The 92,985-nt window shown below is 62.5% G+C and carries 84 protein-coding genes, 15 tRNA genes and 1 pseudogene; 76 read left to right on the plus strand and 24 right to left on the minus strand.

Annotated features, from left to right (window positions below):
* Nucleotides 1-142: 142 nt before the first annotated feature.
* Nucleotides 143-394, minus strand: coding sequence for a DUF3077 domain-containing protein (locus FEM01_RS20385; RefSeq protein WP_138221279.1), 252 nt, complete (start codon nt 392-394; stop codon nt 143-145).
* Nucleotides 391-618: a hypothetical protein gene (locus FEM01_RS20390; protein ID WP_138221280.1), complete on the minus strand. Its 228-nt coding sequence runs from the start codon at nt 616-618 to the stop codon at nt 391-393. The genes FEM01_RS20385 and FEM01_RS20390 overlap by 4 nt, the downstream gene beginning before the upstream one ends.
* A 416-nt stretch (nt 619-1,034) precedes the next feature.
* Here FEM01_RS20390 and FEM01_RS20395 point away from each other — a divergent pair, with 416 nt between their 5' ends.
* The 3 genes from FEM01_RS20395 (at nt 1,035) to FEM01_RS20405 (ending at nt 3,500) form a co-directional block, all read left to right on the plus strand.
* Entirely contained in the window at nt 1,035-1,658 is a 624-nt protein-coding gene (locus tag FEM01_RS20395; RefSeq protein WP_138221281.1) for a glutathione S-transferase, read from the plus strand.
* A 133-nt stretch (nt 1,659-1,791) separates the two neighbouring features.
* Nucleotides 1,792-2,724, plus strand: coding sequence for an ABC transporter ATP-binding protein (locus FEM01_RS20400; protein ID WP_138221282.1), 933 nt, complete (start codon nt 1,792-1,794; stop codon nt 2,722-2,724).
* Nucleotides 2,721-3,500, plus strand: coding sequence for an ABC transporter permease (locus tag FEM01_RS20405; protein WP_138221283.1), 780 nt, complete (start codon nt 2,721-2,723; stop codon nt 3,498-3,500). The genes FEM01_RS20400 and FEM01_RS20405 overlap by 4 nt, the downstream gene beginning before the upstream one ends.
* Here FEM01_RS20405 and FEM01_RS20410 read toward each other — a convergent pair.
* Entirely contained in the window at nt 3,384-4,025 is a 642-nt protein-coding gene (locus tag FEM01_RS20410) for a DUF2062 domain-containing protein (protein ID WP_138221284.1), read from the minus strand. The two genes, FEM01_RS20405 and FEM01_RS20410, sit on opposite strands and share 117 nt — an antisense overlap.
* Before the next feature lie 143 nt (nt 4,026-4,168).
* On the opposite strand from FEM01_RS20410, the gene FEM01_RS20415 reads away from it, so the two are divergent.
* The 8 genes from FEM01_RS20415 (at nt 4,169) to murB (ending at nt 11,204) form a co-directional block, all read left to right on the plus strand.
* Complete coding sequence (locus tag FEM01_RS20415) at nt 4,169-6,364, plus strand: DNA internalization-related competence protein ComEC/Rec2 (protein ID WP_138221285.1); 2,196 nt, start codon at nt 4,169-4,171, stop codon at nt 6,362-6,364.
* 309 nt (nt 6,365-6,673) lie between these two features.
* Nucleotides 6,674-7,309 (plus strand): MotA/TolQ/ExbB proton channel family protein, encoded by a 636-nt coding sequence (locus tag FEM01_RS20420; RefSeq protein WP_138221286.1) that lies wholly within the window; start codon nt 6,674-6,676, stop codon nt 7,307-7,309.
* Nucleotides 7,306-7,740 (plus strand): ExbD/TolR family protein, encoded by a 435-nt coding sequence (locus tag FEM01_RS20425; protein WP_138221287.1) that lies wholly within the window; start codon nt 7,306-7,308, stop codon nt 7,738-7,740. The genes FEM01_RS20420 and FEM01_RS20425 overlap by 4 nt, the downstream gene beginning before the upstream one ends.
* Nucleotides 7,740-8,744 carry a tetraacyldisaccharide 4'-kinase gene (lpxK, locus tag FEM01_RS20430; RefSeq protein WP_138221288.1) on the plus strand — a complete coding sequence of 335 codons (1,005 nt, stop codon included), beginning with the start codon at nt 7,740-7,742 and terminating at the stop codon, nt 8,742-8,744. The genes FEM01_RS20425 and lpxK overlap by 1 nt, the downstream gene beginning before the upstream one ends.
* Before the next feature lie 33 nt (nt 8,745-8,777).
* Nucleotides 8,778-8,963 carry a Trm112 family protein gene (locus tag FEM01_RS20435; RefSeq protein ID WP_125463219.1) on the plus strand — a complete coding sequence of 62 codons (186 nt, stop codon included), beginning with the start codon at nt 8,778-8,780 and terminating at the stop codon, nt 8,961-8,963.
* Nucleotides 8,960-9,724: a 3-deoxy-manno-octulosonate cytidylyltransferase gene (kdsB, locus tag FEM01_RS20440; protein WP_138221289.1), complete on the plus strand. Its 765-nt coding sequence runs from the start codon at nt 8,960-8,962 to the stop codon at nt 9,722-9,724. Before FEM01_RS20435 ends, kdsB begins: the two co-directional genes overlap by 4 nt.
* On the plus strand, nt 9,724-10,188 hold the full coding sequence (locus FEM01_RS20445) for a low molecular weight protein-tyrosine-phosphatase (protein WP_138221290.1): 465 nt from the start codon (nt 9,724-9,726) through the stop codon (nt 10,186-10,188). The genes kdsB and FEM01_RS20445 overlap by 1 nt, the downstream gene beginning before the upstream one ends.
* Nucleotides 10,185-11,204, plus strand: a complete 1,020-nt coding sequence (murB, locus tag FEM01_RS20450; RefSeq protein ID WP_138221291.1) for a UDP-N-acetylmuramate dehydrogenase — start codon at nt 10,185-10,187, stop codon at nt 11,202-11,204. The genes FEM01_RS20445 and murB overlap by 4 nt, the downstream gene beginning before the upstream one ends.
* A 109-nt stretch (nt 11,205-11,313) precedes the next feature.
* Here the strand turns inward: murB and rne are convergent, their stop codons facing one another.
* Nucleotides 11,314-14,502, minus strand: a complete 3,189-nt coding sequence (gene rne / locus FEM01_RS20455) for a ribonuclease E (RefSeq protein ID WP_138221292.1) — start codon at nt 14,500-14,502, stop codon at nt 11,314-11,316.
* A gap of 777 nt (nt 14,503-15,279) precedes the next feature.
* On the opposite strand from rne, the gene rluC reads away from it, so the two are divergent.
* Genes rluC through FEM01_RS20475 form a run of 3 tightly spaced genes read left to right on the plus strand, consistent with a single transcriptional unit; the run spans nt 15,280 to nt 17,908 of the window.
* Nucleotides 15,280-16,239 (plus strand): 23S rRNA pseudouridine(955/2504/2580) synthase RluC, encoded by a 960-nt coding sequence (rluC, locus tag FEM01_RS20465; protein ID WP_138221293.1) that lies wholly within the window; start codon nt 15,280-15,282, stop codon nt 16,237-16,239.
* Nucleotides 16,236-16,916, plus strand: coding sequence for an HAD family hydrolase (locus FEM01_RS20470; protein WP_138221294.1), 681 nt, complete (start codon nt 16,236-16,238; stop codon nt 16,914-16,916). The genes rluC and FEM01_RS20470 overlap by 4 nt, the downstream gene beginning before the upstream one ends.
* Before the next feature lie 2 nt (nt 16,917-16,918).
* Nucleotides 16,919-17,908 carry a S49 family peptidase gene (locus tag FEM01_RS20475; RefSeq protein WP_138221295.1) on the plus strand — a complete coding sequence of 330 codons (990 nt, stop codon included), beginning with the start codon at nt 16,919-16,921 and terminating at the stop codon, nt 17,906-17,908.
* A 44-nt stretch (nt 17,909-17,952) separates the two neighbouring features.
* Here the strand turns inward: FEM01_RS20475 and FEM01_RS20480 are convergent, their stop codons facing one another.
* Nucleotides 17,953-18,531, minus strand: a complete 579-nt coding sequence (locus tag FEM01_RS20480; RefSeq protein WP_138221296.1) for a Maf family protein — start codon at nt 18,529-18,531, stop codon at nt 17,953-17,955.
* A gap of 95 nt (nt 18,532-18,626) precedes the next feature.
* Between FEM01_RS20480 and FEM01_RS20485 the strand changes: the two genes are divergently transcribed.
* The 16 genes from FEM01_RS20485 (at nt 18,627) to FEM01_RS20560 (ending at nt 31,877) form a co-directional block, all read left to right on the plus strand.
* Nucleotides 18,627-19,154 carry a YceD family protein gene (locus tag FEM01_RS20485; protein ID WP_138221297.1) on the plus strand — a complete coding sequence of 176 codons (528 nt, stop codon included), beginning with the start codon at nt 18,627-18,629 and terminating at the stop codon, nt 19,152-19,154.
* Between the two features lie 13 nt (nt 19,155-19,167).
* Nucleotides 19,168-19,350 carry a 50S ribosomal protein L32 gene (rpmF, locus tag FEM01_RS20490; protein ID WP_008096416.1) on the plus strand — a complete coding sequence of 61 codons (183 nt, stop codon included), beginning with the start codon at nt 19,168-19,170 and terminating at the stop codon, nt 19,348-19,350.
* 3 nt (nt 19,351-19,353) lie between these two features.
* Nucleotides 19,354-20,364: a phosphate acyltransferase PlsX gene (gene plsX / locus FEM01_RS20495; protein ID WP_138221298.1), complete on the plus strand. Its 1,011-nt coding sequence runs from the start codon at nt 19,354-19,356 to the stop codon at nt 20,362-20,364.
* A 160-nt stretch (nt 20,365-20,524) separates the two neighbouring features.
* Nucleotides 20,525-21,463, plus strand: coding sequence for an ACP S-malonyltransferase (gene fabD, locus FEM01_RS20500; protein ID WP_138221299.1), 939 nt, complete (start codon nt 20,525-20,527; stop codon nt 21,461-21,463).
* 16 nt (nt 21,464-21,479) lie between these two features.
* Entirely contained in the window at nt 21,480-22,220 is a 741-nt protein-coding gene (gene fabG, locus FEM01_RS20505) for a 3-oxoacyl-ACP reductase FabG (RefSeq protein ID WP_138221300.1), read from the plus strand.
* Between the two features lie 204 nt (nt 22,221-22,424).
* A complete protein-coding gene (acpP, locus tag FEM01_RS20510) occupies nt 22,425-22,661 on the plus strand; it encodes an acyl carrier protein (RefSeq protein ID WP_009685065.1) in 237 nt (78 codons plus the stop codon).
* A 153-nt stretch (nt 22,662-22,814) separates the two neighbouring features.
* Complete coding sequence (fabF, locus tag FEM01_RS20515; protein WP_138221301.1) at nt 22,815-24,059, plus strand: beta-ketoacyl-ACP synthase II; 1,245 nt, start codon at nt 22,815-22,817, stop codon at nt 24,057-24,059.
* Nucleotides 24,059-24,874: an aminodeoxychorismate lyase gene (gene pabC, locus FEM01_RS20520; RefSeq protein WP_138221302.1), complete on the plus strand. Its 816-nt coding sequence runs from the start codon at nt 24,059-24,061 to the stop codon at nt 24,872-24,874. The genes fabF and pabC overlap by 1 nt, the downstream gene beginning before the upstream one ends.
* Before the next feature lie 3 nt (nt 24,875-24,877).
* The gene (mltG, locus tag FEM01_RS20525) at nt 24,878-26,002 is read left to right on the plus strand and encodes an endolytic transglycosylase MltG (protein WP_138221303.1); all 1,125 of its coding nucleotides are present in this window, start codon (nt 24,878-24,880) and stop codon (nt 26,000-26,002) included.
* A gap of 9 nt (nt 26,003-26,011) precedes the next feature.
* Entirely contained in the window at nt 26,012-26,644 is a 633-nt protein-coding gene (gene tmk, locus FEM01_RS20530; protein ID WP_138221304.1) for a dTMP kinase, read from the plus strand.
* A complete protein-coding gene (locus FEM01_RS20535) occupies nt 26,637-27,623 on the plus strand; it encodes a DNA polymerase III subunit delta' (RefSeq protein WP_138221305.1) in 987 nt (328 codons plus the stop codon). The genes tmk and FEM01_RS20535 overlap by 8 nt, the downstream gene beginning before the upstream one ends.
* Before the next feature lie 33 nt (nt 27,624-27,656).
* A complete protein-coding gene (locus FEM01_RS20540; RefSeq protein WP_138221306.1) occupies nt 27,657-28,439 on the plus strand; it encodes a TatD family hydrolase in 783 nt (260 codons plus the stop codon).
* A 457-nt stretch (nt 28,440-28,896) separates the two neighbouring features.
* Complete coding sequence (locus FEM01_RS20545) at nt 28,897-29,532, plus strand: TetR/AcrR family transcriptional regulator (protein ID WP_138221307.1); 636 nt, start codon at nt 28,897-28,899, stop codon at nt 29,530-29,532.
* A 131-nt stretch (nt 29,533-29,663) separates the two neighbouring features.
* Complete coding sequence (locus FEM01_RS20550) at nt 29,664-30,632, plus strand: GTP 3',8-cyclase MoaA (RefSeq protein WP_138221308.1); 969 nt, start codon at nt 29,664-29,666, stop codon at nt 30,630-30,632.
* A 67-nt stretch (nt 30,633-30,699) separates the two neighbouring features.
* On the plus strand, nt 30,700-31,305 hold the full coding sequence (locus FEM01_RS20555) for a DUF4823 domain-containing protein (RefSeq protein ID WP_138221309.1): 606 nt from the start codon (nt 30,700-30,702) through the stop codon (nt 31,303-31,305).
* Between the two features lie 11 nt (nt 31,306-31,316).
* Nucleotides 31,317-31,877 (plus strand): DUF1285 domain-containing protein, encoded by a 561-nt coding sequence (locus FEM01_RS20560; RefSeq protein ID WP_138221310.1) that lies wholly within the window; start codon nt 31,317-31,319, stop codon nt 31,875-31,877.
* Nucleotides 31,878-31,949: 72 nt separating this feature from the next.
* On the opposite strand, the gene FEM01_RS20565 is transcribed toward FEM01_RS20560, so the two are convergent.
* A tRNA-Asn gene (locus FEM01_RS20565) sits at nt 31,950-32,025 on the minus strand.
* Between the two features lie 62 nt (nt 32,026-32,087).
* Nucleotides 32,088-33,284 carry an amino acid aminotransferase gene (locus tag FEM01_RS20570; RefSeq protein ID WP_138221311.1) on the minus strand — a complete coding sequence of 399 codons (1,197 nt, stop codon included), beginning with the start codon at nt 33,282-33,284 and terminating at the stop codon, nt 32,088-32,090.
* Between the two features lie 290 nt (nt 33,285-33,574).
* On the opposite strand from FEM01_RS20570, the gene uvrB reads away from it, so the two are divergent.
* Nucleotides 33,575-35,590: an excinuclease ABC subunit UvrB gene (gene uvrB / locus FEM01_RS20575; RefSeq protein WP_138221312.1), complete on the plus strand. Its 2,016-nt coding sequence runs from the start codon at nt 33,575-33,577 to the stop codon at nt 35,588-35,590.
* Nucleotides 35,591-35,934: 344 nt separating this feature from the next.
* Here uvrB and FEM01_RS20580 read toward each other — a convergent pair whose 3' ends face one another.
* Both FEM01_RS20580 and FEM01_RS20585 read right to left on the minus strand, forming a co-directional pair.
* Nucleotides 35,935-37,485 (minus strand): MDR family MFS transporter, encoded by a 1,551-nt coding sequence (locus FEM01_RS20580; RefSeq protein ID WP_138221313.1) that lies wholly within the window; start codon nt 37,483-37,485, stop codon nt 35,935-35,937.
* The gene (locus tag FEM01_RS20585) at nt 37,475-38,530 is read right to left on the minus strand and encodes an HlyD family secretion protein (protein WP_138221314.1); all 1,056 of its coding nucleotides are present in this window, start codon (nt 38,528-38,530) and stop codon (nt 37,475-37,477) included. Before FEM01_RS20585 ends, FEM01_RS20580 begins: the two co-directional genes overlap by 11 nt.
* Before the next feature lie 142 nt (nt 38,531-38,672).
* On the opposite strand from FEM01_RS20585, the gene gltX reads away from it, so the two are divergent.
* From gltX to FEM01_RS20665, 16 genes are all read left to right on the plus strand, one after another.
* Nucleotides 38,673-40,154 carry a glutamate--tRNA ligase gene (gltX, locus tag FEM01_RS20590; RefSeq protein WP_138221315.1) on the plus strand — a complete coding sequence of 494 codons (1,482 nt, stop codon included), beginning with the start codon at nt 38,673-38,675 and terminating at the stop codon, nt 40,152-40,154.
* Between the two features lie 280 nt (nt 40,155-40,434).
* Nucleotides 40,435-40,510 (plus strand) — tRNA-Ala (locus FEM01_RS20595).
* A 73-nt stretch (nt 40,511-40,583) separates the two neighbouring features.
* Nucleotides 40,584-40,659, plus strand: a tRNA-Glu gene (locus FEM01_RS20600).
* Nucleotides 40,660-40,708: 49 nt separating this feature from the next.
* Nucleotides 40,709-40,784 (plus strand) — tRNA-Ala (locus FEM01_RS20605).
* Between the two features lie 73 nt (nt 40,785-40,857).
* Nucleotides 40,858-40,933, plus strand: a tRNA-Glu gene (locus FEM01_RS20610).
* Nucleotides 40,934-41,000: 67 nt separating this feature from the next.
* Nucleotides 41,001-41,076: transfer RNA gene (locus FEM01_RS20615), tRNA-Ala, on the plus strand.
* A gap of 41 nt (nt 41,077-41,117) precedes the next feature.
* Nucleotides 41,118-41,193 (plus strand) — tRNA-Glu (locus FEM01_RS20620).
* A gap of 67 nt (nt 41,194-41,260) precedes the next feature.
* Nucleotides 41,261-41,336: transfer RNA gene (locus FEM01_RS20625), tRNA-Ala, on the plus strand.
* A 41-nt stretch (nt 41,337-41,377) separates the two neighbouring features.
* A tRNA-Glu gene (locus tag FEM01_RS20630) sits at nt 41,378-41,453 on the plus strand.
* Between the two features lie 67 nt (nt 41,454-41,520).
* Nucleotides 41,521-41,596 (plus strand) — tRNA-Ala (locus tag FEM01_RS20635).
* 41 nt (nt 41,597-41,637) lie between these two features.
* Nucleotides 41,638-41,713 (plus strand) — tRNA-Glu (locus FEM01_RS20640).
* Nucleotides 41,714-41,882: 169 nt separating this feature from the next.
* Nucleotides 41,883-42,422 carry a TetR/AcrR family transcriptional regulator gene (locus tag FEM01_RS20645; protein WP_138221316.1) on the plus strand — a complete coding sequence of 180 codons (540 nt, stop codon included), beginning with the start codon at nt 41,883-41,885 and terminating at the stop codon, nt 42,420-42,422.
* Nucleotides 42,423-42,447: 25 nt separating this feature from the next.
* On the plus strand, nt 42,448-43,281 hold the full coding sequence (locus FEM01_RS20650; RefSeq protein ID WP_138221317.1) for an alpha/beta fold hydrolase: 834 nt from the start codon (nt 42,448-42,450) through the stop codon (nt 43,279-43,281).
* 43 nt (nt 43,282-43,324) lie between these two features.
* Complete coding sequence (locus tag FEM01_RS20655) at nt 43,325-43,759, plus strand: acyl-CoA thioesterase (RefSeq protein WP_138221318.1); 435 nt, start codon at nt 43,325-43,327, stop codon at nt 43,757-43,759.
* Between the two features lie 53 nt (nt 43,760-43,812).
* The gene (locus FEM01_RS20660; protein WP_138221319.1) at nt 43,813-44,784 is read left to right on the plus strand and encodes a tRNA dihydrouridine synthase; all 972 of its coding nucleotides are present in this window, start codon (nt 43,813-43,815) and stop codon (nt 44,782-44,784) included.
* Nucleotides 44,785-44,957: 173 nt separating this feature from the next.
* Nucleotides 44,958-45,401, plus strand: a complete 444-nt coding sequence (locus FEM01_RS20665; RefSeq protein WP_138221320.1) for an Hsp20 family protein — start codon at nt 44,958-44,960, stop codon at nt 45,399-45,401.
* Between the two features lie 156 nt (nt 45,402-45,557).
* On the opposite strand, the gene FEM01_RS20670 is transcribed toward FEM01_RS20665, so the two are convergent.
* Together FEM01_RS20670 and FEM01_RS20675 are read right to left on the minus strand one after the other, a co-directional pair.
* Complete coding sequence (locus FEM01_RS20670; protein WP_138221321.1) at nt 45,558-48,854, minus strand: PAS domain S-box protein; 3,297 nt, start codon at nt 48,852-48,854, stop codon at nt 45,558-45,560.
* A gap of 109 nt (nt 48,855-48,963) precedes the next feature.
* The gene (locus FEM01_RS20675) at nt 48,964-49,842 is read right to left on the minus strand and encodes a LysR family transcriptional regulator (RefSeq protein ID WP_138221322.1); all 879 of its coding nucleotides are present in this window, start codon (nt 49,840-49,842) and stop codon (nt 48,964-48,966) included.
* A 130-nt stretch (nt 49,843-49,972) separates the two neighbouring features.
* Here FEM01_RS20675 and leuC point away from each other — a divergent pair, with 130 nt between their 5' ends.
* The 20 genes from leuC to FEM01_RS20775 all read left to right on the plus strand — a co-directional run bounded on the left by leuC (nt 49,973) and on the right by FEM01_RS20775 (nt 69,066).
* Nucleotides 49,973-51,406, plus strand: coding sequence for a 3-isopropylmalate dehydratase large subunit (leuC, locus tag FEM01_RS20680; RefSeq protein ID WP_138221323.1), 1,434 nt, complete (start codon nt 49,973-49,975; stop codon nt 51,404-51,406).
* The gene (leuD, locus tag FEM01_RS20685; protein WP_138221324.1) at nt 51,403-52,047 is read left to right on the plus strand and encodes a 3-isopropylmalate dehydratase small subunit; all 645 of its coding nucleotides are present in this window, start codon (nt 51,403-51,405) and stop codon (nt 52,045-52,047) included. The genes leuC and leuD overlap by 4 nt, the downstream gene beginning before the upstream one ends.
* Nucleotides 52,048-52,133: 86 nt before the next feature.
* Nucleotides 52,134-52,898: a class I SAM-dependent methyltransferase gene (locus tag FEM01_RS20690; protein WP_138221325.1), complete on the plus strand. Its 765-nt coding sequence runs from the start codon at nt 52,134-52,136 to the stop codon at nt 52,896-52,898.
* A gap of 53 nt (nt 52,899-52,951) precedes the next feature.
* On the plus strand, nt 52,952-54,034 hold the full coding sequence (gene leuB / locus FEM01_RS20695; protein ID WP_138221326.1) for a 3-isopropylmalate dehydrogenase: 1,083 nt from the start codon (nt 52,952-52,954) through the stop codon (nt 54,032-54,034).
* A 64-nt stretch (nt 54,035-54,098) separates the two neighbouring features.
* Entirely contained in the window at nt 54,099-55,211 is a 1,113-nt protein-coding gene (asd, locus tag FEM01_RS20700) for an aspartate-semialdehyde dehydrogenase (RefSeq protein WP_138221327.1), read from the plus strand.
* 213 nt (nt 55,212-55,424) lie between these two features.
* Entirely contained in the window at nt 55,425-56,429 is a 1,005-nt protein-coding gene (locus FEM01_RS20705) for an aspartate-semialdehyde dehydrogenase (protein ID WP_138221328.1), read from the plus strand.
* 72 nt (nt 56,430-56,501) lie between these two features.
* Nucleotides 56,502-59,150: a FimV/HubP family polar landmark protein gene (locus FEM01_RS20710; RefSeq protein WP_138221329.1), complete on the plus strand. Its 2,649-nt coding sequence runs from the start codon at nt 56,502-56,504 to the stop codon at nt 59,148-59,150.
* 170 nt (nt 59,151-59,320) lie between these two features.
* The gene (gene truA, locus FEM01_RS20715; protein WP_138221330.1) at nt 59,321-60,172 is read left to right on the plus strand and encodes a tRNA pseudouridine(38-40) synthase TruA; all 852 of its coding nucleotides are present in this window, start codon (nt 59,321-59,323) and stop codon (nt 60,170-60,172) included.
* 57 nt (nt 60,173-60,229) lie between these two features.
* Nucleotides 60,230-60,850 (plus strand): phosphoribosylanthranilate isomerase, encoded by a 621-nt coding sequence (locus FEM01_RS20720; RefSeq protein WP_138221331.1) that lies wholly within the window; start codon nt 60,230-60,232, stop codon nt 60,848-60,850.
* A gap of 218 nt (nt 60,851-61,068) precedes the next feature.
* Entirely contained in the window at nt 61,069-61,962 is an 894-nt protein-coding gene (accD, locus tag FEM01_RS20725) for an acetyl-CoA carboxylase, carboxyltransferase subunit beta (RefSeq protein WP_138221332.1), read from the plus strand.
* Nucleotides 61,962-63,269, plus strand: coding sequence for a bifunctional tetrahydrofolate synthase/dihydrofolate synthase (folC, locus tag FEM01_RS20730; RefSeq protein ID WP_138221333.1), 1,308 nt, complete (start codon nt 61,962-61,964; stop codon nt 63,267-63,269). Before accD ends, folC begins: the two co-directional genes overlap by 1 nt.
* Complete coding sequence (locus tag FEM01_RS20735) at nt 63,253-63,933, plus strand: SPOR domain-containing protein (RefSeq protein WP_138221334.1); 681 nt, start codon at nt 63,253-63,255, stop codon at nt 63,931-63,933. The genes folC and FEM01_RS20735 overlap by 17 nt, the downstream gene beginning before the upstream one ends.
* 191 nt (nt 63,934-64,124) lie before the next feature.
* Nucleotides 64,125-64,679: a CvpA family protein gene (locus FEM01_RS20740; protein ID WP_138221335.1), complete on the plus strand. Its 555-nt coding sequence runs from the start codon at nt 64,125-64,127 to the stop codon at nt 64,677-64,679.
* A 42-nt stretch (nt 64,680-64,721) separates the two neighbouring features.
* Nucleotides 64,722-66,227 (plus strand): amidophosphoribosyltransferase, encoded by a 1,506-nt coding sequence (gene purF / locus FEM01_RS20745; RefSeq protein ID WP_138221336.1) that lies wholly within the window; start codon nt 64,722-64,724, stop codon nt 66,225-66,227.
* Between the two features lie 15 nt (nt 66,228-66,242).
* Nucleotides 66,243-67,454 carry an O-succinylhomoserine sulfhydrylase gene (locus tag FEM01_RS20750; RefSeq protein WP_138221337.1) on the plus strand — a complete coding sequence of 404 codons (1,212 nt, stop codon included), beginning with the start codon at nt 66,243-66,245 and terminating at the stop codon, nt 67,452-67,454.
* Entirely contained in the window at nt 67,451-68,224 is a 774-nt protein-coding gene (locus FEM01_RS20755) for an SDR family oxidoreductase (RefSeq protein ID WP_138221338.1), read from the plus strand. The genes FEM01_RS20750 and FEM01_RS20755 overlap by 4 nt, the downstream gene beginning before the upstream one ends.
* 233 nt (nt 68,225-68,457) lie before the next feature.
* Nucleotides 68,458-68,533: transfer RNA gene (locus FEM01_RS20760), tRNA-Val, on the plus strand.
* A gap of 79 nt (nt 68,534-68,612) precedes the next feature.
* Nucleotides 68,613-68,689, plus strand: a tRNA-Asp gene (locus tag FEM01_RS20765).
* 82 nt (nt 68,690-68,771) lie between these two features.
* Nucleotides 68,772-68,848: transfer RNA gene (locus FEM01_RS20770), tRNA-Asp, on the plus strand.
* Nucleotides 68,849-68,989: 141 nt separating this feature from the next.
* A tRNA-Asp gene (locus FEM01_RS20775) sits at nt 68,990-69,066 on the plus strand.
* 79 nt (nt 69,067-69,145) lie between these two features.
* On the opposite strand, the gene FEM01_RS24835 is transcribed toward FEM01_RS20775, so the two are convergent.
* On the minus strand, nt 69,146-69,976 hold the full coding sequence (locus FEM01_RS24835; protein ID WP_416781377.1) for a methyl-accepting chemotaxis protein: 831 nt from the start codon (nt 69,974-69,976) through the stop codon (nt 69,146-69,148).
* Between the two features lie 27 nt (nt 69,977-70,003).
* A pseudogene (locus FEM01_RS24840) lies at nt 70,004-70,684 on the minus strand (methyl-accepting chemotaxis protein); the annotation flags it as partial.
* A 234-nt stretch (nt 70,685-70,918) separates the two neighbouring features.
* Between FEM01_RS24840 and FEM01_RS20785 the strand changes: the two are divergent.
* A complete protein-coding gene (locus FEM01_RS20785; protein ID WP_138221340.1) occupies nt 70,919-71,770 on the plus strand; it encodes a DUF2242 domain-containing protein in 852 nt (283 codons plus the stop codon).
* Between the two features lie 210 nt (nt 71,771-71,980).
* On the opposite strand, the gene FEM01_RS20790 is transcribed toward FEM01_RS20785, so the two are convergent.
* Together FEM01_RS20790 and FEM01_RS20795 are read right to left on the minus strand one after the other, a co-directional pair.
* Nucleotides 71,981-73,021: an AraC family transcriptional regulator gene (locus tag FEM01_RS20790; RefSeq protein WP_138221341.1), complete on the minus strand. Its 1,041-nt coding sequence runs from the start codon at nt 73,019-73,021 to the stop codon at nt 71,981-71,983.
* Nucleotide 73,022: 1 nt separating this feature from the next.
* A complete protein-coding gene (locus FEM01_RS20795; RefSeq protein ID WP_138221342.1) occupies nt 73,023-74,141 on the minus strand; it encodes a nitrilase-related carbon-nitrogen hydrolase in 1,119 nt (372 codons plus the stop codon).
* Nucleotides 74,142-74,383: 242 nt separating this feature from the next.
* On the opposite strand from FEM01_RS20795, the gene FEM01_RS20800 reads away from it, so the two are divergent.
* Nucleotides 74,384-76,420: an NADPH-dependent 2,4-dienoyl-CoA reductase gene (locus FEM01_RS20800; RefSeq protein WP_138221343.1), complete on the plus strand. Its 2,037-nt coding sequence runs from the start codon at nt 74,384-74,386 to the stop codon at nt 76,418-76,420.
* 196 nt (nt 76,421-76,616) lie between these two features.
* Complete coding sequence (locus FEM01_RS20805; RefSeq protein ID WP_138221344.1) at nt 76,617-77,510, plus strand: 1-aminocyclopropane-1-carboxylate deaminase/D-cysteine desulfhydrase; 894 nt, start codon at nt 76,617-76,619, stop codon at nt 77,508-77,510.
* Here the strand turns inward: FEM01_RS20805 and FEM01_RS20810 are convergent.
* Both FEM01_RS20810 and FEM01_RS20815 read right to left on the minus strand, forming a co-directional pair.
* Nucleotides 77,501-78,046: a cytochrome b gene (locus FEM01_RS20810; protein ID WP_138221345.1), complete on the minus strand. Its 546-nt coding sequence runs from the start codon at nt 78,044-78,046 to the stop codon at nt 77,501-77,503. The genes FEM01_RS20805 and FEM01_RS20810 overlap by 10 nt on opposite strands.
* A gap of 99 nt (nt 78,047-78,145) precedes the next feature.
* Entirely contained in the window at nt 78,146-79,108 is a 963-nt protein-coding gene (locus tag FEM01_RS20815; RefSeq protein ID WP_138221346.1) for a DUF1853 family protein, read from the minus strand.
* Between the two features lie 88 nt (nt 79,109-79,196).
* Between FEM01_RS20815 and FEM01_RS20820 the strand changes: the two genes are divergently transcribed.
* The 6 genes from FEM01_RS20820 to pepN are packed head-to-tail and all read left to right on the plus strand — an operon-like array spanning nt 79,197 to nt 85,692.
* Nucleotides 79,197-80,087, plus strand: a complete 891-nt coding sequence (locus FEM01_RS20820) for an NAD(+) kinase (protein WP_138221347.1) — start codon at nt 79,197-79,199, stop codon at nt 80,085-80,087.
* Nucleotides 80,087-81,058 (plus strand): metallophosphoesterase, encoded by a 972-nt coding sequence (locus FEM01_RS20825; RefSeq protein WP_138221348.1) that lies wholly within the window; start codon nt 80,087-80,089, stop codon nt 81,056-81,058. The genes FEM01_RS20820 and FEM01_RS20825 overlap by 1 nt, the downstream gene beginning before the upstream one ends.
* Entirely contained in the window at nt 81,055-81,921 is an 867-nt protein-coding gene (locus FEM01_RS20830) for a rhomboid family intramembrane serine protease (RefSeq protein ID WP_138221349.1), read from the plus strand. The genes FEM01_RS20825 and FEM01_RS20830 overlap by 4 nt, the downstream gene beginning before the upstream one ends.
* 13 nt (nt 81,922-81,934) lie before the next feature.
* Nucleotides 81,935-82,195, plus strand: a complete 261-nt coding sequence (locus tag FEM01_RS20835) for a YeaC family protein (protein ID WP_138221350.1) — start codon at nt 81,935-81,937, stop codon at nt 82,193-82,195.
* Nucleotides 82,192-83,022 (plus strand): DUF2797 domain-containing protein, encoded by an 831-nt coding sequence (locus FEM01_RS20840; protein WP_138221351.1) that lies wholly within the window; start codon nt 82,192-82,194, stop codon nt 83,020-83,022. The genes FEM01_RS20835 and FEM01_RS20840 overlap by 4 nt, the downstream gene beginning before the upstream one ends.
* Nucleotides 83,023-83,034: 12 nt before the next feature.
* Nucleotides 83,035-85,692 (plus strand): aminopeptidase N, encoded by a 2,658-nt coding sequence (gene pepN, locus FEM01_RS20845; RefSeq protein WP_138221352.1) that lies wholly within the window; start codon nt 83,035-83,037, stop codon nt 85,690-85,692.
* A 43-nt stretch (nt 85,693-85,735) separates the two neighbouring features.
* Here pepN and FEM01_RS20850 read toward each other — a convergent pair whose 3' ends face one another.
* The 7 genes from FEM01_RS20850 to FEM01_RS20875 form a co-directional block, all read right to left on the minus strand.
* On the minus strand, nt 85,736-86,068 hold the full coding sequence (locus FEM01_RS20850; RefSeq protein WP_138221353.1) for a PAAR domain-containing protein: 333 nt from the start codon (nt 86,066-86,068) through the stop codon (nt 85,736-85,738).
* 2 nt (nt 86,069-86,070) lie between these two features.
* A complete protein-coding gene (locus FEM01_RS24240; protein WP_171031001.1) occupies nt 86,071-86,229 on the minus strand; it encodes a hypothetical protein in 159 nt (52 codons plus the stop codon).
* Nucleotides 86,230-86,281: 52 nt separating this feature from the next.
* Nucleotides 86,282-86,614 (minus strand): contractile injection system protein, VgrG/Pvc8 family, encoded by a 333-nt coding sequence (locus FEM01_RS20855; RefSeq protein WP_431188617.1) that lies wholly within the window; start codon nt 86,612-86,614, stop codon nt 86,282-86,284.
* A 233-nt stretch (nt 86,615-86,847) separates the two neighbouring features.
* Nucleotides 86,848-87,378, minus strand: a complete 531-nt coding sequence (locus FEM01_RS20860; RefSeq protein ID WP_138221354.1) for a hypothetical protein — start codon at nt 87,376-87,378, stop codon at nt 86,848-86,850.
* A gap of 8 nt (nt 87,379-87,386) precedes the next feature.
* Nucleotides 87,387-92,015, minus strand: coding sequence for an RHS repeat-associated core domain-containing protein (locus FEM01_RS20865; protein ID WP_138221355.1), 4,629 nt, complete (start codon nt 92,013-92,015; stop codon nt 87,387-87,389).
* A gap of 53 nt (nt 92,016-92,068) precedes the next feature.
* Nucleotides 92,069-92,500, minus strand: a complete 432-nt coding sequence (locus FEM01_RS20870; protein ID WP_138221356.1) for a DcrB-related protein — start codon at nt 92,498-92,500, stop codon at nt 92,069-92,071.
* Nucleotides 92,501-92,542: 42 nt separating this feature from the next.
* A partial coding sequence (locus FEM01_RS20875) for a bacteriophage T4 gp5 trimerisation domain-containing protein (RefSeq protein WP_431188618.1) occupies nt 92,543-92,985 on the minus strand: 443 nt, incomplete at its 5' end.

A 92,985-nucleotide genomic window follows, 5' to 3' on the forward strand; every position in this document is an offset into this window, starting at 1 on the left:
CCGGTCGTACACCGCGAACACCGGCGAAGCCGGTGCCATACACCGCGTCGCCTGTTTCGCGGGCAAGCCCGCTCCCACAGGGAACTCGCCAGTTTTCAAATACTGAGCAAGACAGTTACTCCCACACAGGCAGCGGGCTGAATCAACGCCGCCTTTTCATGCCCAGTTCCATGTCATCGATCAACCCCTTGGCCAGGGCGCTGAGCACGCGCGCCGAGCTGCCCGACAACACACAGCCCTCCATTTCAGCCTCGCAGGTCAGGTGACGAATGCAGCCCAGCAGCACCGACAGCTCGCCGAAGGCATCCTCGAAAGGCACGCCTGGACGGATCTGGTACAACTCCAGGCATTCGGTGCGGCCGGCAGTGGCCCAGGTGATGGGCGGGGCGCTCATGAGTCTCCCCCTGGCTGGTAGCGGTTCAGGGCGCTGCACAGCTCGGCCAGATAAGTGCTGGCCAAGAGCAGGGTGTCGCGGTTCGGCCCAGGCTCGGCGCTGGCGTGCAGGTCGAGGAGGTCGACCAGGCAGGTGGCCAGGCTGGCTCTTTCGGCGTCGAGTTGTGCTTGGGTCAGATAGGCGGCGGGAATGAAGCGGGGTGGATCTGGGACAAGCTTTTTCATGGTGGAACTCCTTAGGCATGATTGGAGTTGCTACCTGATCGTTCTCACAGGATTGGGTGGCAACCGTGCGAGGGGTGAGAACCCGGCCCCTAAGGATTGACCGGTCAGGACGAACCTGCCCCCGCACAGCTGCCATATAGCCGAGCGGCGATCGTTTAGGGGCGGCGGGTTCTCACACCCGGTCACCAAATGTGGCGACCAGGTGAAATTATCCGTGTGGGATTTCCCCAGCAATGCGGCTGCTTCTGGCAAGCGCGTAGGATAGTTCCGAGGCGCGCCAGGACTGAAGCATTTGGTTTCAGCTTGGGAAATGTCCTACAGCTTGAGGGCGCCATCACGCCACACTCCCTCACAATCCGCATAATTTCCAAGCCTGGAGTAGACTGTCCAGCCTCCGCATCCATAAGGAAGTCGTCATGCTGAAGATCTGGGGTCGCAAGAATTCGAGCAACGTGCGCAAGGCGCTGTGGATCGCCCATGAACTGGGTCTGGATTTCGAGTCCATCGACGCGGGCGGCGCCTTCGGCGTGGTCAACGAGCCGCACTACCGCGCGCGCAATCCCAACGGCCTGGTGCCGATGCTCGAAGACGGCGACCTGACCCTGTGGGAGTCCAACGCCATCGTGCGCTACCTGTGCGCCGAATACGGCGCCGAGCAGGGCTGGTACCTGGAAGACCCACGCCAGCGCGCCCTGGCCGACAAGTGGATGGACTGGACCACCTCAGCCTTCGCCGCGCCATTCCGTCCGCTGTTCTGGGGCCTGTTGCGCACCCCTGAGGACCAGCGCGACTGGGTGGCGATCAACGCGGCGCACAAGCAGTGCGCGCAGTTGCTGGCGATGGCTGATGAAACCCTGGCCAAGCAGCCGTACCTGTCCGGTGACCAGATCGGCATGGGCGACATCCCACTGGGGTGCTTCGCCTATGCCTGGTTCGAGATGCCCATCGAGCGTCCGGCGATGCACCACCTGCAAGCCTGGTACGAACGCCTCAAGCAACGCCCGGCCTACCAGGCAGCGGTGATGACCGCCCTGACATGACGCCACTTCGATAGTCATTATCAATAGATGTGACTGTACTTGTACGGCCAGGCCTTGCACCATGGCCGTACTCACTGCGCCAGTGACTTCACCTGGCGTGTCCTGAACCTTTTGCATTGGTACGTGACCCGCTATGAGTTCTGCCCTGTCCATCCGACAGCTGACCAAGACCTACGGCAACGGCTTCCAGGCCCTCAAGGGTATCGACCTGGATGTCGCCGAAGGTGACTTCTTCGCCTTGCTCGGCCCCAACGGCGCCGGCAAATCCACCACCATCGGCATCCTGTCCACCCTGGTGAACAAGACCAGCGGCACGGTCAACGTGTTCGGCCACGACCTGGACCGCGAGCCTGCGGCGCTCAAGCGCTGCCTGGGCGTGGTGCCCCAGGAGTTCAACTTCAACCAGTTCGAGAAGGTGTTCGACATCGTCGTCACCCAGGCCGGCTACTACGGCATCCCACCCAAGGTGGCCAAGGCCCGCGCCGAGCAATACCTGACCCAACTGGGGCTGTGGGACAAGCGTGACGTGCCCTCGCGCGCGCTGTCTGGCGGCATGAAGCGCCGGCTGATGATCGCCCGTGCACTGATCCACGAACCGCGTCTGTTGATCCTCGACGAGCCGACTGCGGGGGTGGACATCGAGCTGCGCCGTTCGATGTGGAGCTTCCTCACCGAGCTTAACCAGAAAGGCATCACCATCATCCTCACCACCCATTACCTCGAAGAAGCCGAGCAGCTGTGCCGCAACATCGGCATCATCGACCACGGCACCATCGTCGAGAACACCAGCATGCGCCAACTGCTGGGCAAGCTGCACGTCGAGACCTTCGTGCTCGACCTCAAGCATGACCTGCCTGGCGCGCCGGTGCTGCAAGGCTACCCGTGCCGCCTGATCACCCCGCACACCCTGGAAGTGCAGGTGGACAAGGACATCGGCATCACCGCGCTGTTCGGCCAACTGGCGCTGAACAACATCGAGGTGCAGAGCCTGCGTAACAAGACCAACCGACTCGAGGAGCTGTTCGTGTCCCTGGTGGAAAAGAACCTGTCGAAGGTGGCCGTATGAGTGTGGAACTGCGCACCAACTGGGTCGCCCTGAACACCATCGTCTACCGCGAGGTGCGGCGCTTCCTGCGCATCTGGCCGCAGACCCTGCTGCCGCCTGCGATCACCATGGTGCTGTACTTCGTGATCTTCGGGAACCTGATCGGCCGGCAGATCGGCGACATGAACGGCTTCACCTACATGGAGTACATCGTGCCGGGGTTGATCATGATGTCGGTGATCACCAACTCCTACGGCAACGTGGTGTCGAGCTTCTTCGGCAGCAAGTTCCAGCGCTCGATTGAAGAGTTGATGGTCTCGCCTGTCTCGCCGCACACCATCCTGGTCGGCTATGTGCTTGGCGGCGTGCTGCGCGGGCTGGCAGTGGGGGTGATCGTGACCTTCCTGTCGCTGTTCTTCACTCACCTACAGGTGCATCACCTGGGCGTGACCGTGGTGGTGGTACTGCTAACCGCGACCATCTTCTCGCTGCTGGGCTTCGTCAATGCCGTGTTCGCGCGTAACTTCGACGACATTTCGATCATTCCGACCTTCGTGCTGACGCCTTTGACCTACCTGGGCGGGGTGTTCTACTCGATCAACCTGCTGCCGCCGTTCTGGCAGACTGTGTCGCTCGCCAACCCCGTGCTGCACATGGTCAACTCGTTCCGCTACGGCATCCTAGGAGTGTCGGACATCAGTATTGGCACGGCGATCAGCTTCATGCTGGTGGCCACCGCGGTGCTCTACGTGCTGTGCGTCCGCCTGCTGGTCAGCGGTCGTGGCATGCGTGCCTGAGGCCTTTGCCGGCGCGCAGCGACACTGGCGCCGGCGCCACTGCCGGCCCACCCACCAGCGCCAGTAGAGGTGGGTGGTGAAGTAGGCGGCAACGCCCAGCACCACCCCGCACACCACCGAGCCCAGCAGGAACGGTTGCCAGAGCGTTGCCAGCTGGTCGGTGACCCAGTCGACGGTGATTTCTTCGGGCAAGCTGCGCGGCGGCACCTGCATCAGCCAGGCGCCGGTCATGTAGGTAACGAAGAACACCGGCGGCATGGTCAGCGGGTTGGTCAACCACACCAGGCTGACGGCGATGGGCAGGTTGCCACGCACCGGAATTGCCAGCGCGGCGGCCAGCAGCATTTGCATGGGGATGGGAATCAGCGCGGCGAACAGGCCCACGCCCATGGCCCGTGCCACCGAATGCCGGTTGAGGTGCCAGAGGTTCGGGTCGTGCAGCAGCTTGCCGAAGAAGCGTAACGACTTGTGTTCCCGGATGCTGGTCGGGTCCGGCATGTAGCGTTTGAACAGACGGCGCGGCATGTGGGCTCCCGGCGGGTTTAAGGGGCTAAGTATGCCTCCATTCAACCTGCGCCTCGTTCAGAGTTTGTGACAATTGTTGAGCAAGCATTTCCCCAGGATCGGCTAAGCCTCACAGGCCTTATTCGCTTCTGGAGTGCTATCTCATGCGCACAGGGATGCTTGCGCTGGTGCTCGGGCTGCTCAGCCTGCGTTTTCTACCTGCCTTGCCATCGGTCGGCTGGCTGATTGCTGCTGTTCTGCTGGCGCTGGCGTGCCTGCGCACTCGGCTGTGGCCACTGGGCTGCTTCGCGCTGGGTCTGTGTTGGGCCTGTTGGTCTGCGCAGCAGGCGCTGGACGACCGCCTGGCACCGCCACTTGATGGTCGAACCTTGTGGCTGGAGGGGCGGGTGGTAGGGTTACCCGTGCAGACCGCCCAAGGGGTGCGCTTCGAACTCGAACACCCGGTAGCGCGACGTGCCGAACTGCCCCGGCGCATGCAGTTGAGCTGGTTCGAAGGCCCTGAGTTGCGTGCAGGCGAGCGCTGGCGCCTGGCCGTCCACCTGCGCCACCCGCATGGCTTGCTCAACCCCCACGGCCCGGACCGTGAGGCTACGCTGTTGGCCAGGCGCATTGGCGCCACTGGGACGGTCAAGGCCGGTGAACGCGTGGGCGAGCCGGCCGTCAGTTGGCGAGACGGCATTCGCCAGCGCTTGCTGGCCACTGATGCGGGGGGCCGCGAGGCGGCCCTGGTGGCGCTGGTACTGGGCGATGGCGCAGGGTTGGCGCGCGAGGACTGGAACGCCCTGCAAGCCACCGGCACGGTGCACCTGCTGGTGATCTCGGGCCAGCACATCGGCTTGTTGGCGGGATTGGTCTATGCGCTGGTGGCCGCGCTTGCGCGGCTGGGCCTGTGGCCTGCGCGGCTAGCGTGGCTGCCTTGGGCGTGCACGCTCGGCATGGCGGCGGCGCTGGGCTATGGCTGGCTGGCGGGCTTCGGTGTACCGGTGCAGCGTGCCTGCCTGATGCTCGCGGTGGTGCTGTTGTGGCGCCTGCGTTTTCGGCATGTGGGGGCCGGCACGCCGTTGCTGCTGGCAATGCTTGGGGTGTTGCTGATCGAGCCGTTGGCCAGCCTGTTGCCGGGGTTCTGGTTGTCGTTCGCAGCGGTGGCGGTGCTGGTGCTGTGCTTCTCGGCCCGACTGGGCGCCTGGCGGCCCTGGCAGGCCTGGACGCGCGCGCAATGGGTAATTGCCGTGGGGCTGCTGCCCTTGTTGCTGGCGCTTGGTTTGCCGGTGAGCCTGAGCGCGCCGTTGGCCAACCTGGTGGCGGTGCCCTGGTTGAGCCTGGCCGTGTTGCCGTTAGCCTTGCTGGGTACCGCGCTGCTGCCGGTGGCATGGGCCGGGGAGGGTTTGCTGTGGCTGGCGGGCCTTTCGTTGCAAGGGCTGTTCGCGGTCTTGGGCTGGGCTGCGCAATGGCAACCTGCGTGGATACCCGAGCCGCTGCCGACGTGGGCTTGGCTGTTGGTATGCCTGGGGGCGCTGCTGGTGCTGCTGCCTGCAGGGGTGCCTTTGAGAATGCCGGGGGCAGTGATGCTGCTGGCGTTGTGGGCCCCGCGTGAGGCGGTGCCGCCTGGCCAGGTCGAAGTGTGGCTACTGGATGTTGGCCAGGGGCTTGCGGTGCTGCTGCGCACGCACCAGCACAGCCTGTTGTATGACGCAGGGCCTGCGCGCGGCACTACCGACCTGGGCGAAACGGTGGTGCTGCCGACCTTGCGCAAGCTTGGCGTCAAGCAACTGGACCTGCTGCTCATCAGCCACGCCCACGCCGACCACGCCGGGGGTGCCGATGCTATTCGCCGGGGCCTGCCGGTGTTGCGCGAACTGGGCGGCGAAGACACGGGAGGGGCGCTGTGTGCGCGCGGCGAGCGGTGGAACTGGGACGGTGTCGAGTTCGCGCTCTGGCATTGGCCGCAAGGACCTTCGAGCAACGAGCGCTCCTGCGTGCTCTGGGTCCAGGCCAACGGCGAGCGGTTGCTGCTGGCCGGCGACATCGAGGCGGGTGCCGAGCGGGCCTGGCTGGCCAGCACCGACGCCCCCCGAATCGATTGGTTGCAGGCGCCGCACCATGGTAGCCGCACGTCATCGGGTGAGGCCTTGCTCAAGGCCACTGCGCCGCGTGGCGTATTGATCTCGCGCGGGCGCCACAACGGCTTCGGGCATCCCCATCCTCAGGTGCTCGAGCGTTATCGACGCCAGGGTGTGCAGGTGCATGACACGGCATTGCAGGGGGCGCTGCGCTTGCGCCTCGGGCGCCATGACGGGGTGATCGGGGAGCGCGCCGGGCACCGGTTCTGGCGGCCCTGATCGCGCTTCTATAGAACTGCACATAACTTGTTGATTTAGCGGAGATCTGTGGGAGCGGGTTTACCCGCGAAACAGGCGACTCGGTGTGTGGCACCGGCTTCGCCGGTGTTCGCGGGTAAACCCGCTCCCACAGGGTACGCGGCGCGCTTGCAATTTCAGTTCTCTGCGCGACAGCGCAGCTCGGCAGGGCTGGGTGAACTCTTACAGGGGGCTTGTGGTTTTTAGAGTTGCTGTTGCCTGACCTCCGGCAGATGAGCCCTCGGCGCGCCTATGGTAGAGTGGCGGCCTTTTTCCAGGGGGATGCTAACTGTGTGGGAATTGGTCAAGTCCGGTGGCTGGATGATGCTGCCGATCATCCTGAGTTCCATCGTTGCCATGGCGATCGTGGTCGAGCGCCTGTGGACCCTGCGTGCCAGTCGCGTCACCCCACCGCACCTGCTGGGCCAGGTGTGGATGTGGATCAAGGACAAGCAACTGACCAGTGACAAGCTCAAGGCCCTGCGCGCCGATTCTCCCCTCGGCGAAATTCTCGCCGCCGGCCTGGCCAATTCGCGTCACGGCCGCGAAATCATGAAAGAGTGCATCGAAGAGGCCGCCTCGCGGGTCATCCACGAACTGGAGCGCTACATCAGCACCCTTGGCACCATCGCCGCGATGGCTCCGCTGTTGGGCCTGCTGGGCACCGTGCTGGGCATGATCGACATCTTCAGTGCGTTCATGGGCTCGCAGATGACCGCCAACGCCGCTGTGCTCGCCGGTGGTATCTCCAAGGCCCTGGTGACTACCGCCGCTGGCCTGATGGTGGGCATCCCGGCGGTGTTCTTCCACCGCTTCCTGCTGCGCCGCATCGATGAGTTGGTGGTGGGCATGGAGCAGGAAGCGATCAAGCTGGTCGAAGTGCTGCAAGGCGACCGTGAGGTCGAAGTGGCCGGAGGCAAGGCGTGAAGTTCCGGCGCAACCGTCAGCGTGAGAACGTCGACATCAACCTCGCGTCGCTGATCGACGTGGTGTTCGTGCTGCTGCTGTTCTTCGTGGTCACCACCACCTTTACCCGCGAAACCCAACTGCGCGTCGAGCTGCCCGAGGCGGCCAGCGCCACGCCGGGTCAGCCCGATGAAGGCAAGCTGATCGAGGTCACCATCAGCGCGGATGGCGTGTACTCGGTGAACAACCACCTGTTGCCCAAAAGCGACCTGGACACCCTGACCGAGGCGATCGAGAAGGAATCCGGCGGTGATGTGACGCTGCCGCTGGCTATCAGTGCCGACGGCAAGACCCCGCATCAGGCTGTGATCACCGCAATGGATGCGGCCGGCAAGCTCGGCTTCAGCAAGTTGCGCATGACCACCGTCGAGGCCGCGCAGGGTAATCCCTGATGGCTTTCGCCGACCGACTCCTCGCGGCCTGGTATGCCGGGCACCCTGCGCTGGCGCTGCTGCGCCCGCTGGAGGCGCTGTATCGCCGGGTGGTAACCCGCAAGCGCGCGCGTTTCCTCACGGGCGATAGCCCAAGCTACCGCGCCCCCGTGCCGGTGATCGTGGTCGGCAACATCACTGTCGGCGGCACCGGCAAGACGCCGATGATCCTCTGGCTGATCGAACACTGCCGCCAACGCGGCCTTAAGGTTGGCGTGGTCAGCCGTGGCTACGGCGCCAAGCCCCCCCATCATCCCTGGCGGGTCGCCGCCGACCAGCCCGCCGAGCAGGCCGGTGACGAACCGCTGCTGATCGTGCAGCGCTCCGGCGTGCCGTTGGTGATCGACCCCGACCGTGCCCGTGCGGTACAGGCGTTGCTGAACAGCGACGCCCCCGACCTGATCCTGTGCGACGACGGCATGCAGCACTATCGCCTGGCCCGTGACCTTGAGCTGGTGCTGATCGACGCCGCGCGTGGCCTGGGTAACCGTCGTTGCCTGCCCGCCGGGCCGCTGCGCGAGCCGGCCGAGCGCCTGCTGGAGGCGGATGCGGTGTTGTTCAACGGCGCTGCGGCGGACCGTGACGAGGGCTTTGCCTTCAGCCTGCAACCCACCGCGCTGATCAACCTGCGCAGCGGCGAGCGCCGCGCGCTGGACCTGTTCCCCGCCGGGCAGGCGCTGCATGCGGTGGCCGGTATCGGTAACCCGCAACGTTTCTTCAATACCCTGCTGGGGCTAAACTGGCAGCCGGTGCCGCACCCTTTCGCCGATCATGCGCCTTACAGTCGCGAGGTACTGTCATTCAGCCCGTCGCTGCCGCTGGTGATGACCGAGAAGGACGCGGTCAAATGCCGGCCATTCGCCGCCGACGACTGGTGGTATCTGGCGGTCGATGCGGTGCCGTCGCCGGCCTTCAGGGCCTGGTTCGACAACCAGCTCGCTGGCCTGCTGCCTGCCCGGCCCTGAGTCTTTTTCAATGCCTTTCTCAAGGACACCTGCATGGACACCAAACTGCTCGACATCCTGGCCTGCCCGATCACCAAGGGGCCGCTCAAGCTCAGCGCCGACAAGACCGAGCTGATCAGCAAGGGCGCAGGCCTGGCCTACCCGATCCGTGACGGTATCCCGGTGATGCTGGAAACCGAGGCGCGCACCCTGACCGACGAAGAGCGCCTGGACAAATGAGCCTGGACTTCACCGTGGTGATTCCCGCCCGCCTGCGCTCCACGCGCTTGCCGGGTAAGCCGCTGCTGGCGATTGCCGGCAAGCCGATGATTCAGCATGTGTGGGAGCAGGCGCGCAAGAGTGGTGCAGCGCGCGTGGTCATCGCGACGGACGATGCCAGCATCGTCGAGGCCTGCCAGGCGTTTGGCGGCGAAGTCCTGATGACCCGCGCCGACCATGAGTCGGGCACCGATCGCCTGGCCGAAGTCGCCGCCCAGCTGGGGCTGGCCGCCGATGCCATCGTGGTCAACGTGCAGGGTGACGAGCCGCTGATTCCGCCGGTGATCATCGATCAAGTGGCGGCTAACCTGGCCGCGCACCCCGAGGCCGGCATCGCCACCTTGGCCGAGCCGATCCATGAGCCGCATAGCGTGTTCAACCCCAACGCGGTCAAGGTCACCAGCGACAAGAACGGCCTGGCGCTGACCTTCAGCCGCGCGCCGCTGCCGTGGGCCCGCGACGCCTTTGCCCATGACCGCGAGCAACTGCCTGCAGGTGTGCCGTACCGCCGCCATATCGGCATGTATGCCTATCGCGTGGGCTTCTTGCAGGACTTCGTCGGTTGGGGGCCGTGCTGGCTCGAGCAGACCGAGGCGCTGGAGCAACTGCGTGCGTTGTGGCATGGCGTGCGGATCCACGTCGCCGATGCCATCGAGGCGCCGGCAGTGGGCGTCGACACCCCAGAAGACCTGGAGCGCGTGCGGCGCTTGCTGGAGGCCTGATGCGCGTTCTGTTCGTCTGTCTTGGCAATATCTGCCGTTCACCTACCGCTGAAGGCGTGCTGCGCCATCAATTGCAGGCCGAAGGCCTCGCTGAGCGGGTGCAGGTGGCGTCCGCCGGTACGGGTGACTGGCACGTCGGCAAGGCACCCGACAGCCGTACCTGCAAGGCCGCGCTGGCGCGTGGCTACGACCTCTCGCGCCAGCGTGCGCAGCAGGTCAAGGCGGCGCACTTCAACGAGTACGACCTGATCCTGGCCATGGACAAGAGCAACCTTGGCAACCTACAGGCCTTGCGCCCGCAGGGTAGCCGTGGCGAACTCGACTTGTTCCTGCGCCGCTACGGCGCAGCCCTGGACGAAGTGCCAGACCCTTACTATGGCGGTGCCGACGGCTTCGAGCAGGTGCTCGACTTGGTCGAGGCGGCCTGTCGGGAGCTGGTGCTGGAAATCAAGGGGCGGTTATGACGACGAACTGGCAGGAGCGGGTTTCGCTCAAGCCCTACAACACCTTTGGCATCGACGTGCGAGCACGTTACTTCGCCCAGGCCCATGACGACGACGAGGTGCGCCAGGCCCTGGCCGAGGCTGGCGCACGGCAGTTGCCGGTCCTGGTGATCGGCGGTGGTAGCAACCTGTTGTTGACCGGTGATATCGACGCGCTGGTGCTGCACATGGCCAGTCGTGGTCGACGCTTACTCTGCGATGAGGGGGAGCGGGTGGTGGTGGAGGCTGAGGCTGGCGAGCCTTGGCATCCCTTTGTGCAGTGGAGCTTGGAGCAGGGCTTGTGTGGCCTGGAAAATCTCAGCCTGATCCCAGGCACCGTGGGCGCCGCGCCGATGCAGAACGTCGGCGCCTACGGGGTGGAGATCAAGGACGTGTTCGCCGGCCTTACCGCACTTGATCGCCAGACCGGTGAGCTTCGGGACTTCTCGCTTGAAGAATGCGACTTTGGCTACCGTGACAGCCTGTTCAAGCGTAAGCCTGGCCGCTGGTTGATCCTGCGTGTGCGATTCGTGCTTGGCCGCTCGCTCAATGCCCACCTGGACTATGGTCCGGTGCGCCAGCGCCTGGCAGAGCAGGGCGTTGAAACGGTCACCGCCAAGGCGATCAGTGCGGCGATTTGCAGCATCCGCCGCGAGAAGTTGCCAGACCCAGCCGAGCTGGGCAATGCCGGCAGCTTCTTCAAGAACCCGGTGGTGACGGGTGCATTGGCCGAAAGGATCCGCGCGCAATACCCCAACGTAGTGGCTTATCCGCAGGCTGATGGGCAAGTGAAGCTGGCTGCTGGCTGGTTGATCGAGCAGGCCGGCTGGAAGGGCCATCGTGAGGGCGATGCCGGTGTGCATCGTTTGCAGTCGCTGGTGCTGGTCAACTATGGGCAGGCCAGCGGTGCGCAACTGCATGCGCTGGCGCAGCGCATCCAGGCCGATATCTTCGAGCGTTTCGGGGTGACGCTTGAGATGGAGCCGAACCTGTACTGAGTCGCAGCCAGTGATACCCGGCGAAGCCGTTAGCCTTTAACCGCAAGGCCCAAAAAGAAAAAGCCCCGCCAGTTTGCACTGGCGGGGCTTTCTCATTCAGCGACCGGAATCAACCGTGATGAGGCTTGTGCTCGTCTTCGGTGGTTTCCAGGGCTGGAGCAGCTTCGGCGGCAGCTTGGGCAGCGGCAGCGGCCTCTGCTTCACGCTTGCGGCGACGCACTTCACGCGGGTCGTTTGGCGCGCGGCCGTTCGACAGCATGACGGTGGCCGGCTCGACCGGCGCCTGTTCGGCAGCCACTGGGGCTGGCTCGGCGGCTGGAGCTTCGACAGGATTGGCCTCGACCACTGGGGCGGGCTGTTCGGCTGCCGGCGCTTCAACGACCGGTGCTGGCTCAGGCTCTGGGGCTTCGACCACAGGCGCTTCTACCACCACAGCCTCAGCGACTGGCGTTGCCACGACAGGGGCAGGCTCGGCAGCTACTTCGGCTGGCTGCTCCACCGGGGCCTCTTCGACGACCGGTTGCGGAGCGACTTCTACCACAGGCGCGATGCTTGGTTCGACGGCCACTGGCTCGCTGACTGGCTGCTCGACGACCGGTGCAATGGCAACGGCTTCGGCTTGTTCAGTGGCTTGCTCGGTGCTTTCGGCCTGGGCCTGGGCAACGGCTTCGCTGGCGCGTTCGGCCTGCTGGTTAGCCTGGGCTTCTGCTTCGGCACTGATGTTGCTGCTGGCGACGGCGGCGGTCACGGCGATACCTGCGGCCAGTTCAGCGCCCAGCTCGGTGGCTTGGTGCTGTTGCGGCTGCTCGTCGTTGCCTTCTTCGTCGCCGCCTTCGATCAGCTCGCCGTTGGCATTGCGCTGGCGTTCACGACGGTTGCTGCGACGGCGCTGGCCACGCGAACGACGGCGTGGACGCTCGCCATCGGCACCTTCCTGCTCGTCCTGCAGCAGCTCTTCGTTCGGCAGTTGCTCTTCGGCAAGCTCGGCGGCCTGTTCGGCAACCTGCTCGTCCGCACGCGGCTGACGCTCTTCGCGTGGCGGACGCGGCTGACGCTCTTCACGTGGAGCACGCTCTTCGCGAGGGGCACGTTCTTCGCGTGGTGCGCGCTCTTCACGCGGGGCACGCTCTTCGCGTGGTGCGCGTTCTTCGCGCGGGGCACGCTCTTCGCGTGGTGCGCGTTCTTCACGAGGAGCACGTTCTTCACGTGGCTGGCGCTCTTCGCGCTCGGCTGGAGTGGCATCCAGCGGCTCACGCAGCTCACGCACGCGTTCCTCACGGTTGCCACGGCGGTCTTCACGCGGCTGGCGCGGTGCGCGTTCTTCGCGAGGTGCGCGTTCTTCACGTGGAGCACGCTCTTCACGCGGGGCACGTTCCTCGCGCGGTGCGCGCTCTTCACGTGGCTGGCGCTCTTCGCGTGGCGCACGCTCGGCACGCTCTTCGCGCGGCTTGCGTTCTTCGTCACGACGACCGTTGCGGTTGCGGCTCTGCTGGCGACCGTTACGGCGCTCTTCGTTGCGCGCCGGGCGCTCGCTGGCCGGTTTCTCGGCCGGGGCAGGGGCGGCGGCGGGCTCTTCCTTGCCGGCGAACAGGCTGACCAGCGACTTGACCAAGCCTTTGAACAGGCTTGGCTCTGGGGCGCTTGGCGCTGCCACGACCGGTGCGGCAGGCTGCGGTTGTTCGGCGCTCGGGACCGGTGCGTTGGCACGCGCTGGTGCGGTCTTCACCGCCGCTTCCTGGCGAACCAGAGTACGGGTGGCGGTCGGCTGCGGGGCCTCTTCGGCTTCGGAGGCGGCGATCTCGTAGCTGGACTGGTTGTTCAGCACTTCCGGGTTGTCGTCGCGCAGGCGCTGGACTTCGAAATGCGGGGTTTCCAGGTGATCGTTCGGCAGAATGATGATGCGCGCACGGGTGCGCAATTCGATCTTGGTGATCGAGTTGCGTTTCTCGTTGAGCAGGAATGCAGCCACCGGGATTGGCACCTGGGCACGTACCTCGGCGGTACGGTCCTTCAGGGCTTCTTCTTCGATCAGGCGCAGGATCGCCAGCGACAGCGACTCGACGTCACGGATGATGCCGGTGCCGGAGCAGCGTGGGCAGACGATACCGCTGCTTTCGCCCAGCGATGGACGCAGGCGCTGACGCGACATTTCCAGCAGGCCGAAGCGCGAGATGCGACCAACTTGCACGCGTGCACGGTCGGCTTCCAGGCATTCGCGTACACGCTCTTCGACCGCGCGCTGGTTCTTGGCTGGGGTCATGTCGATGAAGTCGATCACGATCAGGCCGCCGATGTCGCGCAGGCGCAGTTGGCGGGCGATCTCTTCGGCGGCTTCCAGGTTGGTTTGCAGCGCCGTCTCTTCGATGTCGCTACCTTTGGTGGCGCGCGCCGAGTTGATGTCGATGGAAACCAGGGCTTCGGTCGGGTCGATCACGATCGAGCCACCGGACGGCAGGTCGACGACGCGCTGGAAGGCGGTCTCGATCTGGCTTTCGATCTGGAAGCGGTTGAACAGCGGTACGCTGTCTTCGTACAGCTTCACCTTGCTGGCGTACTGCGGCATCACCTGGCGGATGAAGGTCAGGGCTTCTTCCTGGGCATCGATGCTGTCGATCAGCACTTCGCCGATGTCCTGGCGCAGGTAGTCGCGGATCGCGCGGATGATGACGTTGCTTTCCTGGTAGATCAGGAACGGCGCGGCGCGGTCTTGCGAGGCTTCCTTGATGGCGGTCCACAGTTGCAGCAGGTAGTCGAGGTCCCACTGCATTTCTTCGCTGCTGCGGCCAAGGCCAGCGGTACGCACGATCAGGCCCATGTCGCCGGGAACGGTCAGGCCGTTGAGCGCTTCACGCAGTTCGTTGCGCTCTTCGCCTTCGATGCGGCGGGAGATGCCGCCAGCACGTGGGTTGTTGGGCATCAGCACCAGGTAGCGACCGGCCAGGCTGATGAAGGTGGTCAGGGCGGCGCCTTTGTTGCCGCGCTCTTCCTTCTCGACCTGGACGATGACCTCTTGGCCTTCGCTCAGCACTTCCTTGATGTTGACTCGGCCTTCGGGGGCCTTCTTGAAGTACTCGCGGGAAATTTCCTTGAGCGGCAGGAAGCCGTGACGTTCGGAGCCGAAGTCGACGAACGCGGCTTCGAGGCTAGGTTCGATGCGGGTGATCTTGCCTTTGTAGATGTTGGCCTTTTTCTGCTCACGGGCGCCGGATTCGATATCCAGGTCGTAGAGGCGCTGGCCATCCACCAGTGCTACACGCAACTCTTCGGGTTGAGTCGCGTTAATCAGCATTCTTTTCATGTTGTACCGTCGGTTTCCGGGCTGCCGGAAACGGCGTTCGGCCCACACGACTTGTCATGATAGGTGCCAAGGTGCGCAAAGGGTGGTGTGCCACCCCCGTGTCGAGCAACGTTCGGCACCAGCCGGTTACCCAGCCTGCCGTTGTCGCGACGACGCGTCCTGTTTGCTGCGGTGCAGACCGGAACCTGTGGTATCAGAAGCAACCGACAGGCCTGGTGCACTCAGTCAGGAGGAGGAATCAACCGTCGGCCGTGGATGCTCGTCGAGCGTCTGTTCAGGACATTGTCCGCTTGCCGACCAGTGGTCGGTGGCTGGACGCCGTGCCACACGTTCCGAGGGCTGTGCATCTCCACCCTGCACGTATCCCTGAAAATTCGGTGCTGCCGCGCGCTGAATCCGCAACGGGTTGCATTTTTCGCCAGCTCCGTCACGAGCTGGCGCCATAACATATCCAAGGCAGGTATTTCCGAAGCATTCGCCCGGAATGCGCGGAAACGTCGGTGGCGGGCAGAGGTGCTGCGAAAAGAATCGGGTAAGCAGGTGAAACACCGCACTTGTCGTTTTTTTTCGGTCTTCTCTACACGGCGCTGGTGGCGATTCCAGGCATTCATTAAACTGGCGAGCGCTCCGTAGGACGGCCTCGCGTCCTCGGGAATTGCGATGGTCAGGGCCGGCGTAGAGCCTGTTGCCGCTGGCCTGCCGCTTTTGGCGGCGTTCGCGACTATAGCAGCAATGATTAAGTGCTTCAATTCCATAAAAAATTGTTATGATCCCGCCATGACGACCAATACCCCCCCGACTTCCGGCGTTCAGCTGATCGAAGTGGCGCCCGAGCTTGCCGGCCAGCGCATCGACAATTTCCTCATCACCGCCCTCAAAGGCGTGCCCAAAACCCTGGTCTACCGCATCCTGCGTAAGGGTGAAGTGCGGGTGAACAAGGGGCGTATCAAGCCTGAATACAAGCTCCAGGCCGGTGATATCGTGCGCGTGCCGCCGGTTCGCTTGCCCGAGCGCGACGAGCCGGCGCCAGTGGCCCAAGGGCTGCTGCAGCGCCTGGAAGCTGCGATTGTCTTCGAGGACAAGGCGCTGATCGTGATGAACAAGCCCGCCGGTATTGCCGTGCATGGCGGCAGCGGCCTGAGCTTCGGCGTAATCGAGGCGCTGCGCCAGCTGCGCCCGGATGCCAAGGAGCTTGAGTTGGTGCACCGCCTGGACCGTGACACCTCGGGCCTGCTGATGATCGCCAAGAAGCGCAGCATGCTGCGCCACCTGCATGCTGCCCTGCGTGGCGATGGCGTGGACAAGCGCTACATGGCGCTGGTTCGCGGTCATTGGCCTACCGCCAAGAAGCAAGTCAATGCGCCGTTGCAGAAGAGCAATCTGCGTTCGGGCGAGCGTATGGTCGAGGTGAGCGAGGAGGGCAAGGAGGCGCTGACGATGTTTCGCGTGCTGCGCCGCTTCGGCGAGTTCGCGACGATGGTCGAGGCGCGGCCGATCACTGGACGTACCCACCAGATTCGTGTGCATACCCTGCACGCCGGGCACATGATTGCCGGCGACAGCAAGTACGGTGACGAAGACTTCACCCGTGAAATCCGCGACCTCGGCGGCAAGCGCCTGTTCCTGCATGCCTACCAGCTCACGGTGCCGCTGCCCGATGGCGGCGAGCTCAAGCTGGAGGCTCCGGTGGATGACATGTGGGCCAAGACCGTCGAGCGTCTGGCGTCTGGCTCATGAGCAAGCGTTACGACCTGCTGATCTTCGACTGGGATGGCACGTTGGCGGACTCTGTCGGTCGGATCGTCGAGGCCATGAACCAAGCCGCCGAGCGCGCGGGCGAGGCGTCGTGTAGTGAAGAGGCGATCAAAGGCATCATCGGGCTCGCTCTCGATGAGGCGATCAGTGTGCTGTACCCGCACCTGGCGGTGGCGCAGGTGCAAGCGTTTCGTCAGCATTATGCTGAGATCTACATGGCCCTGGACCAGCAGCCTTCGCCGCTGTTCGAGGGGGTGGTGGAGTCGCTTGAGGCCTTTCGTGCAGAGGGCTACCGTCTGGCGGTGGCCACCGGCAAGGCGCGGCGCGGGCTGGATCGGGTGCTTGAGGTTCACGGCTGGGAACGCTACTTCGATATTACGCGCGGTGCCGACGAGGCGCGGGGCAAGCCGCATCCGTTGATGCTTGAGCAGATTCTGGCGCATTGCCAGGTCGAGCCGGGGCGGGCGCTGATGGTCGGAGATTCTGTATTCGATCTGCAGATGGCCAGCAATGCTGGCATGCATTCGGTGGCGGTGGGTTACGGCGCGATGTCGTTGCAAGCCCTTGCCGAGTTCGGGCCGCAGGTATGTATCGATCATTTTTCTCAACTGCGCGAGTGGCTGGCAGCCCCGGTGCAGTTCAACTCCCAGGGTAGGTGAGCATGGCTGACGAATGGAAGGCGCCGGAGTCCGATGCTTCGGGCGACGAAGAGCGCAAGAGCTGGAAGCTGCTGGAAAAGACGCTGCTGGCGAGCGTTCAGGAACAGCGCCGGGCGCGGCGCTGGGGGATCTTCTTCAAGCTGCTGACCTTCGTCTACCTGTTCGGCATGCTGGTGTTGTTCACGCCTTTGATGGATGTCGACAAGGCCGCCTCGCGCAGTGCCAGTCACACCGCGCTGGTGGAGTTGCGTGGGGTGATCGCCGATCAGGAGCCTGCCAGTGCCGATAATTTGATCAAGAGCCTGCGTGAGGCGTTCAAGGATCCGAAGACCAAGGCCGTGGTGCTGCGCATCAACAGTCCGGGCGGTAGTCCTGTGCAAGCGGGTTATGTGTATGACGAGATCCGGCGCCTGCGCGCTGAGTATCCGTCTATCAAACTGTATGCGGTGATTGCTGACCTGGGCGCCTCGGGTGCCTATTACATTGCCAGTGCGGCTGACGAGATCTATGCCGACAAAGCCAGTCTGGTGGGGTCGATAGGTGTCACGGCGGCCGGTTACGGCTTTGTCGGTGCCATGGACAAGCTGGGCGTGGAGCGACGCACCTATACCGCAGGTGAGCACAAGGCTTTCCTCGACCCGTTCTCGCCGCAGAAGCCGGAAGAGACCGCATTTTGGCAGGGTGTGCTGGATACCACCCATCGCCAGTTCATCGCCATGGTCAAGCAGGGGCGCGGTGAGCGCTTGAAGGACAAGGACCATCCCGAGCTGTTCAGTGGCCTGATCTGGTCGGGCGAGCAGGCCAAGGCGCTGGGCTTGGTGGATGGTCTGGGCAGTGCCAGCTATGTCGCCCGTGACATCGTTGGGGAGAAGGATCTGGTGGACTTTACCGTGCAGGAGTCGCCATTCGATCGCTTCTCCAAGCGTATCGGCGCCAGTGTGGCTGAGCGTCTGGCGCTTTACATGGGCATGCAGGGGCCTTCGCTGCGGTGAGGCATGCCTGAAGGGGGCGGGGCTAAGTTGGCCCCGCGATGCTTTCAGGGTATCTGCACCCCTTCTTGATGCAGCATGTCCACCAGTCGGATCAGTGGTAGCCCTATCAGGCTCGTGGCGTCGCAGCCATGGGTGCTCTTGAACAAACTCACTCCCAGTCCTTCTGCCTTGAAGCTTCCGGCGCAGTCCAGTGGCTGCTCGGCTGTCACGTAGCGCTCCACGCGCTCGCGGTCCAGTTCGCGCAGGGTCACGGTAAACGGTACGCAATCGACCTGGCAGTGGCCGGTGGCGCTGTTGAGCAGCGCCAGGCCGGTCAGGAAGGTCACCTGTTGGCCGCTGCATTCGAGCAATTGTTCGCATGCGCGCTCGAAGGTGTGCGGCTTGCCGAGGATCTGCTCGCCCAGCACGGCGACCTGGTCGGAGCCGATGATCAGGTAATTGGGGTGGCTGGCGGCCAGGGCCAGGGCCTTTTGTCTGGCCAGGCGCCGGACCAGTTCGGTGGCGGGCTCGTCCGCCAGGCGGCGTTCGTCTAGATCAGGGCTTGCCCAGGTGAACGGCTGGCGCAGGCGAGCGAGCAGTTCGCGTCGGTAGGGGGAGCTGGAAGCCAGTAACAGGGGAAGCATGATAGACTCCTTGGCGTTTGACCCGAATCCTACCATGCGATTAGCGCCTAATTTCCTTTGACAGGGGAGGGGTGCGTAAATAGAATGCTGCGCCTATGTTGAATGACCCGATTCCACCTCACGTTGACCCGCGCAAATTAGCTGATCGTGGCGTAACCCTTAACGGTTCGCTGCAACTCGCTGATTTGGAAAGACTCTGCGACCCGCTTTCCGACAATGTCGGTACGGTGCAGGCGAAGTTCGATTTTGAACGAGATGAACAGCATGTCGTGGTTATCCACAGCGAGCTGGACGTCGAGGTCAAGATGGTTTGCCAGCGTTGTCTTGAGCTGGTCACCCTTCCAATCCACAGCGAATGCACATACGCGGTGGTCAAGGAGGGTGCGAATACCCAGTCGTTGCCGAAAGGCTATGACGTGCTGGAACTGGGCGAAGATCCTTTGGATCTGCAGGCGCTGATCGAGGAAGAGCTTTTGCTTGCCCTGCCGATCGTGCCTGCTCATCATCCGGAAGAATGCCAGCAGCCGGCGGGCGCAGATGAGCCCGAGCCGAGCAAGGACGAGGTATCGCGGTCCAACCCGTTCAGTGTTTTGGCGCAGTTAAAGCGTGACCCAAACGTTTAGGAGTTAATCAATTATGGCTGTTCAGCAGAACAAAAAATCCCGCTCTGCCCGTGACATGCGCCGTTCGCACGACGCCCTGTCGGAAAACGCCCTGTCGGTAGAGAAGAGCACCGGTGAAGTACACCTGCGTCACCACGTTTCGCCAGAAGGCGTATACCGTGGTCGCAAAGTGATCGACAAGGGCGCTGACGAGTAATCCTTGTCCGCTCAGATCATCGCGATCGACGCAATGGGCGGGGACTTCGGTCCCCGCAACATTGTCCAGGCTAGCATTGCCTGCCTTTCGGCTACTCCCTCGCTGCACCTGACCCTCGTCGGTCAACCCTCCCTCCTTGAAGATCTTGTCAGCGGCCTGTCGGCTGCCGATCGCGCGCGCCTGCAGATTGTTGCGGCCAGCGAAGTGGTGGGTATGGACGAGCGTCCGTCGCAGGCACTGCGGGGCAAGCCAGACTCGTCGATGCGTATCGCCCTGGAACTGGTGCGTGACGGCAAGGCCCAGGCCTGCGTGAGTGCCGGCAATACCGGCGCGCTCATGGCGTTGTCGCGTTTCGTGCTCAAGACCTTGCCCGGTATCGATCGCCCGGCGATGGTGGCGGCGATTCCGACCCAGACGGGTTACTGCCAACTGCTCGATCTGGGTGCCAATGTCGATTGCAGTGCCGAGAACCTCTATCAGTTCGCCGTCATGGGCTCGGTGGCGGCACAGGCCTTGGGGGTTCATCGCCCGCGGGTGGCGCTGCTGAACATTGGCACTGAGGACATCAAGGGTAACCAGCAGGTGAAACTTGCGGCTACGTTGCTGCAAAACGCCCGTGGTCTCAACTATGTCGGTTTCGTCGAGGGCGACGGTTTGTACCGGGGCGAAGCGGATGTGGTGGTGTGCGACGGTTTCGTCGGCAACATCCTGCTCAAGTCCAGTGAGGGGCTGGCGACCATGATCGCTGCGCGTATCGAGAAACTGTTCAAGGGCGGCGCGTTGTCGCGGGTCGCGGGTGCGGTGGCGATGCCGCTGCTCAAGCGTCTTCAGGCTGATCTTGCGCCTGCGCGGCACAATGGTGCGAGTTTTCTGGGGTTGCAGGGCATCGTCATCAAGAGTCATGGCTCGGCAGGTGTGCAAGGCTTGCAGAGTGCGATTCAGCGAGCCTTGATTGAAATCCAGGAGAACCTGCCTCAGCGCCTGCACGGGCGGCTCGAAGACCTGTTGCCGTAGGTGCGGTCATTCGTGGAAAAACAAAGACTTTGGGCAGAACGCCCATGAAGTGCTTAAATGTGACCGCTTGGTCTGCGTATCCATCCAAGTGTTCAGATTGCGCGCCCAGCCTTTGGCTTGGCGCACCCTATCCGACGACAAGATCATAAGGGCTTGTTCAATGTCTGCATCCCTCGCATTCGTCTTTCCCGGCCAAGGTTCCCAGTCGCTGGGCATGCTCGCCGAACTCGGCGCCGAAAAGCCGGTGATCGTCGAGACCTTCAAGGAAGCTTCCGAGGCCCTGGGCTACGACCTGTGGAAACTGGTTCAGGAAGGCCCTGAAGAACAACTCAATCAAACCGACAAGACCCAGCCGGCGATCCTCACCGCGTCCATCGCGCTGTGGCGCCTCTGGCTCGAAGAGGGCGGCGCGCAGCCGGCCTTCGTTTCCGGTCACAGCCTGGGTGAGTACAGCGCCCTGGTCGCCGCTGGCAGCCTGTCGCTCAAGGACGCCGTTCGCCTGGTCGAGCGCCGTGGCCAGCTGATGCAGGAGGCCGTGCCGGCCGGGCATGGCGCCATGGCCGCGATTCTTGGCCTGGACGACGCCGTGGTGGTCGAGATCTGCGCCGAAGCTGCCGAAGATCAAGTGGTCAGTGCGGTGAACTTCAACTCGCCTGGCCAGGTGGTCATCGCTGGCAACAAGGCTGCGGTGGACCGTGCCATCGAGCTGTGCAAGGCCAAAGGTGCCAAGCGCGCCCTCCCTCTGGCGGTCAGCGTGCCGTCGCACTGTGCGCTGATGAAGCCGGCTGCCGAACGCTTTGCCGAGTCGGTCAACGCCATCGAATGGAAGGCCCCGCAGATCCCGGTGGTGCAAAACGTCACTGCCGCCATCGCTGCCGACCTCGATACTCTCAAGCAGGACTTGCTGGCGCAGCTGTACCAGCCGGTGCGTTGGGTCGAATGCGTGCAGGCCCTGGCTGCCCATGGTGCGGTCAACCTGGTCGAGTGCGGCCCAGGCAAGGTGCTGGCCGGCCTGAACAAGCGTTGCGCTGACGGCGTGACCACCTACAACCTCAATACCCCTGACGCTGTCGCCGCCACCCGTGCGGCGCTGGCCTGAATCTGGAGACGCTTGCATGAGCCTGCAAGGTAAAGTTGCACTGGTTACCGGCGCCAGCCGTGGCATCGGCCAGGCCATCGCCCTCGAACTGGGTCGCCAAGGCGCCACCGTGATCGGTACGGCCACTTCGGCCTCCGGTGCCGAGCGTATCGCCGCCACCCTCAAGGAGCACGGCATCGCCGGCACCGGCATGGAACTGAACGTGACCAGCGCCGAGTCCGTGGACGCGGTGCTCAGCGCCATTGGCGAGCAGTTCGGCGCCCCGGCCATCCTGGTCAACAACGCTGGTATCACGCGTGACAACCTCATGCTGCGCATGAAGGACGACGAGTGGTTCGATGTGATCGACACCAACCTCAATAGCCTCTACCGTCTGTCCAAGGGCGTGCTGCGTGGCATGACCAAGGCGCGCTGGGGTCGTATCATCAGCATCGGCTCGGTGGTCGGTGCCATGGGCAACGCGGGTCAAGCCAACTATGCAGCTGCCAAGGCAGGCCTGGAAGGCTTCAGTCGTGCGCTGGCTCGTGAAGTGGGATCGCGTGGTATCACGGTCAATTCGGTGACGCCAGGTTTCATCGATACCGACATGACCCGCGAGCTGCCAGAGGCGCAGCGTGAAGCCTTGCAGACCCAGATTCCGCTGGGGCGTCTGGGTCAGGCCGACGAGATCGCCAAGGTGGTTTCGTTCCTGGCATCTGATGGCGCAGCCTACGTTACTGGCGCTACCGTGCCAGTGAACGGCGGGATGTACATGTAAAAACCGCAATGCGATGTGACGGATTGCTTCAAAAAACAGTCATACTGCGAGCCTAAAATCCGTTATAAAGCTGCAACCAGATTCCAGGCAGTGGGTCGGGTGACCAAGTCGAAGGCGTGTTCCGCTTGAAAAGCAGGCGTCTTTCTATAAACTTGGGCACCGGTCAGCTGCCTGACATATGTCCATTAGGAGTGAAAACTAGGTATGAGCACCATCGAAGAACGCGTCAAGAAAATCGTCGCCGAGCAACTGGGCGTCAAGGAAGAGGAAGTGACCGCTGAGAAGTCCTTCGTCGATGACCTGGGTGCCGATTCGCTTGACACCGTTGAGCTGGTGATGGCTCTGGAAGAGGAATTCGAGACCGAAATCCCTGACGAAGAAGCCGAAAAGATCACTACCGTTCAAGCTGCCATCGACTACGTCAAAAACCACCAGGCCTAAGACGTTTCAGTCGACGCTTCTTGTCGGGGAAAACCGCACTGCCTTTGCTGGCGTGCGGTTTTTTCTTTGCAAGGATCGGGGTTTGCTGCCATTCCATTCGCCATGGCAAGTGCACTGGCAAGAAACTCTGTTATCAGGAAAGAGGAGAGTACTGTGTCGCGTAGACGCGTCGTGGTCACCGGTATGGGTATGCTGTCGCCACTGGGTACCGATGTACCGAGCACCTGGCAGGGCATTCTGGCTGGCCGCAGTGGCATCGGGCCGATCGAGCATACGGACCTGTCTGCCTACTCCACCCGTTTTGGCGGCTCGGTGAAAGGCTTTGAGGTCGGGCAATACCTCGACCAGAAAGAGGCCCGCAAGCTGGACTTGTTTATTCAGTACGGCCTGGCGGCCGGTTTCCAGGCGGTGCGTAATGCCGGCCTGGAAGTGACCGACGCCAACCGCGAGCGCATTGGCGTGGCCATGGGCTCGGGCATCGGCGGCCTGACCAATATCGAGGAAACCAGCAAGATCCTGCACGAGAAGGGGCCGCGTCGTATTTCGCCGTTCTTCGTGCCGGGCTCGATCATCAACATGATCTCGGGTTTCCTGTCGATCCACCTGGGTGTGCAAGGGCCTAACTACGCCATTGCGACCGCCTGCACCACTGGCACCCACTGCATCGGCATGGCCGCGCGCAACATCGCCTATGGTGAAGCGGACGTGATGATCGCTGGCGGTGCCGAGATGGCCGCGTGTGGTCTGGGCATGGGTGGCTTCGGGGCTTCCCGTGCCTTGTCGACGCGTAACGACGAGCCCACGCGTGCCAGCCGCCCATGGGACAAGGGGCGTGATGGCTTCGTGCTGTCCGATGGCGCGGGCGCCCTGGTGCTCGAAGAACTCGAGCACGCCCAGGCCCGCGGCGCCACCATCTATGCAGAGCTGGTGGGCTTTGGCATGAGCGGCGACGCCTACCACATGACCTCGCCACCCGACACCGGTGAAGGCGCTGCCCGCTGCATGGCCAATGCCCTGCGCGATGCCGGTATCGCCCCGGAGGACGTCAGCTACATCAACGCCCATGGCACTTCGACGCCGGCTGGCGACGTGGCTGAGGTTGCCGCGATCAAGCGCGTGTTCGGCGAGCATGCCTACAAGCTGGCCGTCAGTTCGACCAAGTCGATGACCGGCCACTTGCTGGGCGCAGCGGGTGCGGTGGAGGCGATCTTCAGCGTGCTGGCCATCAACAGCCAGATGGCGCCGCCGACCATCAACCTCGACGAGCCCGACGAAGGCTGCGACCTGGACTTCGTACCGCATCAGGCGCGCAGCATGCCGATCGACGTGGTGCTGTCCAACTCCTTCGGCTTTGGCGGTACCAACGGTTCGCTGGTGTTCCGCCGGTTCGCCGGTTGATGCACAGCTGGATCGACGGCCAGCCAGGCACTGCGGTAAATCTGCAGAACCGTGGCCTGGCCTACGGCGATGGGCTGTTCGAGACTATCGCCGTGCGTGGCGGCAGGCCCAGCCTGCTGTCACGTCACCTCGATCGCCTGGCGCGGGGCTGCCAACGCCTGGCGATCCAGGCCGACCTTGCGCTGGTCGAGGACGAGTTGCTGCGCTTTGCCCAGCAGTTGGGCGAGGGTGTCGCCAAGCTGGTGCTGACCCGGGGCGACAGCCAGCGTGGCTACGCACCGGCCCCAGGTGTGCAGGCCCGTCGCTTGCTGCAGGGCAGCCCATTACCCACTTATCCTGCAGAAAACGCCGAAGTCGGCGTGCGTCTGTTCCCCTGCCAGACCCGCCTTGCGCAACAGCCCCTGCTGGCCGGCCTCAAGCACCTCAACCGCCTGGAGCAGGTGCTGGCACGTGCCGAATGGCAGGACGGCGCCTACGCTGAGGGCTTGATGTGTGACACCCAGGGACACTTGATCGAAGGCGTGTACAGCAACCTGTTCCTGGTGCGTGACGGTGCGTTGTTGACCGCCGATCTGAGTCGTTGTGGCGTGGCGGGTGTCATGCGTGAAGCATTGCTTGCGCAAGCGCCGTCGTTGGGCGTTGCGATGCACGTACGCGACCTCAGCCTTGACGACCTGCAGCAAAGCGAGGAAGTGTTCGTCTGCAACAGTGTCTATGGCATCTGGCCGGTACGTGAATTCAACGTGCTGAACTGGTCGGTTGGGCCACTCACCCGTAAACTGCAGGCCGTTGCCCGTACGTTACTGGATACCTGATTCGTGAGACGTAAATTCCTGCTGCTGCTGGAAATGGGGTTGATCCTGGCTGGCCTGGTGCTGGGCTGGTCCGCCTGGAAGATCAACTCGGTCCTGGAGCAGCCTCTGCAAGTGGCGCAGGAGCGCCTGATCGATGTGCCCAGCGGCACCACACCCAACCGCATGTTCTATCGCATGCAGCGCGAAGGGCTGCTGGATGACGCGGTCTGGTTGCGCCTTTACTGGCGCTTCAACATGGCCGGTACCGCATTGCACACCGGTGAATACCGTCTGACTCCGGGCATGACCGTGGGTCAACTGTTCGATGCCTGGCAGCGCGGCGATGTGGTGCAGTACAACATCACCCTGGTCGAGGGCTGGACCTTCCGTCAGGTACGGGCTGCCGTGGCCAAGCACGAGAAGCTTCGCCACACCCTGGAGGGGTTGTCCGACGCAGAAGTGATGGACAAGCTCGGTCATGCCGGAGTCTTCCCCGAGGGCCGCTTCTTCCCTGACACCTACCGTTTCGTGCGTGGCATGAGCGATGTGGAGCTGTTGCAGCAGGCTTACATGCGCCTGGACGAGGTGCTTGCCAAAGAGTGGGCTGAACGCAGTAGCGGCCTGCCGTACCGCGACCCTTATCAAGCACTGATCATGGCCTCGCTGGTGGAAAAGGAGACCGGTATCCCTCAGGAGCGTGGGCAAATCGCCGGGGTGTTCGTGCGTCGCCTGCGCCTGGGTATGATGCTGCAGACCGATCCTACCGTTATCTATGGCATGGGCGAGCGCTACAACGGCAAGATCACCCGTGCCGACCTGCGCGAGCCAACCCCCTACAACACCTACACCATGACCGGTTTGCCACCGACACCGATCGCTATGGTCGGCCGCGAGGCGATCCATGCCGCACTGAACCCCAGCGACGGCTCAAGCTTGTATTTCGTCGCCCGTGGCGATGGCAGTCATGTTTTTTCGGACGATCTGGATGACCACAACAGTGCGGTGCGCGAGTTTCAGCTCAAGCGCCGTGCCGATTACCGCTCCAGCCCCGCGCCGCAGGCTCAGCCCGGTGCGGGTGAGGCGCCAGCGCCGGGCGCTGCCCCCGATGAATCCGCGCCGGCCGATGCGCCGGCCCCTGAGCAACAGTAAGGAACGCCTGTGAGCGGCTTGTTTATCACCCTCGAAGGGCCCGAAGGCGCCGGCAAGAGCACCAACCGCGAATACCTCGCTGCGCGCCTGCGTGAGCAGGGCATCGACGTTGTCATGACCCGTGAGCCTGGCGGTACCCCACTGGCCGAGCGCATCCGCGAGCTGCTGCTGGCTCCCAGCGATGAGCGCATGGCGGTTGACACCGAACTGCTGCTGATGTTCGCTGCCCGCGCACAGCATCTGGCTGAGGTCATCCGTCCGGCGTTGGCCCGAGGTGCGGTGGTGCTGTGTGACCGGTTCACCGATGCCACTTATGCTTACCAAGGCGGTGGGCGCGGCCTGCCTGTCGAGCGCATTGCGGTTCTGGAGTCTTTCGTTCAGGGCGAGTTGCGCCCGGACCTCACGCTGGTGTTCGATTTGCCGGTGGAGGTGGGCTTGGCCCGTGCCGCCGCACGTGGTCGGCTCGATCGTTTCGAGCAGGAAGGTCAGGCGTTCTTCGAGGCGGTGCGCCAGGCCTATCTGGCGCGCGCGCGCAAACACCCACAGCGCTATAGCCTACTGGATGCCGCGCAGCCGCTGGATGTGGTGCAGCGCGCTATCGACGCGCTGCTGCCGGGCATCCTGGGGCGTTGCCGTGGCTGAGGCCTATCCCTGGCAGCAGGCGCTCTGGCAGCAACTGGCAGGACGCAGCCAGCATGCTCATGCCTACCTGTTACATGGCCCGCAGGGTATCGGCAAACGGGCGTTGGCCGAGCGCCTGATGGCTCGTTTGTTGTGCCAGCAGCCCAATGCACTTGACGCCTGCGGCCAGTGCAAGGCGTGCTTGCTGCTCAAGGCTGGCAGTCACCCGGACAACTTCATCCTGGAGCCTGAAGAGGCCGACAAGCCGATCAAGATCGACCAGGTGCGCGAACTCGTGTCTTTCGTGGTGCAGACTGCCCAGCAAGGTGGGCGCAAGGTGGTATTGATCGAGCCGGTCGAGGCGATGAACATCAACGCCTCCAACGCCTTGCTCAAGAGCCTTGAAGAACCCTCGGGTGATACGGTTCTATTGCTGGTCAGCCACCAGCCGAGCCGCCTGCTGCCAACCATCAAGAGCCGTTGCCAGCAGGTGGCATGCCCGCAGCCCAGCCAGGCGCAAAGCCGCGCCTGGCTGGCGGCGGCCTTGGCCGACAGCAGTGACGAGGCGCGTGAAGAGCTGCTGAGCCTGGCCGCGGGTTCGCCGTTGATGGCCGTGAGCCTGGAGGCACAGGGCGTGCGTGAGCAGCGCGCGCTGGTGGCCGACGGGGTCAAGAAGCTGCTCAAGCAGCAGCAATCCCCCAGCCAGTTGGCCGAGGCCTGGAAGGATGTGCCGCTGTTGCTGTTGTTCGACTGGTTCTGCGACTGGTCGCACCTGATCTTGCGCTATCAATTGACCCAGGACGAAGACGGCCTGGGTTTGGCTGACATGCGCAAGGTCGTGCAGTACCTGGCGCAGAAAAGCCGCCCGGCCAAGGTGCTGGAAATCCAGGCATGGCTCCTTGAACAGCGCCAGAAAGTGCTCGGCAAGGCCAACCTCAACCGCGTGTTGTTGCTCGAAGCGATGCTGGCCCATTGGGTACAGTTGCCGGGCATGCGCTGATTTTTACCGTAACTTCATGTGTGTCGGATTCCCATGCTCGTAGACTCCCATTGCCACCTCGACCGTCTTGACTTGAGCGCCCACCAAGGCTCCCTCGATGCTGCCCTCCAGGCGGCGCGTGAGCGTGGCGTGGGGCACTTCCTGTGCATCGGCGTGAGCGCCGAGAATGCCGGCGCGGTCAAGGCGCTGAGCGAGCGCTACGCCGATGTCGACTGTTCGGTCGGCGTGCATCCGCTGGACTTGGCCCCCGGCGAAACCCCGGCACTGGAATGGCTGCTGCGCGAGCTGGCCCATCCTCATGTGGTAGCGATCGGCGAAACCGGCCTGGACTATCACTACGAACCCGAGGCCGCCGAGTTGCAACAGGCTTCGTTCCGTCTGCACCTGGAGGCCTCGCGCCAGACCGGCAAGCCGGTGATCGTGCACACCCGCGCCGCACGCGCCGACACGCTGGCGTTGCTGCGCGAAGCCAGCCTGCCGCAGGCCGGTGTGCTGCACTGCTTCACCGAAGATTGGGAAATGGCCAAGGCAGCGCTGGACCTGGGCTACTACATCTCGCTGTCGGGCATCGTCACCTTCCGAAATGCCGATGCGCTGCGCGAGGTGGCTCGCCAGGTGCCGACCGAGCGCCTGTTGGTAGAGACTGATTCGCCGTACCTGGCGCCGATCCCGCATCGAGGCAAGGCGAACCTGCCGCAATATGTGCGTGAAGTGGCTGAGTACGTGGCGTCGTTGCGTGGGGCCAGCTATGAGCAGTTGGCCGAGCAGACCACTGCCAACTTCAAGCGCCTGTTCCCGCTGGCGCGGGTCGCGTGACAGACCGCCTTCAGAACCTCGGGCAAAAAAAACCCGGGTTCTGGGGGGGGAATCCGGGTTAAGACCATTAGGAGTAAAACAAAGGTACGCGGTCCCTGGGCACCTTTATTGGCGCGCCACTCGGGGGGATGCGCCGCGCCAACACTTCAAGTATTGGTCAGGTTTGGCGCACTTCCAGCAGCAGTTGGTCGTTTTTTAAACAGATTTGGAATACGTCGGCCGTTGCTTGAGCACAGAGGGCATGGCCATCAGCCAAGCTTAGAGGCAGTGTCGTCGATCAGGCAGGTATCAGTGGTGACTGGCGGGGAAAAACCGACAGGGAGTCGGCCAGGTTGCGGGTCCTGCGCCTGCGGCGCTGGCGAACGTATCGTGAAACAAGACACATTGCGCAAGATCCGTGCAATTTGCCACCAGTTAGGCATAATAATGCGCTTCGATTGTCATCCCAGTCCTTCCTATGCAGAAAGAACCTCGTAAGGTCCGTGAGTTTCGCCGCCGCGAGCAAGAGATCCTCGACACGGCGCTCAAACTGTTCCTCGAACAGGGCGAAGACAGTGTCACCGTCGAGATGATCGCCGACGCCGTGGGCATCGGCAAAGGCACGATCTACAAGCACTTCAAATCCAAGGCGGAGATCTACCTGCGCCTGATGCTCGACTACGAGCGCGATCTGAATGCGCTGTTGCACTCGGCTGACGTCGACCGTGACAAGGAAGCACTGTCGCGCGCCTATTTTGAGTTCCGCATGCGTGATCCGCAGCGTTACCGGCTGTTCGACCGCCTCGAAGAGAAGGTGGTCAAGGGTAACCAGGTGCCGGAAATGGTCGAGCAGTTGCACAGCATCCGCGCGTCCAACTTCGATCGCCTCACGCAGCTGATCAAAGGTCGCATCAGCGAGGGCAAGCTCGAAGACGTGCCCCCGTACTTCCACTACTGCGCGGCCTGGGCTCTGGTGCACGGCGCCGTGGCGCTGTATCACTCGCCGTTCTGGAGCAATGTCCTGGAAGATCAGGAAGGCTTCTTCCAGTTCCTCATGGATATTGGCGTGCGCATGGGCAACAAGCGTAAGCGCGACCCAGAACCCGCCAACTGAAGCCGCTGGTGCAATGCGCACCCGACGTGGGTGCGCAGTGGGGCGGGTCCGACACGGCGTAAGGGGCTTGCAAAAACTTGATTTTTAAGTCAGGTTTTGCCGGCCTCGATTCTTCCACGCCGGAGTCACCCATGATCGTCGATCGTCACGGCAGGCGCTTTCGCAACCTGCGCGTCAGCCTGACTGCTGCCTGCAATTATGCCTGCACCTACTGTGTGCCCGATGGCAAGCGCCTTGTGGCCGCGCAGGACGAGTTGTCGGCCGACGTCCTGGCCCATGGCGTTGCCTATCTGGTCGAGGCGGCAGGGATCGAGCGGTTGCGCATCACGGGCGGCGAACCGCTGGTGAGCCCGCGTCTGGAGGCTTTCCTGGCCGGTGTTTCGGGCCTCGGCCTGGAAGACATCAGTCTCACCACCAACGGCCAGTTGCTCTGGCGTAAGCTCCCACTGCTTTTACACGCCGGCATTCGTCGTTTGAATGTCTCGCTCGATACCCTTGACCCGCACGCGTTCCGGCGTATCGCCCGTGGCGGCGACTTGGCCTGCGTGCTGGAGGGCATGCAGGCGGCGAAGGCGGCGGGCATGGCGATCAAGGTCAACATGGTGCCGATGCGGGGGCAGAACCTCGACCAGGTTGTACCGCTGCTCGACTATTGCTTGGCACAGGGCTACGAGCTGCGTTTCATCGAACTGATGCGCATGGGGCATCTGGCCCGGGATACCAACGCTTTCCTTCAGCAGTTCGTCGGCCTTGAGCACTTGCTGGCGCTGATCGGCCAGGCGCACCCCTTCGAGCCGGCGCCGCGGCCAGTGGATGCCACGGCCCTGCGTTACCGTATCCCTGACAAAGGCCATTTCGGCGTGATCGCCAACGAAAGCATGCCGTTTTGCCGAGCCTGTTCGCGCCTGCGTTTGTCCTCGACCGGCTGGCTGCATGGTTGCCTCTCGTCCGGCAGCCGCCATTTTGTCGCCGACCTGTTCGACAAGCCGCGCCACCAAGCGCTGCCGGCCTTGCAGCGTTTGCTGGTCAAGGCCTTGGCGGACAAGCAGGCGCTGGCGTTTTCCGGTGATGTGATGGTCATGAAGGTGATCGGCGGCTGACTCTGGCGCAAAAGCTGCATCAGCGCGGCTGTTCGCCGGTTTTTCGTCACCGGCCTCTGGAGGAAAGATGCGTAGCCTGGTCTTGCTGCTGGCGCTGATGGCGTTGGGCGGCTGCATGAATGTCAGCGATATGGGCGAGGGCGTCCGTTATCACATGAGCGATGCGGGCTTGCTGGACCACAGCGACACCACCCGTACCCTGTCGGTGCGCTTGCAACCTGACTCGTTCATCTTCATTGGCCAAGGCGCTTTCATGCCGCCGGGCAAGGGCCCGCTGCCCAAACAGAACGTGGTGGCCGAAGAAGCCTTCAAGAGCTTCGTCGAGTACTTCCCGCTGGTGCGCCGCGCGCAAGGCCCGCTGGGCTTGGAGCAAGCCATTGCCGAGGCCCGTTCGGTCGGCGCCGACTACGTGTTGTACACCCGTTTCGCGCGTACCGATGACCGCATCGGCAATGGCGACGAGTGGTACGACGAGCAGGCAGTGGATCGACTGGGCTGGGACTCGGGCGTAGTGCAGATGATGTTGATCGAGACCAATACTCGTTATCTGATCGATACCGCCCGCATCAAGAGCCGTGGCGGTTTGTTGACGTTCCACGACAATACGCCCCAGGATTTGCTTGCTGCCCCCATGCGCGAGTACGCTCGTAGCCTCCTGGGTATGAGCCGCTGAGCGAGCATGCAATGACCGACACCGGCAAGGCCAACGATCTTCTGGCGCAAATTCCCGCAGCCAAGGGGCCGGCGCCGGTGCACCTTTGGAACCCGGATTTTTGCGGCGACATCGACATGCGCATCGCCCGCGATGGTACGTGGTACTACCTGGGCTCGCCGATAGGCCGCAAGCCGATGGTCCGGCTGTTTTCCACCATCCTTCGTCGCGATGGCGATGATTACTTCCTGGTCACGCCGGTGGAGAAGGTCGGCATCCGCGTAGATGACGCACCGTTCGTGGCGGTGCTACTCGATGTGCAAGGGCAGGGTGAGCAGCAGGTCCTGCGCTTCACCACCAATGTGGACGATACACTCGAGGCCGGCGCAGACCATCCGCTGCGGGTGGTGACCGATCCTGACAGCGGGGAGCCGGCGCCGTATGTGCGGGTGCGCGGCAATCTCGAGGCGTTGATCCATCGCAACGTCTTCTACCAGTTGGTGGAGCTGGCAGTGCCGCGCCTGATCGATGGCCAGGAGTGGCTTGGGGTGTGGAGCCAGGGTCAGTTCTACCCCATTGGGCGCAGTACCTGAAACCTGCCTGGGTCTATCTGGCAGGCAATAAAAAACCTCCAGTGCTTGCGCATCTGGAGGTTTTTCGATGTTTGGCTCCGCGACCTGGACTCGAACCAGGGACCCAATGATTAACAGTCATTTGCTCTACCGACTGAGCTATCGCGGAATCTGCGCGTATCTTAGCGACTGGCAGGGGGAAGTCAAGCTTCCCCCTGCACAATCAAGCAGTTACAGCACTTCGACGATGGCTTTGGTGACCACGTGAATGTTGCTCTGGTTCAGCGCGGCGACGGCGATGCGGCCGGTGTCCAGGGCATAGATGCCGAACTCGTTCTTCAAGCGTGCCACCTGCTCAACGGTCAGGCCCGAGTAGGAGAACATGCCCACCTGGCGGCCGACGAAGCTGAAGTCGCGGCTGGCACCGTATTGCGCCAGCAACTGGACCATCTGCTTGCGCATGCCGTGGATTCGCTCGCGCATCTCACCAAGCTCGGTTTCCCACATCTGGCGCAGCTCGTCGCTGTTGAGCACGGCGGCGACGATGCTGGCACCGTGGGTCGGCGGGTTGGAGTAGGTCGTGCGGATCACGCGCTTGACCTGCGACAGCACACGGGTGCTCTCGTCTTTCGAACCGGTGACGATCGACAGCGCGCCAACGCGCTCGCCATACAGCGAGAACGACTTGGAGAACGAGCTGGAGACGAAGAACGCCATGCCAGACTCGGCGAACAGGCGCACGGCGAAGGCGTCTTCGGCGATGCCGTCGCCAAAGCCCTGGTAGGCCATGTCGAGGAACGGGATGTGGCCCTTGGCCTTGACCACTTCCAGCACGTTTTTCCAGTCTTGCAGGGTCAGGTCGACACCGGTCGGGTTGTGGCAGCAGGCGTGCAGTACGACCACCGAGCCGGACGGCAGGGCGTCGAGGTCTTCGAGCATGCCGGTGCGGTTGACGTCATTGCTCGGGGCGTCGTAGTAGCGGTAGGTCTGGACCGGGAAGCCTGCGGACTCGAACAGTGCGCGGTGGTTTTCCCAGCTCGGGTCGCTGATGGCAACCACGGCGTTCGGCGACAGGCGCTTGATGAAGTCGGCGCCGATTTTCAGGGCGCCAGTACCACCTACGGCCTGCACGGTGACCACGCGGCCTGCGGCCAGCAGCGGCGAGTCGTTGCCGAAGATCAGCTTCTGCACGGCCTGGTCGTACTGGGCGATACCGTCGATCGGCAGGTAGCCGCGCGAGGCGTGCTGGGCGGCACGCGCGGTTTCGGCCTCGATCACCGCGCGTAGCAGCGGGATGCGGCCTTCCTCGTTGCAGTAAACGCCCACGCCCAGGTTGACCTTGTCGGTGCGGGTATCAGCGTTGAATGCTTCGTTCAGGCCCAGGATAGGGTCGCGGGGTGCCAGCTCGACAGCGGAAAACAGGCTCATTGTTACGTTGGCTCTGATTGGAGAGTGAAAGGGGGTTGCCACGCTCCAGCCGAATGCACTGAAGCGGTGCACAAACGGGGAGTCAGTATAGTGATACCGCCTGGTCACTGCGACAGTCTGGCGCAGCTTTTACGGCTGTTTGCGCAAATATTTTTCGACCATTGGTCGAATTGCCCGGTCCACTGCAGTAACTGATCACAGCTTTATCTTGAAACGAGCGCCCGGTGTCGGCGTTTGGGTATAAACTACTGGCTAAATTTACAGTTGCCGCAGCATCCACGAGGTCCGTCATGTCCGAGTTCCAACTCGTCACCCGATTCCAGCCGGCCGGCGACCAACCCGAGGCCATCCGCCAGATGGTCGAGGGTATCGAAGCCGGCCTTTCGCATCAGACGCTGCTCGGGGTGACCGGGTCGGGCAAGACCTTCAGCATCGCCAACGTGATCCAGCAGGTGCAGCGCCCGACCATGGTGCTGGCGCCCAACAAGACCCTCGCGGCCCAGCTGTATGGCGAATTCAAGGCGTTCTTCCCGAATAACGCCGTCGAGTATTTCGTCTCCTACTACGACTATTATCAGCCCGAGGCCTACGTGCCTTCATCGGATACCTTCATCGAGAAGGACGCTTCGATCAACGACCACATCGAGCAGATGCGCCTGTCGGCGACCAAGGCGCTGCTCGAACGGCGCGACGCGATCATCGTCACCACCGTCTCGTGCATTTATGGCCTGGGCAGCCCGGAAACCTATTTGAAGATGGTCCTGCACATCGATCGCGGCGACAAGCTCGACCAACGTGCGCTGCTGCGGCGCCTGGCCGACCTGCAGTACACCCGCAACGAGATGGACTTCGCCCGTGCGACGTTTCGCGTGCGCGGCGATGTGATCGATATCTTCCCTGCCGAATCGGACCTCGAAGCCATCCGTGTCGAGCTGTTCGACGACGAGGTGGAAAACATCGCCGCCTTCGACCCCCTGACCGGTGAGGTGATCCGCAAGCTGCCGCGTTTCACCTTCTACCCCAAGTCCCACTACGTCACGCCGCGCGAAACCTTGCTCGACGCAGTGGAGGGTATCAAGGAGGAACTCAAGGAGCGCCTGGCGTTCTTGCACAAGGCCAACAAGCTGGTCGAGGCCCAGCGCCTGGAGCAGCGTACTCGTTTCGACCTGGAGATGATCCTCGAACTGGGTTACTGCAACGGCATCGAAAACTACTCGCGCTATCTCTCTGGGCGTCCGGCTGGCGCGCCACCGCCAACGCTCTACGACTACTTGCCGGCGGATGCGCTGCTGGTGATCGACGAATCCCACGTCAGCGTTCCCCAGGTGGGGGCCATGTACAAGGGGGACCGCTCGCGTAAGGAAACGCTGGTGGAATACGGCTTCCGCCTGCCTTCGGCGCTGGACAACCGCCCTATGCGCTTCGACGAGTGGGAGGCGGTAAGCCCGCAAACGATCTTCGTCTCGGCCACCCCCGGTCCCTACGAAGCCGAACATGCCGGGCGCGTGGTCGAGCAGGTGGTGCGCCCCACCGGGCTGGTCGACCCGCAGGTCGAGGTGCGCCCGGCACTGACCCAGGTGGACGATCTGCTCTCGGAGATTGGCAAGCGCGTCGCCTTGGGCGAGCGCGTCCTGGCGACCACCTTGACCAAGCGCATGGCCGAGGACCTCACCGACTACCTCGCCGACCATGACGTGCGCGTGCGCTACCTGCACTCGGACATCGACACCGTGGAGCGGGTCGAGATCATTCGCGACCTACGTCTAGGCACCTTCGATGTGCTGGTGGGCATCAACCTGCTGCGCGAAGGCTTGGACATGCCCGAAGTGTCCTTGGTGGCTATCCTCGATGCCGACAAGGAAGGTTTCCTGCGTTCGGAGCGCTCGCTGATTCAGACCATCGGGCGTGCTGCGCGTAACCTCAACGGCAAGGCGATTCTGTACGCCGACAACATCACCGGCTCCATGCAGCGCGCGATTGACGAGACCGAACGCCGTCGGGCAAAACAGGTGGCCTTCAACGAAGCCAATGGCATTGTGCCTAGGGGCGTGGTCAAGGACGTCGCCGACATCCTCGAAGGCGCGACCGTGCCCGGTGCTCGCAGCAAGAAGCGCAAGGGACAAGCGAAGGCAGCGGAAGAGGCCGGGCGCCTGGAGGCCGAACTGCAGACGCCGGGGGAGATCACCAAGCGCATCAAGCAGCTTGAAGAGAAAATGTTCCAGTTCGCCCGCGACCTGGAGTTCGAGGCCGCTGCGCAGTTGCGCGACGAAATCGGCAAGCTGCGTGAGCGGCTGATCGCCAGCTGAAAGGCCAGCATCGGTGCGTGCTCCTTCGCGGTGGTCCGGCATTGCGGCAAGCTCGCCCCTATAGAACTACATATAACTTGTTGATTTAGCAGAGACCTGTGGGAGCGGGCTTACCGGAGTGCCAGACCACCGCGAATCAGACAACTCGGTGGATGGCACCGGCTTCGCCGGTGTTCGCGGCTAAAGCCGCTCCCACAGGGTACGCGGCACGCTTACGAAATCAGTTCTTTGCGCGACAGCGCAGCACCAAGAGGGTTGGGTGATCTTCCACAGGATTGGCGCTGTGCCTGTGGGAGCGGGCTTGCCCGCGAAGAAGCACGCGCTATTTCCCCCGCCGAGCACGCTCAGTGCGCCTCTCCAGCCTTGAGCCCTTGAGGTAGCTTGCGGGTCAGCAACACCGCCAACATGCTCACCGCCAGCCCGATCCCGACGAAGTGGAAGGCATCGTTGTAGGCCATGATCATCGCCTGCTGATGGGTGATTTCGCTCAGCTTGCCCAACGCCGCAGTCTCATTGCCCAGTCGCTCGGTCAGTTGCGCCAGGCGTTCGGCCACCTGTGGGTTACTCGGTACCACCGACTCACGCAGGTAGTCGAAGTACACCTTGGCCCGGGCATCGAGCAGCGTGGCCAACAGGGCGATGCCAATCGCTCCACCCAGGTTGCGCAGAATGTTGAACAGGCTCGACGCTGACCCTGCATCCTGTGGCTGGATGTAGGCGGTGGCGATCAGCGAGATGGTGACCATGATCATTGGCTGGCCAATGGCGCGGATGATCTGGATCTGGTTGAACTGCGGCCCGGCGAAGTCCGGGTTGAGCACCCCCGAGCTGAAGCTGGCCAGGCCGAACAGGCAAAAGCCCAGGGCGCAGAGGAGCTTCGGCGAAATCACCTTCATCAGTTGTGGCACCAGCGGAATCAGGAACAACTGCGGAATGCCCATCCACATGATCACTTCGCCGATCTGCAGGGCGTTGTAGCCTTGGATCTGCGCCAGATACAGCGGCAACAGGTAGATCGACCCGTACAAGCCCACGCCCATGCCCAGGCTGGCGATACTCGAGAGGCCGAAATTGCGGTTGCCGAGTATACGTAGGTTGATTAGTGGGTTGGCGCGCGATAGTTGCAGGATCACGAACAGGATCAGGCTGAGCAGCGCCACGCTGCCCAGGCTGACGATCAGGCTCGACTCCAGCCAGTCCTTGCGGTGGCCTTCCTCGAGAAAGACTTGCAGGCAGCCAAGCCCCAGGCCCAGGCTGACGATACCGGCGTAATCGGTACTCTTGAGCAGTTCCCAGTGTGCTTGTTTCTTTTCAAGCCCGTACAGCAGCCCGCCGATCATCACCAGTCCCGGGGGAATGTTGATGTAGAAAATGTACTCCCAGCCCCAGTTCTCGGTCAGCCAGCCGCCCAAGGTCGGGCCAATGGACGGGGCGAAGGTGGCAGTCATGGCGAACATGGCCATGCCCTTGGCGCGGTGGTGCTCGGGCAGCTTGGTCAGCGTCAGGGTGAAGGCCAGAGGGATCAGCGCGCCGCCGGTGAAGCCTTGCAGTGCACGGAACACGATCATGCTCTCGAGGTTCCAGGCCATCGAGCACAGCAGTGAGGAGGCCAGGAAGCCCAGCGACACCCATACCGCCAGGCGCCGTGCCGAGAGCAACTGCACCAGCCACGCCGTCAGCGGAATCATGATGATTTCCGCCACCAGGTAGGACGTGGAAATCCATGAGCCTTCCTCCAGGGTGGCGGAAAGCGCGCCTTGTATATCCTTGAGCGACGAGTTGGTGATCTGGATGTCCAATACCGCCATGAACGCGCCAAGCATCACGCTCATGACCGCAATCCAGTCACGCCGGGTGGGCTCTGCGGTCGGGCGCAGCAGTTGATCACCGGCCATCGTGGCCGGCGTCCTGATCGCGCAGATCGACCGTGGCGGTGACTGACATCCCTGGGCGGATACGGCCATGCAGTGGGTTGTCGGTGGCGAAGGTCAGTTTGACCGGAATGCGTTGTACGACCTTGGTGAAGTTGCCGGTAGCGTTGTCTGGTGGCAACAGGCTGAACTGCGCGCCGGAGGCGGCGAACAGGCTGTCGATACGCGCATCGATAGGCGTGTCGGGGAAGCTGTCGAAGGTCAGTTGTGCGCGCTGGCCGGGGTGCATCTTGCCAATTTGGGTTTCCTTGAAGTTGGCCTGCACCCAAATAGCTTCATCCGGCACGATCGACAGCAGGTAAGCCCCGGCCTGCACCACCTGGCCGTTGCGTGCGCTGCGTTGGCCGATGGTGCCGCTGATCGGCGCGTAGATGGCGCAGCGGGTCAGGTTGAGCTCGGCTTGTGCGAGGTCGGCGCGGGCGTTGGCGATTTGTGCGTCGAGGCGCTTGAGTTCGGCGCTCAGCGCATCGACCTGTTGGCGCTGGCCCTTGAGATCGGCCTGGGCCTTGTCCACCTGGGAGCGGGCCACATGACTTTCTGCCGACAGGGTCGTGACCCGCTCTTCGGAGACGAAGCCCGGCTTGCGCAGGGCCTGGGCTCGATCAAGGTCAAGTTGCGAGCGGTTCAGCGTGGCCTGGCTGGCAGCCACTTGGGCCTGGCCCGCAGCGATCAGGCTGCCTTGTTGCACCAACCGACTCTGCGCCTGCACAAGCTCTGCCTCGCGGGTCGCGAGTGCTGCGCGGGCGCGTTGCACCGCCAGTTCGAAGTCGGCCACTTCCAGCCGAGCCAGCAGGTCGCCTTTGTTCACGTGCTGGTTGTCTTCCACGTGCACCTGGTCGATGCGTGCGCCCAACTGGCTCGAAATACGCGTGATCTCGCCCTGAACGTAGGCATTGTCGGTGCTTTCGTAAAAGCGCCCCTTGAAATACCAGTGGGCGAGGAAGGCGAGGGCGATCAGGCCTACCAGGGTGATGAAAACCAGCAAACGGCGTTTGAGTTGGGCAGGCATGGGTACTGTCGTTCCAGAAATGTAAACAAATTTAACAGTGACCGACGGCCGCGTCACAAGTGGCAATAGCGCCATTGCTGGAGCCCGGTGCCCGCTCCCTGCTAACATCCCGCCTTTGTTTCAATCTTCGTTCGAGACTCCCATGACCACCGTTCGCACGCGCATCGCGCCTTCGCCCACTGGCGACCCCCACGTCGGCACTGCCTACATCGCCCTGTTCAACTACTGCTTTGCCAAGCAGCACGGCGGTGAGTTCATCCTGCGTATCGAAGACACCGACCAACTGCGCTCGACCCGCGAGTCGGAACAGCAGATCTTCGACGCCTTGCGCTGGCTCGGCATCGAGTGGAACGAAGGCCCGGATGTCGGTGGCCCCCATGGCCCATATCGGCAGAGCGAGCGTGGCGAGATCTACGCCAAGTACGCCAAGCAACTGGTCGATGCCGGCCATGCGTTCTATTGCTTCTGCACCGCTGAAGAGCTGGAGCAGATGCGCGCCGAGCAGATGGCGCGTGGCGAAACCCCGCGCTACGATGGCCGCGCACTGCTGCTGAGCGACGAGGAAGTCCAGCGCCGCCTGGCGGCCGGCGAGCCGCACGTGATCCGCATGAAGGTGCCCAGCGAAGGGATCTGTGTGGTGCCGGACATGCTGCGTGGCGATGTCGAGATCCCATGGGACCGCATGGACATGCAGGTACTGATGAAGAACGACGGCCTGCCGACGTACTTCCTGGCCAACGTGGTCGACGACCATCTGATGGGCATCACCCATGTGCTGCGTGGCGAAGAATGGCTGCCCTCGGCGCCCAAGCTGATCAAGCTGTACGAGTACTTTGGCTGGGAGCAGCCCAAGCTCTGCTACATGCCGCTGCTGCGCAACCCCGACAAGAGCAAGCTCTCCAAGCGCAAGAACCCGACGTCGGTGACCTTCTACGAGCGCATGGGCTTCATGCCTGAGGCGATGCTCAACTATCTGGGCCGCATGGGCTGGTCGATGCCGGACGAGCGCGAGAAGTTTTCCCTGGCCGAGATGGTCGAGCACTTCGACCTGTCGCGTATCTCGCTGGGCGGGCCGATCTTCGACATCGAGAAGCTGAGCTGGCTCAACGGCCAATGGCTGCGGGAACTGCCGGTGCATGAGTTCGCGGCACGGGTGCAGAAGTGGGCATTCAACAGCGATTACATGATGCAGATCGCGCCGCACGTGCAAGGCCGTGTCGAAACCTTCAGCCAGATCGCCCCGCTGGGTGGTTTCTTCTTCGAAGGCGCCTTGAAGCTGGACGCCAAACTGTTCGAAAGCAAGAAACTCTCGGCTGACCAGGTACGCCAGGTCATGCAGTTGATCCTGTGGAAGCTCGAAAGCCTGCGCCAGTGGGAAAAAGACCGTATTACCGGCTGCATCCAGGCGGTGGTCGAGTCGCTGCAACTCAAGCTGCGCGATGCCATGCCACTGATGTTCGCTGCGATCACTGGCCAGGCCAGTTCGGTCTCGGTGCTCGACGCCATGGAAATCCTCGGCCCCGACCTGACCCGTTACCGTCTGCGCCAAGCCATCGATTTGCTCGGTGGCGTGTCGAAGAAAGAAAACAAAGAGTGGGAAAAGCTGCTGGCGAACATCGCCTGACGGCAGCTGTTTCCGGCCTTGGCAGCAGGCTTGCCCCGTGATCGCAGTGGCTAATCCACCATCGCAATCGTAGGGCAAGTCCGTTGCCAGGGCACTGCAACGCGTTGAGCGGGCAGGGCAGGGCGGTAAGTGATTGTTATCTGTGAAAAAAATTTTGAAAAATTTCAAAAATAAGTTTGACAGCCTAGCAATCGGAACTTAATATGCGCCCCGTCCACAGCGATGAACGAAAACGAAGCGTCAGGCACCCAGCCAGCGATTCGGTTCAGAGCGACATTGTGGGGCTATAGCTCAGCTGGGAGAGCGCCTGCATGGCATGCAGGAGGTCAGCGGTTCGATCCCGCTTAGCTCCACCAAATTCCGTTTGTCAGCCAAGGCTGGCAAGCAAGATCGGGCTAAAGCAGCCAGGTCTTGAAGGTAAGAAGGTTCGTCCCCTTCGTCTAGTGGCCTAGGACACCGCCCTTTCACGGCGGTAACAGGGGTTCGAGTCCCCTAGGGGACGCCAGTTTTGCACAAGCGATGTTCGCATCGCTGGGCCGAGAGGCTAGAAATCCGGGGCTATAGCTCAGCTGGGAGAGCGCCTGCATGGCATGCAGGAGGTCAGCGGTTCGATCCCGCTTAGCTCCACCAAATTCCGTTTGTCAGCCAAGGCTGGCAAGCAAGATCGGGCTAAAGCAGCCAGGTCTTGAAGGTAAGAAGGTTCGTCCCCTTCGTCTAGTGGCCTAGGACACCGCCCTTTCACGGCGGTAACAGGGGTTCGAGTCCCCTAGGGGACGCCACTTTTACCCGCGTTTTGCGGGCGTTAAAAGGCTCATCACCAGATGGATGGGTCTTTTGTTTTATCTTGGGGCTATAGCTCAGCTGGGAGAGCGCCTGCATGGCATGCAGGAGGTCAGCGGTTCGATCCCGCTTAGCTCCACCAATTTGCCGCGATTCGCGTAAGCGGGTCGGCACGAAGGTTACGTCCCCTTCGTCTAGTGGCCTAGGACACCGCCCTTTCACGGCGGTAACAGGGGTTCGAGTCCCCTAGGGGACGCCACTTTTACCCGCGTTTTGCGGGCGTTAAAAGGCTCATCACCAGATGGATGGGTCTTTTGTTTTATCTTGGGGCTATAGCTCAGCTGGGAGAGCGCCTGCATGGCATGCAGGAGGTCAGCGGTTCGATCCCGCTTAGCTCCACCAATTTGCCGCGATTCGCGTAAGCGGGTCGGCACGAAGGTTACGTCCCCTTCGTCTAGTGGCCTAGGACACCGCCCTTTCACGGCGGTAACAGGGGTTCGAGTCCCCTAGGGGACGCCACTTTTACCCGCGTTTTGCGGGCGTTAAAAGGCTCATCACCAGATGGATGGGTCTTTTGTTTTATCTTGGGGCTATAGCTCAGCTGGGAGAGCGCCTGCATGGCATGCAGGAGGTCAGCGGTTCGATCCCGCTTAGCTCCACCAATTTGCCGCGATTCGCGTAAGCGGGTCGGCACGAAGGTTACGTCCCCTTCGTCTAGTGGCCTAGGACACCGCCCTTTCACGGCGGTAACAGGGGTTCGAGTCCCCTAGGGGACGCCAATTTTTTACCCGCGTTTTGCGGGGCTTATAAGGCTCATTCGATTATTGAATGGGCCTTTTGTTTTTATCCCTCCTGATGAATCCTGCAATCGATCGAGCATCGCGGATTTCGCTTGCCAGAAAATATTATGAATATAATATGTTGATCATAATATTCATGAGGTGAGCCATGACCGACAAAAAGGCTAAAACCCGCGAACGTATTCTCGACGCCGCGCGTAGTGCGCTGATCCAGCAGGGCCCTGCAGAGCCGAGCGTAAGCCAGGTGATGGGCGCTGCCGGTTTGACCGTGGGTGGCTTCTACGCCCATTTCGAGAGCAAGGATGAACTCATGCTGGAGGCTTTCAGCCAGTTGCTCGCCGAGCGTCGTGCGCTGTTGGCCGGGGTCGATCCCAGCCTCGACGGTGCCGGGCGTCGGGCGCTCTTGGCGGCTTTCTACCTATCGCGCAAGCACCGTGATGCCGACGTTCAGGCGTGTCCGATTCCCAATTCGCTCGGCGAGATGCACCGGCTGCCAGAGGCCTTTCGCCAGGTACTGATCGAGCACATCGAGCTGATGACGGCGCAAATGGTCGACCGCCCTGAAGACATCGACAAGGCGCTCGCCGACTTCGCCTTGATGGTAGGGGGGCTTGCCGTTGCCCGCGCGTTGGGCGGTGGCGACCTGTCCGACCGCATCCTGCGCGCCGCCAAGTCGGCGGTTATTTGAATGACCTGACCCTTGGAGCACGCTGATGACTAACTTGAGCTGGATTCGCGGCGTCAACGGCACCCTTGGCCACCTGGCCCCTGAGCACGTTGCCGGTCGCATGCGTCGCGCCTTCATGACGCCGCGCAATCTGCCGCCAAGGCCCTGGGAGTTGCCGCTACTGGCCAGGGCTGAACGCATTACCCTGCGTTTCGGTTTATCGGCACTGCGTTGGGGGCAGGGGCCTACGGTGTTGCTGATGCATGGTTGGGAAGGGCGGCCGACGCAGTTCGCGACCTTGATCGAAATCCTGGTCGAAGCCGGCTACACGGTGGTTGCCCTGGAAGGTCCGGCACATGGCTGTTCGCCGGGTGAGCAGGCGCACGTGGCAGCATTTGCCCGGGCACTGCTGGAGGCGGCTGCACAACTGCCACCACTGCGCGCGGTGATCGGCCATTCGATGGGCGGCGCTAGCGTGATGCTGGCTCTGCAATGGGGGCTGCGCGTCGATGCCGCAGTGAGTATCGCTGCGCCTGCGCAACTGCTCGGCGTATTGCGTGGCTTCGCCCGGCGCCTGGGCTTGCCGGCTCGCGCCCGCGCGGCGTTCATTCGCCAGGTCGAGCGTGATGTCGGTGTGCAGGTGTCGCGCCTGGATGTCAGCGTTTACCAGCTGGAGCTGCCGGGCTTGGTGGTACATGCCGGTGACGACCGGCTGGTGCCGGCCAGCGAGGCGCAGGTGATCCACAAGGCTTGGTTCGACAGTCGCCTGCTGCTGCTTGAGCAAGGCGGTCATCAACGGGTGCTTGCCGACCCGCGTGTGGGCGAGGCGGTGCTGGAGCTGCTGGCACGCACCGCCCAGCAGACCCTACAAAGCGCTTGAGCATCCGTTACACTCTGCCCGTTCACAGACATTTGGAGCGGGCATGAGCTGGGATTTGGCAGCACCATTCATCATCGACCTGCGCGTTGGCAGCGAGGACATCGACGGCCTTGGCCATGCCAACAACGCAGTCTACGTCACCTGGCTGGAGCGCTGTGCCTGGCGCCATTCCCAGCGCCTGGGGCTGGACCTGGCCGAGTACCGGCGCCTGGACCGCGCCATGGCGGTGGTGCGTCACGAAATCGACTACCTCGCTGCCGCCTACGAAGAGGACGAGCTGCAACTGGCCACCTGGATCATCGACTGGGACCAACGCCTGCGCATGACCCGACGTTTTCAGCTAAAGCGCCCAAGCGATGGCGTTACCTTGCTGCGTGCGCAGACCACGTTCGCCTGCATCGAACTGTCCAGTGGTAAGCCCCGACGTATGCCGGCAGAGTTCCTCGACGGTTACGGCGCGGCGCTGATCGGCAGCTGAACAGCGGCCGATTTTTGCTAGACTGCGGCCTTTTTCGCCCTGAGACCCCTTACATGCAAATTGCCCTGGCCCCAATGGAGGGGCTGGTCGACAACATCCTGCGCGACGTCCTCACCCGAGTGGGCGGTATCGACTGGTGCGTGACCGAGTTCATCCGCGTGTGTGACCGCTTGCTGCCGGAGTCCTCGTTCGACAAGCTCGCCCCCGAGCTGCGCCAGGGGGCGCGCACTGCTGCCGGTGTACCGATGCGCGTGCAACTGCTCGGCTCGGACCCGGTGTGCCTGGCCGAGAACGCCGTGTTGGCCTGCCAGTTGGGGGCGCCGGTGATTGACCTGAACTTCGGATGCCCGGCCAAGACGGTGAACAAGTCGCGCGGAGGGGCCGTGCTGCTCAAGGAGCCCGAGCTGCTGCATGCCATCGTGGGCGAAGTGCGTCGCCAGGTGCCGGCGCACATTCCGGTGACCGCCAAGATGCGTTTGGGCTTCGACAGCCCCGACGGTGCCCTGGAGTGCGGTATCGCCTTGGCCGAAGGGGGCGCTGCGCATTTGGTGGTGCACGCACGGACCAAGGTTGACGGTTACAAGCCGCCGGCCCACTGGGAGTGGGTGGCCCGGGTGCAGGAGGTGGTCCAGGTGCCGGTGTTCGCCAATGGCGAGATCTGGACGGTCGATGACTGGCGACGTTGCCGTCAGGTCAGCGGCGCCGAGCACATCATGCTGGGACGCGGGTTGGTGTCACGCCCGGATCTGGCTTTGCAGATCGCCGCCGCGCGCGATGGTCGCGACTATCAACCGCTGCGCTGGGACGAACTGTTGCCGCTGTTGCGCGAATTCTGGCGCCAAGCCCAGGACAAGCTCTCGCCGCGCTACGCCCCAGGGCGCCTGAAACAGTGGTTGGCGATGCTCACGCGCAGCTACCCCGAGGCGGTTGCGTTGTTTGCGCAGTTGCGGCGTGAGGACGATTGCCAGCGCATCAGTGAGCTATTGCAGGGACAGGCGTCGTTCGCGCCAGCTTGTGTTGCCTGAATCGGGCCTTTCGCTCGGCCATCGGCAGGTTTTGCGGGGGTTCTCGAGGAAGCGTGAAAAAATTTTTCGAGGCGCCCTTGAAAGCGTTTTACCCGGCCATATCTCTTTGAGTACGCGATGCCGAACTCGGGTCGCGGAGTGACTTACTTGCTGAATTTCAGGAGTTTATGACCATGACTACCGCTTTCTCTCTCGCTCCACTTTTCCGTAACTCCGTTGGTTTCGACCGTTTCAACGACCTGTTCGAAGCCGCCGCACGTAATGAGGCCGGTAGCAGCTACCCGCCCTACAACGTGGAAAAGCATGGCGATGACCACTATCGCATCGTGGTTGCTGCCGCTGGCTTCGTGGAGGAGGACCTCGACCTGCAAGTCGAAAAAGGCGTCCTGACCGTGACCGGTGGCAAACGCGAGGCTGGCAAGGAGGGGGTGACCTTCTTGCACCAGGGCATTGCCCAGCGCGCCTTCAAGCTCTCGTTCCGCTTGGCTGACCATATCGAGGTCAAGGGCGCAGGGCTGGCCAACGGTCTGCTCAGCATCGAACTGCTGCGGGTTGTGCCGGAAGAAGCCAAGGCCAAGCGCATCCCGATCAACGGCGAAAAGCCTGCGCTGAACTGAGTTCGGCGGGATCAAACAAAGGGCACCTTCGGGTGCCCTTTGTGTTTGCATTGTGCGGATCATCCTTTAGAAGCTCATTCAGCCCGTAGCACTGCGCTCGCGCAAGTCTCTGCTAAATCAGCAGGTTATGTGCTGTCCTATGAGGGTGGCTGTTGGTCAAAAGTCCGCCGGCGTCTCCATCAGCATTTGCCTGAACTCCTGCAACGGCAGTGGTCGGCTGTGCAGGTAGCCCTGGTACAGGTGGCACCCCAGCTTTTCCAGAAACTCCAGTTGCTCGGTCAGCTCGACCCCCTCGGCGATCACCGCCAGGTCCAGGCTGCGGGCCATGGCCACGATAGCGCGGACGATCTCGGCATCGTTCGGGTCGATCGGGGCGTCACGCACGAAGGTCTGGTCGATCTTCAGCGCATCCACCGGCAGGCGCTTGAGGTAGGTCAGCGATGAATAGCCGGTGCCGAAATCGTCCATCGCGAAGCTCACGCCGAAGCGCTTGAGTTCGCGCATCTTGTTGATGGTGTCTTCCAGGTTCTGGATGACGATCCCTTCGGTGATCTCAAGTGTGAGTAGGCGACGTGGCAGGCGGTAGTCGTCCAGGCTGCGCAGCACCCGTTCGACGAAGTCGTTCTGGCGGAACTGGCGTGGGCTGATGTTCACGCACAGGCTGAAATCGTCGACGTCGATCAGCCCGTCCGCAAGCAGGCGGGCACAGGCGTTGCAGGCTTCATCGAGGATCCAGGAGCCAACTTCGAGGATCAGGCCGCTTTCTTCGAGTACCTGAATGAACTGCCCAGGCGGCTGCTGGCCCAATTGTGGATGCTGCCAGCGCAGCAGCACTTCGGCGCCGACGATGCGGTTCTCCCGGGCGTCCACTTGGGGCTGGAAGTGCAAGGCCAGTTCACCCCGGGCAAGCGCCAGGCGCAGGTCGCTTTCCATGCGCAGGCGCTCACTGGCGGCTTTCTGCATGGTGGTGTGGAACAGCTCGGTGGTGTTGCGCCCCGAGTCCTTGGCGCGGTATAGGGCGATGTCGGCGCGTTTGAGCAGATCGGCGGGGGTCGTGCCGTGGTCGGGGATCAATGCCACGCCGATGCTCGGCGTCACTTGCAGGCGCTGGCCATCCAGCGACATGGGTTCGGCCAACAGCTCGCGCAGGGTATCGGCCAGTTCGCGGACCTTGCTCTCCACCAGCTCGCGGCTGCCCTCCAGGCCACTGAGCAACACCACGAACTCATCGCCGCCCAGCCGTGCCACCGTGTCCTCCAGGCGCACGCTGGCTTCCAGGCGTGCGGTGATGATCTTCAACACCGTGTCGCCTACCGGGTGGCCGAGCGAATCGTTGATGTGCTTGAAATGGTCAAGGTCCAGGAACAGCAGGGCGCCACGCAGGTTGTGGCGCTTGAGCAGCGCGATCTGCTGGCTCAGGCGGTCCATGAGCAAGGCGCGATTGGGCAGGTTGGTCAGCGGGTCGTGGTAGGCCAGATGACGGATCTGCGCTTGCGCGTTCTTGAGCAGGCTGACGTCCCGGGCGGTTAGCAGCAAGCAGTCGGTTTCGTTGAGGCTGATAGGTTCCACCGACACTTCCACGGTGAGAATGTCGCCGCGCTTGTTGCGCCCGAGCATCTCTCGATGGTGCACCCGGCCCTGCTCGCGCAGTTCGTTGAGCAAGGCGGTGCGCTGTTTGCTGTCGGCCCAGATACCGAGGTCGTATACCGTCTGGCCTACCACCTCGCTGGCGCTGTAGCCGGTCAGGCGGCTGAAACCGTCGTTGACCTCCAGATAGCGGCCGCTCTGGCGCTCAGTGATGGTGATGGCGTCGGGGCTGGAGTGGAAGGCCTTGGCGAATTTCTCCTCGCTGGCCTTGAGCGCCGCTTCGGCGCGTTGCTGTTGGGTGATGTCGCGCAGCGTGGTGACGCTGCAGGGCTGATTGTCGACCGTGATCAGGCGGCTGGAGATTACGCACGTCAGCGGCGTGCCATTGCGGTGGTTGACCCCGACCGCCACATTGCTCAGGGCCTGGTCGCGGATCACCCGTTCGATACGCTGGGCGCGTGCCGACGATTCGACCCATAACCCCAGCTCCTCGGCGGTACGGCCAAGCACTTGCTCGGGGCTCCAGCCAAAGGTCTGGCTGAAGGCGGGGTTGATCTCGATAAACTGGCCGGAGTCCTGGTGGGTGACGCAGATTGGGTCGGGGCTGACCTGGAACAGGCTGGCGAACTTCTCTTCCGAGGCGCTCAGGCGCTGCTCGCGCTCTACCTGGTCGGTGATGTCGAGCAGCGTCCCGGCCATGCGCAAGGGGTTGCCTTGCTCGTCGCGGTACAGCCGGGCGCGGCTTTCGATATAGCGCGAGCCGCCGTTTTCCAACTCTACCCGGTAGGTGATCTGGTAGTTGCCCGCCGGCCCCTCGCGCAAGCTGCGATAGGCGTGGCGCATGGCGTCGCGCTCGTGTTCGGGCACGCCTTCGAAGAAGGCGTCGAACGACTCGTGGAAGGGGATCGGATCAAGGCCGTGCAGCTGGGCCGCACGGGCCGATCCATACAGCATGCCGCTGGGGATGTGCCAGTCCCAGGTACCCAGCTGGGCCGAGTCCAATGCCAGGTCCAGGCGTTCCTGGCTGTCCTTGAGTGCCTGTTCGGCGCGCTTGCGCTCAGTGGTGTCGACGAAGGTGCTGATCAGGTACGTGACGCCTTCCAGCTCGATACCCTGAGTGCACAGGATGCCGTCATGGACCCTGCCGCTGCTGGCGCGGAACTGCACCTCCATGATCAGCGGGCCGTTACCCGCGCGCGTGGCCTCCAGTACGTGGCGGCGCTGCTCGGGGTTGACCCATAGACCCAGTTCGATGCTGGTCTTGTCCACGACGTAAGAGCCCGGCCAGCCGAACGTGTCCTCGAAGTGCTGGTTGACTTCGATGATCAGACCGTCGTGGCGACGGGTCAGCAAGATCGCGTTGGGGCTGAGGTGGAAGAGGGTGGCGAAGCGCTTTTCCGAGTTGATCAGGGCGGTTTCCCGCTCGCGTTGGCGGCTGATCTCGCGGATCACGCCGATCATCTGGCGCCGGCCGTGGGCATCGAAGGTCAGGCTGCCATTGATTTCAAGCCAATGCATGCTGCCGTCGGGCCAGCGGATGCGATGGCGCATGGCCTGCTCGACCGGTTCGCCGTTGACCACCGCCTGGAACGCCTGGCGGGTCCGCGCGCGGTCCTCTTCTGGCAATAGCTCCAGGTAGTCCACGTCGCTGGGCAGCGGCTTGTGCGGGTCGAAGCCAAATAGCGCCTGGGTTCCCCGTGACCAGCTGACCCTACCGGTATCGATGTCCCACAGCCAGGCGCCCAGATGCGCACCATTGAGCGCGGCGAGCAACTGCGGGGCATTCTGCCAGGCCTGTTCCGACTCCTGAGGATCGACCGCTGGGATACGCGGCAGACGCGGAAAGCGGTTTGCTGATTTGGGCATCTGTACCAGACCTTTGGCGGATGACGCGTCCCTGGCTTTGTGCGAAAGGCCGGCGTTGAACGGCCATTTGGCACAAATCCTCGTAGTTGAATGCCGTACTGACGAACGCTCAGGTAGACCCTGCATGGCTATCGAGCAGAGCCATGAAGGCCCTGGCCGCGTTCGATAGCGTGCGCTCGGTATGCAGAATGTAGCCTAGCTGGCGCGACAGCTGTATGCCGGGCAAGGCGATGGGCGCCACCTGTTCATCCAGCATAGTACGTGGCAGCACACTCCACGCCAGGCCTATGGAGACCATCATCTTGATGGTCTCCAGGTAGTTGGTACTCATGGCGATGTTGGGCGTCAGGCCTTGGCTTTCGAATAGGCGCTGGACGATGTGGTGGGTGAAGGTGTTACCGCCGGGAAAAACCGCCGGATGGCGCGCCACGTCCGCCAGGTTGACGTGCCCGTTGCTCGCCAGTGGATGCTCGGGGGCGGCGACGAAATCCAGGGCGTCTTCCCACACTGCGGTGGCCTTGATCAGATGGTGAGGTTCCGGCGCCAGGGTAATAACGGCAATTTCTGCGCGGCCATGCAGGATTTCGTCGTAGGCGGCTTCTGAATCCAGGAACTGAATATCCAGCGCCACGGCCGGGTATTGGCGGGTGAACGCCCGGAGTACGGGAGGCAGGCGGTGCAGGCCGATGTGGTGACTGGTGGCCAGGGTCAGTCTACCGCTCACCTCTCCAGTCAGATTGGTCAGTGCGCGGCGGGTATCATCGAGCACATTGAGAATCTGGTACGCGCGTGGCAGCAGGGCTCGACCGGCCTCAGTCAGGGTCACTTCACGGCCCAGGCGATCGAACAGGCGAACGTCCAGTTGCTGCTCAAGGCCGGCGATGCGTTTACTGATGGCCGGTTGGGTCAGGTGCAGGCGCTCCCCGGCACCGGAAAAGCTGCCGGTCTCGGCGATGGCGATAAAAGCACTCAGGTTGGCCAGGTCCATGGTTCGAATTCCTGATGGTTATGCAAAGCATGAAAATTATGAATTTGAGTTATTCAATCTATCGCCATAGCATCGTCCGTACAAGCCAAGGGGTCTTTGGCATAGAAAGACGCTGATGAGGAACAGTCTGATGGCTGGCAAAACGCTCTACGACAAACTCTGGGATGCTCACGAGGTCAAGCGCCGCGACGACGGCTCCTCGTTGATCTACATCGACCGCCATATCATCCACGAGGTCACCTCGCCCCAGGCCTTCGAGGGCCTGCGCCTGGCCAACCGTAAGCCGTGGCGCATCGATACCAACATCGCCACCCCCGACCACAACGTACCGACCACGCCAGAGCGCAAGGGCGGCATCGAGGCCATCGTCGACCAGGTATCGCGCCTGCAAGTGCAGACCCTCGATGAGAACTGTGACGAATACGGCATCGTCGAATTCAAGATGAATGACGAGCGCCAGGGTATCGTTCACGTCATCAGCCCTGAGCAGGGTGCTACCTTGCCGGGCATGACCGTGGTCTGTGGCGACTCGCACACCTCTACCCACGGCGCCTTCGGTGCGCTGGCCCACGGCATTGGCACCTCCGAGGTCGAGCACGTGCTCGCGACCCAGTGCCTGGTCGCCAAGAAAATGAAGAACATGTTGGTACGCGTCGAGGGCAGCTTGTCCGCCGGCGTCACCGCCAAAGACATCGTGCTCGCCGTGATCGGCAAGATCGGCACCGCTGGCGGCAACGGCCATGCCATGGAATTCGCTGGTAGCGCGATCCGCGAGCTGTCGATGGAAGGCCGCATGACCATCTGCAACATGTCCATCGAAGCCGGCGCCCGTGTGGGGCTGGTGGCAACCGATGCGACCACCGTTGCCTATGTCCAAGGCCGCCCCTATGCGCCGAAGGGCGAGCAGTGGGCGCGTGCGGTCGAGTCGTGGAAAGACCTGGTGTCCGACCCAGACGCTGTGTTCGATACCGTGGTCGAGCTGGACGCTGCGCAGATCAAACCGCAAGTCAGCTGGGGCACGTCGCCTGAAATGGTGCTGGCCGTTGACCAGCGCGTGCCGGATCCGGCTGCCGAGGCTGACCTGATCAAGCGTGGCTCGATCGAGCGCGCCTTGAAGTACATGGGCTTGAGTGCCAACCAGGCGATTACCGATATCCGTCTGGATCGCGTGTTCATTGGTTCGTGCACCAACTCGCGGATCGAAGACCTGCGTGCCGCCGCCGAGATCGCCAAGGGGCGCAAGGTGGCCGCCAGCGTCAAGCAAGCCATCGTCGTGCCGGGCTCGGGCTTGGTCAAGGCGCAGGCCGAGCGTGAAGGCCTGGACAAGATCTTCCTCGAAGCCGGCTTCGAATGGCGTGAGCCTGGTTGCTCCATGTGCCTGGCCATGAACCCGGATCGCCTGGAGAGCGGAGAGCACTGCGCCTCGACCTCCAACCGCAACTTCGAAGGCCGTCAAGGCGCCGGTGGTCGTACCCATCTGGTCAGCCCGGCCATGGCTGCGGCTGCCGCCGTGACCGGCCACTTCATCGATGTCCGCGAGTTGATCCAAGGGAGCGCAGCATGAAAGCCTTCACCCAGCACATCGGCCTGGTCGCCCCGTTGGATCGTGCCAACGTCGACACCGACCAGATCATCCCCAAGCAATTTTTGAAGTCGATCAAGCGTACCGGTTTCGGTCCGAATCTGTTCGACGAGTGGCGCTACCTTGACGTTGGCCAGCCTTACCAGGACAACAGCAAGCGCCCATTGAACGAAGAGTTCGTGCTCAACCACGCGCGTTATCAAGGCGCCAGCGTGTTGCTGGCCCGCGAGAACTTCGGCTGCGGTTCGAGCCGCGAGCACGCCCCGTGGGCGCTGGACGAATACGGCTTCCGTAGCGTGATCGCGCCGAGCTTCGCCGACATCTTCTTCAACAACAGCTTCAAGAACGGCCTGCTGCCGATCATCCTCGATGCCGCCGAGGTGGACGAGTTGTTCAAGCAAGTCGAGGCCAACCCAGGCTACCAGCTGACCATCGACCTCGAAGCCCAGGCGGTGACCCGTCCGGACGGTAAGGTGCTGAAGTTCGAGATCGACGCCTTCCGCAAGCACTGCCTGCTCAACGGCTTGGACGATATCGGCCTGACCCTGCAAGACAGCGACGCGATCAAGGCGTTCGAGGGCAAGCACCGCGCCAGCCAGCCGTGGCTGTTCCGTGATGCCTGAAGTCTGTAGATGATTGTTCCGGCCTCTTTGCGGGCTTGCCCGTGAAGGGGCCGGACTGGCTAGCAACTTTTTAAAGGATTGACCCCATGACCCGCACTACCCACACCGATGTGGTCCAGCGCCAGTTCGGCGAACAGGCCAGTGCCTACCTCAGCAGCGCCGTGCACGCCGAGGGCCGTGAGTTCGCCCTGTTGCAGGACGCGCTGGCCGAGCAGCGCGAGGCCCGCGTGCTGGACCTGGGCTGTGGTGCTGGCCATGTGAGTTTCCACGTCGCCCCGCTGGTCGCTGAAGTGGTGGCCTACGACCTGTCGCAATCGATGCTGGATGTGGTAGCCGCTGCGGCAAATGCGCGCGGCCTGGCCAATATCCGTACCGAGCACGGTGCCGCAGAGCGCTTGCCATTCGACGAGGGGACTTTCGACTTCGTCTTCAGCCGCTATTCGGCGCACCATTGGAGCGATTTGGGCCTTGCCCTGCGTGAGGTGCGCCGGGTGCTCAAGCCTGGCGGGGTGGCTGCGTTCATCGACGTGATGTCGCCGGGCAGCCCACTGCTCGACACCTATTTGCAGAGCGTCGAGGTGCTGCGCGACACCAGCCATGTGCGCGACTATAGCGCCGCCGAATGGCAGCGCCAGGTCAGCGAAGCTGGCCTGCACGTGCGCAGCCACACCCGTCAGCGCCTGCGCCTTGAATGGAACTCCTGGGTGGCGCGTATGCGCACGCCAGAGCCGCTGTGCGTGGCCATTCGCCAGTTGCAGCAAGCCATGGGCGAGGAAGTACGGCAGTATTACCAGATCGAAGCCGACGGCTCGTTCAGCACCGATGTGCTGGTGTTGTGGGCTGAGCGTTGATTGTTTACGGCGTGGCGCAACCTGCCACGCCGCTTGAATGAATAGAGGAAAGCATGAGCAAGCAGATTCTGATTCTCCCAGGTGATGGCATCGGCCCGGAAATCATGGCCGAGGCGGTCAAGGTGCTGGAACTGGCCAACGACAAGTTCCAGCTCGGTTTCAGCCTGGCCCATGACGTGATCGGCGGTGCTGCCATCGACAAGCACGGCGTACCACTGGCCGACGAAACCCTTGAGCGCGCGCGCCAGGCCGATGCCGTGCTGCTGGGCGCCGTGGGTGGCCCGAAATGGGACAAGATCGAGCGCGACATCCGCCCGGAGCGCGGCCTGCTGAAAATCCGTTCGCAGTTGGGCCTGTTCGCCAACCTGCGTCCGGCCATTCTCTATCCACAACTGGCCGACGCTTCGTCGCTCAAGCCGGAAATCGTTGCGGGCCTGGATATTCTGATCGTCCGTGAGCTGACTGGCGGCATCTACTTCGGCGCCCCACGTGGCCAGCGCGAGCTGGAAGGCGGCGAGCGTCAGGCTTATGACACCCTGCCGTACAGCGAAAGCGAAGTGCGCCGCATTGCCCGCGTCGGCTTCGACATGGCCCGTGTGCGTGGCAAGAAGCTGTGCTCGGTGGACAAGGCCAACGTCCTGGCCTCCAGCCAGCTGTGGCGTGAAGTGGTCGAGGAAGTGGCCAAGGACTACCCGGATGTTGAGCTCAGCCACATGTACGTCGACAACGCCGCCATGCAGTTGGTGCGCGCACCGAAGCAGTTCGACGTGGTGGTGACCGACAACATGTTCGGCGACATTCTGTCGGACGAAGCCTCCATGCTTACCGGTTCGATCGGCATGCTGCCGTCGGCCTCGCTGGATGCCGACAACAAGGGCATGTACGAGCCATGCCACGGTTCGGCGCCGGATATCGCAGGGCTTGGCATCGCCAACCCGCTGGCGACCATCCTGTCGGTATCGATGATGCTGCGCTACAGCTTCAACCAGCAAGCCGCGGCCGACGCCATCGAGAAGGCGGTAAGCCTGGTGTTGGACCAGGGGCTGCGCACGGGCGACATCTTCTCGGAAGGTTGCCGCAAGGTCGGAACGCAGGAAATGGGCGACGCAGTAGTCGCAGCGCTGCGGAATCTGTAATCTCTCTGGCCCGCTACCAAAAACTCCCGGTAGCGGCCCACTTTTTAGTAAAGGTGTAGTTGCGATGAAACGTGTAGGTCTGATCGGTTGGCGTGGAATGGTCGGTTCCGTGCTCATGCAGCGTATGCTCGAAGAGCAGGACTTCGACCTGATCGAGCCGGTGTTCTTCACCACCTCCAACGTGGGTGGCCAGGGTCCGAACGTGGGCAAGGACATTGCGCCGCTCAAGGATGCCTACAACATTGAAGAGCTAAAGACCCTCGACGTCATTCTGACCTGCCAGGGCGGCGACTACACCAATGAAGTCTTCCCCAAGCTGCGCGAAGCCGGCTGGCAGGGCTACTGGATCGACGCTGCCTCGTCGCTGCGCATGCAGGATGACGCGGTCATCGTGCTCGACCCTGTCAACCGCAAGGTCATCGATCAGCAGCTCGACGCCGGTACCAAGAACTACATCGGCGGCAACTGCACCGTCAGCCTGATGCTGATGGGCCTGGGTGGCTTGTTCGAAGCGGGTCTGGTGGAGTGGATGAGCGCCATGACCTACCAGGCGGCCTCCGGTGCCGGTGCGCAGAACATGCGTGAGCTGATCAAGCAGATGGGCGCGACCCACGCCGCGGTGGCTGACGATCTGGCCAACCCGGCCAGCGCCATCCTCGACATCGATCGCAAGGTGGCCGAAACCATGCGTGGCGAGGCGTTCCCAACCGAGAACTTTGGTGTTCCACTGGCCGGTAGCCTGATCCCGTGGATCGACAAAGAACTGCCGAACGGCCAGAGCCGCGAAGAGTGGAAGGCCCAGGCCGAGACCAACAAGATTCTTGGCCGCTTCAAGAGCCCGATCCCGGTGGATGGTATCTGCGTGCGCATCGGTGCCATGCGTTGCCACAGCCAGGCCCTGACCATCAAGCTGAACAAGGATGTACCGCTGGCCGATATCGAGGGGCTGATCAGCCAGCACAACCCTTGGGTCAAGCTGGTGCCGAACCAGCGTGAAATCAGTATGCAGGAACTGACCCCGACCAAGGTGACCGGTACGCTGAATATCCCGGTTGGCCGTCTGCGTAAGCTGAACATGGGGTCGCAGTACCTGGGTGCCTTCACCGTGGGCGACCAGTTGCTGTGGGGCGCTGCCGAGCCGCTGCGTCGGATGCTGCGGATCCTGCTGGAGCGTTGATTGCGCAGGTTCAAGCATTGATGCGAGAAAACCCGTGCCTTTAAAGAGGTACGGGTTTTTTATTGGGCGGGGTTTTGTGTTCGTTTGGCGTGCAAGGAACGCATCCAGGCCGCTGAGCGAATACAATCGTTACCCAACCCTATCCCCCTCCCCACATTCCAAGTAAAGTGCCGCACCCCGCCGCAAGCCCCCTGTAGCAGAAGGAGCCATCCCATGACCTCAGCACTCGACATCGCCGTAGTAGGCGCCACTGGCAGCGTAGGTGAAACCCTGGTGCAGATTCTTGAGGAACTGTCGTTCCCGGTCGCCACCTTGCACCTGCTGGCAAGCATGGAGTCGGCGGGCAGTAGCGTCATGTTCGCGGGCAAGAAACTCAAGGTTCGCGAAGTGGACAGCTTCGATTTCAGCCAGGTGAAGCTGGTGTTCTTCGCCGCCAGTGCAGCCGTCAGCCGCAGCTTCGCGCCTAAGGCGCACGAAGCTGGCTGTACCGTCATTGACCTGTCTGGCGCCCTGGAAAACGCAATCGCACTGGTCCCGGAAGCCAACGGCCAGCGCATCGCCGAACTGCCCCAGCCTGCGCTGATCACCAGCCCCTGTGCAGGCGCTGTGGCCCTGGCCGTGGCTTTGGCGCCGCTCAAGGGGCTGGTGCAGATCGAGCGTTTGCAGGTCAATGCCTGTCTGGCGGTGTCGGCCCAAGGTCGCGAGGGCGTTAGCGAGCTCGCTCGCCAGACCGCCGAGCTGCTCAACGCGCGCCCGCTTGAGCCGCGCTTTTTCGACCGCCAGATGGCTTTCAACCTGCTGGCACAGGTCGGCGCCGCCGACGAGCAGGGACATACGCTGGTCGAACAACGTCTGGTGGGCGAGTTGCGACAGCTGCTGGAGATGCCGCAATTGAAGATTTCCGTGACCTGTATTCAAGTACCGGTGTTTTTCGGCGATAGCTTCAGTGTGGCGTTGCAGAGCACTTGCCCGGTCGACTTGCAGGCCGTCAATGACGCTCTGGACGGCGCTGATAGCATCGAACGGGTCGAGCCGGGTGATTATCCGACGCCTGTAGGGGACGCAGTGGGTCAGGACGTGGTCTATGTTGGTCGTGTACGACGTGGTATCGACGAGGCTGAACAGCTCAACCTCTGGCTGACCACCGACAATGTGCGCAAGGGGGCGGCGCTCAACGCCGTGCAGGTGGCGCAATTGTTGATAAAACACATGGCGTAAAAGATACTGGCCAGCAATTTTGTCCTACACCGCAACAGGGTTTTTGGGACGATTCATACAAGGGAAGAGTTCATGCTTCGAATTCGCAAACTGGTTCTGGCTGTCGCGGCCGCCTCGGCGTTGTCGTCGGGTGTCGCCAACGCTCTGGGGTTGGGGGAGCTGACCCTGAAGTCGGCGCAGAACCAGCCGCTGGATGCCGAGATCGAACTGCTCGACGTGCGCGACCTCAAGGCCGCCGAAATGTCGCCCAGCCTGGCGTCGCCGGAAGATTTCGCCAGGGCTGGCGTCCCACTTCCGACCTACCTCGAAGACCTGACCTTCACCCCGGTGATCAACCCCAACGGCCGCAGTGTGCTGCGGGTCACCTCGAGCAAGCCGCTAGCGGAACCGGTGGTCAAGTTCCTGGTGCAGGTCATGTGGCCCCAGGGCCGCCTGTTGCGCGACTACAGCGTGTTGCTCGACCAGGCCCAGGCTCAGGCCGACCAGCCGACGCGCGCCGCGATCAACCCTGCGGTGAGTGCCGGGCGCTATACCACCAAGCGCCGTGACACCCTCTGGCAGATTGCTGCGCGCAACACCCACGGCGGCTCGGTCCAACAGACCATGCTGGCGATCCAGGCGCTCAACCCGGACGCCTTCATTGGCAACAACATCAACCAGTTGAAGGTCGGCCAGGTCCTGCGCCTGCCCGACCAGCAGCAGATCCAGAGCATCTCTCGGCCAGAGGCCAATCGTGAAGTGGCCGAGCAGTATGCGGCCTGGCGTGAAGGTCGCCGCCTCGGCCCGCGAGCTCGGCAGCTCGATGCGACCCGACGTGGCGAGGCCGGCAGTGCGCCAGCGCGTATCGTCCAGGGTGACAACTTGCGCCTGGTGTCGCCTGGCGGCAAGGGCGCGGTCGGTGATGCACGTGCGTTGAACGACAAGCTGGCGGTGGCCCAGGAAAGCCTAGACACCAGCCGTCGTGACAACGAAGAACTCAAGAGCCGCATGACCGACCTGCAGAGTCAGTTGGACAAGCTGCAGCGCCTGATCGAAATGAAAAACGATCAGCTGGCGCGTCTCGAAGCCCAGGCAGCAGCGCCCCAGCCTGCGCCTGCAGCAACGCCGCCGGTGGAGTCGGTAGCACCAGCCCAGCCTGCAATCGATGCGCAATTGACCCCCGCTGAGCCTGCGGCAGCACCTGCTCCGGCGGCGGTCGATACGGCACCGGCTGCCAGTGAAGCCCCTGCTAGCCAGGAACAGGGCGTGCTCGACCAGATATTGGGCAACCCGCTGTTGCTGGGTCTTATCGCAGGTTCCGCGTTCCTCGTGCTGTTGCTGCTGCTCTTGCTCCTTGCGCGCAAGCGCAAGGCCCAGCAAGAAGCCGAGAAACACCTGCGCATGGCCCGGGCGTTGTCCGAGGAGGGTGAGCGCGCGCCGGATCTGGATCTGCCTGCGGACAGTTTCGATGGCCTGGACGTCTCGGCGCCCAGCGTGACCCTGTCGCCTGCCGTGGTGGCCGCATCGGCCGCTGCTGCTGCGGCAGCCGAAAAACCTGCGCCGGTCGCCGAGCCGGCAGCGCCGTTCGTCGATCCGCGCGCAGCGCTACTGGCCGAAGTCGACGAGAGTCTGGCACGCGGTCGTTTGAACCACGCTGCCGACCTGCTGGAAGCGGCGGTGGCGTCCGATCCTCAGCGCAGCGACTTGCGCTTGAAGCTGATGGAGGTCTACGCCCGCCAGGGGGATCAGGACGCCTTCGCAGGCCAGGAGCGCAAGCTGGCGCCGAACGAGCAGAATCAAGCCGAAGTGGCCGCGCTCAAAGAGCGCTTCCCAGCCATGCTGGGTGTGGCTGCGGTTGCAGCCGGTGCCGCCGCTTCCGGGCTCGACGAGGAGTTCGTCCAGGCGTTGCTTCAAGAGCCTGCCCAGGACGCGCCTGCACCTGTGGTCGAGCCGCAGCCTGAGCCTGAGGTGCAGCCTGAGCCCGATGCACTCGCGGGCGTCGAGCCCGAGCCGGTTGCGCAGAGCGCTGATGACGACTTGGACGGTGCCTTCGACCTGAGCCTGGACGATGACTTGCCGCTGGACGATCCGCTGGATCTGCCTGTGCTCGAAGAGGCTGCGCCGATCGAGCCGCAGCCTGCGTCCGACACCGCCGCGCCAGTCGCTCAAACCGATGCGGACGACGATTTCGAAGCGTTGCTCGCGCAAGCCCAAGCCCAGACGCCAGAGCCTCAAGTACTCGATGACCTGGCCGATTTCGACTTGGACATCGCCGAGCCCGCGGCCGCTGCCAGCAACGAGGAGGCGCCCGTGGACGTTGCCGCGGAGCTGGCCGCGTTCGAAGCCATGCCGGCATTCGATCCGATTTCCGAGCTAGAGCTGCCTGAGGATTTCGACCTGTCGTTGTCGCTGGATGACAGCTCGCCAGCCGACCAGCAGTTCGCTTCGGAGCTCGATGGCGTCAATGCCGAGCTGGACAAGCTGTCGTCGGACCTCGACGTGCCTTCCGCGCAGCCGCAGTTCACCGCAGAAGACGCTGCATTGGAGCCCGAGCCGCTGGACGATCTGGACTTCGACTTCTTCTCGGGGACCGATGAGGTGGCCACCAAGTTGGATCTGGCCCGGGCCTACATCGACATGGGCGATCACCAAGGGGCTCGCGACATCCTCGACGAAGTGGTCAAGGATGGCGACCACATCCAGCGCCAGGAAGCCAGCGACATGCTCTCGCGCCTGGTCTGAGGCTGCCTCAGGGCTGAGCCCGTTCCTGGCAGGTGGCTCGCAGTCGCCTGGGGGCGGATTGAGCCGCGAAGAGGTCGGCACAGGCAGCACGCACCTTACGGCAGCCCACCCAGGCTGCCGTTGCCGTTATAATCCCGGCCGTTTCGTATCAGCTCACAGGTTTTCCTCTCTTGGACATCATCGACACCGCCGCCGAATCGGCTGCCGAAGGCTACGCTCGTATCGCCCTGGGCGTGGAATACAAAGGCTCGCGCTACCGTGGCTGGCAGCGCCAGTCCAGTGGCGTGCCCAGTGTGCAGCAGGCATTGGAAGAGGCGTTGTCGAAGGTGGCCAACGAGCCGATCAGCGTGATCTGCGCCGGGCGCACTGACGCTGGCGTGCATGGCAGTGGGCAGATCGTGCATTTCGATACCCGTGCGGTGCGCGACGAGCGGGCCTGGACCCTGGGCAGCAACTTCAACTTGCCGCATGACATCAGCGTGGTCTGGTCACGGCCGATGCCGGCGCATTTTCATGCGCGCTTCAAGGCCACCGCGCGGCGCTACCGCTACGTGATCTACAACGACCCGATCCGCCCGGCGCACCTGGCCGAAGAGGTGACCTGGAATCATCGCCCGCTGGACGTCGAGCGCATGGCCCTGGCCGCGCGAGACCTGCTGGGCACCCACGACTTCAGCGCCTTCCGCGCCAGCCAGTGCCAGGCCAAGTCGCCGATCAAGCATATCCATCACCTGCGTGTCACTCGCCATGGCCAGATGATCGTGCTGGACGTGCGGGCCACCGCGTTCCTGCACCATATGGTGCGCAACATCGCTGGCGTGCTGATGGCCATCGGTGCGGGTGAGCGCCCGGTGCAGTGGGCTCGTGAGGTGCTGGAGGGGCGCAACCGCCGCGAGGGTGGGGTGACAGCGCATCCCTATGGCCTGTACCTGGTGCAGGTGGAATATCCCGAGGAGTTCGCCTTGCCCCAGCGTTACATCGGCCCACACTTTCTCACCGGCTACGAAGCCTTGGGCAACTGACGGGGGGGCTGGCCTTTGCTAACATCCGCCCCTTCACCGATCAAAGGATCCCCGTCCATGAGCACCGTGCGCAGCAAGATCTGCGGGATTACCCGTATCGAAGATGCCCTGGCCGCCGCCGAAGCGGGCGCTGATGCCATTGGCTTTGTCTTCTACGCCAAAAGCCCACGGGCGGTGGATGTACGCCAGGCCCGCGCGATCATGGCTGAGCTGCCACCGTTCGTGACCTGCGTAGGCTTGTTCGTCAATGCCTCGCGCTGCGAGCTTAACGAGATCCTCGAAGCGGTTCCCCTGGACCTGCTACAGTTCCACGGCGATGAAACCCCAGCCGACTGCGAGGGCTATCATCGGCCCTGGATCAAGGCCTTGCGGGTGCGTCCAGGCGACGACCTGGAGGCTGCTTGCCAGCGCTACGCCGGTGCCCGCGGCATCCTGCTCGACACCTACGTGCCTGGTGTGCCAGGTGGAACCGGCGAAGCCTTCGACTGGTCGTTGGTGCCGGCAAGGCTGAGCAAGCCCATCATCCTTGCCGGGGGGCTTTCAGCCGACAACGTCGCCCAGGCCATTGCCCAGGTACGTCCGTATGCAGTGGATGTGAGCGGCGGCGTGGAATACGCCAAGGGCATCAAGGATGCCGCCAAGATCGAGGCCTTCATGCGGGCGGTGAGGCAGGCATGAGTGTGGATGTGACGGCTGGCCGCGCGCCATCGTCCATAGGTTTCGCAGCCCGATGCTGCCAGGTAGCGCCTGTGCGGGGTGTCGGCGTAACTATTGAAGGTGGGGCGGTACGTTGCCAGCGCATGGCCGGCCCATCGTCGTTTCGAAGCAGAATTTGAGCTCAAGGGCAGGGGCGGGCAGGCAACGCCTCCCGCCGGCCAATACTGGAGAAAGAAAGCATGAGCAACTGGTTGGTAGACAAACTGATCCCTTCGATCATGCGTTCCGAGGTGAAGAAGAGTTCGGTACCTGAAGGGTTGTGGCACAAGTGCCCGTCCTGCGAGGCCGTGCTGTACCGTCCGGAGCTGGAAAAGACCCTCGATGTCTGCCCTAAGTGCAACCACCACATGCGCATCGGCGCGCGTGCGCGCATCGACATCTTCCTCGACGAGCACGGCCGTGCCGAACTGGGTGCCGACCTGGAACCGGTCGACCGCTTGAAGTTCCGTGATGGCAAGAAGTACAAGGATCGCCTGAGCGCAGCGCAGAAGCAGACCGGCGAAAAAGATGCCCTGATTTCCATGAGCGGCACCCTGATGGGCCTGCCTGTGGTCGTCAGCGCGTTCGAGTTCTCGTTCATGGGCGGTTCGATGGGTGCCATCGTCGGTGAGCGCTTCGTGCGCGCGGCCAACTACGCCCTCGAACACCGTTGCCCGATGATCTGCTTCTCCGCCTCGGGCGGTGCGCGCATGCAGGAAGCGCTGATCTCGCTGATGCAGATGGCCAAGACCTCGGCGGTACTGGCGCGCCTGCGTGAAGAAGGCATTCCGTTCATCTCGGTACTGACCGACCCGGTCTATGGCGGTGTTTCTGCAAGCCTGGCGATGCTCGGTGACGTGATCGTCGGTGAGCCGAAGGCACTGATCGGTTTCGCAGGCCCGCGCGTGATCGAGCAGACCGTACGCGAGAAACTGCCGGAAGGCTTCCAGCGTAGCGAGTTCCTGCTGGAACACGGTGCTATCGACCTGATCATCCCGCGTGGCGAACTGCGCGTGCGTCTGGCGCGCCTGCTGGCGCAGATGACCGGCCAAGCCACACCGGACGAAGCCAAAGAGCTCGCTCCGGTCGCGTGATGAACCAGCGCAGCCTGGGCGACTGGCTCGCCTACCTCGAACAGCTGCACCCCTCGGCCATCGACATGGGCCTTGCGCGCTCGCAACAGGTGCTCGCGCGCCTGGCGTTGGGCGCCCTGGCGCCGCGTGTGGTGACCGTCACCGGGACCAATGGCAAGGGCTCGACCTGTGCTTTCGTAGCCGCGCTGATGCGTGCGCAGGGGCTCAAGGTTGGGGTGTACAGCTCGCCGCACTTGCTGCGCTACAACGAACGGGTGCTCATCGATGGCGTCGAAGCCAGCGATGAGCAACTGTGCGAGGCGTTTGCTGCCGTCGAGGCGGCGCGCGGTGAAATCTCGCTGACCTATTTTGAAATGGGCACCCTGGCGGCGTTCTGGCTGTTCAAGCAGTCGGCGCTCGATGCCGTGGTGCTCGAGGTAGGGCTGGGTGGCCGACTGGATGCGGTCAACTTGGTGGATGCCGATGTTTCGCTGGTGACCAGCATCGGTGTCGATCACGCCGACTATCTGGGGGATACCCGCGAGTCGGTGGCCTTCGAGAAGGCCGGTATCTTCCGCCAGGGCAAACCGGCCCTGTGTGGCGACCTGGATCCGCCGCAGCCATTGCTGGACAAAGTGCGCGAGCTGGGCTGCCCGTTCTTCCTGCGCGGTCGCGATTTTGACCTGTCGAACACCGACCAGTACTGGCAGTGGCGCGGTACCGCGCCTGACGGTACGCAGGTCGAGCTGCATGACCTGCCGCTGCTCGACCTGCCGATGGAAAACGCGGCACTCGCCTTGCAGGCCTTCCTGCTCACGGGGCTGGCGTGGGATGCAGGGCAGGTTCGCCAGGCGCTACTTGATACACGTATCACCGGTCGCCTCGACCGGCGCGTGGCGCAGTTCGCTGGCAAGCCTGTCGAGTTGCTGCTCGACGTCGGTCACAACCCGCATGCTGCTGAGTACCTGGCGCGCCGCTTGGCTGCGCGTGCGCCCAAGGGGCGGCGTCTTGCCGTGTTCGGCCTGCTTGCCGACAAGGACCTTGAGGGTGTGATCGCACCGCTGCAGGGCTTGGTCGATGACTGGGCGGTGGCGCCTTTGGGCACAGCGCGTAGCCGTCCTGCGTGCGAGCTTGAGCAGGCGCTGGCGAACCTCGGTGCGACGGTGAAGTCCTATGTCAGCGTCGGTGCTGCGCTTGAAGCGCAGTGCACGCAGGCGACGGCGGATGACCAGGTCTTGCTGTTCGGTTCGTTCTTCTGTGTCGGCGAGGCCCTGGCCTGGCTTGAGCGGCATGTCCCCGAGGATGGAGTAGATGGCAGTGCTGGATAAAGGGATCAAACAGCGTATGGTCGGTGCGCTGGTGCTGGTGGCGCTGGCGGTGATCTTCCTGCCGATGCTGTTCACCCGCGAAGACGAGATGCGCCAGGTGCGCGTCGAGGCGCCGCAAGCGCCGGCCATGCCGAGCCTGCCGCAGGTGCAGGTTGAACCTGTCCAGGTGCCGGAGCCGCAACCGTTGCCTGATCAGGCAGAGCAAGCGCCAGTGGTGGTGAATGAGTCCAGCGCGCCGGTGAGCGCCCCGAGCCAGCCCATCACGCCGTCGCCGCAGGTTCAGGCGCCTGTGCAGCCCAAGCCGCAGACCCCGGTGCCAACGCCCAAGGTTGAGCAGCCGCCTGCGTCTGCGCCAGCCCCGACGCTTGCGACGCCTGCCCCGGCGGCAAAGCCGACGGCTGCTTCGAAGATCGATGCCAATGGCCTGCCGGTCAGCTGGTCGATCCAGCTTGCCAGCCTGTCCAATCGTACCGGCGCCGAAAACTTGCAAAAGACGCTGCGCAGCCAAGGCTACAATGCCTATATCCGTTCGGCGGGTGGCATGAATCGGGTATATGTCGGGCCGCTGATCGAGCGAGCCGAGGCCGAGCGCCTGCGTGATGTGATCAATCGTCAGCAGAACCTCAAGGGTATCGTGGTGCGTTTCCAGCCCGAGCGCGGCTGATATCCATGCTTGGGCACGCCCACGCCAGTGCTGGTGGTTTATCGCCGTGCACGTGGGGTGGGCGGCACGGCCTGCTGGCTCAAAGCTGTCCCCTGGGTCAGGCTGCAGCCCTTCAACGACGTGACATTCCGCTTACCCCAAGGCCTGCGCTCTGCTAAAATGCGCCGCCTCAAACGTCGGCAGGCAGCACCGTGGCATTTACCTGGGTTGATTGGGCGATCATCGCGATCATCGCCGTTTCCTCACTGATCAGTCTCAAGCGCGGCTTCGTCAAGGAAGCCTTGTCCCTGCTCATCTGGATTGTCGCCGGTGCGGTTGCCTGGATGTTCGGCGGTTCGCTTGCGCAGTATCTGGAAAGCTACATCCAGACGCCATCGGCCCGGGTCATCGCCGGCTGCGCCATTCTTTTCGTCGCCACCTTGCTGGTGGGGGCGATGCTCAATTTCCTCATCGGCGAGCTGATTCGCGTGACCGGGTTGTCCGGCACCGATCGCTTTCTCGGCATGGCCTTCGGCGCTGCCCGCGGTGGGCTGCTGGTGGTGGTGGCCGTCGGGCTGCTGAGCCTGGGGCCGGTACAACAGGATCCGTGGTGGCAGGAGTCTCGCCTGATACCACAATTTTTATTGGTGGCCGACTGGTCGAAGAACCTCATACTCGGGTTCACCGGCCAGTGGATGTCCAATGCGGTCAGCGCACCTGCTGACCTTCCGTTCAAGGAACAGTTGCTCGGGCCTCTCAAGCCCTGAGCGCTTTTCACTCAAGTTTCATCAAAGTAGGGGTTGCGTCGCATGTGTGGCATCGTCGGTATCGTCGGTAAGTCGAACGTCAATCAGGCGCTGTATGACGCGCTTACGGTCCTCCAGCACCGCGGCCAGGACGCTGCCGGTATCGTGACCAGCCATGACGGCCGGTTGTTCCTGCGCAAGGATAACGGCTTGGTGCGCGACGTCTTCCAGCAGCGCCACATGCAGCGCCTGGTGGGCAACATCGGCATCGGCCACGTGCGCTACCCGACCGCAGGTAGCTCCACCTCGGCCGAGGCACAGCCGTTCTATGTCAACTCGCCATACGGCATCACCCTGGCGCACAACGGTAACCTGACCAACGTCGAGCAGTTGGCCAAGGAGATCTACGAGTCCGACCTGCGTCACGTCAACACCAACTCCGACTCCGAAGTGCTGCTGAACGTGTTCGCCCACGAGTTGGCAGTACGCGGCAAGTTGCAGCCCACCGAAGAGGACGTGTTCGCGGCGGTTTCCCACGTGCACAGCCGCTGCGTGGGTGGCTACGCCGTGGTCGCGATGGTTACCGGCTACGGCATCGTCGGCTTCCGTGACCCCAACGGCATTCGCCCGGTGGTGTTCGGCCAGCGTCACACCGACGAGGGCGTTGAGTACATGATCGCCTCGGAAAGCGTGGCGCTCGACGTGCTTGGCTTCACCCTGATCCGCGACCTGGCGCCGGGCGAGGCGGTGTACATCACCGAGGACGGCCAACTGTACACCAAACAGTGCGCGACCAATCCACAGCTCAAGCCGTGCATCTTCGAGCACGTCTACCTGGCCCGCCCGGACTCGATCATGGACGGTGTGTCGGTGTACAAGGCGCGTCTGCGCATGGGTGAGAAGCTGGCCGACAAGATCATGCGCGAGCGCCCCGAGCACGACATCGACGTGGTCATCCCGATTCCGGACACCAGCCGTACCGCTGCGCTGGAGCTGGCCAACCACCTGGGCGTGAAGTTCCGTGAAGGCTTCGTCAAGAACCGCTACATCGGCCGTACCTTCATCATGCCCGGCCAGGCGGCGCGCAAGAAATCCGTACGCCAGAAACTCAACGCCATCGAGCTGGAGTTCCGCGGCAAGAACGTGATGCTGGTGGACGACTCGATCGTACGCGGCACGACCTGCAAGCAGATCATCCAGATGGCCCGCGAAGCCGGTGCCAAGAACGTCTACTTCTGCTCCGCAGCCCCTGCGGTGCGCTACCCCAACGTCTACGGCATCGACATGCCGAGCGCTCACGAACTGATCGCCCACAACCGCACCACCGAACAGGTGGCCGAGTTGATTGGCGCCGACTGGCTGGTCTACCAGGACCTGCCAGACCTGATCGAATCGGTCGGTGGCGGCAAGATCAAGATCGAGCAATTCGATTGCGCGGTGTTTAACGGTGAGTACGTCACCGGCGACATCGATGAGGCCTACCTGAACCGCATCGAACAGGCCCGTAACGACCTGGCGAAGGTCAAGACCCAGGCTGTCAGCGCGATCATCGACCTCTACAACAACTGATTTGGGAGCGACGGCATGACGGATCAATGGGATGCCGGACGACTGGACAGTGACCTCGAGGGTGTCGGTTTCGACACCCTGGCGGTGCGCGCCGGTCAGAACCGTACACCGGAGGGCGAGCACAGCGAGGCGCTGTTCCTGACCTCCAGCTATGTCTTCCGCACGGCCGCCGACGCGGCTGCGCGCTTTGCGGGCGAAACGCCGGGCAACGTCTACTCGCGCTACACCAACCCTAGCGTGCGCGCCTTCGAGGAGCGCCTGGCGGCCATGGAAGGCGCCGAGCAGGCCGTGGGCACCTCCACCGGTATGGCGGCGATCCTTGCGGTGGTCATGTCGCTGTGCAGCGCTGGCGACCACGTGCTGGTGTCGCAGAGCGTGTTCGGCTCGACCATCAGCCTGTTCGAGAAATACTTCAAGCGTTTCGGTGTGCAGGTGGACTATGTGCCGCTGGTCGACTTGAGCGGTTGGGAAAAAGCCATCAAGGCCAACACCAAGCTCTTGATCGTCGAGTCGCCGTCCAACCCGCTGGCTGAGCTGGTGGATATCCGCGCGCTGTCCGAAATCGCCCACGCCCGTGGCGCGATGCTGGTGGTGGACAATTGCTTCAGCACCCCGGCCTTGCAGCAACCACTCAAGCTGGGTGCCGACATCGTGCTCCATTCGGCAACCAAGTTCATCGATGGTCAGGGCCGTTGCATGGGTGGCGTGGTCGCCGGTCGTGCCGAGCAGATGAAGGAAGTCGTGGGCTTCTTGCGTACCGCAGGCCCGACGCTCAGCCCGTTCAACGCCTGGATCTTCACCAAAGGCCTGGAAACCCTGAAGCTGCGCATGCGTGCGCACTGTCAGAGCGCCCAAGCCCTGGCCGAATGGCTGGAGCAGCAGGATGGCGTGGAGAAGGTTCACTATGCCGGCCTGCCAAGCCATCCGCAGCACGAGCTTGCCAAGCGCCAGATGAGCGGTTTCGGCGCGGTGGTCAGCTTCGAGGTCAAGGGCGGCAAAGAGGGCGCCTGGCGCTTCATCGACGCCACTCGGGTGATCTCCATCACCACTAACCTGGGCGACAGCAAGACCACCATCGCTCACCCGGCCACCACCTCGCATGGCCGTCTGTCGCCCCAGGAGCGTGAAGCGGCGGGTATCCGTGACAGCCTCATCCGCGTCGCAGTCGGCTTGGAAGACGTAGCTGACCTGCAAGCCGACCTCGCGCGCGGTCTGGCAGCGCTGTGATCGACTGGACAGGTGGCGAGCCGGGCCATAACGGCCGGGTGGCCCTGGTTACCGGTGCCGCGCGCGGCATCGGTCTAGGCATCGCTGCCTGGTTGATCTGCGAGGGCTGGCAGGTGGTGCTGAGCGATCTTGATCGCCAGCGTGGCAGCAAAGTGGCTAAGGCGCTGGGTGATAACGCTTGGTTCATCGCCATGGATGTAGCCGATGAAGCGCAAGTCAGTGCCGGGGTGTCCGAAGTGCTGGGGCAATTCGGTCGCCTGGATGCCTTGGTGTGCAATGCGGCCATCGCCAATCCGCATAACCAGACGCTCGAGAGTCTGTCGCTTGCCCAGTGGAACCGCGTGCTGGCGGTCAACCTCAGTGGACCGATGCTGTTGGCCAAGCATTGCGCACCGTACCTGCGTGCCCACGGCGGGGCCATCGTCAACCTTGCCTCGACCCGTTCCCGACAATCGGAGCCGGACACCGAGGCGTATGCGGCGAGCAAGGGTGGTCTGGTGGCCTTGACCCACGCCTTGGCCATGAGCCTGGGCCCGGAGATCCGCGTCAACGCGGTGAGCCCTGGGTGGATCGATGCGCGCGATCCGTCGCAGCGTCGCGCAGAGCCCTTGAGCGACGCCGATCATGCCCAGCACCCGACGGGCAGGGTAGGGACGGTGGAAGACGTGGCGGCGATGGTGGCCTGGTTGCTGTCGCGCCAGGCGGGGTTTGTCACCGGCCAGGAGTTCGTGGTCGATGGCGGCATGACGCGCAAGATGATTTACACCTGAGCGGTAAGCAACAAGTAACAAGCTGCAAGAAGGGACCGCGAGGTCCCTTCGTCGTTTCAAGCGCTGATGTGTCGGTGTGGGGCCCCCGGCTTTTGCTTGGTGCTTGCAGCTCGAAGCTTGCCACTGCTTTTTGATCTTTTTTAAAAAAACTTCAATGGGGCTATTGACTTAGCATCGGTACCTGCGTAAATTTCGCGGCCTCAGCGAAGCAAACGCAACAAGCAACATCGCGGGGGTGATTAGCTCAGCCGGGAGAGCATCTGCCTTACAAGCAGAGGGTCGGCGGTTCGATCCCGTCATCACCCACCACTTCCTGAGACGTTCCTGGTTCAAGTGTTTCGAAAGAAGCAAATTGGCAGAGAGGAACAGGACGCAAGTCCAACTATGCGCGGCGGTAGTTCAGTCGGTTAGAATACCGGCCTGTCACGCCGGGGGTCGCGGGTTCGAGTCCCGTCCGCCGCGCCATTTTATCCAGATGGGTGCTTGCACCGGTCTGAGGCCGAAAGGCCAGATCCCAGTTTCAATCAGGCGCGAGCCTGAACGATACGCAGCGGTAGTTCAGTCGGTTAGAATACCGGCCTGTCACGCCGGGGGTCGCGGGTTCGAGTCCCGTCCGCTGCGCCATCTTCTGCATCAAGCCCCTTGAACAGCTTGAAGCAAACCAGAAAAGGCGATTGAAAGTCGCCTTTTTTGTGTCTGGCTTTCGCGATTCATCGCTTGAAAGCTCAGATCCCAGTTTCATTCGGGTGCAAGCCCGAGCGATACGCAGCGGTAGTTCAGTCGGTTAGAATACCGGCCTGTCACGCCGGGGGTCGCGGGTTCGAGTCCCGTCCGCTGCGCCATCTTTTGCTTCGAGTCCCTTGAACAGCTCGAAGCGTCTTGAAAAGCGACCTTAGGGTCGCTTTTTTAGTTTGTGGCCGATCATAACCTGAAGTTACCAATCAGACCCTTCAGTTCGCGTCCCAATCCCTCCAATTCGGCCGAGGCGTCTTCGACTTGTCGGGTCGCGCTCAGCGAGCGCTCGGCCACATCCCGCACGCTTTGCACATTGCGATGAATCGTCAGAACCACCGCATTTTGCTGCTCGGTGCTGGCAGCGATCTGCTGGTTCATGCCTTGGATATCGTCCACGCTGGTGGTAATGACCTGTAGCGCTTCGCTGGCCTGATTGGCCAGGGTCACGGTGGTACAGGCCACGTTGCGACTGCCCTGCATGCGCTGTACGGCATGTCGGGCGCTGTCCTGAAGTGATGCCACCAGGGTTTCTATTTCGGCAGTGGCGTTCTGCGTGCGCTGGGCCAGGCTGCGCACTTCGTCGGCTACCACCGCGAAGCCGCGTCCCGCATCGCCCGCGCGAGCGGCTTCGATGGCTGCGTTGAGTGCCAGCAGGTTGGTCTGCTCGGCCACTGACTGGATCACCGTGGTGATACTGCTGATCTGTTCGGTAGAACTCGACAGCTGTTGCACCGCATCGGCGCTGCTTTCGATATCCCGTGCCAATTGGTCGATCTGTTGCTGCGCAGCGCATACAACCTGATGGCTGAGGTTGGCCTTGTCAGTCGCCTGGCGTGTGGCCTCACTGGCTTGCGAACTATTCTGCGCCACTTCCTGTACGGCAGTGGCCATCTGCCCCATGGCCGCCGCGACCTGGGCGGTTTCGGCTTGCTGGGTAGCGACGCCGTTACTGGTATGTTCGATGACACCGGTCAAGGCGCTGGCTGACGCCGACAGGCGCGCGCTGACCTGATCCATCTGTTGCAGGATGCCGCGCAGATTCTCGCCGCTGCGCGCCAGTGCTTGCAGCAGTTGGCCGAATTCATCGCGGCGTGGCGACAGCTCGCACGCGCTCAGGTTGCCTTCGCCGATGCGTCGGGCCATGTCCAGGGCCTGTTGCAGCGGCTGGCCTATCTGGCGGATCAGCATCCAGGCCGCCAGCCCAGCCAGCAGCAGCCCTGCGCACAGCATGCCGATCATCATGCGCGAGCGCTGCTGGAGTTCGCGGGCGCTGCGCGCGTTCTGCTCGCTGATCAGCAGGTTGACCTGCTCGATGGCCTTGAGTACCTGCTCGGTCAATTGCCTGCCTCGCGGGCCTGCCAATTGCGTGAGGCCTGCTTCGAGGTTTTCCGCATAGCGGTCCATGATCTGGCGGATGGCCGGCAGGCTAGCCTGTGCCTGGGGGTAAGGCATCTTGGCCAGGTTTTCATCGATCAGGTCGTTCATGCGCCGATGCGCCTTGCGCAGCACGCCGAGTTCTGCCGGGTCTGCGTTCAGTGCATACGCCATTTGGGCCGCGCGGATGTCGTTGAGGTCGTCGAGTATGTAGTTCACCGAGACCAGGCGTTCGGCGCGATGGGTGAGGGTCTTCAAGCTGTGCACGCCGGTGAGTGCCAGGAGCGCTGTGACCAGCAGCAATGGCGTCAGGCTCAACAGGAGTTTTTGACGGACGGGGCGGTGTTTCATCTCGTGGCTCCTTGGATTCGAGCTGGGGGCTCAAGTCTATTCAGGAAATCCCGAGTGTTCGGTCAGACCGTCCATACATATTGTGTGGGATTGTTCGCATTCAGTTGTGGGAATAGTCGTCAATGTTGGGCCATCTTTTAATCTGACTTTACATGAACCTTGCAGCTTGAAGGTTTCAGTGCCTTGTGGATGTGTTGCACAATAGGCGCCGTTCGATTTACCCCGGAATTCACGATGTCCAGATCATCCTTTTATGGTGCGCTCGGGCTGGCCCTGGTGCTGGCGGGCGTGTCGGGTTGCGCTTCGAAAAAGCCCGCCATCTACGAGCACGAGAACTTCGACGACTCGGGCACGTTCTCGCGCAGTTTTTCGGTCAGTGAGGCCGGCTCTTGCGAGGCGGCGCGCCGTGCGCTGCTCAGCCAGGGCTATATCATCACCAGCGCCGATGCCAACCAGGTAGCCGGTAACAAGAGCTTCCAGCAGAACGCCGAAAACCACATCCAGATCAGCTTCAACATCACCTGCGTGCCCGACATGAGCGACAAGCAGCGCTCGACCATGTTCGCCAACGCGCTGCAGGATCGCTACGCCCTGAAAAAGTCCAATACCTCGGCCAGCCTGGGGGTTGGCGTGCTCGGCTCGGTGTCGATGCCAATCGGCTCTACCGACGATTCGATGGTCAAGGTGGCCAGCGAGACCGTGTCGGCGCCGCAGTTCTATGACCGCTACTTCGCGCTGGTCGAAAGTTACCTGCCAAAACCGAAGAAGGTCAAAAAAGCCGATGCTCCCGCCGAGCCGCCGAAGGTTGAGCAGCCCGCCCAGGATCTGGGCCTGCCTGAGCCTGCCCCTGCGTCGCTGACGCCGTCTGCGCCGGTTGCGCTCAGCGCACCAGAGGCGGCGGTCGCGGCTCCAGCGGCTCCAGAGAGCGCTGCGCCTGCCGTGGCAGTGCCGGCCAGTGAAGCGCCCGCAGCGCCGGTGGTCGATGACAGTCAGGGCTCGCAACCGATCGCGCCGCCCGCTGAGGCAGCGCCGATCCAGGTACAGCAGCAGGCACCTGAGGCCGAGCAGGCGCCAGCGTCGCTGTAATAGGTCGATAACTGCCTGAGCGGCTGCTACGTTTATCCATCAGGGCCTGTCATCAAGCCGTCACTCACCTGACATAGGGTGGCGGTCAGACCCATGAACGATGAGCGAAGAAAGAGGACACAGGCCAATGGACGACTATCAGGAAGAATTGTTGGAATTCCAGGCGTACGAGCTGGACACCCCGGAACCGGCAGACGATGCCACCGAACTCTAGCCCACCCGTCGCTGCTTGCGGCGATGTTCCCCCGGCGTCAGGCCCGTCCAGCGCTTGAATGCGCGCTGGAAGGCCTCAGCCGATGCAAACCCCAATAGATAGGCGATCTCGCCAAACGCCAGCTCGGTGTCGCGGATGTACGCTTCGGCCAGGTCGCGGCGCGTGTCGTTGAGCAGGTCGCGAAAGCGCGTACCTTCCTCGGCGAGCTTGCGGCGTAGCGTCCAGGTGGGCAGTTGCAGATGCTGCGCCACTTCTTCCAGGTCCGGTTCGCGGCCGCCATTGAGCAGTGGGCCGAGCAAATGCACGATACGCTCGCTCAGGCTGCGGACACGGGTGCGTTGCGCCAGCTCTGCCTCGCACAATTGCAGCAAGTGGCTCCAGGTGCTGGGGCAATGCTGGGGATTGGCCTGCGCCAAGGTGGCAGGGCTTAGGCGCAATTGGTTGGCGGCGGCGCCAAACTGCACGGGTGCGCAGCTCAGGTGTTGATACTGCCCGGCGTAATCCGGGGCATCGAACTCGATCTCCAGGCGCTCGGCGCGCACTGGCCGGCCTACCAATGCCCCTAGTTGCGCCAGCCAGCCGGCCAGCAGCGAGTCGACCACGAAGCGGTTGTAGTGGTTGTAGGGGCTGATGGAGTAGAACCGTAGCCACGCGCCGTGGCTATCTTCGATGAAGCGCGAATGGCCACGGTAATTCGCTGCATACAGCGGCTCGAAGCGCAGCAGCGTGCGGGCCGCCTCGCCCAGCGTGGGCGCCTGGGCTGCCGTGACGCCGGCAAGCCCGGCTTGTGCCAGACGGCTCAAGCTGCCCATGCGCAGGCCTAGTGCCGGCTCCTGGCACAGCGTTATGGCGGCGTGACCAAGGTGCATGTAGCGCGGAATCGACAGGCGCGCGCCGGGTTCGCCCAGGCGCCGCTCATCCAGTCCGTAGCGCGCCAGCAGCGGTTGAGGGTCATGCCCCATTGCGCGCAGCGCCTCGGCCAGCGGCTGGGTGAACCCTACCGAAAGGTCCCCCAGGCGTACCCGTGCGCGGCTCATGCTACAGCCACAAGTTGAGCAGACGTGCGCCGGGGTTGGCGCTGCCGGCCCAGAGCGTGTCGGCCTGGCTGGCAAAGCCTTGGCCATCGCCTGCCTGCTCCCAGAACTGACCGCGCAGGAACACACTCATGCTGCTGATGCCTTGGCTGGCGTCGAGGGTAAGTCGTTGCCAGGCGATCTGTTCGCTGACCTCACCGCGTCGCAGCGGCAGTGTGGCTGCGGCGCGTTGATGGCGGTTACCGCGCCAGGGGGTCTGCCAGCTCTGGCGGCCGCTGAGAAACGCCGGGTTGGCAATCAGTTGCACCGACTGCGCTGCCAGTTGCTGGTGATTGGCTGGGTACCAACTGTCGCTGCCCACCAGCACGCCCAGGCGCCCGGCAGGGGTTTGCAGCACGTGTAACGGGTGCTGTTGGCCGCCGTGTACATAGCGGCGCGTTTCGCTGTCCGGGTACTGCTGATACTGCGGCTGGCCCATTACGCTGCCGTCGCTGGCGAACACCAGGCTGGTGTTGAACAGTGGGCCGCTGCCGACGTGCAGCACGCCATGCTCGACATACGGGGCAGGCAGAACGATCGAACCGGCCACCAGGGTGACGCCGAACTCCCGTGCCAGGCCGCCGAACAGGTGCTGGTAGTCGGCGGCCATCTGCGCGGCTTTCATGCGCAGGTGCGCGTCGCTGCGCCGGTCGTCGCCGTTGGCGCCAAGCAGTGCCAGCCCATAGCGTACCGGATTGCTCAACTCCAGCCATTGCCAAGCCTCGCGGCGCTGGGTGACTTGGTACAGCTCTTTTTTCTCGCCTCGGGCCCACAGCCACGTGCCGATATGCTCGGGTAGCACCACCACTGTGCGGGTATTCACCAGGCCTTGGGCGCGAGCGTGTTCGAGGTAGGCGGAGAGTTTGCGGTGCAGCCGCGAGAGGTTCTGGTAGTCGCTGGGGAACAGCAGAGGCTCGATCCCCAGCAGGTTGCCGTGCTCACCTGGCACGCCCTGGTTGAGCGCCAACTCGATGCGCAGGTCTGACAGATAGTGGCCTTCCGGGCGTTGCAAGGTCCAGAAACCATAGCCGCAGAGGCCGGCGAGGGTGACCAGCAGCAACGCGCTGGCAAGCAGTTTTCGCATAAGGAGGCAGTCAGTACCGTAGGCAATAAGGGTTATGGTCTCCTGGCGCGCTAAACATCGGCAGTTTGCGAGCCAGTGCCCTAGGGTAAGCCTGCTGTGCAGCGGGATCAATAAGTTGTCAGTTTCGATCATTGAGCGCATTCAAACGCCTGTTTAATGTCCACCTCAGACCTACGACGGGCCCCGCCGAGCATGCAGAGGCGCCCGCACTTCCGTGATCACGCCACCTGGGGAGTCCTTCCATGGCTACCGACCGCTACCCAAACCTGCTGGCCCCTCTCGACTTGGGCTTCACTACCTTGCGTAACCGCACCCTGATGGGCTCGATGCACACCGGCCTCGAGGAGCGTCCAGGCGGTTTCGAGCGCATGGCGGCGTACTTTGCCGAGCGGGCTCGGGGCGGGGTGGGGCTGATGGTCACCGGCGGTATCGCGCCGAACGAAGAGGGCGGGGTGTATGCGGGGGCGGCCAAGCTCAGCACCGAGCAAGAAGCCGAAAAGCACCGTATCGTCACCGAGGCGGTGCACGCTGCCGGGGGCAAGATCTGCCTGCAGATCCTGCATGCCGGGCGCTATGCCTACAGCCCGAAACAGGTCGCGCCGAGCGCCATCCAGGCGCCGATCAATCCGTTCAAGCCGCGTGAGCTGGACGAGGAAGGGATCGAGAAGCAGATCGCCGATTTCGTCACCTGCGCAAGCCTGGCCCAGCGTGCCGGTTACGACGGTGTCGAGATCATGGGCTCGGAAGGCTATTTCATCAACCAGTTCCTTGCCGCCCACACCAACCAGCGCACCGACCGCTGGGGTGGCAGCTACGCGAACCGTATGCGTCTGGCGGTGGAGATCGTGCGCCGGGTGCGCGAGGCGGTGGGCGCGCAGTTCATCATCATCTTCCGTCTGTCGATGCTTGACCTGGTCGAGGGCGGCAGCAACTGGGAAGAGATCGTGCAACTGGCCAAGGCCATCGAACAGGCCGGCGCCACACTGATCAACACCGGTATCGGTTGGCACGAGGCGCGGATTCCGACCATCGCCACCAAGGTGCCACGCGCGGCGTTCAGCAAGGTCACCGCCAAGCTGCGCGGCGCGGTGAGCATTCCGTTGATCACCACCAATCGCATCAACACCCCGGAGGTGGCCGAGGCGGTGCTGGCCGAGGGCGACGCCGACATGGTCTCCATGGCCCGGCCGTTCCTGGCCGACCCTGAGTTCGTCAACAAAGCTGCCGCAGGGCGCAGCGACGCAATCAACACCTGCATCGGCTGCAACCAGGCCTGTCTGGATCACACCTTTGGCGGCAAGCTGACCAGTTGCCTGGTCAATCCGCGGGCTTGCCACGAGACCGAACTCAACTACCTGCCGGTGCGTATCGTCAAGCGTATTGCGGTGGTCGGCGCAGGCCCTGCTGGACTGGCGGCCGCCACCGTGGCGGCTGAGCGTGGCCATCAGGTGACGCTGTTCGACGCAGGTGCCGAGATCGGTGGGCAGTTCAACGTGGCCAAGCGTGTGCCGGGCAAGGAGGAGTTCTTCGAGACCCTGCGCTACTTCGCCAACAAGCTGCGCAGCACCGGTGTCGAGCTGCACCTGAACACCCGTGTTGATGTCGACGCCCTCAAGGCCGGGGGATATGACGAGGTCATCCTGGCCACCGGCATCGCTCCGCGCACGCCGGCGATACCCGGTATCGACAACCCCAAGGTGCTCAGCTACCTCGACGTGCTGTTGCAGCGCAAGCCTGTGGGCCAGCGGGTTGCGGTGATCGGTGCGGGAGGCATTGGCTTCGATGTGTCCGAGTACCTGGTCCATCAGGGCGTTGCCAGCAGCCAGGATCGTGAGGCGTTCTGGAAGGAATGGGGCATCGACACGCACCTGCAAGCACGTGGCGGGGTAGCCGGCATTCAACCTCAGCCTTCTGCGCCAGCGCGCCAGGTGTACCTGCTGCAACGCAAGAAAACCAAGGTGGGCGACGGCCTGGGCAAGACCACCGGCTGGATCCACCGTACCGGACTCAAGAACAAGCACGTGCAAATGCTCAACAGCGTGGAGTACCTGGGGGTGGACGATGCCGGCCTGCATGTGCGCATCGCCGACGGCGAGCCGCAACTGCTGGCGGTGGACAACATCGTTATCTGCGCAGGCCAGGAGCCGTTGCGCGAGTTGTACGACGGGTTGGTTGCGGCCGGGCAGTCGGTGCACCTGATCGGTGGAGCGGATGTGGCCGCCGAGCTGGATGCCAAGCGGGCGATCAACCAAGGTTCGCGGCTGGCTGCCGAGTTGTGATCAAGCGCTAGACCTATAGGCGGTACAAGGCTTTGTCGGGCAGCGCCGTGGATGGCACCGGCTATGCCGGTGTTCGCGGCGCGAGGCCGCGCCTACAGGGGCGGCGCTGGATTCAGGCTTGCCGCAATCCTGTGGGGGGCGGTTAACAGAGTGCCGGGCCACGGCGATACAGCCCGGCAACTGATAGACTCGCGCCATGTCCGTATTCAGTCTGCCCCAAGCCCCTCTGCAACGCCTCGAACTGCCCTGGCTCCGGTTAGCCGGGGTCGAGGCTGCGGTATTGCGTCTGGATTTGGTCGATCCGCTGATCAGCGGCAACAAGTGGTTCAAGCTACGCCACCACCTGCTGCACGCGCGCCAAGCGCAAGCGCCGGGCTTGATCAGCCTGGGTGGGAACCACTCCAATCACCTGCATGCCCTGGCCGCCGCTGCCAGGCGCTTTGGCTTGGGCAGCGTCGGGCTGTTGCGCGGGCATGAACAGGACACCCCCACGGTGCGTGACTTGCGGGCTTTTGGCATGACCTTGCATTGGCTTGGCTATGCGGGCTATCGCGAGCGCCACCGTGCTGATTTCTGGCAGCCGTGGCAGGCGCGTTACCCCGGCTGGCATTGTATCGCCGAAGGCGGCGGTGGCCTGGCCGGTGCACGCGGGTGTGCGCTGATCGTCGAGCAGTGCCAGGCGCAGCTCGCAGAGCTGGGCTGGGAGGATTACGACGCCTGGTGGCTGGCTGCCGGGACCGGCACCACCTTGGCTGGCCTGGTGCTCGCCGAAGCCGGTCGGCGCCCGGTGCATGGTGCGTTAGCGGTTCCGCTGGATCATGGTGTGCGCGAGAACGTGCTGACCCTGGCCGGGCCTACGGGTTATCAGCTGCATGCCGCTTGCCGGGGCGGGTTCGCCCGCCTTGACGCCGAACTGCTGGCGTTCATTGGGCAGAGCGAGGCCCAGGCCTGCCTGCCGTTGGAGGCTCTGTACACCGGCAAGGCTTTGCTGGCGTTGCGTGAGTACGTGGAGGCTGGGCATTTCACCCCGGGCACCCGCCTGGTGTTCGTGCACACCGGCGGGCTACAGGGGCGGCGCGGTTACTTGTAAGGCAGCATGCGCAGCAACGTGTTGTCGCGGCGTACGTAGTGATGGTACAGCCCGGCCAGGGCGTGCAGACCGATCAGCCAGTAACCCCAGCCGCCGATGCGCTCATGCCAGCCTTTTACGAACTTGGCCAAGTCTGGGTCGGGAGCGACGATGCTGGGTAATTCCAGGCCATAGAACGGGATCGGTTTGTCTGCGGCGCTGAGGATCGTCCAGCCGGCCAGCGGCAGACCGATCATCATCAGGTACAGCAGCAGGTGCATCAGGTGCGAAAGGCCAGTCTGCCAAGCCGGTGGCTTGGGCACGATGGCCGGAGTGGGGCGCGACAGGCGCAGGGCCAGGCGCAGCCATACCAACACAAATACGCTCAAGCCGAGCATGAAGTGCAGGTCTTTCATCACGTCGCGTTCGGCGCTGCCTTTGGGGAACAGGCCGCGCAACTCAATACAGGCGTAGACGGCGGCCAGCAGCACCAGCATCAGCCAGTGCAGCACGATCGATGCGCGTGCATAGTGCGCCGCGGGGGTGGATTCAACCATAGTCGGTCCTCGTCATCAGGTTGGTGGGGCGCTCTTGCTGGCGCCTGCTGCTGTCAGCGTAGCGCGGTATGCCAGAAATGTGTTGGCCTGACGCCGCGATCAAGGATTGGACGTTGGTGCGAGCAAGGGCTCGGCTGGGTTCAGGTGTGGCCAACGGTCGGCCACCAGGAATACCCGCTCGGTTTCCTGCCAGGCGCCGTCTGCTTCTTTTTCTACGTTCACCAGCAAATAAGCTGGTGCCGTGTCGTCCAGTGCATGCAGCCAGTGTTCGAACTGCGCCGGTGTCCAGCAACGGTCCGCCTCGATCCGTGCGGGCGCCAGCCAGTTGTGCCGCGCCAGCGGTTGCCAGCGCCCGGCCCCAGTTGGCCAGTCGCGTCGGTGTAGCCAGTGACCGCGCAAGTGTCTTGGATGGGCACCTGCGGGAGGCGTGGCAGAGCCTGTCCAGGGGTAGAACAGGTAACCGCCCAGCCACAGGTGTGCCTGGGCGTGGTCGATACCCAGGCCGTGCAAGGCTGCATGAGCGTGCGGCTGCGCCGAGATCGGCAACTGGTGGCCGGCCAGGTGTGCAAGCTTCAGGCCCAGTCGGTCATGGCAGCCGGGGCCGAGCCACTGCGCAGGGTCCTGGCCGGCGCCGATCTGGGGGCCCAGGTAGAGCTTGATCGCCAGCTCCAGGTGATGGTCGCCGTCGCGGTCACGCAGCAGGATGTCCAGTTCGCCCAAGGTACGTCCGCCGTCACGGAGCGCCAGGTTCGCTGCCAGCAGCTCGATGCCCGGCGCCTGCTGCAAGGCGAACTGCCAGAGGCATTCGTAATACAGCCCCAGGCGACGGCTGCCCAGGCGCGTGAGCCAGGTCAGCAACGGCGTAGGGTCGTGGTCCAGGGTGCTTAGCCAGGCGGCCAGGTGCGCCGGATCGTCAGCCCAGGCACTGCCCGCCAGCGGGTGGCGCTGCGGCCACGGGGCCTGGCCCAGCAGCGGCGGTGACACGATTACCCAGGCCAGGTCACGCACCGCAGGATGGTGCAACTGGCGGGGCAGGGGTTCGAGGGCGGCGAAAGGCGTCATCCAGCGAGCATAGCCGGTTTGCCGCTAGCCGGTCGTTTCGCCCATAATCCTGCCATCGTTACCCGCCGCAGAGCCTTGCAGGAGCATCATGGAGCAATTTCGCAATATCGGTATCATCGGACGCCTTGGTAGCTCCCAGGTGCTCGACACCATTCGCCGACTGAAAAAATTCCTGCTTGAGCGCCACCTGCACGTGATTCTCGAGGACACCATCGCCGAGGTGCTGCCTGGTCACGGCTTGCAGACCTCCACGCGCAAGCTGCTGGGCGAGGTCTGCGACCTGGTGATCGTGGTCGGCGGCGACGGTAGTCTGCTGGGCGCCGCTCGCGCCCTGGCCCGTCACAACATCCCGGTACTGGGCATCAACCGCGGTAACCTGGGCTTTCTCACCGACATCCGCCCGGACGAGCTGGAAGAGAAGGTCGCCGAGGTGCTCGATGGCCATTACCTGGTCGAGAACCGTTTTCTGCTGCAGGCCGAGGTGCGCCGCCATCACGAGGCCATTGGCCAGGGCGATGCGCTCAACGATGTGGTCCTGCATCCGGGCAAGTCGACCCGGATGATCGAGTTCGAAATCCACATCGACGGCCAGTTCGTTTGCAGCCAGAAGGCCGACGGCCTGATCGTCGCAACGCCTACCGGATCCACGGCCTACGCGCTGTCTGCCGGCGGTCCGATCATGCACCCCAAGCTCGACGCCATCGTCATCGTGCCGATGTACCCGCATACCCTGTCGGGCCGGCCGATCGTGGTAGACGGCAACAGCGAGTTGAAAATCGTGGTGTCCAATGACTTGCAGATCTACCCGCAAGTCTCTTGCGACGGCCAGAACCATTTCACCTGTGCCCCTGGCGATACCATCACGGTGAGCAAGAAACCGCAGAAGCTGCGCTTGATCCATCCGCTGGGCCACAACTACTACGAGGTCTGCCGCACCAAGCTCGGTTGGGGCAGCCGCCTGGGCGGCAGGGACGACTGATGCTTGATCCGGCGCGCAGTTTCGACATCATCGGTGACGTGCATGGCTGTGCCCTCACGCTGGAGCGGCTGCTCGACGCGCTCGGCTACAAGCGGGTTTCCGGCGTCTGGCGCCACCCAAGGCGCCAGGCCTTGTTCCTCGGCGATATCGTCGATCGAGGCCCGCGTATTCGCGAGGCGCTGCATATCGTGCACGACATGGTCGAGGCCGGGCAGGCCTTCTGTATCATGGGCAACCACGAATACAACGCGCTGGGCTGGGTCACGCCGGCGCTGCCTGGAAGCGGCAAGGCGTTTGTGCGCGAGCATACCCCGCGCCACGCCCGGCTGATCGACGAGACGCTCACGCAGTTCGCCCAGCATCCCGGTGACTGGCACGATTTCATCCAGTGGTTCTACGAGCTGCCGCTGTTCGTCGATGCAGGGCGTTTCCGCTTGGTACATGCCTGTTGGGATCCTCAACTGATCGAGCCGCTGCGTCGGCAATACCCCAATGGCTGCATCGACGAGCACTTCGTCCAGGCGTCGGCGGTCTCCGGCAGCTTTGCCTCGACCGTGTGCAACCGCCTGCTGCGTGGCACCGACATGCGCCTGCCCGATGGTCTGACGCTCACCGGTGGTGACGGCCTGACCCGTGCGTTCTTCCGCACCAAGTTCTGGGAGGAAGATCCGCAGACTTACGGCGATATCGTATTCCAGCCCGATGCCTTGCCCGACGAAGTGGCCCGCACGCCGCTCAGCCATAGCCAGAAGAACGCCCTGCTGCGTTATTCGGAGGCTGAACCCCTGTTGTTCGTCGGCCATTACTGGCGCAGCGGTCGCCCGGCACCGATCCGCGACAACCTGGCCTGTCTGGACTACAGCGCCGTGCTCTACGGCAAGCTGGCCGCCTACCGGCTGGATGACGAAACCCGCATCGATCCGCGCAAGTTCGTGTGGGTGGATGTCGAACGCCCGCAGGCCAATCAATGAACGTGATCGAAGTGTTGCGCCTGCCAGTGAGCGTGGACCTGGCCGGCTTCGTCGCCTTGCTGCGCCGCTTGCAGGTCCCGCATCGGGTGGTGGAAGAGGGCGAAGAGCAGGTGCTCTGGGTGCCGCCGGCGGTGGCCGAGGATGTACTGGAACTGTATCGCCGCTACCCCGAGGGCAGTGACGAGATCCAGTTGGCGCAGCCAGTCGCCGAGCCTACCCGGCCGTCGCTCAAGGCGCAGGCGCTGGCCTGCAAGGTCACCGCAGGCGTGCTGTTGCTATGCCTGTTGGTGGCGGGCGTGACCAACCTGGGCGATAACCTCGCGACCATTGGCTGGTTCACCTTCCTGCCGTTTCAGGTACAGGGCGAATACCTGTATTTCACAGGCTTGACGCAGAGCCTGGAACAGGGCCAGTGGTGGCGCCTGGTATCGCCGATGCTGCTGCATTTCGGGGTGTTGCACCTGGCCATGAACGGCATGTGGTTCTGGGAACTGGGGCGGCGAATCGAGCTGCGTCAGGGCCCGGGCATGTTGCTTGGGCTGACCTTGCTGTTCAGCCTGGTTTCCAACCTCGCCCAGCATCTGACCAGCGGGCCTGGCCTGTTCGGCGGGCTTTCCGGGGTGCTCTACGGTCTGCTCGGGCATGTCTGGCTGTACCACTGGCTGGCGCCCAATCCGCTGTTCAAACTGCCCCGTGGCGTGCTGGCGATGATGCTGATCTGGCTGCTGGTGTGCCTGAGCGGCGTGGTCGGCAAGCTGGGTTTTGGCGAGATCGCCAACGCGGCGCATGTCGGCGGCCTGCTCATCGGATGCCTGACGGGGCTCTTGGGTGGAATGATCGCCCGGCGTAAACTAGCCGCCTGACTGAGGAGACCGCATGTCCACATTCGCGCAAATGATCGAAAACATTACCCCGGAAATCTACGAGAGCCTGAAGACGGCCGTGGAAATCGGCAAATGGTCCGACGGCCGCAAGCTGACCACCGAGCAGAAGGAGCTGTCGCTGCAGGCGGTGATCGCCTGGGAGATGCAGAACCTCCCCGAGGAGCAGCGCACCGGTTACATGGGCCCGCAGGAATGCGCGTCCAAGTCCGCACCGATCCCCAACATCCTGTTCAAGTCGGACTCGGTACATTGATCGAACTCGCTCGTGGCTCTTTGAGCAAGATGGCGGTGCGTCTGGAAGCACCGGTGGTGCAGTACAGTTTCCGCCTCGATGAAACGCAAGTGCCGGTCAACCCGCTGATCGGCCAGTCGATCCGCCTGGAGTACCTCGGCGCCATCCATTGCACCCATTGCGGCAAGCGCACCAAGACCAGCTTCAGCCAGGGTTACTGCTACCCGTGCATGACCAAGCTGGCGCAGTGCGACGTGTGCATCATGGCCCCGGAAAAATGCCACTACGACGCAGGCACCTGCCGCGAGCCGTCGTGGGGCGAACAGTTCTGCATGACCGACCATGTGGTGTACCTGGCCAACTCGTCGGGCATCAAGGTGGGCATCACCCGCGCCACGCAACTGCCGACCCGCTGGCTCGACCAAGGCGCCAGCCAGGCGTTGCCGATCATGCGCGTGGCCACGCGCCAGCAATCGGGCCTGGTCGAAGACATCCTGCGTAGCCAGGTGCCGGACCGCACCAACTGGCGCGCGCTGCTCAAGGGCGATGCCGAGGCGCTCGACCTTGTGGCGATCCGCGAGCAGATCTTCGACGCCTGCGCCGAGGGCATTGGCGATCTCCAGGCGCGTTTCGGGTTGCAGGCCATCCAGCCGCTGGCGGACGCCGAAGTGGTGCAGATCAAGTACCCGGTCCAGGCGTACCCGAAAAAGATCGTCAGCTTCAACCTCGACAAGGACCCGGTGGTCGAGGGCACGCTGCTGGGCATCAAGGGCCAGTACCTGATCTTCGATACCGGCGTGATCAACATTCGCAAGTACACGGCCTACCAATTGGCCGTGCTCCAGTAAAGGATCGTCACCATGCGCACTGAACAACCGCAAGTGATCTACCTCAAGGACTACCAGGCCCCCGAGTACCTGATCGACGAGACGCACCTGACCTTCGAGCTGTTCGAGGATCACAGCCTTGTGCATGCGCAACTGGTCATGCGCCGCAACCCCGCGCGTGGTGCCGGATTGCCGCCTTTGGTGCTGGACGGCCAGCAACTGGAACTGCTGCGGGTGTCGCTGGACGACGCAGAGCTACAGCCAAGTGACTACCAGCTCGACGACAGCAGCCTGACCGTACAGCCCACGGCCGAGCGTTTCACCCTGGATACCAGCGTGAAGATCCACCCTGAGCGCAACACCGCGCTCGAAGGGTTGTACAAGTCGGGCAAGATGTTCTGTACCCAGTGCGAAGCCGAGGGTTTTCGCAAGATCACCTACTACCTCGACCGCCCGGACGTGATGAGCAGCTTCACCACCACGGTGATCGCCGAGCAGCACCGCTACCCGGTGCTGCTGAGCAACGGCAACCCGGTGGGCAGCGGCCCAGCCGAGGACGGCCGTCACTGGGCAACCTGGGAAGACCCGTTCGTCAAGCCTGCCTACCTGTTCGCGCTGGTGGCCGGTGACCTGTGGTGCGTCGAGGACAGCTTCACCCGCCAGTCCGGTCGCGATGTGACCCTGCGCATCTATGTCGAGCCCGAGAACATCGACAAGTGCGACCACGCCATGGTCAGCCTGAAGAAGTCCATGCGCTGGGATGAAGAAGTCTATGGGCGCGAGTACGACCTGGACATCTTCATGATCGTCGCGGTCAACGACTTCAACATGGGCGCGATGGAAAACAAGGGCCTGAACATCTTCAACTCCAGTTGCGTGCTGGCCCGCGCCGAAACCGCTACCGACGCTGCGCACCAGCGTGTCGAAGGGGTGGTCGCCCACGAGTACTTCCACAACTGGTCGGGCAACCGCGTCACCTGCCGCGACTGGTTCCAGCTGTCGCTCAAGGAAGGCTTCACGGTGTACCGCGACGCCGAGTTCAGCGCCGACATGAACTCGCGCACGGTCAAGCGCATTGAGGACGTCGCCTACCTGCGTACCCACCAGTTCGCCGAAGACGCCGGCCCCATGGCGCATCCAGTGCGCCCGGACAGCTTCATCGAGATCTCCAACTTCTACACCCTGACCGTGTACGAGAAGGGCGCAGAAGTCGTGGGCATGGTCCACACCCTGCTGGGCGCCGAGGGCTTCCGCAAGGGCAGCGACCTGTATTTCGAACGTCACGATGGCCAGGCGGTAACCACCGACGACTTCATCAAGGCCATGGAAGATGCCAACGGCGTCGACCTGACCCAGTTCAAGCGCTGGTACAGCCAGGCCGGCACCCCGCGCCTGGAAGTGAGCGAGCAGTATGACGCCGACGCCCAGCGCTACAGCCTGACCTTCCGCCAGAGCTGCCCGCAGACCCCGGACAAGCAGGACAAGCTGCCGTTCGTGATCCCGGTGGCGCTGGGCTTGCTGGATGCCGCAGGCAACGACCTGCCGCTGCGCCTGGTCGGCGAGGACGCGGCCGTGGGCACCAGCCGCGTGCTGTCGGTGACCGAGGCCGAACAGACCTTCACCTTCGAAGGGCTCGGCGCCAAGCCGCTGCCTTCGCTGCTGCGCGGCTTCAGTGCGCCGGTCAAGCTGAGCTTCCCGTACGATCGCGACCAGCTGATGTTCCTCATGCAGCACGACAGCGATGGTTTCAACCGTTGGGAGGCTGGCCAGCAGCTGTCGGTGCAGGTCCTGCAAGAGTTGATCGGCCAGTACCAGCGTGGCCAGGCCCTCACGCTCGACCAGCGCCTGATCACCGCGCTGGGCACCGTGCTGGGCAATCAAGCGCTGGACGCCGCCATGGTCGCCGAGATGCTCTCGCTGCCGGGCGAGGCCTACCTCACCGAAATCAGCCAGGTGGTGGATGTGGACGCTATCCATGCTGCCCGCGAGTTCGCCCGCCAGCAGATCGCCGAGCAGCTGTTCGACGCCCTGTGGGCGCGTTACCAGGCCAACCGCGAGGTGTCGCGCAACACCGCCTACGTGGCTGCCGCCGAGCACTTCGCCCGCCGCAGCTTGCAGAACATCGCCCTGTCGTACCTGATGCTGACCGGCAAGCCGCAGGTGCTGGAGGCGACCTTGGAGCAGTTCGAGCACTGCGACAACATGACCGAGCGCCTCACGGCGCTGGCGGTGCTGGTCAACTCGCCGTTCGAGGCCGAGCGGGCCAACGCCCTGGAAAGCTTCGCCGAGCACTTCAAGGACAATCCGCTGGTCATGGACCAGTGGTTCAGCGTACAGGCTGCCAGCAGCTTGCCGGGTGGTCTGGCGCGGGTTCAGGCATTGATGCAGCACCCTGCCTTCACCCTGAAGAACCCGAACAAGGTGCGTGCGCTGGTGGGTGCCTTTGCCGGGCAGAACCTGGTCAACTTCCACGCTGCCGACGGCTCGGGCTATCGCTTCCTGGCGGACCTGGTGATCGAACTCAACGCGCTCAACCCGCAGATCGCTTCGCGCCAGCTGGCGCCGCTGACCCGCTGGCGCAAGTACGACGATGCGCGGCAGGTGTTGATGAAGGGCGAGCTGGAGCGGATCCTGGCGTCCGGGGCGCTGTCCAGCGATGTGTATGAAGTGGTGAGCAAGAGCTTGGCGTAAGCCAGGTTGAACGGGGGTCGCAAAGCGGCCCCCGTTTTTGCGGTCAACAAAACATAACGTCCCGCGCGTGGTGTCGCCACGATGTTTTCCCCAGTAACGCTGGCCTCTCACGCTTTTGCATGCCCCGCGTACACGTTGAAAACACCTGGCAGCCGCACGCCAGTTCCGCTGGCTCGAAGATCAACGGTTGCCCCTCGAACAACACGCTGCCGTCGCCGCCGCTGACCAGCGGATAAATCCCCACATGCAGCGGGCACTGCGCGTTGTCGCCCAGCACGCACTGCGCTTGACCGTCGATCATCACGCCGTTGGCTTCGATCATCCTTCCCCCGCCCGAATGCGTATCGCCCAGGCGAATGGCTCCATGTCCGGGCATGCTCAGTGCTCCGTCCAAGTCCTCACCACCGCTTCATACAAACCCTCCGGCACTGCCTCGGGGTTGAGCTTGCAGGCGGCTTTGAGAAAGTTTTCCAGCAGTTCGTCTGGTTCTAGGCGGGTATTGGGTGGGAGGGTCAGGGCTGCGTAAGGGGTTTTCATTAGGGGGTGATCGATGAAGGGTGTAGGTAGGCCTAGGGATTTTCCGATCAAGTCAGCACAGGTCAGATGGTCTGTGCTGACTTGATCGGAAAATCCCTAAGCTGCCCATTTTCAACTGATGAGCAACTTGTTCGGAGTTTCCCTGACTGAAACGGCTGACCAGCCCGTGCACGTGGCGCACCGGACCTTTGCCATCCCAGATCGTGAACACGATGGGTTTATCCAGTAGTTGGCCGAAATCGATGTCGGGATCGAAGCTGATCAGTTGCAATTCGAGGGTGAAAGGCGCGCTGATCGCTTCCTTGAGTTCGAACGACACCACTTCAAATTCGGCATTGCCAACGAGTGGCTCGAAGGTGTACCGCAAATCAGATTGGCTGGGCATGAAAAATCCTTCCGCCGTCTGAGAGTTCAAACACCCCCGGCAGGGCATGCCTGCCAGGGGTGTTCAGCCGGGTTAGATGATCGGTTTACGCCAGTCGTCGGAGCCTTCGGTGCCTGCGACTACATGGGGCCAGGAGATTTCGCGGTATGACTTCGGTTGTATTTGTAATTATTGGTACTTGGAGTAGAGAATNGCCAGGAGATTTCGCGGTATGACTTCGGTTGTATTTGTAATTATTGGTACTTGGAGTAGAGAATGACTTTCGAATCATCTAGAGGAAAGAAGTCTTCCTCCAGTTCGTAAGTGCGTAGTGGCCAGAAATTCCCTTCACACTCCATTGCTACAGGATCTTCTTCAGAGTAAATGCGTGTCAGTTTCGTGATTTTTGTTTCGAAGTCACTCGGGTTTGAGGCGATTTTTTCATGTACCAAGTCAATGAAAGAGTTGTTGAAGCGGAGAAAACTTCCTATTGTAGAGTTGCAAAATATAGTTCTAATGGCGTCGTCTTCTTTGGTTATGTATTCAATGTGGTTGTCTGTTGTGTTAATTCCGAAGCAGCCGAAAAAATCATGGCCGAAGAAAATTGTCGGAGTTCCTAATGTTGCATTGATGTAAAGCTTGCTATAAAACTCAAGTCCGTTGTTTTGGTATTTTTTCAGTAGGGGGATTATGTCGCTTATTATGGAGGAGACGTTGGTTGATCTCAGTTGTTCACTACTTAGTGGTGTTTGAGTTTGTATGAGCGCGAGTGCTATAGGGGTCATGGTGTTTCTCAGCAAATGGTTTTTTTGATATTGGATAGTGCGGATTGTAGGGCGCTGCGACCTGAGGTGCTGTATTGGAAAGAAAATGTGTTTTTGGGAGAGTGTCTATTTACGAGCGAATTGCATCCAGGGCACGGTCGTCGCTCGGAGTATATTTCATTAATAGTGACTCCTGACCTGTTTGCGTATTTTGCCAGAAGCTTCTCTTCGGAGTGAAGCCCCCCAGGTGTGTTTCGCATAACCTCAATGTGTTCTTTGCCGTTGAGAGAATACTTAATTGCGGCGTAATTTGTTTTTGCAGCGTTAAAATTCCCTTCGATGATCCTTTGGTTTATCACGCTTTGGCTTAGGCCGTCGCCGTAAGGTATCTGCTCAACTGCCAATCCAAGTGGGTCGGCATAAGTGAATGCGTTAGGGCTGTATGCGGTGAGGTTGATTCCTCCGCTTATGCCTATTGTATCATTTTGTGTAAAGCGTCCTATGTCGGGATCGTAGTATCTAGATGTGTTGTAGTGAAGTCCAGTCTCTCGGTCAATGTATTGACCTTGATATCGTAGGTTTTGTTCGCGAGCTTGCTGCTTGCAGGCCCATTCATCATGTTTTTTCCCCCAGCCTTGATAGTCAGTTTGCCAAGTCGCATTGCCACTAGAGTCAGTTAACTGCTCCGGTAACCCAGCTAGATTGCTATGGAAGTATTGAAACGTCTCGTTGCCCGGTTTACCGTCTATGCGTGCCAGAGGTTCGTAACTATCCGGAGTGTCGTACACGTACAAACTAGCCAGTCCGCTTTCCACTTCCTGTAGTAGGCGCAATCCTTGCCAGTGGAAATGCACCCTCCGACGTGGCTCTGGATAATCCTTCTGATGGATCTCTTTACTGATGCGCCTGCCGAGTGGGTCGTAGGTAAAAACTACTCGTTCATGCTCGCTGCTCCGATACTGCTCCACACAAATCAGTCGATGCTCGGCGTCATACTCGAAATACTGTACCCAATTGCTGCCGATCCGCTTCTCGCACAATCGTCCAAAACGGTCATAGCGGTAGCGCTTGTCCTGATACACTAGCACCCGGTTGTGCTTGATCAGGCCGTTGAGCTTGGGGCCGTCGAATAGATTACCAGCTTTGTCGTACTTGAAATCCTCGACTTGCGTGGTCTGCCAGCTGGGGCGCGACTGCTGCACGGTTTGCAATTGCTCATTCAGGTCATAGCCGTATTGATTGCGCCCCGAATAGCTCTTGCTGGTGTGTGGAAGGTCAAGGAAGCGGCCGATGATTTGTTCGAGGTGAGCGTTCTCATCGTTGGTGGCGCTGACCACTCCTGTGCGCTGGGTCTGTGTCAGTACCTCGGCAATCAGGTTGTCGCTAGGATCGTAGCTGTAGGATTTGTCCAGCAGCGGTAGTGCTTCAATAGGGGCATCGCGGTAGTGGATCGCCTTGCCGGCCAGACGACCGCAGCTGTCGTAGCGAGTGCGCGTAACCAGCTTGCCTTGGGTACGCAGTACCTCATCGTGCACTGCATCGCGCTCGAAATCGCTGATGACTCCCCCATTCAGGTTGATCTGGTGCAGGTGCCCACTGCCATAGTACAGGTAGTTGAGTTCGCGCTGGTCGGGCAGGACCAGGGTCTGCAGATTGCCCAGCTCGTCATAGTGGTACTGCAGCAGGCCAGCACTGTTGGTTTCGCTCAGCAATTGCCCATTGGCGTTGAAGGTGTAATTGAGTTGCTGCTTCTCGCCCTGGTTGTCCGTGAAGGTGATGGCTATTAGGTTATCGGCGGTGTCGTAGCTGTAGACTGTAACACCATCCTCGGTGCGCTTACTCAGCAGGCGGCCAACCGCATCGCGCTTGAAATCGTGGCGGATCGAAGCCGTCCGCGTTGCTGGGGCGTTATCGGACAGTGGTGCTTGTTCATGAGGGGAGGGCACATGGGTGAGACTGGTGACTCCATCAAGCACATCGTATTCATAAATGCGCCCACTGCCATCCAGGTCTTCCTGTGCGATCAGGCGATCTAGATTGTCCCAACCGAAGCGATAGGATTCTTCGTTTTCATTCGTGAGTTGGAGCAAGCGGCCATAAGCGTCATAACTGAACTTCACGCGATAGCCCATGGCATCTACGCGCTCGATCATGCGACCACTGCAATCGTAACGAAACTGCAGCTTCTTCTGTGCAGGGTCGATGTAGCGTGTGAGTTGGCCTGCTGCATCCACCTCATAGCGATCGATGCGCCCGTCAGGGCGTTCGCTTTCAATCAGGTAGCCACGTGCGTCATAGCGGAAGAGGGTGTGTTCACCACGGGCATTGATGCTTTCGCGCAATCGGCCGTGCGAGTCATAGTGGTACAGGGTCTCGGCATTGCAGCAGTCGCGGTAGCAGAGTAGCTGGCCACGGGTGTTCCACGCCAGATGCTTGGTTTTTTCAAGGGCATCGACAATGCGGGTAACGCGGCCTTCCGGGTTGTATTGGTATTGGGTGCTACGCCCTAGTGAGTCCTGCTCCCACAGCAGATTGCCATGAGCATCATAGCCGTAGCGCTGGGTGCGCCCTGCGCCATCGCTGACTTGAACGGGTAGCGCCCAGTGCCGCAAGTACTCGATCTGTTCACTGCGGCCGAGAGGATCACGGGTTTCGATCAAGCGGCCAAGATCGTCGTAGCTGTAACGCCATTCTCCGCCCTGAGGGTCGATGCTCTTGACCAGTTGGCCGGCAACGATCTCCTCTTGCCAGCAGTTACCAAGCGGGTCTATGTACTTGTACACCTCGTACATCGGCCCCCAGTGGTAGCGACTCTGCCGGCCGAGGCTGTCGGTGACGAATGTTTCACCGTCTTCCAGGTTATATTCGAACCGGTATTCCTCGCCATCGCTCCCCCAGTGACGTACCACCCGCCACTCGTGATCAGGTTGTGGCTCAAGCAAAGGCGGCAAGGAGTAGGGCGTGCCATCGGTGCGTTTTGGCGTTGGACGCTTGGTAGGAATACTGAATTTTTCCCACTCGTAGTGACGCACAGCGCCGCTAGCCAGCTGATGACTGTTGAGATAACCCTCGGCGTTGTAAGTAAAGCGGCGGATCAGTTGACCAGTGGCATCAAGCACTTCATGCAACTGCCCGTCTTCGGTATACCGGTAGCTCACCAGTGTCTCGTTACGTTCTATAACGAGTGGTTCGCTGTTCTTTGGAAAAGCTTGTGAAACTTTGTTTACTCGATTCGGGTGACGTAGGTCATAGTGCAGTTGAACAATGGTTCGGCCATATTTGTCGTATAGAACCTGTAATCGGCCCTGGTCGTCATACATTAGGTCGATCACGTTGAGGTTGCGGTCACCGATGCGTGTCAGGCGTGAGCGCTGTGGGTTGAAAGGATCGGTGTCAAAGATTTGGTAGCGGCCTTCGTTGATATCCTCGACAACGGTCTGACCGCCTTCCAGCTGGAAGAATGCAAGGCCGTCCGTGACACTAACGAAAGCATCGCCAGCGCTGAGGCTCCCCAATTCCAAGCGGTTACCTTCCTCGTCGATATAGATCCACAGCTGCCCCCCTTGAGGATGCGGGACGCGTACCAGCTCTGCCTCGTAGGGGACACTCCAGCCCATTCCGAAGAGGCCGTCACGGCGTATATCATTGCTGTCATAACCACGCGCCCATTCAATTCCCAGCAAGCCCGGAAGACTGAAATCGACATCCTCCGGACCCCTGAGCACTTTGCTTCCAGTCGACACAATGACCGGATTCCCTACGCAGCGTTTGAAAAGCGAGAAGGGAAACATGCTTTTCAAGGGGCGAGGACGAAATTTTATCCGCCGGGAAATGAGTATCCCGGCAATAATCCCTGTGAACATCGCAATCTTGCTTTTGCCATTACGAATGTCGCGAACCGTCGCCGTTCCGCCGCCAATACGCACATTCGGCGACACTTTCTCATTCACATCGATAGTGGCATCGCAGGTGGTCTTGTCACCTGATCGTGCAGCGGGTTGGCCATTGATGAAAACGTTATCCGATCCCTGGGCGATAAAGTTGTCGGGCAGAGGTGGATGGCGGCTGCAGGAAGTCGTATCTTCGTCCCTGGGCTTTGCATCAGGATCCTTAGGCGTAGTGACGGGCGGGTTGAAGATGTCACGGATCGCCATGCCCAATCCCAAGACCGGAAACAGGTAGGGCGCCGCCGCCATCGCCATGGAACCCACATTTTCCAAGATAGAAGGTTCGGCTTGCTCGCCCTCGGCCGCTCCGCCGCCCGGTGGTCCGGTAATACCCGCTGCGCGAGCGGCAGGCTTGCTGTTGATGAAGACATTAGCTGACCCGCTTTCAATCTTTCCGTAGGGATCAGGTGCGTCGACACTGTTGCCAAGATCGTCGCAGAAACTGGAGATCGCACCTCCAATAGTCTGATCTTCGCCGACCGAAAGGGTGCTCATAGCGCCGACTGCCACGCCGGCGACGGCAGCGATGGCGATGCCGGCTACCCCCCCGGTCGCTGCGGTGCCTACAACGGCCAGACTGATGGCGGCGGCAACGGCAGCAGTTGCTGCTGCGTAAATAACGGCCTCGGCGATTGCGCTGATCATTTCGGCGGCAAGCGACGGATGTAGGATTGCATCGCCCTCACGAGCTGCATGGACAGTTTGCGCCATAGGTTTCAAGCTCTACGTGGTTAGAAAGGAATTGGCCTGAGCAGAAGAGGAGGTCAGGTAAATCGGAGCTTTTGTTTAATCCCGCGCCAGTGTTCGATATCGCTATCACTCAATGGGCCTGGCTTGCTGTAGTTGAGCACTAGCAAGCGTTGCTGATAGGGCACCAGGCAGGCCGCTTGGAGTTGAAAGTTGAGCTTCTCACCGACCATGAATTGGATGGCCATCTCGCGAGCCTCCACGAACTGCTCTTTGTCCCCCAGGCGTGCGACCTGGGTGGCTGTGATGGCCATTGCCTTCGATTTTTTGCGGAGCACGTTGAGTTGATCTTCAATGGCTTCGTCCAATGTCTTGTTGTGTGTGACCGGGCTGCGAGCCACTACCAATGTCGTTCCCCGGTTGGCGAAGCGCAGCATGTTCAGTGTCAGGTCTTCGGGTGCTTCCTCTCCTAGATCGAGTAGCACATCTTGAGTCAGGTATTCAGTCATTCGCAGAGGTCCTTTCTGGAGTTTTCGTGGTCACCGGTTGCATCATTCGAAATGCCCATCTACGTCGGCCTTTAACCCTCCGCTCGCTCGGCCGTTTGCAGTAGCGCCTGCTTGCCCGCCCTCAGGGTTAAGATCGAGCTTCGCTGCGGGCGTATTGATCTGCCCGCTCTGCTGGCCGGTGAGGTTGAACGTCTCGCAGGTGATATTGAGGGTGCCGTTGGCATGCATTTCGATAAGTGTCTTTCCGCACTTGAGGCGTATCGTGTTACCGGCTTCCACTTCATAGTCGCCGGCAATCAGGTCGTTCTTTCCGCCGCCGACTTTCAGCGTGTCGTTGGCTTTCACTGCACGCAGGCGGTTACGGCCGACGGCAATGGTCTCGTCCTGGCCAATCTTTTGGGTGCGGTCTACGCCAACCGCGAGTGTTTGGTTGTTATTGACCTGCGTGTTCTGGTCCTTCTGCGCATGGATAAACACTTCCTGAC

It is taken from the genome of Pseudomonas mosselii (genome assembly GCF_005796105.1).
In the GTDB taxonomy this organism is placed as follows: Bacteria; Pseudomonadota; Gammaproteobacteria; order Pseudomonadales; family Pseudomonadaceae; genus Aquipseudomonas; species Aquipseudomonas mosselii_C.

What these genes read in the sequence shown, in the direction of transcription:
- FEM01_RS20385 (WP_138221279.1), bottom strand. Translation starts at nt 394, where the DNA reads ATGAGCGCCCCGCCCATCACCTGGGCCACTGCCGGCCGCACCGAATGC.
- FEM01_RS20390 (WP_138221280.1), bottom strand. Translation starts at nt 618, where the DNA reads ATGAAAAAGCTTGTCCCAGATCCACCCCGCTTCATTCCCGCCGCCTAT.
- FEM01_RS20395 (WP_138221281.1), top strand. Translation starts at nt 1,035, where the DNA reads ATGCTGAAGATCTGGGGTCGCAAGAATTCGAGCAACGTGCGCAAGGCG.
- FEM01_RS20400 (WP_138221282.1), top strand. Translation starts at nt 1,792, where the DNA reads ATGAGTTCTGCCCTGTCCATCCGACAGCTGACCAAGACCTACGGCAAC.
- FEM01_RS20405 (WP_138221283.1), top strand. Translation starts at nt 2,721, where the DNA reads ATGAGTGTGGAACTGCGCACCAACTGGGTCGCCCTGAACACCATCGTC.
- FEM01_RS20410 (WP_138221284.1), bottom strand. Translation starts at nt 4,025, where the DNA reads ATGCCGCGCCGTCTGTTCAAACGCTACATGCCGGACCCGACCAGCATC.
- FEM01_RS20415 (WP_138221285.1), top strand. Translation starts at nt 4,169, where the DNA reads ATGCGCACAGGGATGCTTGCGCTGGTGCTCGGGCTGCTCAGCCTGCGT.
- lpxK (WP_138221288.1), top strand. Translation starts at nt 7,740, where the DNA reads ATGGCTTTCGCCGACCGACTCCTCGCGGCCTGGTATGCCGGGCACCCT.
- FEM01_RS20435 (WP_125463219.1), top strand. Translation starts at nt 8,778, where the DNA reads ATGGACACCAAACTGCTCGACATCCTGGCCTGCCCGATCACCAAGGGG.
- kdsB (WP_138221289.1), top strand. Translation starts at nt 8,960, where the DNA reads ATGAGCCTGGACTTCACCGTGGTGATTCCCGCCCGCCTGCGCTCCACG.
- FEM01_RS20445 (WP_138221290.1), top strand. Translation starts at nt 9,724, where the DNA reads ATGCGCGTTCTGTTCGTCTGTCTTGGCAATATCTGCCGTTCACCTACC.
- murB (WP_138221291.1), top strand. Translation starts at nt 10,185, where the DNA reads ATGACGACGAACTGGCAGGAGCGGGTTTCGCTCAAGCCCTACAACACC.
- rne (WP_138221292.1), bottom strand. Translation starts at nt 14,502, where the DNA reads ATGAAAAGAATGCTGATTAACGCGACTCAACCCGAAGAGTTGCGTGTA.
- rluC (WP_138221293.1), top strand. Translation starts at nt 15,280, where the DNA reads ATGACGACCAATACCCCCCCGACTTCCGGCGTTCAGCTGATCGAAGTG.
- FEM01_RS20470 (WP_138221294.1), top strand. Translation starts at nt 16,236, where the DNA reads ATGAGCAAGCGTTACGACCTGCTGATCTTCGACTGGGATGGCACGTTG.
- FEM01_RS20475 (WP_138221295.1), top strand. Translation starts at nt 16,919, where the DNA reads ATGGCTGACGAATGGAAGGCGCCGGAGTCCGATGCTTCGGGCGACGAA.
- FEM01_RS20480 (WP_138221296.1), bottom strand. Translation starts at nt 18,531, where the DNA reads ATGCTTCCCCTGTTACTGGCTTCCAGCTCCCCCTACCGACGCGAACTG.
- FEM01_RS20485 (WP_138221297.1), top strand. Translation starts at nt 18,627, where the DNA reads ATGTTGAATGACCCGATTCCACCTCACGTTGACCCGCGCAAATTAGCT.
- rpmF (WP_008096416.1), top strand. Translation starts at nt 19,168, where the DNA reads ATGGCTGTTCAGCAGAACAAAAAATCCCGCTCTGCCCGTGACATGCGC.
- fabD (WP_138221299.1), top strand. Translation starts at nt 20,525, where the DNA reads ATGTCTGCATCCCTCGCATTCGTCTTTCCCGGCCAAGGTTCCCAGTCG.
- fabG (WP_138221300.1), top strand. Translation starts at nt 21,480, where the DNA reads ATGAGCCTGCAAGGTAAAGTTGCACTGGTTACCGGCGCCAGCCGTGGC.
- acpP (WP_009685065.1), top strand. Translation starts at nt 22,425, where the DNA reads ATGAGCACCATCGAAGAACGCGTCAAGAAAATCGTCGCCGAGCAACTG.
- pabC (WP_138221302.1), top strand. Translation starts at nt 24,059, where the DNA reads ATGCACAGCTGGATCGACGGCCAGCCAGGCACTGCGGTAAATCTGCAG.
- FEM01_RS20540 (WP_138221306.1), top strand. Translation starts at nt 27,657, where the DNA reads ATGCTCGTAGACTCCCATTGCCACCTCGACCGTCTTGACTTGAGCGCC.
- FEM01_RS20545 (WP_138221307.1), top strand. Translation starts at nt 28,897, where the DNA reads ATGCAGAAAGAACCTCGTAAGGTCCGTGAGTTTCGCCGCCGCGAGCAA.
- FEM01_RS20550 (WP_138221308.1), top strand. Translation starts at nt 29,664, where the DNA reads ATGATCGTCGATCGTCACGGCAGGCGCTTTCGCAACCTGCGCGTCAGC.
- FEM01_RS20555 (WP_138221309.1), top strand. Translation starts at nt 30,700, where the DNA reads ATGCGTAGCCTGGTCTTGCTGCTGGCGCTGATGGCGTTGGGCGGCTGC.
- FEM01_RS20560 (WP_138221310.1), top strand. Translation starts at nt 31,317, where the DNA reads ATGACCGACACCGGCAAGGCCAACGATCTTCTGGCGCAAATTCCCGCA.
- FEM01_RS20570 (WP_138221311.1), bottom strand. Translation starts at nt 33,284, where the DNA reads ATGAGCCTGTTTTCCGCTGTCGAGCTGGCACCCCGCGACCCTATCCTG.
- uvrB (WP_138221312.1), top strand. Translation starts at nt 33,575, where the DNA reads ATGTCCGAGTTCCAACTCGTCACCCGATTCCAGCCGGCCGGCGACCAA.
- FEM01_RS20580 (WP_138221313.1), bottom strand. Translation starts at nt 37,485, where the DNA reads ATGGCCGGTGATCAACTGCTGCGCCCGACCGCAGAGCCCACCCGGCGT.
- FEM01_RS20585 (WP_138221314.1), bottom strand. Translation starts at nt 38,530, where the DNA reads ATGCCTGCCCAACTCAAACGCCGTTTGCTGGTTTTCATCACCCTGGTA.
- gltX (WP_138221315.1), top strand. Translation starts at nt 38,673, where the DNA reads ATGACCACCGTTCGCACGCGCATCGCGCCTTCGCCCACTGGCGACCCC.
- FEM01_RS20645 (WP_138221316.1), top strand. Translation starts at nt 41,883, where the DNA reads ATGACCGACAAAAAGGCTAAAACCCGCGAACGTATTCTCGACGCCGCG.
- FEM01_RS20650 (WP_138221317.1), top strand. Translation starts at nt 42,448, where the DNA reads ATGACTAACTTGAGCTGGATTCGCGGCGTCAACGGCACCCTTGGCCAC.
- FEM01_RS20655 (WP_138221318.1), top strand. Translation starts at nt 43,325, where the DNA reads ATGAGCTGGGATTTGGCAGCACCATTCATCATCGACCTGCGCGTTGGC.
- FEM01_RS20660 (WP_138221319.1), top strand. Translation starts at nt 43,813, where the DNA reads ATGCAAATTGCCCTGGCCCCAATGGAGGGGCTGGTCGACAACATCCTG.
- FEM01_RS20665 (WP_138221320.1), top strand. Translation starts at nt 44,958, where the DNA reads ATGACTACCGCTTTCTCTCTCGCTCCACTTTTCCGTAACTCCGTTGGT.
- FEM01_RS20670 (WP_138221321.1), bottom strand. Translation starts at nt 48,854, where the DNA reads ATGCCCAAATCAGCAAACCGCTTTCCGCGTCTGCCGCGTATCCCAGCG.
- FEM01_RS20675 (WP_138221322.1), bottom strand. Translation starts at nt 49,842, where the DNA reads ATGGACCTGGCCAACCTGAGTGCTTTTATCGCCATCGCCGAGACCGGC.
- leuC (WP_138221323.1), top strand. Translation starts at nt 49,973, where the DNA reads ATGGCTGGCAAAACGCTCTACGACAAACTCTGGGATGCTCACGAGGTC.
- leuD (WP_138221324.1), top strand. Translation starts at nt 51,403, where the DNA reads ATGAAAGCCTTCACCCAGCACATCGGCCTGGTCGCCCCGTTGGATCGT.
- FEM01_RS20690 (WP_138221325.1), top strand. Translation starts at nt 52,134, where the DNA reads ATGACCCGCACTACCCACACCGATGTGGTCCAGCGCCAGTTCGGCGAA.
- leuB (WP_138221326.1), top strand. Translation starts at nt 52,952, where the DNA reads ATGAGCAAGCAGATTCTGATTCTCCCAGGTGATGGCATCGGCCCGGAA.
- asd (WP_138221327.1), top strand. Translation starts at nt 54,099, where the DNA reads ATGAAACGTGTAGGTCTGATCGGTTGGCGTGGAATGGTCGGTTCCGTG.
- FEM01_RS20705 (WP_138221328.1), top strand. Translation starts at nt 55,425, where the DNA reads ATGACCTCAGCACTCGACATCGCCGTAGTAGGCGCCACTGGCAGCGTA.
- FEM01_RS20710 (WP_138221329.1), top strand. Translation starts at nt 56,502, where the DNA reads ATGCTTCGAATTCGCAAACTGGTTCTGGCTGTCGCGGCCGCCTCGGCG.
- FEM01_RS20720 (WP_138221331.1), top strand. Translation starts at nt 60,230, where the DNA reads ATGAGCACCGTGCGCAGCAAGATCTGCGGGATTACCCGTATCGAAGAT.
- accD (WP_138221332.1), top strand. Translation starts at nt 61,069, where the DNA reads ATGAGCAACTGGTTGGTAGACAAACTGATCCCTTCGATCATGCGTTCC.
- folC (WP_138221333.1), top strand. Translation starts at nt 61,962, where the DNA reads ATGAACCAGCGCAGCCTGGGCGACTGGCTCGCCTACCTCGAACAGCTG.
- FEM01_RS20735 (WP_138221334.1), top strand. Translation starts at nt 63,253, where the DNA reads ATGGCAGTGCTGGATAAAGGGATCAAACAGCGTATGGTCGGTGCGCTG.
- purF (WP_138221336.1), top strand. Translation starts at nt 64,722, where the DNA reads ATGTGTGGCATCGTCGGTATCGTCGGTAAGTCGAACGTCAATCAGGCG.
- FEM01_RS20750 (WP_138221337.1), top strand. Translation starts at nt 66,243, where the DNA reads ATGACGGATCAATGGGATGCCGGACGACTGGACAGTGACCTCGAGGGT.
- FEM01_RS24835 (WP_416781377.1), bottom strand. Translation starts at nt 69,976, where the DNA reads ATGGATCAGGTCAGCGCGCGCCTGTCGGCGTCAGCCAGCGCCTTGACC.
- FEM01_RS20785 (WP_138221340.1), top strand. Translation starts at nt 70,919, where the DNA reads ATGTCCAGATCATCCTTTTATGGTGCGCTCGGGCTGGCCCTGGTGCTG.
- FEM01_RS20790 (WP_138221341.1), bottom strand. Translation starts at nt 73,021, where the DNA reads ATGAGCCGCGCACGGGTACGCCTGGGGGACCTTTCGGTAGGGTTCACC.
- FEM01_RS20795 (WP_138221342.1), bottom strand. Translation starts at nt 74,141, where the DNA reads ATGCGAAAACTGCTTGCCAGCGCGTTGCTGCTGGTCACCCTCGCCGGC.
- FEM01_RS20800 (WP_138221343.1), top strand. Translation starts at nt 74,384, where the DNA reads ATGGCTACCGACCGCTACCCAAACCTGCTGGCCCCTCTCGACTTGGGC.
- FEM01_RS20805 (WP_138221344.1), top strand. Translation starts at nt 76,617, where the DNA reads ATGTCCGTATTCAGTCTGCCCCAAGCCCCTCTGCAACGCCTCGAACTG.
- FEM01_RS20810 (WP_138221345.1), bottom strand. Translation starts at nt 78,046, where the DNA reads ATGGTTGAATCCACCCCCGCGGCGCACTATGCACGCGCATCGATCGTG.
- FEM01_RS20815 (WP_138221346.1), bottom strand. Translation starts at nt 79,108, where the DNA reads ATGACGCCTTTCGCCGCCCTCGAACCCCTGCCCCGCCAGTTGCACCAT.
- FEM01_RS20820 (WP_138221347.1), top strand. Translation starts at nt 79,197, where the DNA reads ATGGAGCAATTTCGCAATATCGGTATCATCGGACGCCTTGGTAGCTCC.
- FEM01_RS20825 (WP_138221348.1), top strand. Translation starts at nt 80,087, where the DNA reads ATGCTTGATCCGGCGCGCAGTTTCGACATCATCGGTGACGTGCATGGC.
- FEM01_RS20830 (WP_138221349.1), top strand. Translation starts at nt 81,055, where the DNA reads ATGAACGTGATCGAAGTGTTGCGCCTGCCAGTGAGCGTGGACCTGGCC.
- FEM01_RS20835 (WP_138221350.1), top strand. Translation starts at nt 81,935, where the DNA reads ATGTCCACATTCGCGCAAATGATCGAAAACATTACCCCGGAAATCTAC.
- pepN (WP_138221352.1), top strand. Translation starts at nt 83,035, where the DNA reads ATGCGCACTGAACAACCGCAAGTGATCTACCTCAAGGACTACCAGGCC.
- FEM01_RS20850 (WP_138221353.1), bottom strand. Translation starts at nt 86,068, where the DNA reads ATGCCCGGACATGGAGCCATTCGCCTGGGCGATACGCATTCGGGCGGG.
- FEM01_RS24240 (WP_171031001.1), bottom strand. Translation starts at nt 86,229, where the DNA reads ATGAAAACCCCTTACGCAGCCCTGACCCTCCCACCCAATACCCGCCTA.
- FEM01_RS20855 (WP_431188617.1), bottom strand. Translation starts at nt 86,614, where the DNA reads ATGCCCAGCCAATCTGATTTGCGGTACACCTTCGAGCCACTCGTTGGC.
- FEM01_RS20860 (WP_138221354.1), bottom strand. Translation starts at nt 87,378, where the DNA reads ATGACCCCTATAGCACTCGCGCTCATACAAACTCAAACACCACTAAGT.
- FEM01_RS20865 (WP_138221355.1), bottom strand. Translation starts at nt 92,015, where the DNA reads ATGGCGCAAACTGTCCATGCAGCTCGTGAGGGCGATGCAATCCTACAT.
- FEM01_RS20870 (WP_138221356.1), bottom strand. Translation starts at nt 92,500, where the DNA reads ATGACTGAATACCTGACTCAAGATGTGCTACTCGATCTAGGAGAGGAA.